Raw genomic sequence first — 111,045 nt, 5'->3', positions numbered from 1 at the left:
CGCTGCTTTGACCCGTGTGGGTGCTGCGAGCATGACCCGCCTGTGTTGGACGGGCGTGAAAGAGGCGTGTGGGGGCCCCAGGCCCCGCTCATGGACCGTGGGGGTAGGCATGAACTTGCCCTCGCCCCTTCAGGGTGGCCCCAGCCCAGGGCGCCGCCCCACGGCAGCCTCCTGCCAGATGCGGCGTGCATGAGGAGAACCCCAGCAGCGGGCCGCCTGAGCCCGCCCTAGAATGGGCGCGTGATTGGCAGGCCCCTGGTACGCGCGCTTGGCTGGCCGCTCCTGGCGCCAGCCCCGGAGCCCCAGTGAGCGCGCCCGTTTCTGAACTGCTGCGCGAGTACCAGGAATACGTGCTGGCCTACCGCCTGCGCCGCGCCGTGGGGGGCCGCGTGACGCCGCAGGGCGAGCAGCTCTCGCTCGCTGGGTACGCGGCCCTGCGCCTGGAGCGGCAGGACCTGGCGCGGCGGCTGGTGCGCGAGGGCCTGGACCCAGGGCGGATGCGGCGGCTGGACACCCTGTCGGATCAGCTGATGTTCGGCTTCTGGCTGAACCCGTCCGAGGTGGCGGCCTTCCTGCGCGCTGCGATCCGCGAGGGGGGCCACCCGGCACTGGGGCACCCGGCCGCCTTTGCCGCGCTGTTGACCCCGGCCGAGCGCGCCCGGCTGGGCGAGGCGGGCGTGGCGCAGGTGTGTGCCCACCACCTCGCCTGCTTTGCCCTGGCCGCCCCCATGATGGATCCTGACGGCCTGCAGACCGCATGGCAGCGCATCGAGGCCACCCGCCCGCCCCTCTTTCTGGATGAGCTGAGCGCGTGACGGGGCCCCTGTGGACGGGACTGGCGGGGCTGGTGCGCGCCCTGCTGCCCCGCCCCTGCCCCGGGTGCGGCGCGCAACTGGGGGCGCAGGCGGGGCTGTGCCGGCCCTGCTGCGCCCAGCTGCAGGCGCAGGTGTCGGCGCACAGCCCGCTGCGCCCGCACCCAGAGCCTCACCTGCTGACCCTGGGTCCCTACGCCGGGGTGCGCCGCCGCACCGTGCGCGCCCTGAAGTTTGCCGGCGCGCGCGAACTGGCCCCGGTGCTGGGCGCCGCGCTGGCGGCCGGGGTGCCGCCGGGCTGGGGCGTGGGGGCGGTGGTGCCGGTGCCCCTGCACCCGGCGCGGCAGCGCGAACGTGGCTTCAATCAGGCCGAGCTGCTGGGCCGGGCTCTGGCTGACCAGCTGGGCGTACCCTGTGTGAATGCCCTGCGCCGCACCCGCGCCGGCCTCCAGCAGGCCCGCCGCCGCGCCGCCGAGCGCGAGGATCTGCTGGGCGCCTTTGAGCGCAGTGAGCTTCGACTGCCCCCCGGCCCAGTCCTGCTGGTGGATGACGTGCTGACCACCGGCAAGACCGCCCTGGCCTGTCAGGACGCCCTGCACGCGGCTGGTGTCCCGGCGGTCTATGTGGCCGTGGTGGCGAGGTAGGGGTGCAGGAGGCAGGAAGCGGGGTGCAGTCAGCTTTTTCCTGGCTCCCCCCTTACCCCAGCCTCTCCCCCACTGGCACCGGTTCGGGCACCCTGTTCTCGCGCGGGGGCAGGGGGCACACCCAGGCCGGGCTGTAGGCGCAGTAGGGGTGGTAGGCGAGGTTAAAGTCCAGCCGCACCAGCGGGCCGTCGCCGCCCAGTTGCCAGTCCACCGGGGCGTCCAGGTAGCGGCCTGCGCCGTAGGTTTCTGCGCCGCTGGTGGCGTCGCGGAACGGCACAAAGACGCGCGCGGGGCGGTCCTCGCCCAGCCCGGCGAAGACCAGCAGGGTGTGCTGCCCGCCCGGCAGCGGCACCGTCACCTCTCCGAAGCGCGCCATGGTCCGCGTTTCGCCGGTGTTGGTATCCAGGGCGAACTCGGCGCCCGCGTCCTGGGGCAGCAGGGTCAGGGGCAGGGTAAAGGCCCAGGTTTCATCCGGGGGGTAATAGCTCAGGCCCCGGAAGGTGGCGGTGTCCACCGGACCGCCCCCGGCCGCGAAATGCTCGTCCTTGCGGCGGCGGTAATCCAGCACGGCCTCTTCGTAGGCGCCCACGCGGCTTACCAGTCCACCTTGACGCGGTGCCCGGCGTATTCCACCACGTCGCCCCGGCGCAGCTTCTTGCGCCGCCGCGTCTCGATTTCCCCGTTCAGGCGTACTTCTCCGCCCTGCACGCGAAATTTGGCCTCGCCGCCGGTTTCCACCAGCCCGCGCAGTTTCAGGAAGTCCTGCAAGTCAATGGTGTCGTCGCCTGTCATGCCCGGCAGCGTAGCAGGGGCCGGGGGGCGGCAAAGGTGCGCGCCCCCGGCCCCACCCCGCCAGCCCGCGTTCAGGGTTTGTACTGCGCCCCGAACAGGCGCACGTCGGCGTCGTCCACCTTGCCGTCGCCACTCAGGTCACCCACCGGGGTGGTCTTGCCGTGGTTGGCCATCAAGAGGGCCAGATCGCTCAGGTCAATCTTGCCGTCGCCGTTCAGGTCGGCGCCGCTCAGGCGGGTGCGGGCAGCGGCGGGGGTCCATTCGCTCAGGCGCAGTTCGCGGGCCAGTTCGGCGCGGATGGCGTCTTGCAGCGGCAACGGCCCGCGTGGGTTGAACTCAATGCGCCGCTCGCCATTCACGGTGACCACGCGCGCGGCCACATCCGGGTTGAAGGGGGCCGCGCCGCCCAGCGCCAGGATGACGCCGCCCCCGGTGTCCAGGGTCACGGGCAGTTCGGGGGTGCTCAGGGCCGTCAGGGCCTCGCGCACGGCGCGCGTCAGCTCGTCGCCCTGCGGGCGCAGCTTCACGCTGGCGGCCTGGGCCCCCCCCAGCAGGAGCGCGGCCAGCAGCAGGGCCCGCTTCATTTCTGCCCCCGCGCGCTCAGCATGGCCTCGCGCAGCTTGACCGGATCGGTGATGGTGCCGGCCTTGACCGCGCCGTCGGTCACGGCGTACAGGCCCTGGTTAAAGCCCACGAAGGGGCTGTCCAGCCGCGCGGTGTACAGCAGCGCCACCACGTCCTGCCCGGCTGCGAGCGTGGGCAGGTCAGCGAGGTCTTTCAGGATGAACAGCGCGGGCGCGCCCTCGTGCTGCGGCAGCCGGGCGGGATCGCCGGCGATGGTTTCGGTGACGGTGAGGGGATAGACCGCATAGACCAGCTCGCCCACCTTGACCTCGGCGGCCGGGCCCAGCTTGGCGCGCACGATCACCTCGGCCTTTTTCGCCTGCTGCTCCAGGCTCAGTGTGGGGGCGGTGGTGGCCGCCGCCAGGGACGCGGTGCCCAGCAGCGCGGCCAGCAGCCACGCCCTCACTTGCCGCCTCCCGGGGCCGTGGGCGGAGTGACGGGGGGGACGGGCGTGCCCGTGCCTGTCCCGGTGCCCGTTCCAGTTCCCGTACCAGCCGGGGTGGTGCCGGGTGCATTCGGGGCGGCTTTCTGCTCCGCTGCCTTTTGCTCGGCGGCTTTTTGTTCGGCGGCCTTCTGCTCGGCCGCTTTCTGCTCGGCCGCCTTCTGTTCAGCGGCTTTCTGGTCGTCCAGCTTCTTCTGCTCGTCGGGGAAGAGTTTCTGCGCCAGCAGCTTGCCGTCGCCGTCGCGGGCCTCGTAGGCCAGGGTGGGGGTGGCCAGGGCCACGGGGCCCGAGGGCTTCACGGTCAGCAGGGCCACGCGGGCCCCGGTGCGCGGCACGGTCTTGAAGCCCAGGTCCACCACCACGCGGCTGCCCTGCTGGCGCCAGAACACCACGGCGCCGCCCTCGGGCTGCACGCGGGTGACGGTCACGCCGGCGGGGAGATCCCAGGCAAAGCGCGCCGCCCGCACGCTGCGCGGCGCGGTGATGGTGAGCGGAATGCGGGTCTCGCCGCGAATCTGCCCGGCGGGCAGCGTGGGGGCCAGGCTCAGGGGCGGCAGGTCCTGCACGTTCATGGTGATGGTCCGGCTTTTCGTGCTGAGGGTGGAATCGGTGACTTCCACCGTGAAGGTGTAACTGCCCGTCTTGGTGGGCTTGCCGCTCAGCTGCTGGCCCTGCAGGCTCAGGCCGGGGGGCAGGGTGCCGCTCACCTGCCGCACCGTGTACGGCCCCGCGCCCCCCGAGACGGTCAGGGGCGCCGCGTAGGTCTCGTTGACATAGGCGGGCGCCAGGCCAGCCGGCGACTCCACGAACTGCAGCGGGTCGCGCCCGCTGGTGGCGGAGGTGCCGGTGAGGCTCTGCCCGCACCCGGCCAGTGCGCCAGCCACCAGCAGGGCCAGCAGCGCGCGGCCCAGGGGACGGTGATGTGTCATGTGCCGCAGTGTAGCGGCCCGGCCCGGCGCGCACCGTGAGCCAGGGGTGTGAAGTGCGGCTGTCCGCCGGCCCCCCGCGCATCAATCGCAAGGCATCTGGCGTTTCCGGGCAAACCCCTGGTCTAGACTGCCCCGCATGACCGCCACTCTTCCGGCTGCCCCGCGTGTGGGCGAGCGCCTGGGCCGTTACACCGTGCAGCGTGTGGAAGCGCTGCCCGAGATGCAGGGCACGCTGGTGCTGCTCACCCATGAGCTGGGCGCCCGCCACGCCCACGTCATCCGCGCCGACGACAACGCCACCTTTGGCGTGACCTTTCCCACCGTGCCGCAGGACAGCACCGGCGTGGCGCACATCCTGGAACATGTGGCCCTGATGGGCAGCCAGCGCTACCCGGTCTCGGACCCCTTCTTTTCCATGCTGCCGCGCTCGCTGAACACCTTCATGAACGCCATGACGGCCAGCGACTGGACCACCTATCCCTTTTCCACCCGCAACGAAAAGGACTTTTTCAACCTGCTCTCGGTGTATCTGGACGCGACCTTCTTTCCGCTGATGCGCTACGAGAGCTTCCGGCAGGACGGCCACCGCCTGGAGTTTGAAACGCCCGATGACCCGGCCACGCCGCTGAAGCTGCAGGGCGTGGTCTACAACGAGATGAAGGGCGCGATGGCCAGCCCCGGCTCGGTGCTGTGGCGGGCCTTTGGCAAGGCGCTGTACCCGGACCTGACCTACGCCAACAACTCGGGCGGAGCGCCGGGCGATATTCCCAACCTCACCTACGACGCCCTGCGCGCCTTTCACGCCGCGCACTACCACCCCAGCAACGCGTTCTTTTACACCTACGGCCAGTTGCCGCTGGAGCGCATTCTGCACGAGATCGAAACGCAGGTGATGGCACGCTTCTCGCCGCAGACGCTGGACGTGCGCATTCCCGACCAGCCCGCCTTTGACGCCCCCCGGCGCGAAACGGTGACCTACCCGAGCACCGACACCGAGCGCGGCGCGCAGGTGGTGGTAGCCTGGAAACTGGGCCTCAGCAGCGACCCCCACCACAACCTGCGCTGGAGTGTGCTGAGTGACGTGCTGCTGGGCAACGCGGGCGCGCCCCTGACCCGACCCCTGATCGAGTCCGGGCTGGGCGGCGCCCTGAGTGACCTGAGCGGCTACCGCGACAACTTCCGCGAGGGGGCGTTTGGCGCGGGTCTGAAGGGCCTGCCGGCCGGACAGGCGCAGGCCGTGGAAACCCTGGTGCTGGACACCCTGCGCGCCATTGCCGAGCAGGGCCTGGACCCCGAACTGATCCAGAGCAGCCTGCACCAGTTCGAGATCATGCAAAAAGAGGTGAGCAACGCGGGGCAGCCCTACGGCCTGCAGGTGATGTTCCGCCTGCTGGGACCGTGGCTGCACGGCGGCGACCCGGTGACCGGCCTGCGGCTGGACGACGCCCTGAACGCCCTGCGCGCCGATCTGGCCCGGGGGGCGGTGTTCGAGCCCATGCTCAAAGGCCTGCTGGCCAACCCCCACCGCGTGACCCTGGAACTGGCCCCCGACCCGGGCCTGGCCGCGCAGGTGGAGGCCGATGAACAGGCCCTGATTGCCCGTCTGAGCGCCGACTTTACCGATGAAGACCGCGCCCGCATTGTGGCCGAGAGTGCCCGGCTGAAAGAGGTGCAGGCCCAGCCGTCCGATCCGGACGTGCTGCCCACCCTGACCCTGGCCGATGTGCCCGCTGCCGTGCCCGCCGCGCCCTACACGACCGAGCAGAATGGCGGGGTCACCGTGGCCCGCGCGCCGCAGCCCACGGGCGGCCTGAGCTACCTGGACCTGCGCCTGCGCCTGCCCGAGCTGCCCGACGACCTGCTGAGCGTGCTGCCGCTGTACACCTTTGCGGTTACCCGCAGCGGCGCCGCCGGGCAGGACTACGCGGCGCTGGCCCGGCGCCTGGAAGCCGTGACGGGGGGCGTGAGCGCCAGCGTGGGCGTGGGCAACGCCCCGGACGACCTGGGCCGCGTGCGGCTGGCGGTCACCTTCAGCGGCAAGGCCCTGGCGCGCAACGCCCCGGCGCTGGTGACGGTGCTGCGCGATCTGCTGGCCGCCCCCGAATTCACCCGCGAGCGCCTGGACCAGCTGCTCAAGCAGCGGCTGGCGGGGTTGAAATCCAGTGTGGTGAGCAGCGGTAATTTTTACGCCGAGCGGCTGGCCGAGGCCCAGCTGAGCCCGGCCGGCGCGCTGCAGGAACGTCTGAGCGGCCTGTCGGCCCTGGCGACCCTGAAAGGAATTGTAGAAGGCGAGAAAGTGGACGAGCTGCTCTCGCAGTTTGCCCGCCTGCAGGCCCTGATTCGCCAGGGCGAGCCACTGCTGCTGCTGACGGCCACCGAGGCCGACCTGGGGCTGGACCTGCAGGAGCTGACGGCCGCCCTGCCCGGCGGCGCGGCCGGCCAGCCCACCCCGGCCCTGGCCCCCCGCACCCCGCAGGCCCGCACCACCGACACGCCCGTGTCGTACAACGCGGCGGCGTGGCCCACCGTGCCCTACACCCACGCCGACAGCCCGGCGCTGCTGGTGCTCTCGCGCCTGCTGCGCGCCGAGTACCTGCTGCCCGAACTGCGCGAGAAGGGCGGGGCCTACAGCGGCGCGGCCAGCTTTGAACCCCGGACCGGCCTGTTTGCCATGAGCAGCTACCGCGATCCCCACCTGGCCCGGACCTTTGGCGTCTTCCGCGAAGCCCGTGCGTTCCTGGCTGGGGTGCACGAGGAGCGCACGCTGACCGAGGCGATTCTCTCGGCCAGCAAGTTGCTGGACCCCCTGACCAGCCCCGACACCGCCGGACAGCTGCGCGTGTTCAGCGACCACGCCGGCTACACGCCACAGGTCCAGGCCGCCTACAAGGCCCGGCTGCTGGCCGTCACCCTGGACGACCTGCGCCGCGTGGCCGACACGTGGCTCACGCCCGAAAAGGCCGCCTACGGTGTGGTCACCGGCCGCGACCCCAACGGCCAGGACGGCGTGGCCGAGCTGGGCCTGCGCTTTGAGGTGGCCGAGGTGTAAAAAGGGGCCATGGGCTTTGGGCCATGAGCCATGAGGGGTGGGCAAGCGCGTGAAGGACGGCGCCTCACCACCCGGCAAAGCAAAGGGGAGGCGTGATCAGCGCCTCCCCTTCTGGCGGCCCAGCCGCTCCTAGCAACCCCAAGCCACGGGCCCTCTCCTTACAGCCCATGGCCCATGGCTCATAGCCCTCTGCCTGCTTAGCTCCAGTTCCACACCGTCGGCTCGTACTCATACGACCGGGCGTTCAGGCGGCGCAGGTGGCCGATGGCGTGGAACGGGAAGTGGTAGCCCGTGACCCACAGCTTCTCGGTGGCAATGCGGTCAAAGATGACCTGCCGGGTGCGGGCAGCCTGCGCGCCGTCGGTGTCAAAGCCGATGTACGCGCCCTGGTGTTTCAGGGACAGCAGGAAATGCCCGGCGGCGTCGCCCAGCACCATCACGCCACTGGCGCCACTGCCGGCCAGCACGCTTAGGTGCCCGGCGGTGTGGCCCGGGGTCGCCACGCTGGTCACGCCCGGCACGATCTCTTGCCCCGCCTGAATCAGCCGGAACTTGTCTTTCAGGGCGATCAGGTTGGCCTGCACCGCCGCGCTGGGGCTGGCCTGGGTGGTCCAGAAGCGGTATTCCGCCTCGCCCATCACGTGCTGCGCCCCCGCAAAGGTGGGCGCGCCGCCCGTGGTCAGCCCGCCGATGTGGTCGCCGTGCCCGTGGGTGATGAACACGGTGGTGATGCTGGCCGGATCAATGCCGGCGCGGCGCAGGTTGGCGACCAGTTGCCCGTTCGCCCCGCCGCGCCCGGTGTCCACCAGCACGCGCTGCGTGCCCATCTCAATCACCACCGGGTTGAAGTGGTTGACCGTGTTGGTGGCCGCCACGCTGTATTCCGCCAGGGTGGCAGCGAACTCGCCCTGCCGGTCCGGGTTGGCGCCCCAGGTGGGCAGCACGGCGGCCAGCGGCGCGGTGCCGTCGCTGACCACAGTCACCGTCATGTCGCCGATTTTCTGGCGGTAGAAGCCATTGCCGTTCATGGGCATGGCGGGGGCGGCGGGCGCGGCTGGTGCCGTGGCCGGCGCGGTCTGGGCACGGGCCAGCGGCGCGGCGGCCAGAACGGCGCCGGCAGCCCCCAGCAGACGCAGGGCGTCGCGGCGGGGCAGGGCGCTGGGGGCGGGGGTATCGTCGTGGGGCATGGCAGGGAACCTCCTGAAGAGAGACGAACGCGGAATCGAATGAAACGCCTTCACGTTAAAGGGACAGGGGCCGGCCAACCTGTTGCCGGGCACGCGGTCTGAGGCTGGGAACCTTAAGTGTTTCTTCAGAGAGGGGAAGGGGGGCTGGGCCGAGAAGGCAGCGGGACAGTCACTCACAGCGGTATTCCGTTCCGTTGGGGGGGACACTTCCCTCCCCTCAACGCCACGCCAACCGCTGTCTGTCGCGGTCACTCGCTCTGCTCCGCAGCTTTGCAAGTCCGCTCGCCCCATATGACCTGAAGGGTTCACCTTCAGGTCATATGGTTACCGCTATCAGCCCGCTTTACCGCGCTGGAAGCCACGCGGCCAAACCCCGGTGTTGTTCAGTGTGGCCTGTGCGCGCGTTGTCCACCCCCCGCGCTTCTCCACAGCAGAAGCGGCCCCGTTATCCCACGGGGCCGCTCCGACTGCCTTCTGCTCTCAATGTTCGCGCAGCCACTCCACCAGTTCGGACGCGGGAATGGGCGGGGTGATCGCGTAGCCCTGCGCGGCGTCGCAGCCCAGGTCGCGCAGCATGTCCAGCTGGGCCTGATGCTCCACACCCACCGCCACCACCTGCAGGCCCAGGCGGTGCGCCAGATCAATGGTGGCCTGCACCAGCGTCACCGACTTCTCATCGCCGGGCAGGCGGGCCGTCAGTGAGGGGTGGAGCTTGACCGCACTCAGCGGAAAGCGGGTCAGGGCCGACAGGCTGGTTTCGCCTTCCCCGAAGTCATCCACGCTGAGGCGCGCGCCCAGCGAGCGCAGCTGCTCCAGCAGGGCCAGGGTTTCCTGGCTGTGGTCCAGCAGGCTGCCCGCCGCCACCTCAATGTCGGGGGCGCCCTCGGCCGACAGCAGCGGCAGCAGGCGGCGCAGCCCCGCCGCGCGGCGCAGTTCTTCCAAGCTCAGGTTCACGCTGACCGCCCAGTCTTCAAAGCGGTCGCCCAGGGCGCCGCGCACCGACTGGCGGCCCAGCACCGCTTCCTGCACCACCCATTCGCTGATGTGGGCAATCAGCTCGCTGCGGCTGGCGAGATCCAAAAAGGCATTGGGGCTCAGCATGCCCAGCGTGGGGTGGTTCCAGCGCAGCAGGGCCTCGGCGCTCAGGGCGCGGCCCGTGCGCAGCGACACGGCCGGCTGATACAGCAGCGTGAACTGATCCTTGTCCAGGGCGCCGCGCAGGGCCTCTTCCAGCTCAAAGGCGCGGGCCACCTGGGCGCGCAGGGCCGGATCAAAGACGCTGCGCTGCGCGCGGCCCTGGCGCTTGGCGTGCTGCAGGGCCACCTCGGCGTCGGTGAGGGCCGCGTCGCCGGGCTGGCCGGGCTGCGTGGTGGCCACGCCCAGCGCCGCTGTGATCGCCACGTCGCGCGACCCCGCGCGCAGGGGCACGTCCAGAGCAGCCTCCACACGCGCCAAGGCGTCGTGGGCGTCCAGCCCGGGCAGACTCAGGGCAAAGGAGTCGTCGGCCAGTCGCGCAGCCTGCCCCCGGGTCTCGGCGGCAAGGTCGTTCAGGCGGGCGGCCACCTGGATCAGCAGGCGGTCACAGGCAGTGCGGCCCAGCGCGGCGTTCAGCTCGGTAAAGCCGTCCAGGTCCAGGCACACCACCGTCTGGCCCTGGGTCGCCGGGGCCGCGCCGCCCAGCGCCTCGCGCAGACCGGTGCGGTTGAGCAGCCCCGTCAGCGAGTCGTGGCGGGCGTCGTGGCGAATCTTGGCCTGGGCGCGGCGCAGGGCCGTCAGGTCGCGCAGGGTCAGCAGCACGCTGCCGCGCGAGCCGCCCGCCTCGCCACCCACGCCGGTCACGCGCAGTTCCATCTGGCGCACGGTGCCGTCGGGCAGGGCCAGCAGAATCTCCTGGCGCAGCGGCAGGGCCACCTCCTTCCAGTCAGGCAGGGCCATCGGTTCGCCCGCCGGGGTAAAGAGGCGCACGCCCAGTTCGTTCATCACGCGCGAAACGGCCAGGCCCACCAGCCGCGCGGCTTCCACGCCCAGCAGGGTCGCGGCCCGCTCGCTGACCAACTGCGCGCGCCCGGCGTGGTCCACCAGAATGGTGGCGTCCTCGGAGAGCGAGAGCACCTGATTCATGACGCCCAGCGGCGCGCGGCCGCCCTGGGCCCCGGCCTCGCCCTGCGCCACCAGCAGCCCCGGTTCCGAGGTCCGGCGCACGCTGAGGGCCAGGCTGCCCCCCGAGGCCAATTCCACCTCGGCCCGCGCCGCCCCCCCGGTGGCCGCCAGCCGCACAAGGTCGCGCACAGGTTCAGACGGCACGTCGGCAAAGCAGGGCCACGCCCACAGCGGGGCGCCTGTGGCGGGGGCCGCAGCAGCGGGCAGCAGTTCCTTCAGGCCGTGGCTGGCCTGCAGCACCGCCCCCGAATCCGAGAGCAGGGCAGCGGGCAGGTCCGTGTCCAGCAGCGCGGCCACCCGGGCGGCGCGCTCGTACTCGCCGCTCACGTCCTGCAGGGTCAGCATCACGCCGGCCGAGGCCGCGCCGTAGTAGGGCCGCGCCTCGCCGCGCATCCAGAAGGTCTCGCCCCCACGCGTCACCTGTTCATCGGGCAGCCGCACCGAGCGCCCAGCGCCCGCCTGCGCCAGTGCGCCCAGCCACGCGGGCCGCTCGGCGAACAGGTCGTGCACGCTGCGGCCCGTGACCTCGGCCTCGGTCAGCTCGAACAGTTCCAGAAAGGGGCGGCTGACCTTGCGCACCAGCAGTTCGCTCGTCAGCCACGCGGTGGCCACCGGCAGCTGGGTGACCATCACTTCCGTTTCGCGGCCCTGGCCATCCAGGCGCGCGGCGGCCAGCAGCATGGTCAGCACTTGCACCGCCGCGTCGGGCGCGGCCGGGCCGCCGTCGGTCCACAGCAGGCCCAGCAGGGCGCCGTCGCGGGTCAGCCAGACCATCTCGCCGCGCTCGAACCAGTCGTCGGGCGGCACCAGATCGGGGCCAGCCGGGGCGGCCGGGGCGTTGGCCTGCACCCGCAGCACCTCCTCACCCAGTTGTGCCAGCAGCACCGCCTGCGGCGCATGCACGCGCAGCAGGTCACTCAGGGCGGTTTGCACAGCGGAAAAGGTGGCCGCAGGACTCATGACAGACCTCGCTTCAGGCAGCGGAAATGGAGGAGGAGGCGAACGGGGCGCACGCCTGGCAGCATGCCACGTCAAGTCTTACCGCCTTCATGCAAAGGTCAGGGACGTGCGGGAGGCGCCATTGACGGGCGCCAGGCGCGCTGCCCAGCTGCCCGGGCATGGGGGAAAGCAGATGCAGGGCAAACGGCGCGGCCCCCTTGCCCCCCGCCCGCCTCTCCGGGTTCTGACAATGGCCCCTGTCTGGGGCCAAATGGAAAACCGCCGGAAAGAAGCTCCCGGCGGTTCCTGAAAAGAAGAGGCGTGCGGCTGAGCCAGCGCCCAGCGCACGCCCTGAAGGCTTCAGTTGTTCTCGGCAGTCATGCCGTAGCTGTCGCTCATGCCTTCCGTGGGCGTGAAGGTCAGGCACTGGGCGGTCTGCCCACTCAGGCTGACTTCAATCTGCCCGGCGGTGCAGTTCATGTCCTCGTTAAAGCGGCAGGTGGTGGCGTCGCAGCGGCTGACCATGCTCTGGGGTTCGTTGGTGTTCATGGGAAAACCTCCGTGTGCCCAGGGTGCGCGCACGGCGCGGGGCGCAACGTGAGGCAGCCTGCAAGGTAAAGGGAGGCTCCAAAATCCGAGCGCGCAGATGGGCTTACCGGGCGTTCGGGCCTGAGAACCGCTCCTGCGCAGGCTTTTTGGTTGTCGGCATTGTTGAGCTTCAGAGAGCGCTGGTGGGCGGGCCTCATCGCCCGCTCATGGCAGCGGGGGGCCTGGAAGCTGGGGCCCCCTTGCTCAGAGCGGTCAGCACGTGACCTGAAGAGTTCACCCTTCGGGTCATCTGGGGCGAAAGGCGCGTAGTGACAGCGACAGAGAGCGGTTGGCGTGGCGTTGAGGGGGTGTTCTCCTCCCCTGAGCATCACGGAAAACCGCTGTCAGTTCAGCAGGCTGGCGCGGATGCCCTGGGCGCAGGCCACGCGGTGGGCCACCTGGGCGGCGTCCAGCTCGCCGTGTTCGCGCAGGCCAGCGGCCAGCACCTCTACCTCGCTCCAGGCGCGGCGCAACCCGGCACGGGCGCGGCCCCGCAGCACGCTCAGGTAGGCGTCCAGGGTGCTGTGCTCGTCGGGGTCGGTCAGGGCGCAGGCCAGCAGCATGCGGGCGTCGCGCCCCCCTGCGTGTGGGGCGCTGCCGCTCAGGGCGGCGGCCTCGCCAGCGGCCAGGGCCACCATCACCACGTCCTCGGCCAGGGGGCGGTTCAGGCGCAGGGCGGCGGGGTCCGGGGCGCTGCGGTACACCACGCCGTGCAGGCTGAGGCGCTCAATGCGCAGCGGCGCGCGCGGATGGCTGTGGGCCAGATAGGCTTCGGCCGCCAGCTGCAACGAGCGGGCGTGGAGGTCCTGGGGGGCTGGGCTGGGCGTGGGCTGGGTCTGGGGGATCGGCATAATCCTGACTCTGGCACTCAGGATAAGGCCTGGGGGCCGGTACAGCTGCCCCGCTGTCCAGGGAAGCAGAGCAGGGGTGGCCTGCACCTAAGGACGCCGCCCCTCACGTTGCGACTGTTCAGGAGGACACCGAACAGTCTCCTCTCCCGGTGCAACGTTCTTTCTTCGATCCTCGCTTCGCTCGGTTGATCTCAAGATCAACTTTGAGCGACTTATAAGGATTCCGGTTGATCCGTTATTCCATAACGGATCAACCCGACCGGAGGGAGAAGGAAAAACGGTGACGGATAGGAGTGGAAGCACCGAAGCGACGCGTAGGGGCTGTAACGGATTATCCGAAATCCGTATTAGCCGCCGCGCGCCTCCACCTCGGCCTGCTTGGCTTCCCAGGCGCTCAGCTGGGTGCTCAGCTGCGCTTCAAGGTCGTGGGCTGCCTGCCCCAATGCGGCAAAGTCGGCGTCCGGGCCCGCTGCACCCAGGGCGGCCTGGGCGGCTTCCAGTTCGCCTTCCAGGCGGGCAATCTCGGCTTCCAGGGCTTCAACCTCGCGCTTCAGGTGCCACAGGCCCTTACCCTTGGGGGCGCTGGGGGGGGCCGGGCGTTTGGGGGCCTCTTCGGCGACGGCCGGGCGGTGCTTGGCCTTGTAGTCCTCCCAGCCGGGGTACTCGTACAGCTGGCCGTCTTCGAGCAGCCAGATGCGGTCGGCCAGCCCCTCAATAAAGGCGCGGTCGTGGCTGACCATCAGCAGGGTGCCGCCAAAGTCGTCCAGGGCGGCTTCCAGGGCCTCGACCATCTCCATGTCCAGGTGGTTGGTGGGCTCGTCCATCACCAGCAGGTTGTGGTCTTCCTGGGCCAGTTTCAGCAGCGCCAGCCGGGCGCGCTCGCCGCCCGAGAGGATGCGGGCGGGCTTGTCGTGCTGGTCGTAGGGAAACAGAAAGGTGCCCAGCAGGTCGTGGGCCTCGGGGTCCTTCTGGGTGTAGGCGCGCGCCACGTCGTACAGGGTCTGCGAGGGGTCCACGCCGCGCAGGGCCTGATCGTAGTAGCCCACCGTCACGCGGGCGCCGGTCAGCACCCGGCCCCGGGGGTCGTCGCTGGGGTCCAGACCCAGCAGCGCGCGCAGCAGGGTGGTTTTGCCGGCCCCGTTGCGCCCGATGATGGCAATGCGCTCGCCCCGCCGGACCTGCAGATTGACGTCCCGGAACAGGGTGCGCCCACCCGGCAGCGTGCGGGTCTGGTGCCGGGCGTCCAGCACCACGTCGCCGCTTTCGGGGGCGTGGAAGGTGATGCGGGTGGTCCGCTGCTCGGGGGGCGGAGCGCCCACCGCGCGGGCCTGCATGCGGTCCACGCGCGCCTGCATGGCCTTGGCGCGGCGGGCCAGCTTACTCATGCCCAGGCCCCAGATCTTCATACGGTCGGCGCTGGCCTGCAGGGAGGCGATCTGGCGGCTTTCCACCGCGTGCCGGGCGGCCTGCTGTTCCAGTTCGGCGGCCAGGGCTTCGCGGAAGGTGGAGTAGTTGCCCGCGTACACCTTCAGGGTGCCGCCGCGCAGGTAGGCGGTTTCGCGGGTCACGTTGTCCAGAAAGGCGCGGTCATGGCTGATCACCAGCACGGCCCCGGGGTAGCGGTTCAGGAAGGCTTCCAGCCATTCCACCATCACGATATCCAGGTGGTTGGTGGGCTCGTCCAGCAGCAGCACGTCCGGGTTTTCCACCAGCAGGGCGGCCAGCCCCAGCCGGGTGCGCTCGCCCCCGCTGAGCCCGGTCACCGGGTCGTGCTCACGGCCCCGGAAGCCAAAGGCCAGGGTCACGGCGTCCTTGCGGCTGCGGCGCTCGAAGCCGCCCCGGCGCGCGTAGTGTTCCAGCACGGCCTCGTGGTGCAGGATGCTCTCGGGGGTGCCGCTGCTCATGGCCTCGGCCGCCGCCTGCAGTTCGGCTTCCAGGGCGTCCAGGTCGTGAAAAGCGGCCGAGAGCACGCTGTCCACCGTGGCCTGTTCGGGAAACACCGGGTCCTGGCGCAGCGCCCGCACCCGCACGCCGGGGCCGCGCTTGATCACGCCGCCGTCGGGGGAGAGTTCGCCGGTCAGCAGTTTCAGCAGGGTGCTTTTGCCAGCCCCGTTGCGGCCCACCAGCCCCACCCGGTCCCCGGGCTGCACGGCAAACGACACGTCGTGGAGCACGGTGAGCGGGCCGTAGTCTTTACTGGCGTCCTGGGCGGCAACAAGCACGCCCCGCAGTATAGAGGGCCCTGGCAAATGCGCCGGGGGCCCCTGTGGGGGGCCTTACCGCCCCAGCCCGGCGGCGAACTCGATCCCCGCCCCCCAGGCTGGGTGGTCAATCAGCGGGTTGCGGTTGCCCTGCAGGGCGAAAATCGCCGCGTTGCGGTGCCGTTCCCAGTCGCCGGGGGGCTGCGCGGCGTGCCACGCCAGCAGCGTGTCCAGGTGCCGGGGGGCGTAGGGGTGCACGGCGCCGGGATAGCGCAGCAGAAAGTACAGCGTGGCGCGGGCGGCGGCGCCCTTGCCAGCGGCCGGCTCGAATTCGCCCACTTCGCGCCGCCCGCAGTCACTGCGCACCACCTCGTCATGGTCGGGAAAATCGGCGTAGGGGGTGTTGCCCCGGAAGGAATTGCAGGCGGGTTCGCAGGCAAAGAGGTGGTGCAGATCGCCGCGCATGGGTTCGCGGCGGCCAAACCAGCTTTGCGGCACCACGTGCTCGCAGTTGTAGGGCAGGGCCTCTTCCAGGGCCTCGGTGCTCAGGCCCTCCTGGGCGGCCAGCCGGGCACGGCGCTCGGCGGCCATGCGGTCGGCGGCGATCAGTTCGGCGGGGCTGTGCACCCGGCCGGAATACAGGCTGCGCAGTTGCCCGTCCGGCCACAGGTCCACCCAGGGGTACAGGTGCTGGGCGGGGTCGTACACCAGCGGCCGGGTGTGGCTGCGCGAGAGCAGCGCACTCAGCGCGGCAAAACGCTCGGCGGGGGCCAGGGTCTCCCCTATGCCCTGGTAGTAGGCCGCTGCGTGCCCCGGGTCAGCCGGGTCCAGGTACGGGCGGTCCTCGGGGGTGGGGGGCGGCGCGGCCACCCGCAGGCTCAGGGTGACGGGCAGGCTCACGGTGCCATCGGCGCCCGGGGTGACGGTGCCCAGGTTCAGGGCGCCGCCCGGCGCACCCCCGACCCCCGCACGCTCCCGGACCGGGCGGGGGGCATTCAGCAGCGCGCTCACCAGGGGCGAGGCCGCTTCCGGGCGGGCCCGCAGGTCCGCGATCAGGCGGCTGATGCGCACGCCCTCGTTGGCCATCCAGTCCAGTTCGGTATCCGGGTCGCCGGGGGCGGCGGGGCGGCCGTCGCGGCGCAGCACCCGGCCCTGGGCGTCGGTGCGCGGCACGCCGCTGTGATGCAGCGCCACCACCTCCCAGGCGTCGTTGAACACCGGGCTGCCGCTGCTGCCGGGGGCGGTGTCGGTCTCGTAGTGCAGGAAATCCGGCAGGCGGTCCACAAGGCGGTTTTCGCGCAGCGCCACCTGCTTAGGCTCGCCGCCGGGGTGCTGAATGATGCTCAGGGCCTCGCCCACCATGTGCTTGTCCGGGGCGTCCAGCAGGGGCAGGTAGCCGTAGGCGTGCGTGTCGCCCCGCACCGCCACCAGGGTGTAATCCAGCGCCTCGCTGGTGATGAAAAGGGTGTCCGGGTCCAGGGCCAGGGTCACGCGCTCCCGCAGGGTGCCGTCGGGGCGCAGCTCGTACCCAAATTCCGCCTGTGCCGTGCGGGCGTCCCCGGGGTCAGGCAGGACATGGTGGTTGGTTACCAGCACCTGCGGGCTGCACAGCCAGCCGGTGCCGTAGCCGGCCGGGCGCCCCCGGGCGTCCAGCAGCACCAGCCGCGCCACCGCATCGGCCGCCTGCCGCGCCAGTTCCAGGTAGGCCACCCCCACCAGATCGTTGCGGCCCAGCAGCCGCTCCAGGCTCTGCCGGGGGCCGGGCGGCAGGCGCGCGGCCACCTGCGCGGGCTCGGCCTCACCGCTGGCCAGGGCCTGGGCGTCGGGCAGCGGCACCCCCACGCGGGCCAGCCGGGCCGCCACCCGCTCGGGCGTATCGGCGGCAACGCCCGGCAGGTCCAGGCGCTGCAACCGCGCGCGGCGCTGCGCCTGCCGGGTCTCGAAACGGGCCTGGGTCTCGCGCAGCACCTCGGGGGGAATGGTCATGCGGTCAGCATACCCGCTACGGTCAGGGTGAAATCAGGGGGCACTTTTTCATGGTTGGCCCATCTGGACCGCCGGTTGGCCGGCGGGCTCGTCGGGCCGCAGGCAGGCCAGCTTCACGCTGTCCCAGCGCTGGCCCTGCCACCGCCGGGCCTGGGGAATGCGGGCGCATTCGTGGTAGCCAGCACGCTCCCCAGCGCGGATCAGGCGCTCGTTACCGCCCCAGGTGGTCAGGGTGAGCACCTGCGCCTCTGTTCCGGCAAACGTGGCAGCCGTCCACAGCCGCAGCGCCTGGGTGCCCAGCCCGCCGCCCCAATACGCCGGGTCGAAAATCAGGATGCCCAGGTCCCACCACCCGCCGCCTGCGGGCGCTTCCTCGCTCCGCGACACCTGGCCGATGCACTGGCCGCCCAGGTCGAGAATGCGCAGGTGGGGATTCGGGGGCTGGGCGTTGGCGCGCTCCATATACGCCTCCAGGATCAGGTCAGAGGGTGGGCGGCCCGAATGGAAATACGGCGCGTCCCACTGCTGCCACGCGGGCGAACGTTCCTGGTGCATCCAGCGCCACAGCACCGGCAGATCGGCGGGCTGGCGCCCACGCAGAAGAAGAGGGGCGGGGGTCACAGGAGCCAGGGTAGGGTGTGTGGGACCCGGCGGACACCACAGTTGCTCACCACACCCGCGAACTCTTCTTCAGCTTCCTGATCCTGAACTGATCGGCAATTGAGAAACATAAAGGCGCCTTGAGAGTGTGAGGGCCGCAAACCTGAAGGCTTGGTGTAGCCGCTACACTGCCTTATCCCATGACCAGCACATCTTTCCGGCGTCTGCATGTTCTGCTGATCGATGATGATCCAGCCGACCGCCTGCTGGCCCAGGAGGCGTTTGACGAACACGCCGACGCCGTGCAGATCAGCCTGTGCGAGGACGGGGTCGAAGCGCTGGCGTGGCTGCGTACCCCAGGCCGCCTGCTGCCCGACGTGGTGATGCTGGACCTGAACATGCCGCGCATGAGCGGCTTTGAGGTCATTGAGGCCATCCGCGCCGACCGGGGCCTACGCCACCTGCCCGTGGTGATCCTCTCCACCTCCGACAACCCCGAGGACGTGGCGCAGGCGTACAACCTGTTTGCCAGCTCCTACATGGTCAAAAGCAAGGATTTCCCGGGCTTTCTGGCACAGGTGGACCATTTCGTGAAGTTCTGGCAGGACTGCCGCTTTAAACGGCTGGCGCTGCCGCTGTCGTCCTGAAGGCCCCGCCGGGCACTGCGCCTTTTGCCGGATGCAACCGCGCGCCGCCGCGCGGCGTAATGGGGGGCATGAGTGATCCTCGCGGCCCGCTGACGCCCCCCGATTCGATGCTTCGCGCGCCGGAGGCCGTGCCCCCCGTGCAGGCCCAGGAGGCCCCCGAGATGGTGCCCCTGTCGCCCGAGGACCGCGCCCGCCTGGAGCAGATGGCGCAGGCCTTTGCCCAGGAGGTCCTCTCGGCGGGCACCCACACCCCCGACTTCAAGCGCAAGCTGGACGCCGTGCACGAACTGGGGCTGCCCGAACAGCGCGCCGCCGCCCAGAGCAGCAACCGCATGCTGGACCGCCCCCTGCGCGCCACCCGCGCGGGCGCCCTGGCCGAAGGCAGCGACATCCTGCGCGGCCTGACCGATCTGCGCCGCACGGTGGAAGACCTGGACCCCAGCCGCGCGCCCACGCCCCGGCGCCTGTTTGGCAAACTGCCGGGCGGGCGCAAGGTGCAAAACCACCTCGACAAGTACCAGAGTGCCCAGAGCCACCTCAACGGCATTCTGGAAGCGCTGTACCGGGGCCAGGACGAACTGCGGCGCGACAACGCCACCATTGAAACCGAGAAGGTGCATCTGTGGGACACCATGCAGAAGCTGCGCCAGTACGCCCATGTGGGCAAGGCGGTGGATGAAGCCCTGACCCAGCGCCTGCACGACCTGCAGGCCACCGACCCCGAAAAAGCCCGGATGGTCAGCGAGGAGCTGCTCTTTGCCGTGCGACAGCGCGTGACCGACCTGCTGACCCAGCTGGCGGTGAGCATTCAGGGGTATCTGGCCCTGGACCTCGTGCGGCGCAACAACCTGGAACTGATCAAGGGCGTGGACCGCGCCACCACCACCACGGTGAGCGCCCTGAAGACGGCCCTGATGGTCTCGCAGGCGCTGGGCACCCAGCAGGCGGTGCTGGGGCAGGTCACGGCCCTGAACGACACCACCGGCAAGATGATCGGCTCCACGGCGCAGCTGCTGAAACAGCAGAGCACCGAGATTCAGCGGCAGGCGGGCAGCGCCACGGTGGACCCGCAGATTATCCAGGCGGCCTTCCGCGACGTGTACGGCGCCCTGGACGCCATCAGCGCCTACCGCCAGCAGGCCCTGGACCGCTTCCGCGAAACGATGACGGTGCTGGACCGCGAGGTGGCCCAGGCCCAGACCTACCTGGACCGCGAGCGCCAGCAGGCCTCGCGCGAGGTGGCCCAGGGCCTGAACGTCACGGAGAAAGGCGACCTGAAAATCTGATGCGCGCGCCTTCTGCAAACCTGCGGGCCCACGCGACCCGGCAGGAGCTGTTGTCGTGGCTGGTGAGCCGACTGGCCGGGCCACCGGCGTGCCCGGTGCGGCGCGTGGCGATTGACGGCGTGGACGGCGCTGGCAAGACCACACTGGCTGGTGGGCTGGACCGCGAGTTGCGGGCCCGGGGCCGCGCGGTGATCCGCGCCAGCGCCGACCATTTTCACCATCCCCGCGCCATGCGCGACCGCCAGGGCCGGACCTCGCCCCAGGGCTTCTACGAGGACTCGTACGATCTGGACGCCCTGCGCCGGGAACTGCTGGTGCCCCTCTCGCCGGGCGGAGGTTTGCAGTACCGCCCGGCGGTCTTCGATGTGGAGCGCGACGAACCGCTGGCGCTGCCGGCCCAGACCGCCGTACCCGGCAGCCTGCTGATCATGGACGGTCTGTTCCTGCACCGGCCGGAGCTGCGGGCCTTTTGGGACGACTCGGTGTTTCTGCGGGTGCCGTTCGAGGTCTCGGTGCCCCGGGGCGCGGCGCGGGGCCCAGGATACGGATCACCGGACCCCGCTGCGCCCAGCAACCGCCGCTACGTGGAGGGGCACCGCCTGTATTTCGCCGCCGCGACCCCGGAGGCCCACGCGGGCGTGGTGCTGGACTACATAGATCTCCAGCGGCCGGCGGTGCTTCATGCTCGCTGAGGCGCAGGCCCTACTTGATGCCCGCGCCCTGCTGGGCCTGGGGGCGCAGCCGCTCTCACGCGGCGCGACCTGCGTGGCCTTTACCGACGGGCGGCGGGTGGCCCGCCTCGCGCTGGGCCCGGAGGCGCGGCTGGGCGTGCAGGCCCTGCTGCAGCGGCGGCTGGCCGCCCAGGGGGTGCCGGTGCCACCGGTCCTGGCGGCAGGAGTACTGCGCGGCGAGCAGGCCTACTGCGTGGACATCCTGATGACGGGCGACCTGCAGCCCCCCAGCGACAGCGGCTGGGCCGACCTGGGCCACGCCCTGCGGGTGCTGCACGCCCTGCCCCGCAGCGGGCACGGCCTGCTGACCGACCGCCCCGACCTGCTGCAGGGCCAGGCGCCGGACCCGGAAGCTGGGGTGCGCTCGCGCCTGCCAGAGGCGTGGCCGTTCGGGACCGTGCCGCTGGACCGTCAGCCGCTGGTGCAGGCTGACCCCGCCCTGCACGCCCCACTGGCCCGCCGCGCCGAGGACCTGCGCCGGGTGGCCCAGGGCCCCACGCGGGTCTGCCACACCGACCTGCACGCCGGGCAGCTGGTGTGGCGCGGCGGGCGGCTGGCGGCCCTGCTGGATTTTGGGGACGCCGCCTGCGTGCCGGCCGCGTGGGACGTGGCCAGCGTGGCTTACTTTCACGGCTGGGTCGCAGCCGAGCAGGTGGCGGGCGCCGCCGGGCTGCCCTGCGGAACCGACGCCGCGCTGTTTGGGCTGCTGCTGGCCCAGCACCGCGCCGCGCGGGCCCGGCGCCGGGAACAGATGGCGCAGGCGGTGGGGTTTGCCCACGGGTGCCTGGGGCGCCTGGGCAGTTGGGCCCCGGCCACCCCGGCGCTGGGCCACCGATTGGCGGCGCCGTAGGGACAGTGAGAAGGAAGTTGGAGGCCACGGGGCGGCGTGCCCGTGGCCTCCGGTCTGGTTTGAGCCCAGCACCCTGAGCCCAGCGCCTTAAGCCCAGTGCGTAGGGGTCAACGCCCTGACTGGGGCGGCCCGTTCGACTTTCAGCCAGAAAGACGTCTTTGCCCTGCCCCAGTTCCGCTGTGTGTGCTGGTCATTCACCCTGTCTCAGCGCCCTTCCAGCTCCCGCTCTGGGCACCAAGATCAGCAGCCCTCCCCGCACACGGCCCGCCTCACCCTGCCGGCTGCACTGGCGCGGGCTTCAGGGCCCCAGGAAAGGCCCCGGCAGCACCACATCGCCGCGTTCCTGGGCCGCCGGAGCGGGGGTGCCGGCACTCGCCCCTCCGTCCGGCGGCGCCATGCCCACCACCGCCGGCTGAAACATGGCGGGCTGCACGTCGCTGGCGGCGCTGGCCTTCTGGCCCTGCACGTAGTACAGCGGCCAGCCCTGGTAGAGCATCTGCACCCAGGGCCGCACCGGGTCGCCGGGACGCTCCTGGCTGGTGATGTCCGGTTCCAGCGCGTCGGGCAGCTGTTCGGGGGGCAGCATGGGCATGGGCACGTACTGCAGCACAAAGGCCTCGTTGTAGCGCGGCCAGTGGGGCGCAAAGGGCACCTCGTACTGGCCCTCGTAGGCCTGGGCCAGCGGCGCGAACACGTACAGGGCCAGCGGCTCGCCTGCCTGACTCACGGCGTACAGGCGCCCTTCAAAGGTGGTGAGGGCCAGAAAGTTCAGCGGACTCTGGATGGACATGGGGTCTCCTTACGGGGGCAGGCGCTGGGGGGCGGTGGGCGCAAAGGGGGCGCGCCCTCTCGCTCAGGGGCCCTGCTGCTCGGCGCCGGGGAACGGCAGGGGCAACTGGGTGGCGGGCACCGGGGCGAACAGGTGGGCGGCGGCCCCCAGCGGCGCGCCCCCCGGCTGATCGTAGGCGTAGAGGTACAGCGGCCAGCCCTGATAGGTGGCCTGGGGCCAGGGGCGCAGGCCGTGGGCGTCGCGCGCCTGCACGCCCATCAGGGGGGCCAGGGCGGCGGGGGCGGGCCGGGGACCGGGCAGCGGCACGTAGGTATACACGAACAGCTTCAGGTGCTCGGGCCAGTCGGCGGCGTAGGGCACGCGCTCGCCGCACAGCACCGCCGCCTGCAGCGGCAAAAAACGGTACAGCGGCAGTGGGCCGCGCCGGGTCTCCACGTACAGGTGATCGCCGTGCGTGCACAGCGGGCCCAGGTCGGCTGGGGGCAGGGCGCGGCGCCGGGGCGTGCGGCCCGCCGGGCCAGAGGCTAGGGGCTGGGGGGGGGCGGCCACGCGGCTCAGACCCGCACCAACGGCGTGCGGCGCGAATCAGAGGGGCCACCCAGGCGGGTGTGGCGCAGCAGGTGAACCAGTTCGGCGGCCAGCCCGCCCCCCCCGGCACGCTGACTGCGCTGCACGCGGCGTTCGGCGTGGGCCAGCAGTTCAGCCAGGGTGGTGCCGTCTTGCGGGGCGTGCGCCAGCCCAAACGAGAAGGTGGCCCGGCGCACCCCGAACGCCGCCAGGGACCCCGCAAAAGCGTCCTGCAGCGGGCTGAAATGCCCGGGCACCAGCAGGTGCGGCGAGCACAGCACAAAGGCACCCCCGCCCAGCCGGTAGGCCTGCGCCGGCCAGTGCCGGGCGGCCCGCTTCAGGTGTTCGGCCAGGGCGTGCAGCGCGGCGTCGCCCGCCGCGTGCCCGGCGCGGTGGTTCACGCGGGCCAGCCCGTCAATGTCCAGCAGGGCCAGCGTGACCGGGGCGCCCTGTTCGGCGTCCAGCAGCAGGGCGCGGCGGTCCGGCAGGCGGGTCAGGGGATCGGCGTGGTAGTCGTGCACGTCTTCAATCACGCCCAGGCGGTCGCCACCGGGCAGGGTGCGCAGCAGCAGGCGGCAGATGCGCGCCTCGCCGTTCGGGGTGGACAGCCGGGTGTGGTGGGCGCCGTCGGGTCGGTCCAGCAGTGGCAGGGGCAGCGGGCCCAGGCCAAAGGCGCGCGTAAAAGCGCGGTTGAGCCGGGCCGGGTGGCCCGGGGTCCAGTGCACAGCCGGCAGCGGCAGGTGCTCGAACAAATCGTCATCCAGGTGCATCATTTTCGGCGTCTCCCCCTGTGGCCCGCAGCGTCGCGCAGGGCGCGTTACGGCAGCGTTAACGGCCGCGCTACACTCCGGGCCATGTCTGCGCTGCCCTACCGCATCGGCTACGGAGAAGACGCCCACCGGCTGGAAGCGGGCCGGACGCTGGTGCTGGGCGGCGTGCCCGTGCCGCACGCGCCCGCCGGCGCCGTGGCCCACAGCGACGGCGACGCGGCCCTGCACGCCCTGGCCGACGCCCTGCTGTCGGGGCTGGCGCTGGGCGACATTGGGCAGTATTTCCCCGACACCGCCGCCGAGTGGCAGGGCCTGGATTCGGCCGTGATCCTGGCGCGCGCCCTGGAACTGGTGCGGGCACGCGGCTACCGCCCCGCCAACGCCGCGCTGGTGGTCACCCTGGACCGCCCCAAGCTGGGCCCCCTGCGCGCGGCGATGGCCCAGCGCATGGCCGAGCTGCTGCAGCTGCCTGAAACCGAGGTGGGCGTGAGCTTCAAGACCTCCGAGGGACTGGCCCCAGACCACGTGCAGGCGCGCGCCACCGTGCTGCTGGTGGCCGGGTGAGTGAGAGCCCCCCGCTGCTCCACATTGTCCTGTTCGAGCCGGAAAAGGCGGGGAACGTGGGCAACGTGGCCCGCACCTGCGCGGTGCTGGGCGCCGAACTGCACCTGATTCGCCCCTTTGGCTTTCACCTGCACGACCGCGAATTCCGCCGCGCAGTCATGGATTACCTGCAGGGCGTGACCCTGCACGAACACGCCAGCTGGACGGCCTTTCAGGGCGCCCTGCCCCCGGGGGCGCGGGTGTTTGCCTTCAGCACCCACGCCACGGACCTGCACACCCGCGCGGGCTTTGTGCGCGGCGATTACCTGCTGTTCGGCCCCGAATCGCGCGGCCTGCCCGCGTGGCTGCGCGATGCCCTGCCCCGGGTGAAACTGCCCCAGCCCGGCGGTGGGCGCAGCCTGAACCTCTCAGTGGCGGTGGGAGTGGCAGCGTTTGAGGCTGGCCGGCAGATCGAGGGCTGGTGAGAGGGCAGAAGACCAAGGGACAACCTCTGGTGGGCAGGAGAGCCCAGATGAGGCAGTCAGAGCCGGTGAGGACGGCCTTTTCGCGGCTCGAAGGGCTGGGGGAACGCCGCCGCTCTTCCCCGTTTTCACACGGGCTGAACAGGACTTGCTTCTCTCGTGATCGCTTGCCGTGTTCCCCTCTCCCCTGGTGGGAGAGGGAAGGAGGAGCGGAGCGACGGAAGGGTGAGGGGGCCACCGCGAGGCTCGGACGGCTGCGCAATCCATTGAGTTCCATATCAGCTGTCCCGCTTCACCCCAGCGCCGTGAATGCCCCTGATCCCTTCCCATGCCCCCATCCCGCTAAGCCATTCTCTGCATTTCGACGCTCTTCGAATCTTCCACAATGATTCGAGGAGGATCGAAATGAGCCAGGAGAAGATGAATGAGGTTTTTCAGCGCATTGTGCAGGGCCTGCAGACCAACGCCGAGCGCGATGTGCGGCTGGCACGGGCAGCAGGCGATGGGGCGGCCACAGCCAAGGCGCAGGCGCGGCTGGACACCCTGAACGCCACACTGGAGATCTACGCCGCCGCGCATCTGGTGGCCCACGGCGCCCGGCCCTGGCCCCGCCCGGGCCAGCCATGAGCGCCGATCTGGCCGCCCGCGCGACCCTGTTCCGGGCGCTGGGGCACCCCGCCCGTCTGGGCATGCTGCGCCTGATCTGGACCCAGGAGGCCAGCGGCGACGCCCTGGCCCGCCTGATGAATCTGGCGCCCGCCACGGTGAGCCATCACCTCGCGCAACTGGCCGAGGCCGGGCTGATCGCCACGCGCCAGGACGGCCACCACCGCCTGCACCGCGCGCAGGTGGCGGCCCTGAACCTGAATCTGGGCGACGTGGTGCGCGGCGCCGCGCCGCCCCCCCAGAGCGCCGACCCCTACCGTGACCGCGTGTTGCGGGCCTTTTTCAAAGACGGCCGCCTGAGCACCCTGCCCGCGCAGCGCAAGAAGCGCGACGTGATTCTGCACGAACTGGCCGGGCTGTTCGAGCCGGGCCGCCGCTACCCCGAGCGCGAGGTCAACGCCGTGCTGGGCGAGGTGTATGGCGACGTGTTCACCCTGCGCCGCGAGATGGTGGGGCTGGGCGTGCTGGCGCGTGAGGCCGGGGTGTACTGGCGCCCGGCCCTGGACGACCCGCCCCAGTCAGCCGGGCCCCGCTAGAGTGGGCGGCATGACCCAGACTGCGCCTTCCTTCGACACCCTGCTGGCCCGCTACGCCGAGTTGCTGGTGCACACCGGGGTCAACCTGCAGCCCGGCGGCAAGGTGCGCGTGACTGCCCCGGTGGAGGCCACCGCCCTGGCCCGGCTGGTGGCGCGCGCCGCCTACCGCGCAGGTGCGGCCGACGTGCGCGTGGTGTACGACGACCCCCACCTCGCCCTGGCCCTGTTCGAGGAGGGCTGCGACGAGGCCGTGGCCTTTGTCCCCGAATGGGCGGCGCGCGAGCGCGAGGCGATGGTGGAAGACGGTTACGCCTCCATTGCCATTGTGGGCGAGGATCCCGCGCTGCTGGCGGGCGTGGACCCTGGCCGCATTGCCACCCGCAGTCGCCTGATGGCCCAGGCCATGCGCCGGGTCAGCGAGGCCACGGGCGCCTTTCAGGTGAACTGGACGGTGGCGGCCATGGCCACTCCCGCCTGGGCGGCGCGCGTATACCCGGACCTGCCCAAAGGTGACGCCGTGGCGCGGCTGTGGCAGGACATTTTCACGGTCACGCGCGCCGATCTGCCCGACCCGGTGGCCGCCTGGGCCGAGCACACCACGCGCCTGGAACGCCTGACCGACTTTCTGAACCGCCAGCAGTACGCCGCCCTGCATCTGAAAAGCGACCTGGGCACCGACCTGACGGTGGGGCTGGCCGAGAACCATGTGTGGCAGGGCGGCGCCGAAACCGCCCAGAACGGCATTCGCGCCGTGCCCAACCTGCCCACCGACGAGGTGTTCACCGCCCCGCACCGGGAGCGCGTGGACGGCTGGGCGGTGGCCAGCAAGCCGCTGAGTGCCCGGGGTCAGCTCATTGAAGGCATCCGGGTGCGCTTTGAAGCCGGGCGCGTGGCCGAGTTCAGCGCCGAGAGCGGCGAAGCCACCCTACGCCAGCTGATCGAGACCGACGAAGGCGCCGCGCGCCTGGGCGAGGTGGCCCTGGTACCCGCCTCGGCGCCGGTGGCGCGCACTGGGACGCTGTTCTACAACACCCTGTTCGACGAAAACGCCGCCAGCCACATTGCCCTGGGCCGCTGCTACCCCACCAACGTGCAGGGCGGCACGGATGCGGACACCCTGCGCGCGGCAGGCGGTAACGCCGAGAGCCTGATTCACGTGGACTGGATGATCGGCACCCCGCAGACCGATGTGGATGGCCTGACCAAGGACGGCGGGCGTGTGCCTCTGATGCGCGCCGGCGAATGGGTCGTGTCCCTGGACTGAGGGCCGGGACCTGAAAACAGGTGGGGCGAGGGGAAGTGCCTGTGACGGCCACTTCCCCTCGCCCCACTGCCGCTTTGCACGGACGCCAGCTGCTCCGCCTGCAACGCAGCAAGGCACCGCTTCGTAGACTCCGCGCCCGAAACCCGTCTCTCACCCTCTTGCGCGACTCGGATTCAATCGCTGGTGCCAGCGGTTCAAGCCGAGAGCGGCGGCCCGTTCCACCCTGGGCACAGCAGATCGTCCCTCAAGGCAGCGGCTGCTGTGTTTCGCGGACACCCGCTTCGTTGATCCCAGAGCCGCTGCGGGAAAACCCGGGGCGGCTCTAGGTTCTGCTCTGCGCCTGTCTTACAGAGCCAGAATGGCGCTGAAGTTGCCGCTGAGGCCCTCGGGGAAGAAACCGCCCTTGGCCGCGTTCGGGGCCAGGAACACGATGTTGCCCACCTGCCGGGGCGTGCGGCTGTACGCAATGCCGTTGGTGTCGGCCAGGACGATGTTGGCTGCGCCCTTCTCCACGATGCCCTGGTCCAGGTCCAGCGGCCCGTCCACGCTGTCGCGCAGGTTGCTGATCGCCTGCACCACGTCCGCCACCTTCAGGGTGGGGGTCACGTCGGTGTTGCGCTGCTGGTGCAGCAGGGTGCGGATCATGCCCGCGTGGTAGGCCTCGACCGCCAGAATACCCGCCGCGTTTTCCAGGTTGCCGCCCGCGCCCGCATCGGTCAGCAGGCGTGCGGCGCCCTTGTAGGCGCTGACGCCCACATCCTCGAAAATAAAGGCGCCGTGCAGGAAGAACAGGTCGTTGGCAAAGGGGTTAAAGCCAGTGATGGCCCCGCCCGAGGCCGCCGCACCCGCCGCCGCAAAGGCCGGGCCCAGGTCCAGCGTGGGCTGCGAGACGGCGCCCACGCCCAGCACCTTGCGGATCACGCGCACGTGGGCCAGTTCGTCGCTGGCAATCTCGTTGGCGTAGTCGCGCACGTCGCCGGAAGCGAACTTCACGCCGTCGCCGTTTCGGCCCGTGAAGCCGGCCGGCAGAATCACCTTGCTGCTGTTGCCGCCCGCCGCGTCCAGCTCCTGCAGGCGCCCGGTGGCCGCCAGGTAGAACGCCGCTTCCAGGTATTCCAGGTTCAGGGCGAAGTTGAAGATGGTGGCGTCCAGGTTGGCGCGGGTCTGGCCCATGCCCATCGCAGGCGCGCAGCCGGCCAGCAGCCCTGTGGCGGCGGTGGCCCCAGCCACCCCCAGGAATTTACGGCGATCAAAGCGGGTTTCGTTCATGGTCTGTCCTCCGGGACGCAGGGAAGTCGGCGTGTGCCGGCAACAGGGGGCCCGCGCCACACGCGCTGGGCGGCGGCTGGTGCTGTTGCGTCTCCACCCAGCCTGTATGCGTCCGGGGGACCGAGCGGATCATGGGGGAGGCCAAGCGTGAAGGTGGAATAAAGGCGGTCAGACGGCCGGCGTGTCGGCCGGCGTGTCGCCCGGCGGCTGGGCCAGTGCGGCGGCCAGGGCGCGGGCCTGTTCCAGTTGCCGGCCCAGGGTGGCGTGCTTCTCTTCCAGGCCTGCAATGGCCGCCTGCACGCGGGCGAGGACTGTGGCTTTGAGTTGCGTGAACGCCTCGGGGTCTGGCGGATCAGCCTGATGGTGAACGGTCATGGTCAGGCCCCCCTGCGCCGCGAGGCCAATCAGGCGCTGCCCCTGCAGAAAGGCGCGCACCTCCTCCAGCGTGAGCCCCAGCGCCTGCCACTGCTGCACACCACGCAATTCCGCCACGTTCGGCAGCAGAAAGCGGAACTTGCCGTTCACGCGCAGGGGGTGCAGCAGGTCCTCGCGCAGCAGGTGGCGCACGGTGGTGGTGGGCAGGCCCATCAGGGCGGCAAAGCGGCCAATGCCCACCCCGCGCAGATCGAACAGGGCCTCAAAGACGTCCGGGCCACCACACATCACCACCAGCTGTTCGCGCTGCTCAGCGGGCATGGTGCCTACCAGGGCTTCGCGCAGGCCCTGAACCGCCGAGCGAAAACTTGCGGCGCTGATGTCCACTACGCCAGCCGCCGTATGGTCAGGGTGATTTCCCAGCGCGGCAGGCGCAGCGCGGGCCACCTCAGCCGCGTCCAGCGGGCCCGGCGCGCCTCCTCGTGGCGAGCGGCCAATGTCTCCGTCCAGTCCTGCCCAGTCCGTGCATTCATGGTGAACCTCCTGCCTCCCAGCATGGAACGTGCAGTGAACTGCACGTCAAGCGGGGGGTCAGCGGGCAGATGGCCCAGAGCAAAAGGCAGATGGCAGACAGCCACCCGGGCCATCTGCCATCCGCCATGTGCCTTCTGCGGTTACTTCACCAGACCCAGTTTGCGCACGTCGTCGCGCTCTTCTTCCAGTTCCTTGGCGGTGGCGTCCATCTTGCCCCGGCTGAACTCGCTGACCTCCAGGCCCTGCACGATTTCGTACTGACCGTTCTTGCAGGTCACGGGGAAGCCGTAGATCAGGCCCTCGGGCACGCCGTAGCTGCCGTCGCTGGGAATGCCCATGCTGACCCACTCGCCCTCGGGGGTGCCCAGCGCCCAGTCGCGCATGTGGTCAATGGCCGCGCTGGCCGCACTGGCAGCGCTGCTCAGGCCACGGGCCTCGATGATGGCGGCGCCGCGCTTGGCCACGGTGGAGATATAGCTGTTCTCGTACCAGTCGCGGTCCACCTGATCCAGGGCGGGCTGACCGTTCACGGTGGCGGCGGACAGGTCGGGGTACTGGGTGGAGGAGTGGTTGCCCCAGATGGTGAGGTTCTTGATGGCGCTGACCGGCTGCCCGGTCTTTTCGGCCAGCTGGGAAATGGCGCGGTTGTGGTCCAGGCGCACCATGGCCGTGAACTGCCCCGGCCTCAGGTCCGGGGCGTTCTGCTGGGCAATCAGGGCGTTGGTGTTGGCGGGGTTGCCCACCACCAGCACCTTCACGTCCCGGCTGGCCACGGCGTTCAGGGCCTCGCCCTGGGGCTTGAAGATGCCGCCGTTGGCCCCCAGCAGGTCGCCGCGCTCCATGCCAGCCTTACGGGGCATGGCGCCCACCAGCAGGGCGTAATCGGCGTCCTTGAAGGCCACCATGGGGTCGTCGCTGGTCACGATGTCGGCCAGCAGGGGGAAAGCGCAGTCGCGCAGTTCCATCACGACGCCCTGCAGCGCCTTGAGGGCCGGGGTGATTTCCAGCAGCTGCAGGATGACGGGCTGGTCCTTGCCCAGCATGTCGCCCGCCGCAATGCGGAACAGGAGGCTGTAGCCGATCTGGCCAGCGGCGCCGGTCACGGCGACACGGACGGGGGGTTTGGTGGTCATGGTCATGGGTGGTCCCTCCAGTGGAATGGTTTTTCGGCTCACAATAACGCGCGTCAGCATGAAAGGGCGCGGGCGTTCCCCAGGCGGGGACAGGGGGCCGCGCGCCGCCCACCCGGCCTTGACCTCTGTCGACGCGAGGCTTCTGTCAGGAGGAGCACCCTACCGTCGGGGAATCATGCTGCCGCTGCCTGCCCTGCCCGAGCCCACCGCGCACGAACAGCAGTTCCGGCGTCAGGCGCTGATGGCGGTGGTGGCCGTGTCGCTGGCCACCTCGGCCTTTGGCCTGATGGTGGCCTATCCGCTGAACTGGGGCCCCAGCGTGGCCACCGGGCTGGCGCTGCTGACGGTCAAGAACGTGCTGTTTTTGCTGTGGCTGCAGGTGTTTGCGCGCCACTACGTGCTGGTGGGGGCGCTGCATCTGGCGATTCTGGCTGTCACCGGCGTGGCCAAATTTGCGCACGCGGTGCTGGTCGAGGAGATGGTGAGGGGCCTGGGCAGCTATTCCTACTGGCTGCCGCTGACCTATGTGGTGGCCTTTCTGGTGTTTCCAGCGCGGGTGGCCACCGGGGTCTCGGTGGCGATCTTCGCCGCGCTGGCGACCATTTTTGGCCTGTGGCTGTCGGGGGGACAGGCGCTGGCCGAAAGCCAGCAGGCGAACTCGGCGCTGTTGGTCCAGGTACTGCTCTCGCACGTCACCTTTATCAGCTTCTTCGTGCTGTTCGGGCTGCTGCAGCGCCGCTACGTGGGCGCCCTGGCCGCCGCCCAGAGCGAGGCGCGCGCCGGATATCTGGACGCCCTGACCGGGGTGGCGAACCGGCGCCAGCTGGCGCTGTGGCTGGGCGGACACCTGCAGCGCGAGGCCCGCGAGCCCCTGAGCGTGGTGCTCTTTGACCTGGACCGCTTCAAGCAGATCAACGACACCCACGGCCACGACTACGGCGACGAGGTGCTGCGGCGCACGGCGGCGGCCGTAACCGGGGCCCTGCGCCGGGGCACCCTGTTCGGGCGCTGGGGCGGCGAGGAGTTTCTGGTGATTCTGCCGGGCGCGGGGGCCGCCGAAGCGCAGGGCGTGGCCGAACGCATCCGCGCGGCCGTGGCAGACGTGCCCTATGACCGCGTGCTGCAGGTCACGGTCAGCCTGGGGGTGGCGCAGGCCCTGCCCGGCGAGCGCCTGGAAAGCGTGCTGAAACGGGCCGATGACGCCCTGTATGCGGCCAAGCACGCCGGCCGCAATCAGGTCAAGGCGGCCTAAGAAGTCTGCCCCGCTTAGGGAACCTGCTCTCAATGGCTCTGGGGCGAACGAAGTGAGTGTCTGCGCAGGACAGTGGTGCCCACGGCATTGGGGGCCGCTTTTTGCATCCAGGGTGGAACCGGCCGCCGCTGTCAGATCGGCGCGTCGTCCTGAAACTTCGGCGCGCGCTTCTCGCGCAGGCTGGCCAGACCCTCGTGCACGTCGGGGCCCGTAAAGCCCAGGAATTCCAGAGCGAGGCTGGCGTCGAAGGTGGGGCCCATGGCGCGCAGCCAGTTGTTCAGCGCGTACTTGGTCCAGCGCACAGCGGTGGGGCTGCCTTCCGCCAGTCGCCGCGCCACCCCCCAGGCCCGGTCCAGCAGCTCGTCGTCGGGCACGCACAGGCTCACCAGCCCAATGCGCTCGGCTTCCTCGCCGCTCACGCTTTCGCCGGTCATCAACAGGTATTTGGCCTTGTTCAGCCCGCACAGCAGCGGCCAGATGATCGCGGCGTGGTCCCCAGCCGCCACCCCCAGGCGCACATGGCCGTCCAGCAGCCGGGCACTGCGGGCCGCAATACTCACGTCGGCCAGCAGGGCCACGGCCAGCCCGGCGCCCACGCAGGGGCCATGAATGGCGCTCACCACGGGTTTGCCGCAGTTGATCACGTTGTACACAAGGTCGCGCGCTTCTTTCCATACCCGGGCCAGCGCGGTGAAGTCACCGGCCATCTCTTCAATCAGGGTAAAGTCGCCCCCAGACGAAAAGCCCCGCCCCTCACCACGAATCAGCACGCAGCGCACGTCGGCCGCGTCGTCAATGTCGCGCCACACGGTGGTCAGGGCGCGGTGCGCCCGGGCATCCACCGAGTTCAGGGTTTTCTCACTCTGGATAACGATCTCCAGAATGCCGCCGTCGTGCAGGGTCAGGGTCAGGCCGGGATAGGCCCCTGGCGCGGTCAGCTGGTCAAGGTTCACCCTGGCAGGGTACGGCACTGGGGCCGCCCCGGGCCTGTTTTAGCGCCGGATCAGTTTGGCCAGGGCCTCGGCGCGTTTCAGGTCGGTCAGGGGCCCGCTGGCGGCTTCCTGCGGGTCCAGGGGGTAGGTGTACACCGGTTTGCCCAGGCGGCGCAGCACGGTGTCGGTGGCGTTGGGCGGCACCAGTTGACCGTTCGTGAGGCGGCGCAGAATCAGTACGCGGTCGGTTTTCAGGCTCAGCAGTTCCTCGGCATTGAGCTGCTTGAAGCTGATGTTCGGGTCAATGCCGGCGGGCGTGTTGAGGGTCAGCCCCAGGACGGAAAGATTCCGGCTGAACGAAAAGCCCCGCCCCAGCACCATGACCGAATTGGGCTCATACATGTACAGCAGCGTGGTGTTGGGTGCCGTGCGGGCCACCGGGGCCAGCTGGGTTTTCAGGGCGGCGATCCGGGCGTCGTAGGTCTGCAGGTAACGGCTGGCCTGGGCCGACTTGCCAAACAGGCGCCCCAGGTCGCCCAGGGCGGTCCGCCAGGGCAGGGTGTCGTAGTCGTAGGCCAGGGTGGGGGCAAACTTCCGCACGGCCTCAAAAGTGGCGCGGCTGCTGTCGCCCCCGTCCATCAGAATCAGGTCGGGCTTCAGGGCGGCCAGCAGTTCCGCCGAGGGCTTGTCGTAGGCCCCCACATACACCGCTTCTTTGAGGCTGCTCTTGGCCAGGGTGGTCAGGTTCTGGGCCGGCTGCCCCAGGCGCCCCTCAATACGTCCTGAACCAAAGCCCAGGGCCCGCACCCCCAGCACGCTCAGCAGTTCGGCCTGCTCCTCGCTGAGTGTGACCACCCGGGTGGGGGTCTTTGAGAAGGTCACAGCGCCAAAGTCGTGCTTCAACGCCAGTGGAAACACGCTTGCTGCCAGAGCGGCAGGAAGGACCAGCAGGCCAGCCAGAACGAGGGAGCGACGGGGACCAGAACGCAACATACCTTCATCTTCGCTTAATCCGATTGGTTTAGTCAACTTAGAAAGGTTGGGAGGATGGGGCATGCCCAATGTGGGTTGCGGGTCCCTGGCGATTTACCGCGGTGCCAACGCCGGCAGCACCAGCGACGAGCGGGCTTCCAGCGCCACACTGCCCGCCGTATCCAACCGCTCCAGCACTGCTTCAAAGGTCCAGTCGCGCGCCCACAGCCGTTTGAGGGCCTGCAGCGCCGCTGTGCCGGGCGGGGTCCAGGCCGCGACCTCGCCCGTCGTCTCGTCGGGGCGGCGCACCTGCACCGTCTGGGGCAGACCTGCGCGGGCCAGCGACCGGTAAAAGCTCTGCACCGCATCGTCCATCAGGTAGGTGGTGCGAATCAGGGCCTGCGCCTGCTCGGTTAGAGGCTCCAGGGCGTCCTCATCTATGCGCGCGGGCCGGATGGGGGCAAACAGGCGGCGCAGCTGCTCGGGCAGGTTACCGCCACGGTAAAAGGCTTCTTCAAACTCGGCGGGCACCAGCAGGCCCGGCCCACCCTGCCCGGCGAGGGCCACAGTCTCAGCCGCCACATCCGGGGGCGCGGGGCGCAGGCGGGCCAGTTCGGCCAGGGTCAGCATGGGGGTACTGTAGCGCGGCGCCAGGGGCCCCTCACAGCAGCCGCCCATTCACACTGGGGCCAGAGCGCCGCCCTTCCAGCCCGCCCACACCGCTGCCCGGCGCCGCACCTCGTTCGCCCCAGAACGGTGGCCGGGCCGTCTCCCCCACCCCTCTGTAGACCGCTGTCAGTTCAGGCGCTGGCGCAACCACGCCTTGACGCTGCTGGCGGTGGGGGTGTCGCGCACCAGAATCGCGCTCAGGCCGCCCGGCACCGGGCAGAGCACCAGCACCTGCTCCTGAAACTCCACATGCACCGCCCGCAGCGGCCCCGGCTGCGCCAGATGCGGCGAGAGGGTGCGGGCCCCGTTGAACAGAAAGCGCACGTAGGCAAGGATTTCCGCGCTGACGCTGGTGGTGGTGCCCAGCAAGGCGCCGCGCCCGTCCAGTACCGCCGCCGCGCTGACCCCGGGCAGCACCCCCAGACCGGCCAGCAGGCTGCTGGCGTCCTCGGCGAGTTTCAGGCGCTCGGCCGCTTCGTCCACCGCCGGGGGCGCGGCGGGCGCGGGGGCCGGCGCAGCGGGCGTCTGGTCAGCCTGAAACGCTTCGCTGCCCAGCCAGCCCTTCAGGGTGGGCAGCAGCCGCTCGGCGCGCAGGGGCTTGCGCAGCACCTCACATACCCCCAGCGCCTTGGCCTGGGCGCGCAGCTCCTCTTCCACCACGCCCGTCATAAACATCACCGGCAGCTTAGGGTGGCGGCGGCGCAGCTGCTCGGCCAGTTCGATGCCGCTCATGCCGGGCATGCGCACGTCGGTGAGCACCAGGGCCGTGTCAGCGGTCACGCTGTCCAGAGCGGCGCGCCCACTGTCGGCCAGGGTCACGGGCAGGTGCGGCCGAAGCATGGCGCTCATGGTCTGCAGCAGCCCCGGGCTGTCATCCACGATCAAGATGGAAGGGGACCCGGCAGCGGCGGCAGTCATGCCCCCAGCGTAGGCAGCGGGCCGTCACCCACCACTTACGCCGAGCTGACGGGGCGTGAGCTTTCTCACCCATTCTCATAAAATCGCTATTCCCCCACTGGGGGCATACTGCGGGGCATGACGGACCCCGCGCGACAGTTTCCGCTTGGCCCCATCCCCGAACCCGACCGGACCCTGACGGGGCTGCAGGCCACGCGCACGCGGCTGGCCCAGGCCACAGCCGAGTGGCACACCCTGCTGGCGGGGCGCCCGGCCGCCGACCTGGCCCGCACCTACCGCCCGGGCGGCTGGACCGTGCACCAGCTGGCCCACCACGTGGCCGACGCCCACCTGCACGGCCTGAACCGTCTTCACTATGGCCTGACCACCCCGGACTACGTGATTCAGCCGTTTGACCAGGACGCGTGGCTGACCCTGCCCGACGCGGCGCTGCCGGTGGCCGACGCCCTGGCGCTGCTGGACGCAGTCAACGGGCGCTGGCTGGCGCTGCTGGCCGGTGTGGACCCCGCCCACCTGACCCGCCGGGTCCTGCACCCCGCCGAGGGCGAACAGGACCTGTGGCGCCTGACTGCCAAACACGACTGGCACCTGCGCCATCACCTTGCGCACGCACGACTGGCGCTGGAGAGCGCTTGACCTCGCCCCTGGCCCCACTGCTGGCCCACGATCCCCGGCTGCCCGGTGTGTGGCGCTGGGTGCAGGCCCACATGCACGCCGACGCCGCCCACGACGAGGGGCACCTGGCGCGGGTGGCGCGCTGGACCATGCGCTGCGCCCCCGCTGAACCGGCGGTGCTGGCGGTGGCAGCGGCCCTCACGCACGATGTGGTGAACCTGCCCAAGAACCACCCGGAGCGCGCCCAGGCCAGCGAACGTAGCGCCCAGGCGGTGCGCGGGCACCTGCCGGGGCTGGGCTTTACCGCCTTTGAGACCGAAGAGGTGGCCCTGGCCGTGCGCGACCACAGCTTTTCGCGCGGCGCCGTGCCCCAGACGGCCCTGGGCGCCGCGCTGCAGGACGCCGACCGTCTGGACGCTCTGGGCGCACTGGGCGTGCTGCGGGTGGCGGGCGTGGGGGGCCAACTGGGCCGCGCCCTGCTGCACCCCGAAGACCCCTGGGCTCAGGCCCGCGAGCCCGACGACCTGACCTACACCGTGGACCACTTCTTTACCAAGTTGCTGCGGCTGGACGGCACCTTCCGCACCCTGCCCGGGCAGGCCGAGGCCCGGCGCCGCACCCTGACCATGCGCGCGTTCCTGGCCGAACTGGCAAGTGAACTGGAAGTGGCGCCGCCGGCGTGAAGACTCATTTTGAAGCCTTACGCTGCGGCCATGTTTCAGCGTCTATGGCAGCCCACAGCCGCTCTGGCCATCCTCATGGGCGGTTGTGTTCAGGCCCAGGAGTCTACATACACTCCCCTGACGATGAAGGGCCTTCAAGCCTGGATCAATCGGGTCTGTACCGGTGGCTGTACAGCAGTCAGTCCTGCAACTCTGCTCAAAAGCCACGGCGAACAATTACTGCCCGGTGGAAAAGTGCTGCTTGTTCGCCGTGGGCAGGACAAGTTCTATCTGGCTTATGACCTCGGTATCTACAACCAACAATTGGACCTGAGTCAGATCGCCTTTTTCCCCGTGAGGCTGCAAGACCGCTGGACAGCACGGCAGTTGGCTGTGGTCGCCAACTGGATGGAGGATCTGGCCGGTGGACAGGCGAATGGTCAAAAATTGTCCGACTGTGTGGCCAGCCTGAAGCGAAATAATTATGTCGCCGATCTTCTAGGAACCACGTATGGACCGGGCTCTTTAGGCATTCTCCAGCTGGATGATATTAGGACTGCGCAGGGGAAATGTTATTGGATTGGGAAGAGGAAGAACGTAGCCTTCGGATTCGGGGGGTTGGGACTGCGGTAGCTATGAATTATGGACCCCTCTGCACGACGAATTCAATCTTTTTTCCATCAGAGACAGTGTTTTTGATAGAACATGTGCCCATATAGGGGTCTGAGATTTTTAAAGAACCGCGATGTGGATTTTTCAAATCACCTAAGCATTGAAGAGTGGAATTCTTGGGCACACCCACAAGAGCTGACCAGGCATCCGTCATTAGCGACACTGCGGATTTTTCATCTCTGGCCGATAAATAGAATGACAACTTCGCGGTATCAACTCTGCCCCCCGAATTGACCCTCAGCAGGAGCTGAGCACCAGAGACTAACTCTGAGCGCAGATCGTAGGTGAAAATCCTGAACATCTGGGACTCGTGTGAATACTTGTCGCCCAATGTATAGACCGGAAGAGCATCACATTTTAGCTTGCGACAAAAACTCGAATTCAGGAATTTTGACTCCGAATAAGTTGAGGCAAACAGGCCAAAAGCGCCGGCACAGGATCCTAGCGTTACAAACAAGAAAAGCATCGTGGTACAGCTTTTTTTAGGCAGTGATCGCATAATCATTTGGGGATAGTTGCCGGGATTCCCTGTAGAGCTTGAAGAATAGTCAAGCTGTTTCGCCCAACATCTTGCACACCATGAAGGCCCACATACTGTTGCCGAAGGGACGCAAACTGATTCACACTTGGCTGAGCGGGTAACTTCTTCATGACCTCCTGCAGAGGAACCGTCTCAGTGAAGATACCATCCCTAACGCCGTAGACAGCAATTTTATACGATGCGTCCGGATGCTGGGCCAGTTGGGGATTGGCCACAAAATCTGGATACTGGCCGTTCACTTTCCAGCCGTTGTCCCGGAAGATAACATTCCATTTTGCATAGTTGGCCCTCCCAGTAGGTTGGATCAAGCCACGGCCAATATACTTCCACCCATCGCCTGACTGAACAGAACCATTACCAAGGCGATTTGCATAAACCACATTGGCAAGAGCTTCTGGATTACGCAGGTATTGTGGAATAAGCTGAGGGTTCTTCTGGAAATACGAGAAGTTCATCAATCCTGACGGCTTAGTGTAGTACAGGCTTTCCGTGGTTGAGGGATCGAATTTTGACTCCTGCGACACATTCGCCAGGAGCATGGCAATCTCTCGTGGATCAGTCATGCCCGCCTGAATAGCTGTCTCCAATAGTTTCGGCACAGTGGAACGTACGAGGGCTTCGGTAGGCCGCTGCGCTTGTGGCAGCTTCAACAGCGCTGTTATTGCAGCATTCAAGAACGCAGGGTTAAGTCGCAAGGCCCCGCTCTGAGTTTGGCTTCCCTCACGCTTAACAAGTTCAGCTGTTGCACCCGGCGGGACAATGCCTACGCGCGCGAAGAAAGCCATCGGATCTTCGTAATGATCTTTGACATATTGATTGATTTTCTGTTGAGTCATCCCTGGCGCATTGACAGCCCCGTTCCACATCTCCGCTGCTACATATTTTTTGATCACGTCAAAATGCAGATGGGGCCCTTTGGTACCTGTATTGCCAATGACAGCCAACCCTTGGCCAGCCTTCACAATCTGCCCTACCTTCAAAGGCCCCAAATCTTTGAGATGGCCGTAACGGGTATGCCGCTTAAACTGAGGGTGATAAAGGACGATGGTATTGCCCATCCCCGTTTTGTCTTTAAACCACACAATCCCATCCGCAGCGGCTTTGGCCATAGAGCCACCGGCGACGTTTTCCTTGGTGGTATTAAGATCCCAGCCAGTATGGACTTGATAGAGTCCAGAGGCATAGCGAAGCGGCTTCTGCCCATCACTGTAATCCCAACCTTGTGCCAGAAACTCTGCAGCTGTCCAAGGACGCGCCGTCTGGACTTCATTGGGCTTCAAGCCCTTCACATCGGCCAGCCATTGCCGAGTCACCGCTTCGGTAAGACCCGTCGGTTGAGGTGAGAACCGAACTTCCCCCGATGAAGCAGTGGTGGTGGCAAACGAGCCAGTCGCACTGAAGTCGCCAGGATTGAGCTTCAAAACTGCCCCATTGGGGAGTTTAATTGACGCTGGAACTGGATAAATGCCCTGACCGCCAGCTTCTCCACCCTGAGGCGCCGCGCTGTCTGGTTCAGCGGCTTGCGGCTCCTGATACGCCGCCTTCAATTGATAAGTGGCCGGCTTCCCCTGCGCGTTCTGGCCCAACCATGTTCCCAACACGCGTACCGGCACGCCTTTTTCATCCTGCTCCACCCGGCCGTGGAATTTTCGCATCTTCCCTTTCAAGGTGCCTTCCTGGTACCGGGCAGTCCAGTACACATTGCCCTTGCTGTCCATGAAGCCGTCTATTCGACCTGACCCGTTGGCTGCCGTGAACTGTCCCACCACCACACCCTTGCCAATCACCTGAAGTGAGGTGATGGTCAACTCGACGTTCCCTGCCGTGCCCGTCAGTTGCCCACCAAAAGCGTGGGCCTGCTGCCAGCGCCGGGAAGGAGTTGGGGCCGCCAAACGCTGCACCGCACCAGGGCCTTGCACCGTGCCGGCCTGCAAAGGACCAGCCCGGCGAATGGCCTGCCGGGGCATGGCCGCCACCCGCTGGCCCATAGCCTGTGCCTGTGCTTCCAGCCCGGGGTCCGGGTCTATGCCGGGGCCCACCTGCCCCTGCATCTGCTGCACCGCGTGTGTGGCCTCGTGTGCCAGCAGCTCCAGCCCCGTTTGTGTGTTGGGCTCGTACTGTCCAGCCTGAAAGTAAATATCGGTGCCACTGGTAAAGGCCAGAGCATTCACGCTCTTGGCGAGCAGATGGGCCTCGGCGTCGGTGTGCACGCGCACGCGGCTCAGGTCGTGGTTCAGGCCCTGTTCCAGGTGGCGCTGCACCGCTTCGGGAAGGGGGTTGCCGCTGCCCCGCCGCGCCTGAATCCGCGCCAAGGCTGGTTGCGCGCTGTGGGCGTCCAGTTCGGCCAGCTGGCGCTGCAGGGCCTCTCCAGCCTGCGTGGCCTGCTCGGTCTCCATACGGGCCAGGGCGGCGTCCAGAGCGCGCTGCACGGCCGGGCGTTCTGATGGCGGAAGCAGGCCCAGTGTCACACGGGCCACTGGCGCACTGAGGGGATGGCGGTGAAGTTGGGCGAGGTGCTCGGCCATGCTCGCCTGCCGGGCCGGGGCCAGTTCAGGGCTCTGCCGATATGCCTGCCCCAGCTGGCTCGCCACCTGCCGCTGCAGGGCCGTCCACCCGCTCCATTCCCGGGGCGAGAGCGACCTGCCTTCAGTCTGCTGGGCCTGATACCGCATCACCGTGACCCACTCGGCCGGTGTATGGGGCCTGACAGGCACCGCTTCCGCTGAGACGAGGGCCGGCGCCGCCTGCACCCGCTCGGTGAAAGCCTGCCTCTGAAGTAGACCGTGATGCTGGTCAGCTTGAAGCAGTGCCGAAGCCGTTAGCGCTGGCTGTGCTCGCTGCCGTTGCAGCCCTGGCGCCCGGAACAGATGCTCCGTAGGCAACTGGTCCTGCCGCGCAACGCTCGCTGGCACAGCGACAGGGGTTGACTGCGGCGTTTCAGGCGCCTTCGCCCGGCGTGGGGATTTGGGTTCGAGTGTCATGGTGCCCTCCCGGTCACTTCTGATGGTAGAGGACAGTGGCGGCGACGTCGTGCGAGGTTGTGGACCTCCTCTACAGCGCCTCCTCCACCGCTGCCAGCACCTGCGCTGCCGCCCGCAGCTTGGTCTCGTCCATGCCGTGCGCCACCCGGTTGGCCCAGACGGCCTGCGCCTCCTCAATGGTGGTCAGCACCCGCTGGCCTTCCGGGGTCAGGCGCAGCAGCTTGGCGCGCTTGTGGTCGGGGTTGGGCTCATAGGCGGCCAGGCCGTCCCCTACTAGCAGGTCCGCCGTGCGCTGCACGCTCTGGCGGGTCAGGCCCATGGTGCGGGCCACCGCCGCCACGGTCTGCGGCGCGTGATCAATGCAGCCCATCACCTGCCAGCGGCTGCTCGTCTGGCCGCTGGGGGCCGTTAACTTGTCGCCGGCATCCAGCAGCAGGCCGCTGAGGCGAAACACCTGCACCACAAGGTCAGCGAAGGCAGCGGCAGCGGGCGTGGGGGCCATAGCTTGACAGCATACTGTCAATTCGGGTACGCTGGCCCACTTGACAGCATTCTGTCAAAAGGAGGCCATCATGACCGTCCTTTCCCCTGTTCCGAGCGGTGACATTGAGGCGCTGGGCGACTGGCTGGATGCCCAGCTGGCCGCGCAGTGGCAAGACGTGCTGGGCACGCACGCCGGGAAACTGGCCGACGCCTACGCCCGGGCCGGTGACGCCGCCTACGGCACCTACCTGAACCTGCTGCTGCGCGGGGCCAAACGCGAGCTGCGCGCCGCTGGCCTGCGCGCCCAGCCGCCCCTCCCGGGTGACTTTGGGGTGTCGCGCGAATGGGGCAACGCGCAGGAGACAGACCAGGAACGCTGGATGTGGAGTGTCCTGCACAGCCCAGACGGTACCCCGCTGGGCACGCTGGTCGTGGCGATGGCGCACGACCATACTCGCTTTCACCTGCCCCGGCGGCCCCGGGCGTTTGGGGTGCCCAGCGTTGACCTGACGCAGACGGAGACCCTGCTCGGTGAACGGTCGGCTGACTTTGCGGCGGCCCTCCCCTTCCATGCCTGGTACGAAGCTGACCTGAAACGCCAAACATGAAGCCCCGCTCAAGACCAGACGTCGGGGATTTTCACATCTGGCTCAGAGACGCTGGAGGCAGGAGGGCAAACCATGAGCGACAGGGCCTTTATCGAAGTGCGCGGCGCGCGCGAACACAACCTCAAGAACGTCTCGGTGGACATTCCCAAACACCGCGTCACGGTGTTTACGGGCGTCTCGGGTTCGGGCAAATCATCGCTGGTGTTCGACACCGTCGCCGCTGAGGCTCAGCGGCAACTGAACGAGACCTTCACCGCCTTTGTGCAGGGCTTCCTGCCGCACTACGGGCAGCCGGACGTGGACCGGGTGAGCCACCTGAATGCCCCGGTCATCATCAACCAGAAGCGGGTGGGGGGTGGGTCGCGCTCCACCGTGGGCACCTACACCGATATCGCCGCGCCGCTGCGGCTGCTGTTTTCCCGCGTGGGGCAGCCGGCGGCGGGCCCGGCCTTTGCCTTTTCCTTCAACACCCCCCAGGGCATGTGCCCGGAATGCGAGGGCATTGGCCGCACCACGCAGCTGGAACTGGGCCGGCTGCTGGACCGCACGAAATCCCTGAACGGCGGCGCCATTCTGCACCCGGACTACCAGCCCGGCAAGTGGCTGTGGAAGACCTATGCCCTGAGCGGCCTCTTTGACAACGATAAACCCCTGGACGCCTACAGCGAGCGCGAGTGGCACGACCTGCTGCACGGCCAGGACCTGAAGGTGTCGCTGGGCGAGATCAACATGACCTACGAGGGCCTTGTGCCCCGTTTCCAGCGCATGTACCTCAGCCGGGACGCGGCGAGCATGTCAGACCGGGGGCGGGCCGTGCTGGAGCGCTTTACCACCTCGGCCGTGTGCCCGGTGTGCCACGGGGCGCGGCTGAATGCCGCCGCGCTGGCCTGCCGCATTCAGGGCCGCAACATCGCGGAACTCTCGGACCTCGAAGCCACGGACCTGCTGGCCTTCGTGCAGGGCTTGACCTACCCGGGAGCTGCCCGGGTGGCCGCCCACTTAGCAGAGCGGCTCTCGCACCTGATCGGCATTGGCCTGGGCTACCTGAGCCTGGGGCGCGAGACAGCCAGCCTGTCGGGCGGCGAAAGCCAGCGCCTGAAACTGGTGCGCCACCTGGGCAACAGCCTGACCGACATGCTGTACGTGCTGGACGAACCCAGCGTGGGCCTGCACCCACGCGACGTCTCCCGCCTGACGGGGCTGCTGGCCCAGCTGCGCGACAAGGGCAACACGGTGCTGGTGGTGGAACACGACCCCGACGTGATTCGCGTGGCCGACCATGTCGTGGACCTGGGGCCGGGCGCGGGCGTGCACGGGGGACAGGTGGTGTTTCAGGGCACCGCCGCCGAACTGGAGCAGGCCCCCACCCTGACGGGGCGGCACCTCGCGCAGCAGCTGCCACTGAAGACCGAGGTCAGAGCGCCGCGCGGCTGGCTGCCGGTGGAAGGCGCGCGGCAGCACAACCTCAAGAACGTCTCGGTGGCCTTTCCTACAGGGGTCTTTACGGTGGTCACGGGCGTGGCGGGTTCAGGCAAAAGCACCCTGATTCACGACGTGTTCCTGCCCCAGCACCCAGACGCTGTGGTGATTGACCAGTCGCGGGTGACAGCCAACAGCCGCTCGGCGCCAGCCACCTACACCGGCATCATGGACCCCATCCGCAAGGCGTTTGCGAAGGCCAGCGGTCAGAACGCGTCCCTGTTCAGTTTCAATTCCGAGGGCAGCTGCCCCCACTGCAGCGGCCTGGGCGTGGTGTACACCGACCTCGCGTTTATGGAGGGCATTACTTCGGTGTGCGAGGTCTGCGAGGGCCAGCGCTTCCGCCCCGAGGTGCTGCGCCACACCCTGCGCGGCCAGACCATCAGCGGCGTGCTGAACATGACCGCCGAAGCCGCCCTGGCCTTTTTTACCGAAAAGCCCATTCGCGCGGTGTTGCAGGCCATGAACGATGTGGGTCTGGGCTACCTGACGCTGGGCCAGCCCCTGAGCACGGTCTCGGGCGGCGAGGGCCAGCGCCTGAAACTTGCCACAGAACTGCACAAGAAGGGCAGCGTGTACGTGATGGACGAACCCACGACGGGGCTGCACCTCTCGGACATTGGCCTGCTGCTGAACATCGTGGACCGGCTGGTGGACGGGGGCAACACGGTCATTCTGATTGAGCACCAGCTGGACGTGATTCGGCAGGCGGACTGGTTGGTGGACCTGGGGCCGGAGGGGGGCCGGGCGGGGGGGGAGGTGCTGTACAGCGGGCCGCCGAAGGGGCTGTTGGGGTGTGAGCGGTCGGTGACGAGGCGGTTTTTGTAGGGGTTCGGGCGGGTTTCTCCACTGATGGCCCCACCCCCCAGCCCCCTACCCCAGAGGGGCAGGGGGAGCAACGCTGCGCTGAGCAAGAGTTTCTACTGAGGTTGGCGGAGTTGCTCTCTTCGTTGACGTGTCCGGCTTCGACGCCATCCGCTGATGACGCGCAATGGCCCGCGCCCTTCGGGCACGACGGCCTCGTCTGGACCTGGGCGGTAGGGGGGCAGGAAGGCTGGGTGCGAACCAGAAGGTTCTACTTTCAGGGCTTTGCTCCCCTCTCCCCGGGTGGGACTCGCAGAGCTGCGCCGCAGAGAGGGGCTGGGGGTGAGGGGGCATGTGGCCCACACGCCCGCCCACCTCCAGCTCCCATCTTTCTCCACTCCCTACTCCCCACTTCCCACACCCCGCCTCTCACTCCAGATGCGCGTGGTCGTTGTAGCTCAGCAGGGTCCAGCGGCCGTCCACACAGGTCAGGGTGGTCAGGCCGGTGTGGGACAGCTGGTAGGGAAAGGGCAGCACGTAGCCGGGCTGCGGCGCGGCGGGCCAGCCGAACAGGTCGCACAGCAGGGCGCGGATGGCGGCGCCGTGGGAAAAGGCGATGATGCGTCCGCTGGGCAGGGCCTCGGCCCAGTTGCGCATGCGGGCGGCCACTTCTTCCAGGCTCTCGCCGCCGGGGGCTGGCAGGCGCCAGGGGTCGCGCTGCCACTCGGTGTAGCGGGGGTCATGCAGCACGTCGTCGGTGGTCACGCCCTCGAAGTCGCCAAACAGCAGTTCGCGCAGGCGCACGTCCAGAATCATGGGGGCGCCGGGCAGCGCCAGTTCGGCGGTGCGCGCCGCGCGGCTCAGGTCGCTGCTGTGCACCTCGTCGTAGGTGCGCCCTGCCAGCCGGGCCCGCAGGCTCAGGGCCTGGGCCTCGCCCGCCTCGGCCAGCGGGGTATCGGTCCAGCCCTGCCAGCGCCCAGCGCCGTTCCAGTCGGTCCGCGCGTGGCGTACCAGGGTCAGGTGCAGCAGGGGCGAGAGGGCATCGGTCATGGGCGGGCGTCCGGGTCAGGCTGGGCGCTGCGGGTGTCCTGGCCCTCGGGCAGCGGGGGCACCGGGCGGGGTTTGCCCTGGTCATCCAGCGCCACGAACACGAAAAAGCCGGTGGTCGCCAGTTCCTGGTCGCCGCTGGCCATGTGTTCGCGGTACACGTCCACCCGGATGGTCATGGAGGTGCGGCCCACGCGCACCACCTGGGCGTCCAGGGCCACGGCGTCGGCCACGCGGATGGGCACGTGAAAATCCACGCCGTCCATGCGGGCCGTGACCACGTTGCCCCCGGCGTGGCGCACGGCCGCAATGCTGGCCGCTTTGTCCATCAGGGACAGCACCCAGCCCCCAAAGGCGGTGCCGTGGTAGTTCGTATCTTTGGGAAACACCAGTTCCAGCATGCGCGCGCGGCTGCGCGGCGCCTTTTTCGGATTCTCGTCCATGTCGCTTCTCCCTGTACACCTGCACGCACGGCAGGCGGTCAGGGGTGAGTGTACACGGCCCTTGTCGTCTCAGCCCGGTCCCTGCCACCGGGAGGGTCTGATCAGCAGAGGGCCTAGTTCCTGGCTCTGCCTGACAGCCAGGACAGGCGCCAGCGGCGGCCCGGGGTCAGTTGTGCCCCCCTGAAAAGACGTGGCCCGGAGTCGCTGTCCGTGTCCCTGCAGGAGAGGATCAGGGTGACGCGCTCATGGTGAACGTTCCTTTCACCTTGTCGAACCGGTAGTAATACAGCGGCAGCACCCTTCCCTGGTAGGCAAAGGCCAGATCTGTGTTCAGCACCGCCACGGTGATCGTCGTTCCGTGCTGCGGAAAGATGCACATGCCCCCGGCGCTCTCGTTGCTGCGCAAATAGGGCCCGTAGGACTTCAGGCGGGCGCGCGCCGTCTGGTACACCTTCGCCTCGTCTGGAGACACAGGGCCGCCGTCAAAGGGAAAGGGGGATTTACAGCTACTGGAGATATTCAGCGTGTCGTCGGGGGGATCAACGTAGCGAGTGCCGTCCCAGCCAAGAAAAGCCGCTGCTGGCCCACAGGGGTAGTCGCCACAACCGGCCCTTGGAGTGAAGACGGTATTGATCCCGACAATGGCCTTGCCATTGGTGGTGCGCCAGATGGCCAACTCTGTGAAACGGGAGCGCCGATCACCCCAGCGGGCGTAGGCGTTAGTGTTGTCCTGCACCGTGGGCTTGGTGTTCTTGGGCAGCAAGACCAAGGGATTAAACCAGAAGTCCGGCAAATTATGGCTGTTGTCCCTGAGCTTGGCCACCGTGTTCAGGAAAGCCGGCAGTTCAAGCTTGATCGCCTGGGTGGTCGACAAGCCCAGCAGGGCAAGCAGGGCGAGGAATCGGTGCATGGTCATCTCCTTCTGGGCGCGGGGCCTGCGACCACAAGACCCGTCCTGTGACGCCGTGAGCACTTCCTAGCCATCCCTACTCGGTGCCGCGCAACAGCTCGTACAGTTCCTGTTCCTCGTTCAGCGTGAAGCTGCCGGGCAGGCCGGCCTGGGCCATGAAGGCCGTCGCCACACCAATAGCCCGCTCTGAGGCGCTTTCGGGGTCCAGCGGCGCGGCCTGCGTGCGCAACTGGCCGTATTCCAGACGGGCAAAATACATTGCGGTGGCCACGGCCAGGCGTTCCAGAGAAGCGGTCATTCCTTACCCTAACAGGGCCACGGGCCGCGCCCGGCCGCACTTGCCGCGCGCAAGGTCCGTGCCTGCCTTGACCCCCCTCTCACCGCTGCGCCATACAGGCGCGGCACGCTGAGGCATGACCCAGAATCCGAACGACCCCAGTATGGGCACCGACCTGACCGAGCAGCAGGCCACCGACCTGAACGCCAGGGACAGCCGGGGTGCTCGCCAGGAGCCCGGCGCCCAGATGGACGACGCCGAGGCCGCTCAGGGCGTAAAAAGCGACGCCGAGGGTGAGCGCCCCGGGCTTGATCCGGCCAAAAAGGGCCCCAGCTGAAGCCACAACCACAGGAAGCCCCACCGACCTGAACAGCGTCGGTGGGGCTTTTCGCAGCTCAGCTGTGGCCGGGGTCGCTGTCGTCGCTGGGGCGGCCGTGGGTGCCCGGTTCGGTGGGGGCGGGCGAGGTGGGCTGGGGCGCGTTCTGGCCGCCACCGGGCGGGTTTTGGTGCTGGCTGGGGCGGTCGGCATCGCTGACGGGGGTCTGGGCGCCGGGGTTCGGGTCAGTCATAGGGCCTCCTGCCCGCAGCATGGCGTGGACCCATTTAAAAGTGCCCTGGCCGGGCTCAAGGGGTCTTGGCCTTTGAGCCGGGAACGCCCCGGACGGGCGCCGCGTATACGGCGGCATGGTTCGTGTTTCCAGACGTGTGGCGCTGGTGGCCGGGGTGATAACGGTCGTGGTGGGCGCGGCCCTGGCCGGGCCGGTGCAGACCGCGTTTGCCAGCTCCCCGCCAGTAGGCGCCTGCCCGGTCGCCGGCCGCGCACCCATGCCCATCGCCTGTGTTCCCAACCTGCACCCGGACTGGACCCCCCAGCGGCCCTAGGCACCCCCCTGCCCCGGCGCCGCTGCATCTTTGGGCGGATGCGCGCCCCCGGCTGGGCTTCTTACGCTGCCTGCATGCTCAGCGAGGAGGATCGCCGCCGCATTGAGGCGGAGGAACTGGCGGCCCTGCAGGTAGGCGAGGCCGCGCAGCAGCGCGCGCAGCGCCGACTGGCCGAGGCCGCCTACCGCCGCGAGGTGCGCGCCGCCCTGCGCCCGCGCCCGGTGTGGTGGCCGCTGCGCTGGGCGCTGCCCTTCGTGCCGGTGGTGGCCCTGGCGGTGTGGCTGGCACTGCGCCCAGCCACTCCCCTGCCGGGCACCGACGTGGCGGGCGGCATCAGTGCCGCAGGGCTGCTCACACGTTGCCGCGCGCCCCTGGCCGCCGCGCTGGGGCAGGTGCCAGAAGCCCTGCATCTGCCCACAGCCACCGAAGCCGCCACGCAGATGGCCGCCAGCCCGGACGGCCGCACCTGGAATGGGCGGGTGCCGGGCCCTGGCGGCGCGCCCGTAGATTTGGTCTGCACGTACACCGCCGCTGACGACAGCGTGAGCGTAACGGTGCTGGAGGAACCATGAACCGTCTGCTGCGCCCCCTGCTGCTGCTCCCGCTGCTGGTCTTGCCTGCCGAGGCGCTGGGCAACCCCCCTGTGCCGGTGCCGCGCGAAAAGGTCACCCTCCGCTGCACCGATAGTTATTTCAAGGCCAGCCGCGACAACTTCCTGCTGGCCGACGAAACCTACCCCACGTGCACCCTGCGCCTGCCGCTGGCCCTGACGCAGCGCTGGCCGGGGGCCCGCACCTTTTTCCTGATTCCGCGCGTGTCGGCCACGTTATACGCCAAAGATGCCCGGGGCCAGGGCCAGTGGCTGCCGCTGGCCCCGCTGGTCAACCCCGGCCCCGATCCCCTGCACCGCGCCGTCAGTGCCGCCGGCTACGAAGCCGTTGAACTGAGCGCCAGGCTAGGCAAACTCACCGACGCGGCGGGCGAGCGCACCCCCGATACGGTCAGCGCCGGGGGCAAACTGACGGTGTGCGCCGCGCCCGTGCCCCGGAACGTGGCCCCCTGCACCACCTTTGACATCGCGGCCCGCTTCAAGGTCTACCGCCGGGGCTAGGCGCTGCCGCCTCACCGCCTTTACACCCCTCTCTCCTCTTGCTTACACAGGGCCCCTATACTGCCCTCAGTCGCCCCCACCAGGGCCGATTCCGGACGAGAGCACCGCCGTACCCGGTCACGACAAGACGGCGCAGGGCACAGTGGAGGTGTCTGTTCGTCATGGCATGGATCTTGTTGGTGATTGCAGGTCTGCTGGAAGTCGGCTGGGCCATTGGCCTCAAATACACCGAGGGCTTTACTCGCCCCCTGCCCACCGCGCTGACCCTGCTGAGCATGGTGGCCAGCATGGGCCTGCTGGGGCTGGCCACCAAAACGCTGCCGATTGGCACGGCGTACGGCGTGTGGGTGGGCATTGGGGCGGTGGGCGCGGCCATCCTGGGCATCGTGCTGTTTCAGGAGCCCGCCACCGCGCCGCGCCTGCTGTTCATGGCGCTGATGGTCGTGGCGATTGTGGGCCTGAAGGCGACGAGCGGACATTAGGGGGCAGATGGCCGACAGCAAATGGCTCAAGGCCAGAAGCGGTCCTGATGGTGCGTGTTGGTGAGCCGCTGGGCCTGTTGCCGTTGAGCCACCACCAGCGGGCAGATGGCGAAAAGCGCAGCCATCTGCCTGCTGCCATCTGCCATCGGCGCACTTACCCCGCGTCCACCCCGACCACTTCATCTATGCCCCGCAACCCATCGCGGCGCAGCAGTTCGGCCAAACCGGCATTCAGTTCGCGGACCAGCCCGGGGCCTTTGTAGATCAGGGCGGAATAGACCTCAACGAGGCTGGCGCCCGCGCGAATCTTGTCGTAGGCGTCCTGGGCGGTGAAGATGCCGCCCACGCCCACGATGGGTACCCGGCCCCCAGTCAGGCGGTAGGCCTCACGGACCAGGGCCGTGGACCGCGCGGTCAGCGGGCGCCCGCTGAGGCCGCCGGCCTCCTGCTGGGCGGGGTGGGTCAGGCCGCCCCGGGCCAGGGTGGTGTTGCTGATGATCAGCCCGGCCGCCCCCGCGCCCACCACCGCCGCCACACTGGCCTCGAAATCGGCGGAGTGCAGGTCCGGGGCCAGCTTCACGAGTACCGGGGGGCGGCGCAGGGCGCGCACCCGGCCCGCCTCAACCTCGTCCAGCACGGCGCGCACCAGGGCCGCCAGCTCATCGGCGGCCTGCAGGGCGCGCAGGCCCGGGGTATTGGGGCTGCTGACATTCACCACAAAGGCGTCGGCCACGTCCTGCAGCGCGGCTACACAGCGGCGGTAATCCTGTGCGGCGGCCTCGTTGGGGGTGGCCTTGTTCTTGCCGATGTTTACCCACACGGGTGCCGGGCGGGTTCGCAGCCCTTGAAGCCGGCCGTGCAGCGCCTCGGTGCCGCCGTTGTTAAAGCCCATGCGGTTAATCAGTGCTTCGTCGGGCGGCAGGCGAAACAGGCGCGGCCGGTCATTGCCTGGCTGCGGCTGGGGCGTGACTGTCCCCACCTCCAGAAACCCGAAGCCCAGCGCACTGAACGCGGGCACGGCCACGCCGTTCTTGTCCAGCCCCGCCGCCAGCCCCACGGGCGAGGCGAAGGCTTGCCCCCACAGGGTCTGGCACAGAGTTTCGCCGCCTGGGACGGTCAGGGCGCGCGCCGCCTGGGGCCACAGCGGCACCTTCGAGGCTGCCTCCAGGCCCCCCAGGGTGAGGTGGTGGGCGTCTTCGGCATCCAGGCGAAACAGCAGCGGCTTCAGCAGCGAGCGGTACACGTAGGGAAGATAGTGGATGGGTGATGGACAGGATTGACCTCTCCATCACCCATCACCCCTAAACCATCAACCCGGATGCAGGTAGCTGCCCTCCAGCTGCACCAGCCGGGCGTGCTGCTGGCGCTCGCTTTCCACGATCAGGTCGGCCAGGGTGGTGCTGCCCAGCACGTCGCGCAGGGCGGTGTCCACGCGGTGCCACAGGCTCTGGGTGCCGCAGACATTCTGGCTTTCACACACATGGTCGTCTTCCACGCACGACACCGGGGCGATGCTGCCTTCCATGGCGGTGACCACGTCGTAGGCGTTGATCTCGTGCGGGGGCCGGGCCAGGCGGTAGCCGCCGTGCGCGCCGCGAATGCTCTTGATAAACCCGGCCCGGCGCAGATTGCTGGCAATCTGCTCCAGGTAGTGCTGGCTGATGCCCTGGCGTTCGGACACGTCTTTAAGGGGCACGGCCTCGCCGCCCCGCCGCGCGATCTCGATCAGGGCGCGCAGCCCGTATTGCGCTTTGGTGGACACCCACATGGCCCCAGTGTACCCCGCCAAACCCGGATAGACCGTAAGGGTTTCCCTGAGGAAAGGAAGTGGCTGGCCCGGCTGGGAGGATGCAGCGGCGTGGTCACATCCGGTCAAGGTGCCCTGCCAAAGAGAAAGCCCCGAGCCCCACCCACACACTCCACAGGCAGAACAAGGCTAGCCAGAGCGCCAACTGCACGCTTTTTGTCCACATGGCGTAGGCGCCGTAGCCCATGCCCAGCGTGCCCAGGCCTGCGCCGGCCAGATTCAGCCCTTCGCGCCAGAGGGGGGAGGGGCCAAACAACCGCATGAGCCCAAAACAGAGAACGGCACTCCCGAGAAGACCGAAGAAAATCTTCTTCTGGCTGAGTTCAAGGTCTGGCCTTGACCATGAGCGTAGGCCCTGAATCCGGGCATGTCGCTCAGATATGCGCCGCCTTTCCCCCGCGAAACGCCCACGCAACGCCCCACCCCGTACCGTGCGCCCATGACCCTGCACCACCTTCGCCACGCGGCGCTGATCACACTGGGCGCCCTGACCCTGAGCACCCTGGCCCCGGCCCATGCCAGCTGTTTTCTGTTTATCTGCAGTTTAGAGGCCACCGGCAGTCTGGCCACGAACGGGCAGGTGGACGCCCTGTACCGCGAGGTGCTGGGCCGTCCCAGCAGCTTGCAGGAACGCAGCTTGTGGGCCGCGCGCGGCTACCGCGACGACAACCTGAGCGCGGCCCAGGAAAACCAGGTGCGTGCCGAACTGACCCGTAACCTGCATGCCCCCGGCGCGGCAGCCATCCTGACCGACCTGACCCGGCGCGTGTTTTTCGATGCGATGGGCGGCACCCCGCACCCGAATAATCCCTTTTTCAAACTGCTGGGCAAGCTGGCTCAGAAACCCGAGAGCACCTACAGCAGCCTGCTGGCCTTTACCCGCACCTACCTGCAAGACCCCCAGATTGACGGCGCCCGCGAAGGCCTGATCCGCGCGGCCTTCATGCGCAGCCTGGGCCGCACGGCCAGCACCGCCGACCTGACGTACTGGCAGGCCAACATCAAGGCCAACGGCACCACCTACCAGGAAGTCATGCGCGCCGCCCAGGACTGGGTGCTGGCTGCCGGCAACGAAGCCGAATTCGCCGCCCTGATCCGCCGCGCCTTCAAGGCCGCTGGCCGCGCCGAGCCGACGAACACCCAGATTGTGCAGATTCGCCTCGCCAACCAGAACACCCGGCGCACCTTCGACGGCTGGAAAACGTTTATCCAGAAGTTCTGACGCGGGAACCTTCTGCCACCCCCCTGGAGGCACAGAGAGCTGGCGCCCAATCCCCGAGCGCCATGCCACCATGCGCCCATGACGCTCCGCCTTGAGCCCTTTCGACCGGCCTTTGAAGCCGCGCTGCTGAACTTGGTGCTGTCCCCAGAGCAACTGGCCTTCACCGCCCACCCCCGTGACCTGCTGACGCAGGTGCAGGCGGACCCAGACCGGCTGGCAGTGGCTCTTCTGGACGGCGAACGCCCGGTGGGCCTGTTTGCTCTGTCGGTGGGTGCTCACTGCGACAAGTATCTGCCGCAGCCCGACCCCGGCGCCGTGGCCCTCAGCGCCCTGAGCGTGGACGCCCGCGAGCAGGGACGCGGCCTGGGGACAGCAGCCATGCGCGCCCTGCCCAGCTTTGTGCCCAGGCATTTTCCGCAGGCGCGGCGTGTGGTGCTGGCCGTCAACCAGCGCAACCCCGCCGCCCGGCGCACCTACGACCGCGCCGGCTTTGCTCTGCTCGGCGAACGCCAAGGCCCCGCCGGCCCCCAGTGGGTGATGACCTTGTCGCTGCACTCAAGCACGTCGTAAGCGCACAACCGTCCCCCACTCCGCCTTGCCTTTCCCTCTGTCTTTTGAAAAGTGAACCTGCTGGGCCGCACCAAGGCAGCCTGCCCCCATACCACCCAGGTCCAGACGAGGCCGTCGTGCGTGCAGCGCGCGGGCCATTGCGCTGGGGCGGAGGCTGGCGTCGAAGCCGGACACGTTACCTAAGAGAGCGAGCCAGCCAACTTCAGGAGAAACTCTTGCCCGGTGCGAACATCTGCTCCCCCCGTCCCTTCTGGGGATGGGGGGTGGGGCCACCGCAGCAAACGCCCCCATCCCCCCCCCGCTACAATCCCCCCGTGACCGCGCCTGCGCCCCTCTCCCCCGCCGACGCCCTGCGCCGCCTGCACGCCGCCGGCGCCCCGGGCCTCGTGCTGCTGGACTCCCTGGGCCCCGTCACCCCAGACAGCCGCTGGTCCTTTCTGAGCGCGTGGCCCCAGGCGGTGCGCCATGACCTCCCCGACCCCCCGGGGGGCCACACCTTTTTCCCCGCATGGCTGGGCGGCCTGAAGTACGAGGCGGCCCGCGCGTTTGGCCTGCACACCCACGCCCCCCAGGGGCCGGCCATGTGGTGGGGCCACTACCCCTCGGGGCTGGTGTGGGACCGGCAGGCGTGCACCGTGGCCGTGGTGGGCGAGCCCCATGTGCCCTGGGCCGAGTGGCTGACGCTGGACCCGGGCCCCGAACCCACCCTGACCGTGGGTCCCTTCGGCGCCGACGACGTGGACTATCCGGCAGGCGTGCACGCCGTGCAGGACCTGATCCGGGCCGGCGAGGTCTATCAGGTCAACCTCTCGCGCGGGGTGCGGGCGGCGGCGCAGGGCGACCCCCTGGCCGCCTACCTGCGCCTGCGCGAGGTGAACCCCAGCCCCTTCATGGCCTACGCCGACTTTGGCGACGAGGTGGTGGTGTCGTGCAGCCCGGAACGCCTGGTGCGCTGGGCCGGCGGAATGCTGAGTGCCCGCCCCATTGCCGGCACCCGCCGCCGGGGCGACACCCCGCAGGAGGACGCGGCCTTTGAAGCCGAATTGAGAAGCAGCCCCAAGGAGGTGGCCGAACACACCATGCTGGTGGACCTCGTGCGCCACGACCTGGGGCGGGTGGCGGCCCCGGGCACCGTGACCGTACCGGACCTGATGCTGGTGGAGCGTTACAGCCACGTCATGCATCTGGTCTCCGAGGTGACGGCGCAGGCCCGCCCCGGCATCACGCTGCGCGAGGTGCTGGCGGCCACTTTCCCCGGCGGCACCATCACCGGCGCCCCCAAAGAGCGGGTGATGGAGGCGATTGCGGCCCTGGAACCGGGCCCACGCGGCTGGTACACGGGCGGTCTGGGCCGGCTGAGCGGCGAGGGCCTGGACCTGAACATCCTGATTCGCACGGCGGCCTTTACGCGCACGCCCCAGGGCTGGACCGTGGAGGTGCGCGCAGGCGGCGGCACCGTGATTGACGCCGACCCCACGCGTGAGGCGCAGGAAACGGTCCACAAAGCCCAGGCGCTGCTGAGCGTGCTGGCCGGCGTGCCGGGCCGCCCCGCGCAGCCCCCCGCGCCCCCGGTGCCCGGCCGCCCCTGGGCCCCACCCCCCGCCCCGGGCCACAGCGAACTGCGCGTGCTGCTGCTGGACAACCGCGATTCCTTTACCTGGAATCTGGCGCACGATCTGCTGGCCCTGGGCGCCCAGGTGGAGGTGCGGTCGCAGGACGAGGACGCCCTGGTCCTGCTGCGCGGCCAACCACACGCTGTGCTGGTGGGCCCCGGCCCCGGCACGCCAGAGACCAGTGGCTGCACCCTGGCCCTCACCCGCGCCTGCCTGGAACGGCGGATCCCGCTGCTGGGCGTGTGTCTGGGGCATCAGGCGCTGGGGCAGGTGCTGGGCGGACAGGTCGTGCGTGCGCAGCCGGTGCATGGCCGCCCGGAATACGTGCGCCACAGCGGCACGGACCTGTTTGCTGGCGTGCCGCAGGGGGCCGCGTTTGGGCGCTACCACTCGCTGGTGGTGCGCGGCCTGGACCCGACGTTGGTGACCGCCCAGAGCGCCGACGGCGAGGCGATGGCCCTGGCGGTGCCCGGCCAGCCCGCCTGGGGGGTGCAGTTTCACCCGGAAAGCGTGCTCAGCCCGGCCGGGCGCCTTCTGCTGGGCAACTGGCTGAAGCTCAGCGCCGCTGCCCAGCCTCGATGAAACCGCTGCCCGAGGCGGTACGGGTGCCCGCGTGGCTGCACGGGGCCAGCGCTTTTACCACCGTGCGCACCCGTCACGGCGAGGCCCTACTGTGGCCCCAGCATCTGACCCGTCTGCGCGCCACCTGTACCTTTCTGGGACTGCCCGCACCCGACCCCGATCGGCCGCCCCTGGCCCCCTTCCCCTGGGGCCTGCTGCGCGTCACGGTCACCGGGGAAGGAACCTTCTGGTCGCACACCCCACTCACCCCAGGGCCTTGCCCGCTGGAAGGCGTGGCCGTGCGCCTCACCGACCTTCAGGTGCACCCCCAACTGGCGGCCCATAAGACCGGCAATTACCTGCCCTACCGCCTCGCCGCCGGGCAAGCGGCCCCGGCCTTCGAAGGCTGGCTGACCAATCCGGGCGGGGAGCTGGTGGACGGCAGCCGCACCTCCCCGGTGCTGGAACTGGGCGGCGAACTCGTTCTCCCTGCTGGCGGCCTGCCGGGCCTGACCCGCGCAGTGTGGCTGGAGGGGCGGGCCTTCACCGAGCGCCCCGTGCACACCCGTGAACTCCTGAGGGTCACCCGAGCGTGGGTGTGCGGCAGCGGGGTGGGGGTGGTGCCGGTGCGGCGGCTTGATGGCCCTGGGCTTGCCCTTGACCTGCCCGTGGCTTGGCCTGACACCGATCACCCCGCGCTGGTCTGGCCAGAGGGGTAAAGCCAGCAGGAGCCCTTCACCCCAAACAAAAGAGGCGCCCCACACCAGGGCGCCTCTTGCTGTTGAGCTGTTCTTACCAGGCGTAGAAGATCGCCACGATCAGCAGCCACACCACGTCCACCAGGTGCCAGTACAGGCTGGCGGGGGTAATGGAGCCGTGGTTGTACTTGTCCATCTTGCCGGTCATGGTCTGGTAGAAGGGCAGCGCGATCCCGGTGCCGCCAATCAGGATGTGCAGACCGTGCAGACCCACGATGATGAAGAAGCACGCCTGCCACAGGTTCTGCTTCCAGTCGCTCTCCACGCCGAACAGCGTGAACTCGTACACCTGGAAAATCATGAAGATGGCGCCCAGGAGCAAGGTTACGAAGAGGCCAAGCCGGAAGCGGGTGAGCTTGCCGTGGTGGTTGTCCTGCTCGGCGCGGTGAACCACGAACGAGCTCGCGACCAGCACCAGGGTGTTCAGCGCCGCCAGCCAGATGGTGGGGCGCAGGGCGGGAGGCTCGGCGGCGCCAATGACGCGCAAGTACACGTACCCGGCAATCAGCACGCCGAACAGGCCCACTTCCGAGATGATGAACCACGCCATGCCCATGAAGCCGTTGTCGTACTTGGTCAGGTGATGGTGCGCCACAGGGACCGCGTATTCACGGGTGCCCGCCCACTTGAACAGGCTGTACAGGAACACCGGGAAGCTGAGGTACAGGATGACGGTGGCCAACTGGAAGCCGAAGCCCGCCTCGCCAAAGGGCCGCAGGCCCCCCGTCGGGGTGTAGTTCGTGAACCAGCCGAAGCTCAGGCCGTAGCCCATCAGCAGCAGGCCCACAGCCGTCATGAACGGCCAGATGGAATCCTGGGGCAGGTGGATGGTCTTGGGGTCCACGGGCGTCAGGGTCTCGCCGCTCTGCTCCCAGTCGTACAGGGGACGCTCGGTGGGGAAGGACTTGGGGAACTCGTGGGCAAAGTTGTAGGGCTTGGGCGGGCTGTCGGCCGTCCACTCCAGGGTGAAGCCGCCCCAGGGGTTGGGCGAGGCCGTGGCGGGCGCGCGCACGCTCTGCACCATGTTCCACACCCACACGATGCCGCCGGCCAGCAGGGTCAGGGCGCCCAGGGTGGACAGGAAGTTCAGCTCGGTCCAGGCGAGGTTGCCAGCCGGGTAGGTGTAGTAACGGCGGGGCATGCCCAGTAGGCCCAGAATGTACTGCGGCAGGAAGGTCAGCCACGAGCCGATCATGAACAGCCAGAAGTGCACGAGGCCCAGCTTCTCGCTCATGAAGCGCCCGGTCATCTTGGGCCACCAGTAGTACAGGCCGCCCATGGCCAGGAACGCCGTGCCGAACATCATCACGTTGTGGAAATGCGCCACCACGTAGTAGGACATGGTGACCTGGTAATCGAAGGGGATCATGCCCAGCGAAACGCCGGTAATCCCGCCGATCAGGAAGTTGAAGATAAAGCCCACCAGCCAGTAGGTTGGCGACTTCATGATGATGCGCCCGCCCCACAGCGTGCCGATCAGGTTGAAGATCTTCACGCCGGTGGGCACGGCCACGATCAGGGTGGCGATCATAAAGGCGATCTGCCACGCTTCGGGCAGGCCCACGGCGAACATGTGGTGCACCCACACGAGCAGCGACACCAGCACGATGCCCAGAATCGAGTACACCATCACGCGGTAGCCGAACAGCGGCTTGCGCGCCATGGTCGAGGCGATTTCGGCGCCGATGCCCAGGTAGGGCAGCAGCATCACGTACACGGCCGGGTGCGAGTAGAACCAGAAGAACTGCTGGAACATGACGGGCACGCCGCCAATGCCAGAGTTGAACATGCTCAGGCCCAGCTTCAGTTCCAGGTAGGTGACCAGCGCCGCCGCCGTCAGGCCGCCCAGCGAGATCAGCTGCAGCATGGAGGTGGCAAAGATGCTCCAGGCAAAGATGGGCATCTTCCACAGGCTCATGCCCGGGGCGCGCATGTTGACCACCGTGGCGGCAAAGTTCGCGCTACCCAGCAGCGAGGCGATGCCGTTGAGGGTCAGCGCGACCATCAGCACCGAGACGCCGGTCTGGTTGGCGTCCACGGACAGCGGGTAATAGAAGGTCCAGCCCACGCCGGGGGCGCCGCCGTTCCACAGGCCCAGCACCACCAGAATGAGGCTGAAGATAAAGAGCCACACTGCGAAGGTGTTGATGCGCGGCAGCGCCACGTCACGCACACCCAGTTGCAGCGGCAGGAACCAGTTCCCGAAGCCGAACAGGCCAATGGGAATCAGGAAGAAGAAAATCATCAGGGCGGCGTGGATAGTCAGCACCTGGTTATAGGTGTTGCCCACCAGGAAGGTGTTGTCCGGTACCGCCAGCTGCAGGCGGATCAGCACCGCCAGAATCCCGGCGATGGCAAAGCCCAGGATGCTGGTGCCGATATACAGATTCCCGATCTTCTTGTGATCGGTGGTCATCATGTAGTCCTTCAGGACATGCCACAGGCCCGGGCGGGCGCCATGTTCCTGAAGGGGAGCGTGCTGAACGGTCACTGGGTGCCTCCGTTGCCGGACGCGCCGATCACGGGCACGTCACGCCAGTAGTCCGCTTCTTCCGGCAGCTTGAGGCTGCGCAGGTAGGCGGCGATTGCATTGATCTCCTGGTCGGTCAGAACGCCACCCTTCTGCATCTTGCCGTTCGCCATGTACTCGCTGCCGTCATAGCTGGGCATCAGGGCGCCGGGCTTGACTTGGGGCGCGTGCTTGAGCCAGGGAATCAGCATGTCCTGGGCCTTCTGTCCTTCCCACATCCCCGCGCCGAGGGTGCGGCGGGTGCCGAAGAAGCTCAGGTCCGGGCCCACCACGCCCGCCGCCGGGGTGCCCTGCACGCGGTGACAGCCCGCGCAGGTCGCGGCGCCCGTGGCGGGCTTGCCCTGCATGAAGAGCTTGTAGCCCAGTTCCTCCGGGCTGCCGGGGGCGGGTTCAGGGGCGCGGTAGGCCTTCATGGCGGCCAGGGTGGCGTCATAACGGGCCTGATCCAGCGCAATCACCTTGTAGCGCATGTTGGCGTGGCTGGCCCCGCACAACTGCGAACAGTTGCCCTGGTAGACGCCGGCGCGGTCCGTGTCCACGTTCCACGTCTTCTTGACGGCGGGCATGGCGGCGCGCTGACCCCCAATGTTGGGCGCCCAGAAACCGTGAATCACGTCGCCGCTGGTCACGGTCAGGGCCACCGGCTGCTTGGTGGGCATCAGCATCTCGTTGCCGTTGGCCACGTTGCCGCCTGCGTCGGCCTTCTGCTCGGGGTATTCGAAATTCCACCAGAACTGCTTGGCCAGAATGTCAATCTTGGTGGCCTGCTCCGGGGTGGGGTTCAGGATCGCCATGGAGCGCACGGTCAGCACGCTCAGGAAAATCACGATCACCACGGGCACCGCGACCAGCCAGATTTCCAGCTTGTTGTTGCCGTGAAACTGCGCGGGCGGCGCGTCGTGCTTGTCTTCACGGAACTTCTGCACCGTGTAGAACAGCGCGAACGACACGCCCAGGAAGATGATGATCGAGAGCGCAATGGCCCACAGGCTCATCACCCAGATTTCCCGGTTGAAAGCCGACGCCATGTCCCCAATCGAGAGGCTCTGCTGCGCCTGCTGACAGCCGGTGAGCAGGGCCGTACCCAAAACCGCCAGGGGGGCCAGTGCCCACCTGGATCGCCGTGTGCCGCTGTGGCGGTGTGTGGTATTCAACGTCACTCCTTTCCTCTTCCTCGCAGTGTAAAACGTTCTGCGCGCCCTTGCGCGAGGGCCGCGCCCCTCAGGAAACGCCCGGTGCGGCCCGGCGCCACTCTTGACGGCCGCGCCCATTCTACCGAGCGGTCAGCCCCGCCCCGCATGAGACCAGATGGGGCTGTAGGCATGTGTCCTGTTTTTGGCGCGCTTCTGGCGACCCGGGCCAAGCCCCCCAGGCCACTTCAGGGGCGTGTGCCGTAGGCCCTTATGACACCGGGCCTGCACGCGCAGAGGCGACAGGCCCGGAAAGATGAAGAAACCCTCTGACGGCCCCTTACGCCAGCAGCGCGCGGTCCACAGCGCCTGCCACGAACAGCAGCGCCAGATACAGCATGGAGTACAGGTACAGCGGCACCGCCACCTTGCGCTCCACCTTATGCCCCGACATCACATGGCGATACAGGCGCCAGGAGAGCACCAGCAGCCAGCCGCCCAGCCCCAGCGCCGAGAGGAAGTACAGCGCGCCGACCTCCTGAAAGAACACGGGCATCACCGAGAGCACCACCGTGTAGATGGCGTACAGGCCAATCTGGGCCACCGTCAGCTTGTCGCCGTGCACCACAGGAAGCATGGGAATGCCCACCTCGCGGTACTCGTCCTTGATCATCAGGGCCAGGGCCCAGAAGTGCACCGGGGTCCAGAAGAAGATGATGGCGAAGAGAAACCACGCGAACAGGTTGAGGTCACCGGTGACGGCCGCCCAGCCCACCAGCGGCGGAAAGCAGCCGGCCGCGCCCCCCAGCACGATGTTGTGCCACGTGTTGCGCTTGAGCAGCCCGGTGTACACCCACACATAGGTGATAAAGCCCGCCAGACTCATCCAGGCGGCCAGCGGGGTGGCCCAGATCCACAGCATCACGAACGACAGAATCTGCAGCGTGGCGCCGAAGATGGCCGCGTCCCGGATGCTGATCAGGCCGCTGGTGGTGGGGCGCTGGGCGGTGCGCGCCATTTTCAGGTCAATGTCGCGGTCAATGATCATGTTGAACACGCCCGCCGACCCGGCCGAGGCGTACCCTGCCACACTGACCACCAGCAGCAGCCACAGGTCCGGCCAGCCGCGCGCCGCCATGAACATGGCCGCCACAGTGGTCCACAGCAGCAGGCTGATGACCTTGGGCTTGGTCAGCGCCAGATAGTCGCGCCACGTGGCGCGGGCGCGCGGCGCCGCCACCGATTCCGAGGCCATCATGCGCGGTCCTGGGCGGGCGGCGTGGTGAGGGCATGAAAGATCATCAGGGCGGTGGCCAGCCACAGGGCGCAGGCCAGCGCGAGGTGAGACAGCTGCATCCAGTCCGGGGCCTTGAGGGCCACATTTGCAAAGCCCGCCAGCATCTGCACGGCCAGCAGGCCCCACATCACGGCGCTCCAGCGCTGCACAGCCGCGCCGGGGCGCTCGCGGCGCAGGAACACGCCCAGCCACACCAGAAACGCGCTGCTGAGCACCGCCAGCATGGGGTGAACCACGCGCAGGTTCTCGATGAGGGTGGCGGTGGGCCCAAAGTCACGCTTCACCGTTTCGATGGGTGTGTTCCCCTGCGGCACGAACAGCAGATCGCCCAGGGCGGTCACGGCGCCCGCCATGCCCAGCAGCAGCAGCAGCACCAGCCCCACCGCGCTCCAGCCGCCCACCAGGCCCTGGGCCCGCAGCCGCAGCCGGGGGGCACCGGACGCCCACAGGGCCGTGAGCAGCAGCGCGCCCAGCAGCACAAAGGTGTTGGCGAGGTGAATGCCCTGAATCAGGCCGCGTGCCGGGTGGGCCGAATCGGCGGTCAGGCCCAGGCGCACCTGTACGGCGCCCACCAGCCCCTCCAAGATGATCAGGCCCAGGCTGAGCCCGGCCCCCAGGCGGGCGGGGTGGCCCTTGGGGGTGGTCTGCGTGGCCAGCGCCACGAGGCCAATGGCCAGCAGGCCGCTCAGGCCACTGGTGACGCGGTGGCTGAATTCAATGGCGGTGTGCACCCCGGGGCTCTGGGGCACCACCACGCCGTTACATAGCGGCCAGTGATCGCCGCAGCCGGCCCCGGCCCCTGTGATGCGCACCACGGCGCCCCACAGAATGACCAGCACGTTATAAGCCAGCGCCGCCCAGGCCAGCCGGGGAAGCCACGCCCCGATCTGGGCACGGGGCACTGTCAGCGTTCCACTCATGGTCACCATCCTCGCCGCCAGCGGCGCCCTGCAGGGTGAACGCGACGGTCAACACCCGGCATTCTACCGGGCCGGGGCAGCGGCAAATTGTCCCCAGGGCCGCCCCGGTGCCCAGACCCACTGGGGGGCGGACACCTGCCCTGCGCCCCGGCCCGTACACTGCGGCTCGACTATGGCGGAAACCATCAACCAGTGGGCGGTCATCACGATCATCCTGAGCGGCATTGCCCTGTGCGTGGGCGTGTACCTGATCCGGCGGGGCCTGCGCGAGGCCCACATGCGCGCCATGGTTACAGCGGTCACGCTGGCCAGCATCTTTCTGGTGCTGTACCTCACCCGGCTGGCCCTGGGCTACGAGAAGAAATATGCGGGCCCCGAGGAGTGGCGGCTGGCCTATTTCGTGCTCCTGATCAGCCACATCATCCTGGCGGCGGCCAACCTGCCGCTGGCGCTGGGCGCCGTGTGGAACGCCTGGAAGGGCCTGAAGGCGGCCGGGAATCTGGGCAATATTGACGCCCCGGTGGCCCGGGGCTATTTCAACAAACACCGCGCCTGGGTGCGCTGGACGGTGCCGGTGTGGCTGTATGTAGCGGTCACTGGCTGGATCATCTATCTGGTGCTGGGCCGCTGGGGCGAGGTGATCAAGGGAGGCTAAGCCCGGACAGGTGAGCCCAGAGCCCCGCCACTTCAGGCGGGGCTTTGTTATGGACTTCGCAGGGTCACGGCTGGGTTTGTGCTGGCTTTGCAGGGTGTGCTGGGGCATCCGGCTGAGCGGTGACGAATGCACGGGGCTAACCGACCAGAGGGCTTCGCAGAGCTGAGCTGCAGAAGACGGGACTTGAAAAGCCGCTTAACAGAGGACGTTTCTCGCATGGCCTGCTCGTCTCCCTTGAACCCAGGTCTGAACTCTTGCCCTGAGTCTCCGCGCCGTAGCGTTACGCTGCTCAGCCTTCCTATCGAAAACGGTTTCCGACCCACCGCCGCCCTGAACCCCTAGTCCAGCGGCGCTTGCCCCCCTCTGTTACGCTGGGGCGGCATGAAACGCAGCATTCCCGAACTGCAGACGCTGGCGCAGCCCCTGGTGATGGTCACGGCCTACGACTACCCCGGTGGCCGTCATGCCGAGGCGGCCGGGGTGGACGTGATTCTGGTGGGCGACTCCCTGGGCAACGTGGTCCTGGGCTACGACTCCACGGCGCCGGTCACGCTGGGCGACATGATTCACCATGCCCGCGCTGTGCGCCGGGGCGCGCCCCAGACCTTCATGGTGGTGGACCTGCCCTTTGGCACCTACCACACCGGCGTACAGGACGCCATGCGCAACGCGGTCAAGGTCATTCAGGACACGGGTGCCGACGCCATCAAGATGGAAGGCGCCACCCCCGAAATCCTGGAAGTGGTGCAGACGCTGACCCGTAACGGTATTCCCGTGATGGGCCACGTGGGCCTGATGCCCCAGACCGCCACCGCTCAGGGCGGCCTGCGCGTGCAGGGCAAGGACGACGCCTCGGCCCGCCTGACGCTGGACGGCGCCCTGGCCCTGGAAGCGGCCGGGGCGTTCTCGGTGGTGCTCGAAGCCATTCCCGCCCGCTTGGCCCGCTTAATCAGCGACCGCCTGGCCATTCCCACCATCGGCATTGGGGCCGGCCTTCACTGCGACGGCCAGGTGCTGGTGACCCATGACCTGCTGGGCCTCTACGAGGGCGAAGACAAGAAGATCGCCAAGCGCTACGCCGAACTGGGCCGCGCCGCCCGCGAAGCCATTGAAGCCTACGCCGCCGAGGTCCGCACGCGCGCCTTCCCCACCAAGGAAAACGCCTTCGTGATGAAAGACGACGTGCTGGACAAGCTGTACTGAGGTTGACGGCAGAAAGCAGATGGCTTAACACCCGCTGCCATCTGCCATTGACCATTTGCGTTCTGCGGCGCGTCAGCGCCTTAGGGGTACAGTCCCCGCAGCGCGCGCGCTTCGAGCACGCGGGTGCAGGCCACGATGTAGACGGCGGTGCGCAGGGTCACGCCGTGTTTTTCCTTCACATCCCACAGGCTCAGGAAGGCTTCGCTCATGATGCGGTCCAGGCGCTTGTTGATCTCGTCCTCGGTCCAGAAGAACGACGAGAAGTCCTGCACCCATTCGAAGTACGACACCGTCACGCCGCCCGCGTTGGCCAGCACGTCGGGCACCACCGTGACGCCGCGCTCAGCGAGCAGGTCGTCGGCGGCGGGCACGGTGGGGCCGTTGGCGCCTTCCACGATCAACTTGGCCTGAATCTGCCCGGCGTTCGCCAGGGTGATCTGCTTTTCCAGGGCGGCGGGAATCATGACGTCGCAGGGCACAGTCCAGAACTCGTCGCGCTTCAGCTCCTCGCTGCCGGGCAGTTCGGTGATCTTGCCAGTGCGGCGCAGGTGGGCCAGGGCGGCGGCCGGGTCAATGCCCGCGTCGCTGTAGATGGTGCCGGTCACGTCCTGAATGGCCACGACCTTGGCGCCGTGCTCGTGGAAGATGCGCGCGGCGGCCTCGCCCACGTTGCCGAAGCCCTGCACGGCAATGCGCGCGCCCTGCATGGGCATGCCCAGCTTCTTCATGGCCTCGGCGCCGGTCACGAACACGCCGCGCCCGGTGGCGTCGCCGCGCCCCAGGCTGCCGCCCAGGCTGACCGGCTTGCCCGTCACCACGCCAGTGGCCGTGCGGCCCACGTTCATGGAGTAGGTGTCCATCATCCACGCCATCGTCTGCGGGTTGGTGTTCACGTCGGGGGCCGGAATGTCCTTATCCGGGCCAATGATCAGGCCGATCTCGGTGGTGTAGCGGCGGGTCAGGCGCTCCAGTTCCCCGGTGGAGTACTTGCGCGGATCAATGCGGATGCCGCCCTTGCCGCCCCCGTAGGGCAGGTTCACGGCGGCGTTTTTGACCGTCATCCAGGCGGACAGCGCCATGACTTCGGACAGGGTCACGTCCTGGTGGTAGCGGATACCACCCTTGGCCGGGCCGCGCGAGGTGTTGTGCTGCACGCGGTAGCCCTCGAAGTGCGCCACCGTGCCGTCGTCGAGGTGAATGGGCACGTCCACGACCAGAATGCGCTTGGGCCGCTTGAGGGTCTCGGCCCAGTAGGCCAGCTTGCCCAGGTAGGGCGTAACGCGCTCCACCTGCTCCAGGTAGATCTCGTACGGCCCAATGTTGTTGGGGTCCAAGTAGCTGGGAATGGCGTGCGCGCCGGTCTTGGGGCCAGCGGTGTTGGCGGGGTCGTGCGTGGTGGTCATTGGGAGGGCCTCCTTCGGAGGGGGAGTAGTGAAGTGGGTTGTGGGGAGTGGGAACAGCAGGGGCTAGGTGCTCTGGCTTCCGCTGTTCGCCATCGGCCATTGGCCTTCAGCCATCTGCGTTATGGGTACACCCCGCGCATCACCGTCGCGCTGTGCAGGCGGTTCAGGGCCAGGGCGTAGGCCGCTGTGCGCAGGTCGGTCTGGCAGGTGCGCTGCGTGGCGAGCACGGCGTCCAGCGCCGCGTTCACCCGCAGGTCAATGGCGGCCAGAATCTCCTCTTCCATCCAGAAGAAGTTGCTGGCGTCCTGTACCCATTCCAGGTAGTTCACGATCACGCCGCCGATGCTGGCGATCAGGTCCGGAATCACCTTCACGCCCGCCTGGGTCAGGAAGCGTTCGGCTTCGGGCAGAACGGCGCGGTTGGTGGCTTCAACCACGTAGCGCGCGCGAATGGCGTGGGCGTTGCCCGCGTGAATGGTGCCGTAGTCGTAGGCCAGCATCAGCGCGTCCACGTCCAGCTCGGTGACTTCTTCGGGGGTGATGTCGGTGGCAAAACCGGCCACAGTGCCCTTTTCTTCGCGCCACTGGGTCAGGGCGTCCAGGTCCAGACCACTGCTGGCAAAGGTCGCGCCGTCCTGGTCACTGACAGCCACCACCAACGCGCCCTGGGTAGCCAGGGTCTGGGCGGCCTTGCGGCCCACGTCGCCAAAGCCGTACACCGCCACGCGCGCGCGGTTCAGGCTCTCGCCAGCGTCTTCCAGCACGCGGGCCGTCACCAGCGCCGCCGAGCGGCCCCGGGCGTCCTTGCTGCCGTAGCTGCCGCCCAGGGGAATGGGCTTGCCCACCACCACGCCGTTGCTGGTCGTGCCGGTGTTCTCGGTGTAGGTGTCAAGCATCCAGGCCATCGTCTGGGCGTCGGTGCCTACGTCGGGCGCCAGGATGTCCTCGTTGTGGCCGATGAGTTCCACCAGTTCGCTGGTGTAGCGCCGGGTCAGGCCTTCCAGTTCGTGGGGGGTCAGGGTGGCCGGGTCCACGTCCACGCCGCCCTTGGCGCCGCCCAGCGGCAGGTCGGCCACCGCCGCTTTCAGGGTCATGATGGCGGCCAGCACCTCGCACTCGTGGGCGCTGACCCCGGCGCGCAGGCGTACGCCGCCCATGCTGGGCCCGCGCGAGGTGCTGTGCACCGTGCGGTAGCCCTTAAAGACGCGAATGCTGCCGTCGTCCATGCGCACCGGCAGGTTCACACTGACTGTGCGTTTGGGGTACTTGAAATACGCGAGGGACTGGTCCGTGACCTCGCAATAGGGCAGCGCCTGCTGGAGTTGCTCCATGAGGCCCTGCCAGTTGAGTCCTGATGCCCGCATGTGACGGTCTCCTTCCCTTCGGTGGGAATGTGATGGGGTGTGGTGGATTGGCTGCCCGAAGCATACACGCCCCTTTTGGGTCGCATAGACAGGGCCTAGCCCCCGCGCGGTGTCCGCGCAGGCCGCCCCCGTTGTAGCGGTCAGTGCCCCCGGGGTCAAGGCAGGAAAACCACGCTGTACACGGTGCAAGACTGAAGCGGTTCCAACGTGTGGACCGCCGTGTCAGCGCAGCAGAACCTCACATTTGAAAGGTCAGCTTGTTGGGTTGTGCCGGCAGGCCCCCAGTCCCCTTCGTTCGGCAATGGCAGACAGAAAGGCGTTTCTTAGCTGCGGCGCTCGATCTCGCGGGCCGCCAGCCCGGCCAGGGCCCCCTGGGCCTCCGAGGACCCCAGCGCCTGCAGGGCCGAGGTCGCCAGCGCGGCGCGGCGGCGGATTTCCTCGCGGGTGGCGGCCAGGGCGCCGGTCTGTTCGGCCAGCGCCTGCACGCGGGCCACGTCGCCGGGCTGGGCGGCGCGGCGCTCCAGGAGTTCGCGCACCTCGTCGGCGTGGGGGCCGTCCAGCAGGTGCAGGACTGGCCCGGTGGCCTTGCCCTCGCGCAGGTCACCGCCCACGGGTTTGCCGGTGCGCTGCTCGTCGCCCGTCAGGTCCAGCAGGTCGTCTTGCATCTGAAAGGCCATGCCGAATTCGCGGCCGTAGGTGGCCAGGGCCCCTTGCTCCGTGGCCGGGACCCCCAGCAGCACCGCTGGGGCGGCGGCGGCCAACTCGGTGAGGGCGGCGGTCTTGCCGTGGATGACCTGCAGGTAGTTGGCCCAGCTGTAATCGGCGTAGGCGGCCACCTGAAACTGCAGCACCTCGCCCTCGCAGATCACGCTGGCCGTCTCGCCAAACAGGCGCGTCAGCTCCGGGCTGCCGGGCAGTCCAGAGAGCAGCCCCAGCAGCCGCGAAAGCATAAAGTCGCCGCTCATGACGCTCACCACGTTGCCAAAGCGCCGGAAGGCGGCCTGCTGGCCCCGGCGGGTGTCGGCGTCGTCGATCAGGTCATCGTGCAGGAGCGAGGCCGAGTGCAGGAGTTCCACCCCCACGCCCAGGTCGCGCACATGGCGCCACGTGGCCCCGCCGGGCCCGGCGCCCAGCGCCTGCGCAGCAAGGTAGGTGATCAGGGGCCGCACGCGCTTGCCACCCGCCGCCACCAGATCGTCCCCGATCAGCTCAATGAACTCCACGCGGGAGCGCAGCACCTCGCGCAGGCGCGCTTCAAACGCTGCGTCGGGAAGGGCCACCGCTGCCACGCCAGTCATGCGGTCAGTATAGAAAAGGGCCCCTGGGCAAAACGTACCGGCCCCACCCTTCCCCACCCGTCTCTAAAGCGACGCGCAGCGTGGGGCCGCCCTTTGTCCCTCGCAGGTGACAGCCGCCTCATGCTACAAAACGGGGTATGGAAAGCGTTGTGGCTCTCTTTCGCGAACCTCAGCAGGCCCAGGGCGTGCTGCAGGCCCTGCAACAGCGCGGCTTTGACCGCGACCACCTGGGCTTTGCCCTGACCGACGTGGTGGCGGAAGACGACATTGCGCAGCGCACCGGCGTGAGCCCCGAAGCCGGCGAACCGGCCGGCTCGGCCTCGGTGATTCGCGGCATGATCGGCGGCACCCTGGCAGGACTGGCGCTGACCGTGCCCATCTGGCTGCTGCTGCTGGCCTTTCCGATTACCCGGATTTACCAGGAAGGCGGCCTGTTTGGCATCCTGTTCGGCGTGATCGGCGGCGCGGCCCTGGGCGGCCTGTTCGGCGCGCTGGCCGGCAGCGACCACGGCGACTACGTGAAGCTCCTGCGCCGCATGGGCGTGCCTGCCGCCCAGGCCGAGAAGTTCTACCAGGGCCTCAAGGGCGGCCACGTGCTGGTGATCGCCCGTGACCCCAGCGGCGCGCGCGCCGACGAAGCCCTGAGCCTGATGCGCAAGCACGGCGCCGTGAAACTCGACGACGTGGTGGGCGGTGGCCGCTTGCAAAGCGAACGCACCGGCCAAGACGGCCACTAAAACCGAAAAGAAGGTGCTTCATCTCCGGGTCTGGAAAGGCCCGGGATTTTTTTGGCAGGCAGGAATGAGAGAAGCTCCGCGCGGGCAAGGGGCCAGGGAGCAGACCACAAGTTGTAGCAGATGCTTTGACAAAGGCTTCGAACCATTCTCAAGCAAGCCACGAGAGGAGAGCCTTCGAGACGCTCGGCCCGGACACCTCCCATCCAACCTCTGCGGCGCAGCTCTGCGAGCCCCCTACAAGGGGGAGGAGTTCAAACCTTGTGGCCACCCTTTTCCGACGCACGATCCAAAACGGACCACACGGTTTTTAAAGTAGAACCTCGTGCCCTAAGCGTCCCTGCCCTCCACCTTCACGAGGCCAGCAACGGAAGCCGTCGTGCGCGCAGCGCGCGGGCGTGAGGCGATGGGCGGAGAAAGGCGACGGCGTACACAGCGGGGCGAAGGAAGGCCACCCCACACCGTCAGTCAACGTTTGCCGAGCGCAGCGGAAAAACTCCCCCCTGCCCCTCTGCTACGCAGCTCTGCGAGTCCGGGGTAGGGGGGCTGGGGGGGTGGGGCAAGCCCGCAGACTCAACCACCCCACCCCTGGGACACCCCACCCCATCCCCCTCCCCTACCCTACCCCCCATGAAGTCCCTCACCCCCCGAGCCGTCACAGCCGCCCTGCTGCTGCTGGCCGCCATTCTGGCCGCCCTCCTGCTGTGGCGAGGCCGCCCGGCCCCCCTGGGGGGAGAGGCCCTGGATGACCCCAAACCCCTACCTGCCCTGGCCCTGCTGAACGAACGCGGCCAGCCCACCACCCTGGCCACCAGCGACGGCCGGCTGCGGCTGGTGTTCTACGGCTTCGTGCGCTGCCCGGATGTCTGCCCCGCCACCCTGGCCAGCCTGAAGAATTCCTACGCGGCCCTGACCCCCGCGCAGCAGCAGAAAGTGCAGGTGCAGTTCATCACCGTGGACCCCGAACACGACACGCCCGCCATGGTGCGTGACTACCTGGCCCGCTTTGACCCTGCGTTCACCGGCCTGACGGGCAAGGCCGCTGCCATTGACGAAGCCGCCCGCCAGATGTTCGTGGCGAATGTGAAGCCTCTGCCGGCCCAGGACCACAGCGCCCACACGGGCGGCCAGCAGGGCAGCGGCGCCGACAACGCCCAGGCGGCGGGTGCCAGCGCCGCCCAGGCCGCCCGGCTACACGGCGATCAGGTGAGTGTGGTGGACGGCCAGGGCCGCTTTGTGCGGATGTACGGCAACGCAGCGGTCATTGACGGCACCCTGGACCGCGATCTGCCCGGCCTGATCCGTCAGTACGCCAACTGAGGCCGACCGACCTCCCCCCTCTTTGTGCCCCACCTTATTCCGCTCTGGGCAGAATCGCGCTACACTGTTTGGTATGACTGAACCGCTCGACGCCGCGCTGCGGCCCAAGACCCTGACGGAATATGTCGGGCAGGAGCGCCTGAAGGAGAAGCTGACGGTGTACCTCCAGGCGGCCAAAGGTCGCCGCGAGGCGCTGGACCACACGCTTCTCTTTGGCCCGCCCGGACTGGGCAAAACCACGCTGGCGCACATCATTGCCCACGAGCTGGGGGTGAATATCCGCGTGACCTCGGGGCCTGCCATTGAAAAACCCGGGGATCTGGCCGCCATCCTCACGAACAGCCTGGAAGAGGGCGACGTGCTGTTCATTGACGAGATTCACCGTCTGGGCCGCGTAGCCGAAGAGCACCTGTACCCGGCGATGGAAGACTTCAAGCTCGACATCGTGCTGGGACAGGGTCCGGCAGCCCGCACCATCGAGCTGCCCCTCCCTCGCTTTACCCTGGTGGGCGCCACCACCCGTCCCGGCCTGATCACCGCGCCCATGCGCAGCCGCTTCGGGATCATTGAGCACCTGGAGTACTACACCCCCGAGGAAATCGGCACCAACCTCATGCGCGACGCCCGTCTGCTGGGCTTCGGGCTAACCGAGGAATCGGCCATTGAAATTGGCGCCCGTTCGCGCGGCACCATGCGTATTGCCAAGCGCCTGCTACGCCGCGTGCGCGACTACGCCGAGGTGGCGGGCGAGAGCACCATCGAACTGCCGCGCGCGCACGACGCCCTCGACAAACTGGGCCTGGACAGCGCCGGCCTGGATGACCGCGACAAGAAGTACCTGGAAACCCTGATTCACCGCTTTGCCGGCGGCCCGGTGGGCGTGGATACGCTGGCCACCGCCATCAGCGAGGACTCGCTGACCCTGGAAGACGTGTACGAGCCCTACCTGATCCAGCTGGGCTTTATCAAGCGTACGCCCCGGGGCCGCGTGGCCACCGCGCACGCCTATGACCACCTAGGCCTGCCCGTGTCGGGGCACCCCGACGACGGCCCGGGCTTCTACGCCCACTGATACGGAACTCAAGGGATGCCATACCCGTCCGAGCCACGCGGTGGCCCCCTCACCCTTCCGTCGCTCCGCTCCTCCCTCCCTCTCCCACGAGGGGAGAGGGGAACAGGACCAGCGAGCACGAGAGATGTACGTCATTTTCATCCCGTATGAACGGGCAAGGGGAGGGGGCCGCTGGCAAGTTGCCAGCGGCCCCCTCCTTTGTTGTTGGGCGGCGCTTCAGAACACAGCGGCCAGCCGCGACGGGTGCACCTGCTCGCCGAGGCTGTAGAACTCGCAGAAACTCATGATCAGGGGGCGCCAGCGGTCCGGGTCCACATGGTGGCGCCGCGCCGGGTTCAGGATGGCGGGAGCAAAGAAACTGCGCACCACGCGCACCTCCAGGGCCGTCAGGTGCGGGGCACTCAGCGGGCGGTCACTCAGCAGTTCCACCTCCAGCTGCACCGGGCACTCGGCCACGCGGGGCGGCCAGCCGGGGGTGGCGGGGGACGGGGTCAGGCCGGCTGCTGCGAACTTGTCCGGCTCGAAGCGGTAGCCCATCGCCCGCTTGTACTCCGGCACGTCGGCGCGGCCGGTGGTCAGGGCGAGGCGATCCACGGCGTCCACCAGCGAGGCGTCGGGCAGGTTGAGGACCGCGCGGCCCTCGCGGCGCAGGTTGGTCACGGTGTGCGACCGCGTGCTCAGGCCCAGCAGGCAGTGGTCGCCCAGCCACCACGCCGACGACATGGGGGCCAGATTGGCGCTGCCGTCCTCGTTGAGGGTGCTGATCAGGACGACCGGCGTCCCGAGATAAAACATCTTGGGGGTCAGGGGGATGTGGTCAGACATAGGACTCCAGCCGGGCCCACGTGCGCTGCCCGGACAACAGGTGGGTGAAGGTCAGAAGGGAGGGGCCAAGGCGCCTTCCAGCGCCAGCAGCTGCGCCTTGCGCGCCGCGCCCCAGCGGTAGCCGCCACTGCCGGTGCCGGCCTTGGGCACGATGCGGTGGCAGGGCACCACCAGCGCCACCGGATTGGCCGCGCAGGCCCGCGCCACCGCGCGCACCGCCCCTGGCTGGCCGATCAGGGCCGCCAGTTGCGCGTAGGTGCGGGTTTCGCCGGGGGGAATCTGGCGCAGCGCCGCCCACACCCGCTGCTGAAAGGCGGTGCCGGGCAGATCGGTGGGATAGGCAGGCAGGGGCCGCCCCGCCAGGAAGGCCTGCAGCCCCTCGGTGTAGGGGGCCAGTGTGGCGGGGTCCTCGGTGAGGGTGGCGTGGGGGTATTCCGCGCGCAGTTCGGCCTGCAGGGCGCTGGGCTCGCCAAAGCGGACCGCGCACAGGCCGCGCGCCGTGGCCGCCACCAGCATGGGCCCCAGCGGGCCGGTGACCACCGCGTAGCGCACCTGAACGCCCTGGCCGCCCCGGGCGTAGGCGCGTGGGGCCATGCCCAGCTGGTCGGTGGCGGGGGCATACAGCGTGGCCGGCGAGTCGTGCCCGGCCGCATACAGGGCCGCCGTGACACTCTGGCCCGCGCCCAGGTGCGTTTTCAGGCGCTCGGTGCGCGCGCGCAGCGCGTACTGCTTGGGGCTGACGCCAAAATGGGCCTTGAACACGCGCTGCAGGTGAAACGGGCTGAACCCCACCGCCGCTGCCAGGGCTTTCAGGGACGGGGCGGCCGGCTCGGTGTCCAGCAGGTGCTGGGCGCGGGCCAGGGCGGTGGCCACAGCCCCCACCCGGTCTGCCGCGCAGCGCTGGCAGGCGCGGTAGCCGGCCGCCTGGGCCGCCTCCGGCGACTCAAAGAAGGTGACATTGGGGCGCAGCGGGCGGCGCGACGGGCAGCTGGGGCGGCAGTAAATCTTCGTGCGGCGCACCCCGTACCAGAAGGTGCCGTCGGCCGCCGGGTCACGCTGCGCCACGGCCTGCCAGCGGGCGTCGTCGGGGGCTTCGGGGACGGGGGGCTGGGTCATCAGGGCTTCACCTTGGGCTTCAGGCTACGGGGCTGCGCGCCCGGCCGTGACCGGATTCTTGCGCTCAAACTGCGTGGCCGGGCGGGGCACACCAGTACACTGGCCCCCATGAGCGACCTTCAGGTGCAAATCTTCGGCACCCGCAAAAGCAAGGAGACGCGCGCCGCCGAGCGCTTTTTTAAGGAGCGCAAGGTCAAGGTGCACTTTGTGGACCTGCACGAGCGGCCCATCAGCAAGGGCGAGCTGACGCGCTTTGTGCAGAAGTACGGCCTGAACGCCCTGCTGGACCTGGACGGCAAGGCCTACGAGCGCAGCAACCTCGCGTACCTGCGCACCACCGAAGAGGGCGTGATCGCCAGGGTGATCGAAACGCCCGAACTGCTGAAGCTGCCGCTGGTGCGCGGCGGCAAGGTGCTGACCGTGGGCGACGATGTGGAGGGGTGGAAGGCGATGGTAGCCCCACAGTGAGCCGCCATCGCCCCAGGCGGGCCACCTGGGTCTGGCTGGCCCTGCTGGCCCTGGGCACGACCGCCCCGCCCAGTGCGCAGGCGCGCGGGGGCGGCGCGGCCTCACTGCCAGCGGTTCAGGTGGTCCAGCGGCCCAGCGAGGTGCAGGTGCTGCGCGGCGGGCGGCCTCTGCACACCTACCCGGTGCCCAGAGGCCAGGAAGCCCTGACCCTGGTGAGCGGCGGCACGCTGGCCCTGGTCACGCAGCCGCAGGGCCAGTGGGCTGACTACCGCCTGCAGCTCTTTGACCTGGGCACCGGACGCCTGCTGTCGCAGCAGATGCAGGTGGGCCGGGTATCGCGGCTCTATGCCCTGGGGGGCGACGTGTTCGTGGAAGCCACCAGTTCGGGGGGGGCTGCCATTGCAGATCGCACCCTGGTGCAGCCTCTGCGCGGTCCAACGCGTGGCCTGGAGATTGATGGCTGGCGCCAGGCCCAGAACGCACAGAGCGTACTGTTCAATTCCCCCAACGGCGCCTACAGCCCTTACGAACCCGTGGCGCTGAACTTCTACCTCTACGACCTCAGCACCCGCCGCCTGCAGGCCCTGAGTTTTGCTGTGCCCACCCGGCCCGGCTGCGGCCCGGTTGAAAAGGACGGCACCCTGGACGAGCGCGAGACCTACACGGCCCGCGAGGTGGTGGCGACCCGCCACGACGCCTGCGGGGTGTTCGAGGCGCGCTTTGACTGGACTGCGCCGGGCAGCCGCCCAGTGGTCAGGCCTCTCAAGTAAGAGGCACCAGGCATGCAGGGCAGCAGGCGACGTCAGTTAGAACAGCCGGCCAGCCGCTCCCGCAGACCTGTGGGCCGCTCTCCAGGCCAGCTTCAGCGGCCACCAGACACATCCAGCGTTGTGCCTGTCACGTAGCTGGCCTCGGCCGAGAGAAGCCACACAATGGCGTGGGCCACCTCGGCAGGCAGGCCACCGCGCCCCAGCGGAACGGTGCTGCTCAGGCGCGCCACCCGGCCCGGTTCACCGCCCAGCGCGTGAATCTCGGTGTCAATCAGGCCAGGGCGAACGCCGCAGACACGGATGCCTTCGGCTGCCACCTCCCGCGCCAGCCCCACAGTCAATGTATCCACCGCCGCCTTGGCCGCCGCGTAGTCCACGTATTCGCCGGCTGACCCCAGCACCGCTGCCCGGGACGAGACATTCACGATAACGCCGCCCGCGCCTCCCCGGCGGGTGGACATCTGCCGCACCGCCGCGCCCGCGCACAGGAAGGCACCCACCACGTTGGTTTCCAGCACCCGGTGCAGGCGGGCCGCGTCCAGTTCTTCCACCCGCGCCTGCCGCTCCAGCAGGCCCGCGTTGTTGACCAGGCCGGTCAGTGGGCCAAAGGCCGTATTGACCTCATGAAACAGCCGCTCGACCTCTTCGGGGCGGGCCACATCGGCCTGAACGGCCAGGGCTTGCCCGCCCGCCGCGTCAATGTCAGCCACCACCCGGCGCGCCGCTTCGCCGTTCTGGCGGTAGTTGACCCCCACGCGCCAGCTTCGCGCCGCCGCGAGCATTGACACCGCCGCTCCTATGCCCCGCCCACCCCCGGTGACTATCAGCGTGCCGGCCACTGGCCTCTAACCCTCCACCGGCATCAGTCGGATGCGGGTGTTGTGGAAGGTGCTGCCGCCGCCCAGATCGGTCAGCGTCTGTGCGGTCAGTTCATTGATGCTGGTGCCGTCGGGGGCCGACAGCCCCCACCACGTGCCTTCCACCACCGCCGTGCCGGGCTGCGCGGCGTCCGTCACCTTGACGCGGCGGCGCACCGCCCCGATTTCAGATTCCAGCCGGGCATACCCGGCGTCGTGCAGGCCGTACACCTGGGCATCCTGCGGGTGAACCAGCACGCAGGGCTCGCTGCCCTCGGCGCGGTTCAGGTTCTCCAGCACGCCGTAGGTGGAATTCAGGAAATGGTGCGCGGGGGGGGTCAGCAGGCGCACCGGGTATTCGGCGTTCAGGGCCGCCTGGGGCTCGCGGTGCTGCGGCGCGGGCGACAGCTGCACCTTGCCGCTGGGGGTTTCAGCGCCGTGGGCATAGGGCAAGAAGAGGTCCGGCAGGCTGAGGGGCACGCTGCCCTCGGTCTTCAGCCGCTCGGGGGTGATGCCCGCGAGGTGCGGATGCCCGGAGTTCAGCACCTCGGCCAGCAGGTCGTCCACGGTCCAGTACACGCTGGGTTCGGTCACGCCCAGGCGGCGGGCAAGCTGCTGCATCACCCAGGAATTGGGCCGGGCCTCGCCGGGGGCCGCCAGTTCCGCGTGGTTGTAGCCCAGGAAGTGGTGGCCGTAACTGGTGTACAGGTCCGGGTGTTCGGCAAAGGTGGTGGCGGGCAGCACATAGTCGGCCAGCTGGGCGGTTTCGGTCATAGCCTGTTCCAGCACCACCACCAGCAGGTCCCCGCGCTGCAGGCCCACGCGCACCCGCCCGGCGTCGGGGGCCACCACGGCGGGGTTGCAGTTGTAAATCACCGTGGCGCCCAGGCCGGCTTCGGGGCGCAGGGCGCGGGCGTACTCGTTCATGTTGACGTGCGGCGTGTCCGGGCGGATCAGGTGCGCGCTGCCCAGCCGGGTGCGGTTGAGTTTGAAGGCCCCGCTGGCACTCAGGGCGCAGCCGCCGCCCCGATGGCGCCAGTCGCCGGTCAGGGCGGGCAGCAGGGTCACGGCGCGCAGGTTGGTGCCGCCATGTTCGTGGCGGGTCATGCCGTAGCCCACGCGGATGTAGGTGGGCCGCGTGGTGCCAATCGCCCGGGCGAAGGCACGGATCACCTCGGCGTCTAGGCCAGTCACCTCGGCGGTGCGTTCCGGGGTCCACTCGGCGGCGGCCTGCTGCACGTCCTCAATGCCCACGGTGGCCTCGGCGATGTACGCGGCGTCGGTCCAGCCGTGGGCGAACAGTTCGTGCATCACGCCCAGGGCCAGCGCGGCGTCGGTGCCGGGCTTCAGTTTCAGGTGCTCGTCGGCGAAGGCGGCGGTGCGATTGCGGTAGGGGTCCACCGCGATGATCCGCGCCCCGGCCTTGCGCGCGGCCGTCAGGTGCGGTGTGAGGTGGCTGTTGGTGGACAGCGAATTGATGCCCCACAGCACGATCAGGCGGGCGTGCGCCACGTCGCGCGGGTCCACGGCGTAGCGTGTGCCGTAGCCCATGGCCCAGGCCTCGCTGCCAGCGGTGGCGCAGATGGTCTCGTCCAGCTCCGGGGCGCCCAGTGCGCGGAACAGGGCGTGCACATGGGTGCCTTCCATCAGGCCCATGGTGCCCGCGTAGTTGTAGCGCAGCAGGCCCTGGGGGCCCCGGGTGTCCAGCACCTGCCGCAGCCGGGCGGCGATGTCGTCCAGAGCCTCATCCCAGCTCACCCGCCCCCACACCGGGGCCTCGGTTTTGGCGTTCAGGCGCTTCAGGGGGTACAGGGGCCGCTCGGGGTGGTTGGCGCGGGCGGGGTAATGCACGGTTTTGGCACAGGCAAACCCGCGCGTGATGGGATGCGCGGGGTCGCCCGTCAGCTTGGTCATGCGTTCCTGGCTGTCTTCGCCGCGCGTGAGGGTCACCTTCAGGCGGCAGGCGTCGGGGCAGTCCAGGGGGCAGGTGAGAAATACGTCGCGCGCGGGCAGGGCCGTCATGCCGGGCAGTCTAGAGCGGCGGCCCGGGGCGCACTCAGAGCCACTTTACACAGCGGGAGGCAGGCCAGGGTCAGCCGGGGCGCAGCTCCAGCCCCTGCGCCGCCAATGCCTTGCGCAGCACCTGCACCGCCTTGGGCCCCACACCGTGAAGGGCCAGCAATTCACACTCGCTGCGCTGGGCCACGGCCGCCAGGGTGGTGAGGCCGGCGGCCGTCAGGGCCCGGGTGGCCGGGCGGCCCAGACCAGGGGGCAGCGCTTCACTCATGGCGCACTCAGCGGCCAGGACACGCCAAAACGGTCATTCCGCCAGGCGAAGTGGGTGCTGAACCCGTCGTTCCCGGGCGGCATCAGCACTTCTCCATCCGCCGACAATCCGGCGAACACGCGCTCGAAGTCCGCCGCAGCGAGGCCATCCACGAACAGCGACAGAGAGGGCGTGAAGGTCAACGCATGGGGGATAGGGCTGTCGGACACGCGCAGGCGCTGCCCGGCCAGTTCCGCCTCGGCGGTCATGAGCGTGCCGGGCGCCCCTGGGCCATCCGGGCCAGAGCCCTGGCGGACAAGTTGCCGGGCGCCCGGAAACAGAGAGAAGGAGAGCGCCAGCGCCTCGGCGGCGCGGCCTTCAAACATCAGGGCGGGAACAAGCTGGGACATGGGGGGCTCCTGGCAGAGTCAAAGCGTCGGTTTGAAAATTCAGGACCGGGCGGTGATCTGCTGCACCGCCCAGCCATTCCCATCGGGGTCCTTGAAAAAGACGAAGCCCACGTTGTTTAGGTCGTCGTCGTCGGTGGCGGGCCGGGGGCCCTGCGGGCCCAGCACCTGCACGTCGCTGATCGCCACGCCCCGCGAACGCAGCTCGGCGTGGGCGGCCCGCACGTCGTTCACCACGAGTTGCAGCCCCTGGAGGGTGCCCGGGGCCATAGGGCTCAGGCCGTCGCCCAGCACCACCGAGCAGCCTGAGCCGGGCGGGGTGAGCTGCACCAGCCGACGCCCACCCCCCAGCGCCGTGTCGTGATCCACCCCAAACCCCAGGCCACCGGCGTAAAAGGCCACCGCCCGCGCCACGTCACTGACCGGCACCACCACGACTTCCAGGGTCCAGTTCATCTCAGTCTCCGGGGTGCGCCAGTGGCGCGGCCTCGTCGGTGGCCGTGGGGTGGACGGCCCCCGAGGCCCGCAGCCCCAGGGCCAGGCCCACCGCCAGCACGCCCACGCCCGCTGCCACCAGGAAGGCGAGGTGCAGGCCAGCCACCTGGGCCTGCGGCGCCGCCACCCCGGCCGCCACCTGCTGGGCCGCGCGCCCGGCCATCAGGGCCACCAGCAGCGCCGTACCGGCCGCCCCCGCCACCTGTTGCAGGGTGCTGAGAATCGCGCTGCCGTGCGAGTACAGGTGCGGCGGCAGCGGCGACAGGCTGCTGGTAAACACGGGCGTGAACAGCAGGGCCAGTCCCCCGCTCAGGGTGAGGTGCAGCGCCAGCAGCGCCCAGATGGGGGTGGCGGTGTCAATGCGGCTCAGGCCCACCAGCACCGCCGTCATGAGGATGGTGCCGGGCACCGCCAGGGGACGCGGCCCAATGCGGTCGTACAGCCGCCCCACGCTGGGCGCCAGCAGGCCCATCAGGAGGCCGCCCGGCAGCAGCAGCAACCCCGTCTGCAGGGTGCTGAGGCCGCGCAGGTTCTGCAGATACAGGGGCAACAGAATCATGCCGCCGAACAGCGCGATCATGGCAATCACCATCAGGCCCACGCCCAGGGCAAACTGGGGAAAGCGGAAGGCCCGCAGATCCAGCAGCGGGGCGTCGCGCCGCCCCAGCACGGCCTGCCGCCACAGGAAGGCCACCAGCGCCAGCACGCCCACCAGCAGCGGCGCGGCCGTGGCGGCACTCAGTCCACTGCCGCCCTCGCCCACCTGGCTCAGGGCGTAGACCAGTCCACCAAAGCCCAGCGCCGCCAGGGGCACCGACAGCAGGTCCAGCGCCACGGGCCGGGGCGTACCCACGTTGCGCAGGGTGCGCGCGCCGTATGCCAGGGCCGCCAGTGCCACCGGCAGCACGAACACGAACAGAAATCGCCAGGGCAGCACCTGCAGAATGAGCCCGGAGACGGTGGGCCCAATAGCCGGGGCCACCGAGATGACAATGCTGAGGTTGCCCATCACGGCCCCGCGCTGCTGGGCGGGCACCAGGGTCAGCACCGTGGTCATGAGCAGCGGCAGCATGATGGCCGTGCCAGACGCCTGCACCACCCGCGCCAGCAGCAGCGGCACAAAGCCCGGTGCGAGCGCGGCCAGCAGTGTGCCCACACAGAACAGGCCCATGGCGGTCAGGTACACCGTTCGGGTGGAGAGCCGTTGCAGCAGGAAGCCGGTAATGGGAATCACCACCGCCATCGTGAGCATGAACGCGGTGCTGAGCCACTGGGCCAGCCGGGCGCTCACGTCCAGGTCGGCCATCAGGCGGGGCAGGGCCACATTCATGATGGTCTCGTTCAGGATCACCACGAAGGCAGAAACGAGCAGCACCAGAATGACGGTGCGGTCGCGCGGAAGCAGGGTGTCGGGCGCGGTCATGGGGGGCCTCCGGGGGCAGGGGGTCAGCGGGCCTGATAGGCCGCGTGCAGGGCGTCGAGCAGGTGGGTTTCGGGCCCGCCCGGTTCGGTCAGGCGCAGGCGGTGGGTCACCATGCTGTTCCAGGCCCCGGCCGCCTCATAGGGCGCTGTGGGGGTCAGGTCCGGCAGGCGCAGGCCCACGTCGGCGGCCTTTACCCCGGGCTGCACCAGGGCAAACTTGCGGCCCGCGCGGGTCAGGCCCACGGAGGTCTCGGTCGGGGCCACACCCACGTCCTCCCCAAAGGTCTGCGCGTGGGCCAGCAGCGCCGTCCAGAGGGGCTGCCACACGGCCTTCTTGCCGCTGAACACGGCGGCGGTGCGCTCGGTGTCCGGGGCGCGGCGGGCCTCGGCCTTCAGCAGGGCCGCCGCCACGGCATTGGCGTGTCCATGCCCCAGCCCGTATTCGGCCTTCAGCCACGCCACGATCTCGCCGTGCCGGTTCAGGCCCTGGGTTTCAGCCAGCACCCGGAATTCGGGCACGGTTTTGCCAGTCTTTGCCTGGACGGCGTCCAGATACGCCTGAAACGACATGCTCAGCCCGCCGGGGTGGGCTCGGCGTTCAGCAGCCAGTGAATCCCGTAGCGGTCGGTCAGGTGCCCGAAGGTCGAGCCCCAGAACGAGGGGCCCAGGGGGTGCGTGACCGTGCCGCCCTCGGCCAGCTTGTCAAAGGTGGCGTGGGCTTCTTCGGCACTGGCGCACTGCAGCATCAGGGAAACCGACTGGCTGCGCGCCGTGTCCTGGGTCATGTCCGAGGCCATCAGGGTCAGGTCGCCCGACACCAGACGGCCGTGCAGCACATGCGCGTGCAGCTCTGGGGGCATCTGCGCGGCCACGGGGGACTCGCCCGCCAGCATCAGGTCGAGGGTGCCGCCCAGGCACTGCTGGTAAAAGGCCATCGCCTCCTGACAGGCACCGTTAAAACCGAGGTAGGGCTGAAGCTGGGGCATACAGGGCTCCTTCGGACATTCGGGACAGCAGCAGCCAGCCGTCACGCGACCACGCGACAGAGAACAAATGTGCCCGAACTTCCTTTAGCTCGTTTAACTTAAAACAGAACACTCCTGAATTGCAAGTCTCCACTCCATTTTTCGGAGTCCGCGCGTTAGACTGCAGCTTCAATGCCTGGAAAGCGCGTCTACGACGATGGCTGTGCCGTTGCCCACGCCCTGGACCTGATCGGGGAACGCTGGGCGCTGCTGGTGGTACGTGAACTGCTGCCCGGCCCGCGCCGCTTTATTGATCTGCAGACCAGCCTGCGCGGGATCAGCCCCACGGTGCTGACCCAGCGCCTGACCGACCTGGAAACCGTGGGCGTGCTGCGGCGCGAGCAGTTGCCGCCCCCTGCCAGCACCCGCGTCTATGCCCTGACCGAGTGGGGCCGCGAACTGGAACCGGTATTGCAGGCCCTGGGCCGCTGGGGGGCGCGCTCGCCGCGCCGCCCGGCCCAGGCGCCCATCACCACCGCCACCCTGCTGGCCGCCCTGAAGACCATGAATGCCGGCGCCCTGAGGGGGGTGATTGGCCTGAATCTGGGCCCCGAGGCCTACACCGTGCGGCTCGATGGCCCCCACGCCGAGGTCACCCCGGGCCTGGACCCGGCAGCCGCCCTGACCCTCAGCGGCGAGGTGGGCGCGCTGGGGGCGGTGATTTTCGGGGGGCAGCCATTGGCAGCGGCAGAGGCGGCAGGCACGGTCCGGCTTCAGGGGGACCGCGCCCTGGCAGAAGCCTTTGTCCACGCCTTTCCGCTGCCGCCCTTGGTTGAGGTGAGCTGAAGAGGGTAGGCCCCAGCGCCTTCTGGCTTCAGGGCATCATGAGGGCCATGACGGCGGACGCCACCGACCCCGCTTCCCTGCTGGCCGAGTTGACCTCGCGCGACCATCACCGCGTCTGGGCGGCGTCGCACGCAGTCATCCGGCTGCCGGCCGCGTCCCGCCTGCCCCTGGTGCCGCACCTGGCCGCCATCCAGCAGGCCACCGAGGACCTTGACCTGGGCGGCGCGTTTTATCCGAACAACGACCACCTGCGCCAGGCGCTGCGGGCAGTGGAGGCGGCGCGCGATGGCCTGTGCGCCTGCGCGCTGTATCCGGGCTACCTTTTTTACAACCCGAAAAAGGAGCAGGAGAGCGGCGCCGTGACCATCCTCTCGTCCTCGCCCCCCGACTGGAACATGACCTACAGCTGCCAGTGCCGGGCCTGCGGCGCCGTGTACGACGTGGAACAGGGTGAATACCACTACACCTGGTGGGACTGGAAGCCGGCCACGCCGACCTGACCGGGCGCTTCTGGTGGCGGTGGAAACAGCCTTACCAAGCCCCGTCCCGGCCTGACCCGGTCCTTTCCCTAGGAACGCTCAAGCACCGGGGGGGCGGGCCTCAGCGCGGCGGTACACAGGTCCTTTACGGTCAGGGTATGGCTCTGCTGCACCGCACCGCCGCCTGCACCGCCCTGCTGCTGGTGGGCTCACCCCCGCCCGCCCACGCGCAGACCACAGCGGCCTTGCAGGGTCTGGGCACTGCTTATGCCACGTACCTCAGCGCCGGGCGCCTGCGCGACGACTGCGTGACGCGTGACCCAGCGACGGCGGCGGCCACCAAGCAGGCGTACGCCGCCTGGCTGAGCGCCCAGAAACTGGAGGGGTTCGACGCCCAGCTGAGAAAGCGGGTGGGAGACGCCAACGTGACCCAGTTGCGTGCAGGCCTGAACGCGCAGCTCGACGCGCTGGTGGCCAGCACCCGGACCCTGGGCACGCCAGCCCAGGTGTGCGCCGCCTACCGCGCGCAACTTAAGGGCGACACCTTTGATGTGCGGGGCAAGGTGCCGCAGCTGAACACGCTGCTGGGGGTGGCGAGCGCCGGCACCGCGACCCCTACCCCCAGCGCCGCCCCAGCCCGTGCGGTCGGCCCAACGGTGCGCTACACCGTGGCGCAGCTTTCCTCTCTGGCGGGGCAGACACTGGCCGCCCTGCCCAAGGACACCGCTGGCCGCGTGGCCGAACAGGCGGTCGTGAGCAAGCTGCGGGCGCTGGGGCCGCAGGTGGCGGTGACGGGTCTGGTGCAGCGCAGCCGCTCGCTGACCCAGAGTGACGACCGCCGCGAGGTGCGCTGGTCGGTGTACTGCTATGACATGGCGGGGGACGCCGCCGACCCGCCCAAGGGCCAGACCGTGACGGTGGTGGGGCGCGTGCGCGAGTTTGACCGCGACACCTTCCTGACCCTGGAAGACTGCCGGGTGGTCAACCCAGCGGGAATGAAGGCCTCCACGCTGCCGGTGGCCGATGTGGGCTGGCGCTTTAAAAATCAACCGGCCGAGCGCTTTTTAGTGGCGGCGGGCAAAGGCCTGAAAGACAGCGAGGTGCTGGGGGTCTACACCACCCAGTCCAGCGGTATTGGGGTGGGCGGCATGGTCATCATCACGTACCCGCCGTACCTGTTTTTGAAAGACGGCACCGTCTACAACGACCCCTACTGGGCGCCGGGCAGCTTTAACGCCCGGCTCTCACGCGAACTCGAACCGCAGAAATGGGGCAAGTGGACCAGCCAGGGCCAGAACTTTCAGATTCGCTGGGGCGACGGCGAGACCGAGACGTTCGAGGTGCAAGACGCGCTCAAGCCGGCGCCCGCTGGCCTGAAGCTCAGTGGCGCCTATGCCTCCCTGGGCGGCGGCGGCAACACAGCGCTGGGGGGCGACGTGATGGTCGCCGCCGGCAGCACTTACACCTTCAGACCCGACGGCACCTTCACGGGGGGCCGCTTCGCCGGGGCCTCGACCTCGAACATGGCCGCCAGCAGCCGCTCGGGCACGGCGGGGCGCTACAGCGTGGCGGGCTATGGGATCACCCTCATACCGGCAGGGGGCCCGGAGCAGCGCCTGCTGTTCTACCGCTTTGGCGACGCCCTGCATATTGGCGGCTCGGACTTCGTGCGCGACTGAGTCGAAACGTGGCGCAGGGGCCCCCAGGTGATCGAGACCGGGAATTGAGTTTCCCGGCCTCGACTGCTGCTCGACTGCTGGCAGCTATACACTGCCCCTTCCGCGCCTGAAGTGCGGTTCAGCGCAGAATGCCGCGCGCTGCGAAGGCCGCGCGCACCACATCGGCCTGGGTCTTGCCGTACATGGACTGCGCGGTGTCCACGGTGGCCTGGGCGGCGGCGGCAAAGCTGGTGTCGGGGCGGAAGCGGAACTGGGCATTGATGATGATGCGGTCGGCCACGTAGGCCCCGAGCCCCTGGCGGATGTCCCAGAGGGCGCGCGACCAGATCTCGCCGTCGGCGTGCACCGAGCCGCGCACGTCTTCGGGGTAGTGCTTATTGGTATCCGTGCGGCGGATGCAGTGCGGTGTGGTGGTCGTGTACGACACGCTGTCCCAGTCCATCAGGCAGGGCAGCGGCGTCTTGATGGGTGCGCCGTAAGCCCTGGCCACCGCCTCGCCCACCGTCAGGGCGAAGTAGTCCCCGAACGCCTCGCCAATGGCGCCCGCCTCCAGGCTGGTGCCAAAGCCGGGCACCTGCGCGGCGTGCACCGCGTGGCCGTACTCATGCACAATCACCTCGCCGTCCTCGGCGTCGTCCACGCCGCCCTTGCCCATGCGAATGATGTCCGGCTGGTCGTTCTGGTACGAGTTGTCAATGCCGTACTGGCCCACCTTCAGCTGCTGCTGGTCGCTGTTCACCGCCGGCAGCGTGCGCCCGAAGCCCAGAGACTGCAGGTACTTCTGCGCTTCGGTCACCCAGAAGTACGCCATGACCTGCTCGAACTGGTCCTGATTGCGCGTGAAGTGAAAGGGCCCGGCGCCGTAGACGGGCGTGCCGGTTTCGCTCACCACCCGGGCGTACTGCCCGCTGAGATACCCGCTGCCGTCCAGGTGGGTGAGGGTCACGGCGTAGTAGGCGCTGGCCGGCACCGCCGAGGCCGCGTCCTTGCTGTCGGTCAGGTTCTGGTTTCCGGTGGACTGCACGGGGTTGGTCAGAAACACCCGGGCCGCCGCCGTGGTCTGCCCGGTGGGGGGCTTGCCGCTACCGCCCTGTGCACCCAGGGTTGGGGCGCCCAGGGTCGCCGCTGGGGTTTCCTGACCGCAGGCGGCCAGCAGCGAAAGGCTCAGGAACCCCGTGAGGGCCATCCGGGAGATGAGTTTCATGGTGCGGGCAGTGTACCGCAGCCCGGGGCCAGAGGTACGCCGGGGCGCTGGGGGTAATCCCGACTGTCCCCAGGTCCAGACCGTCCAGGACAGCACAGGATGGTCCCCCTCTTCAGCGCCCCTGGGGTTCTCTGGCCGGAAGTTCGCCGCTGTGCATGACTTTGCACGTCCCACCAGACAACGTGCCGTCACCTTGTCTGACGGCATGCTTTGGACAGCGAATCAGTCCCAGTCGGGCCGGGCGCTTTCCGGATTGGCAATGCGCGCGGTCTCGCCCTGCTCCAACGCGGCGATGCGGGCCATGTCCTCTTCCGTCAGACGAAGGGTCTGGGCCTGCAGGTTGCTGGCAAGGTTCTCGCGCTTGGTGCTGGAGGGAATGACGCTGTGGCCCTGCCCCAGCGCCCAGGCCAGCGCCACCTGCGCGGGTGTGGCCCCGTGGGCGCGGGCAATGTCCTGCAGCACCTCGTCGCCCACCACCTTGCCCACCGCCAGCGTCATGTACGAGGTGAGATGCCAGCCTTCCTGGCGGGCAAAATCCACCAGCGTGCGGTTTTGCAGGTACGGGTGAATTTCTACCTGATTGGTGGCCAGGGGTACGCCGCCCAGCACCTCGCGCGCCTGTTTCAGCCCCGCGATATTGAAGTTCGACACGCCGATCTCGCGGGTCAGGCCGGCCTCGCGGGCCTCGGCCAGCGCCGACAGGTATTCCTCTGGGCGCACCTCTCCCTTGGGCACCGGCCAGTGGATCAGGGTCAGGTCCACCTGTTCCACCTGCAGCTTGTCCAGGCTCTGGCGCAGGCTGTCCAGCAGCGCGGCGCGGCGGTAGTTGGCGGGCTTGATCTTGGTGGTCAGGTACACCTGTTCGCGCGGCACGCCGCTTTGGGACAGTACCTCACCAATCTCAGCCTCGTTATCGTAGCCCTGCGCGGTGTCAATGGCGCGGTAGCCCAACTCCAGCGCGCCCTGCACCACGCGGCGCACCACGTCGTCTTTCAGTCGAAACGTGCCCAGTCCAAATGCCGGTACAGTCATGTGGGTTCCTCCTGTGTGGCCGCAGGATAGGGCGTTAGGAAAGCGCGGTCAGTTCTGGGGACCGTAGCCGTCCAGACCGCGCCCCCGCCAGCCCCACGAGAAGGCTGGGTCACGCGTGTCCAACACAGAAAACCGGGTGGTCCAGGTCACCTCGCCAAGGGCCACGTCCACGGCCACACGTCCGGCGGTCCACAGCCCCCCTGCCCACAGCGGCACCAGAAGCCACGCCGCAAAACGGGGCCTGGACAGTAGAACATGCCGCAAGCCATGAACGAGCCAACCACAGGCCAGCCCATACAGCACCCAGTCCAGCAGGAGCGGCAGCAGAAAATAGGCGTCGTATTCACTAGAGACCAGTCCCCAGTGCGTGAAGGCCAGGGGAAAGCCGTACTGGTAGAGCGTGGCGTATCCCTGATCCCAGCTCGCTTTGACGTCCACCGTGGTGCGCATGGTGACGTGGTGCAGCAGCACCCACGACAGTGGCACGGTCCAGCGCAGGTGGAGCCGCAACGTGGGCCGGCCGGGCTGCGTCACTCCAGCCCAAAGCGCGACGGCCAGCGCACGAAGGAAGCCAGCACCAGCAGGCCACCCAGCAGCGCCGGCGTCTGGTCCCCTATCGCCAGCCACAGCCCCATCAGCAGGGCGCCCAGGGCACGGAACATCCAGCGCCAGGAGCGGGATGGGAGACCGAGGTTGGTGACCACATGAATCAGGCTTTCCAGTCCAGCGCCCAGCAAATCTCTCACGCCAATCTCTACGCGCCCCAGCCGCCAAACGTTGCCGCTGTCCGGTCCCGGCCCATGCGCGCGGGATAGACTGCCTGTCATGATCGGAAAGACGTATACCACGATGCTGGGCGACAAGGAGCTGAGCATCGAAACGGGCAAGCTGGCGAAGCTCGTCAGCGGCAGCGTGACCCTGCGCTACGGCGACACGGTGGTGCTGGTGACCGCGCAGGCCCGCGAGGACAAGAGCACGCTGGACTTTCTGCCCCTGACGGTGGAATTTGAAGAGCGCCACTACGCCGTGGGCAAGATCCCCGGCTCCTTTCACCGCCGCGAGGGGCGCCCCGGCGAGCGGGCCATCCTCTCGGCACGCATCACCGACCGCCAGCTGCGCCCGCTGTTTCCCAAGGGCTACCGCCACGAAACGCAGGTGATCATCACCGTGCTTTCGGCCGACGGCCAGAACCTGCCCGACGTGCTGGGGCCCATTGGCGCCTCGGCCGCGCTGACCATCAGCGATATTCCCTGGCAGGGGCCCACCGCCTGCGTGCGGGTGGGGCAGGTGGACGGGCAATTCATCCTGAACCCCACCACCGATCAGCTGGCGCACAGCCGCCTGGACCTCGTGGTGGCGGGCACCCGCGACGCCGTGATGATGGTGGAGGCCGGCGCCCAGGAGGTCAGCGAGGACGATCTGGTGGCCGCCATTGAATTTGCCCACGCGGGCATGCAGGGCGTGCTGGACCTGATTGAGCGCATGCGCGCCGAACTGGGCCAAGAGAAATTTAACTTCCTGGCCGACGGCGACCTGAGCACCGACCTCGTGCCCGAACTGGCCGAGCAGGCCCGCGCCGCCGGGCTGCGCGACGCCCTGCTGACCATGAAGAAAAAGGAGCGCAGCGCGAACCTGAAGGCCCTGCGCGAGCGCCTGATTCAGGCCCGCATCCCTGAAGGCGAGATCGAAGGCGCCGAGGAGCGCGTGGCCGCCCTGAAAACCGCCTTTGGCAAGGTGGAAAAGCAGGAACTGCGCCGCCTGATTCTGGAAAACGACCTGCGCGCCGACGGCCGCAACGCCAAGACGGTGCGGCCCATCTGGATTGAGGCCCGCGCGCTCCCCCGGGCGCACGGCAGCGCCATCTTCACGCGCGGCGAAACGCAGGTGCTGGGCGTGGCGACCCTGGGCACCGAGCGCGACGAGATTCTGATTGACGACCTGACCAGTGAAACCGGCGACAAGTTCCTGCTGCACTACAATTTCCCGCCGTACTCCACCGGCGAGGTCAAACGCATGGGCGGGCAGTCGCGGCGCGAAGTGGGCCACGGCCACCTCGCCAAGCGCGCCATTCGCGCGGTGCTGCCCTCCTTTGAAGAGTTCCCGTACGTGATCCGTCTGGTGGGCGAGGTGCTGGAATCCAACGGGTCCAGCTCCATGGCGACCGTCTGCGCGGGCACCCTGGCCCTGATGGACGCGGGCGTGCCCATCAAGGCGCCCGTGGCCGGCGTGGCGATGGGCCTGGTGATGGAAGGCGAGCAGTACCGCGTCCTGACCGACATTCTGGGACTGGAAGACGCGCTGGGCGACATGGACTTCAAGGTTTGCGGCACCGCCCAGGGGGTCACGGCCCTGCAGATGGACATCAAGGTGGGCGGTATCACCCCACAGATCATGCGCGAGGCGCTCTCGCAAGCCCGGGAAGGCCGCCTGCACATCCTGGGCAAGATGGCCGAGGTGCTGCCCAGCCCCCGCCCCGAACTCTCCCCCACCGCTCCGCGCATCATCAGCCTGAAGATCAACCCCGAGCTGATCGGCAAGGTGATTGGCCCCGGCGGCAAGCAGATCCGCGAACTGGAGGCCATGGGCGCGCAGATCACGGTGGAGGAAGACGGCACCATCCGCGTCTTTTCCGCCGACAGCGCGGCGGCCGAAGCCGTCAAGGCGCGTATTGAGGGCCTGACCCGCGAAGCCAAGGTGGGCGAGATCTTTACGGGCACCGTGGTCAAGACCGCGCCGTTTGGGGCCTTTGTCAACCTGTTCCCCGGCCAGGACGGCATGCTGCACATCTCGCAGATGAGCGAGGAGCGGATCAATGCGGTTGAGGACGTGCTGAATGTGGGCGACAAGCTGCAGGTGAAGATCGCCAACATTGACGACCGGGGCAAGATTGACCTGATCCGCCCCGAGCTGGAAGGCAAGGTGGCCCCACGCGAGCCCCGCGCGCCGCGTCCTGGTGGCGACCGTGGCGGCCGCCCCCCCCGCCGCGACTGAACGAAACCCCCAGACCTGAAAATCCCCCAGCCAGGACGGTTGGGGGCTTTTCACTCTTCGACCTCTGCGTGGGCGGCGCGGCCCCGTGGCCCGCTGTGCCGCCCACGCTGCCACAGCCCCGCTCGTCAGCCCAAAGAACAGCGCCCCTTCCAGCAGATGGAAGGGGCGCCCGCTGCTTGTTGCTGCTCAGCGAATGGTGGTCTGGAAGCAGGCGGTGGCGGTTTCCCCGGCGGTCAGGGTGCCCAGGGTCAGGGTCAGGGTGCCCCGGCCAAAGGTGCCGCCCGTGGTGGTCAGGGTGCCGGTGTCCGCGTCAGCGGCGCTGGTGCGGTAGCTGGTGGTGCTGCCGCGCGTGACCTTCACCCCGAAGCCGGTGGCCGTGCTGGGTTCCTCAGCGTCGTACGCAGTGAGCAGGGCGTTGACGTTGCTGGGTACCTGATCGGTCAGCACGTAGTTGGGCAGATCGGCGCCGCCCAGGTTGCGCGCGTCCAGGCAGTATTCCAGCACTTCGGCAGGCTTGCCGCCGCCCGACGTGCCGAAGGCGCCGCCCGTGGTGACATTGCGCACGCGCTTGGCGACCTCTGTGAGAACGAACCGGGTGGTCACGGGCGCCGAGGTGTTGTTCGCGGTGTTCGGGTCACCCGTAACCGAGACGGTGGCCGTGTTCTGCACGCTCTTGACGCCGGTCGTCGGGCTGATGGCGGTGGCCGCTGGCGCCGTGACCCCCAGGGTCAGCGTCTTGGTGGCATTCGCCCCAAGACTGGCCAGGGTCCAGGTGACCGTGCGGGTGGCAGCGTTGTACGTGCCGCCGTCCGAAGCACTGGCGAAGGTCAGGCCGGCCGCCAGGGTGTCGGTCACGGTGATATTGGTGCCGGTTCCCGAGGTCAGGTTGGTGATGGTGATGGTGTAGCTGTAGGTTTCACCGGGCTTGGCAAAGCCGGGCCCCGACTTGGCCGCCGAGAGGTCGGCCGCGCGCAGGTAGGTGATGGTGGGGTCATTGGGGGTGGTCGTGCCCGGGTCGTCGGTCGGCACGCTCACGGTGGTGCCGTTGTTGCGGTAGGCACCGGTGCCCTGGTTGCTGACCTGGGCCGGCGGATTGACGGTATTGATCCGGACCCGGAAGCGAATCACCGCTTCACGGTCGGTCAGGACGGTGGGGGTCTGGTCCACCAGCAGGGTGCCCAGCGGCTGGCCTGGGCTGCCCACCAGCTGCCCCGCCTGGGTGTAGGGCATGACGCCGCCGGTTGCATCGGCCACGGCTGCGCCGTTCAGGGTGGTGCTGCCCGCCACGTAGGTGGTGCCGGCCGGAATCTGGTCCTGGAACTGGGTGTTGCCGGCCGCCACGGTGCCCGAGTTGCGCAGCACGATGGTGTATTCCAGGGTGTCGCCGGGTTCAACGGTGCTGCCCGTGCTGCCCGCCACCTTGGCAGCGGTCTTGGGCGCCGCCACCGAACGGGTGAGGCTGGGATACGAGCAGCTGGCCAGGTCGGTGCTGCCGCCGGCCGTGGTGCTTCCCACCGGGCTGGCGGTAAAGCTGGCCAGGTCCACGTTGATCATGCGGCCCTGCCCCCCGCGCCCGAACAGGCCGTTGGGCGTGGCGCCGAATCCACCGTAGGTGCCCACCACGTCGGGGTCGGTCAGGCGGCCCAGGTACAGCAGGGTGTTGGTGGGCAGTTCAATCTGCCAGAAGTCCAGGTAGCCGCCCACGCTGTCGCTGCTCAGCAGGTACAGGTTGCCCTGGTTGTCAGCGAAGAAGTCGCCGCTGCCGGCCAAAGTTGGCGCCGTGCTGGGGAGGGTGGTCAGTGCAATGGCAGCGCTCACGGTGTAGGGCGCGGTGGTCGAGAAGCGGTAGAACGTGCCGCCGCCGTCCATCAGGTAGCCCACGTCCGTGGAAGTGATCGCCATGCGGATATAACGGCCGTTGGGCGCAGGCAGCGTGGGGCCTTCGGTCCAGGTATTGCTGGCCACGTTGAAGATCATCAGGCGGTTGTCGGCGTCGCGTACCACGAACAGCTGGCTGCGGTCCGGCTTGATCGCCAGCGTGGCGGTGTAACCGGCCGCGCCGCCACTGGTCGCCGGAATGCGGGCAATCAGCGCGCCAATCGTGTTGGTCGTCTCGTCAATGACCCGGATCTCGGTGCCGTTGTTGGCCGTGCCACCGCTGAAGTCGCCGCCCACCGTGCCGTACAGGTTCGAGCAGGTCAGTTGCGCCACGATGGAGGTGGGCGCTGTCGACGAGTTGTTGCCCGGGGTGGGGTCAGTGCTGCTGCCCGTGGCGGCCACCGTGGCGGTGTTGGAGATGGTGCCGGCGTCGGTGGCAGTCCCCGTGACGGTCAGGGTCACGAAGTTGGTGTCGGCGGTGGTCGTGCTGCCGGTGTCGGGCGGCAGGGTGGCATTCAGGCTGATGGTGCTGCCGTTGCCGCTGGGCGAGGCGCAGGTGGCGGTGCCGGTGGCCACGCAGGTCCAGCTCACACCCGTCAGGCTGGCAGGCACCGTGTCCTGAATCAGGACATTCGGCATGGTGCTGGGGCCGTTATTCCACACGCGGATGGTGTAGGTCAGCACGCTGCCCTGGTTCACGGTGGCGGCGCCCGTCTTGCTGATCGCCAGGTCGCCCTGGGGCCCACTGACAGTCAGGTTGGCCGTGGCGTTGGCCGGGGTGGGGAAGCTGGCGCCGCCTACCGTGCCGGTGACCGAGGAGCCCTGAATGGTGTTGGTGAAGGTGCCGGCCGCCGCGCTCGCGGGCACCTGCACGGTCAGGACCACCGAGCAGCCCGCAGCGGGCAGGGTGCCGCCACTCAGGGCGTAGCGCCCCGCCGTGGTGGTCACGGTGCCCGAGCCCCGGCAGGTGTCGCTGGTCACGCCCGTAATGGTCAGGCTGCTGATGCCGGTGCTGCCCGCAATGTCGTCGGTCAGGGTCAGGGCGCTGGTGGTGGCGTTGTTGGGGTTGCTCACGTTGATGGTGAGCTGGGTGGTGCCGCCCGGAAGGACCGTGGCGGGCGAGAAGCTCTTGGTCACCACGGGGGTGCGGGGCGCCACGGTCAGGGTGGCGGTGGCGTCGGCGGCGCTGCGCACCGTGGTGCCGCTCACCGTGGCCTGCACGTTGGCAACCGGAATGGTGTTGGTGGCGGTGCCGTAGGCCGGGTTCGACGGCGTGAAGGTCAGGGTCACGGTGCAGGTGCCGTTGGCCGCCAGCGACGCGCCGCTGAGGCTCAGGCTGCCGCTGTTCACGGTGGCCGTGCCGCCGCAGGTGTTGCCTGTCACGGTCAGCGTGCTGCCCGCCGCGTAGCCCATGCTGCTCACCACGTTGTCCGTGAGGCTGATGGCGCTGGCGGTCACGGCGTTGGGGTTATTCACCGTGATGGTCAGGGTGGTGCTGGCCCCCGGCGAGATGGTGGCCGGCGAGAACGCCTTACTGACATTCAGGGGGCGGGGCCCGGTGTTGGTCACACTGGCGCTGGCGGGCGTGGTGCCGCTGGTGGTGGTGTAGACCGTGCTGTTGCCCACCGTGCCGGTCGCCGAGTTGGTAAAGGTGCCGCCCACGTTCGGAATGGTGACGCCGTAGGTAATGGTCAGAACGCCATTGGCTGGAATGAAGAACGATTTCAGTGGCGAGCCCGCAAACGTGACGGTGCCGCTGCTGCCAGCTGCAGGCACACTGGCAGGGCTGGTCACGACCCCGGCGGTGCCGGTGATCGAAACGCTGGTGCTGTTAAGGGTCGCCGTGCCGGGGGTGCTGGGCAGCACGTCGTTCACGCGGTCAAGGTAGGTGTCGAAGGTGCTGTTGTTGCGCACCTGCACGGTGTAGGTCACGTTGCCGCCGCCGTTCAGGGCCGTGGGGCTTGCGGACTTGCTGATGGTCAGCGCCTGCGTGGCACTGGGAAAGGTAATGACCCCCAGGGCCGGATCACCATAGTTGCTGCTGTACTTCACGTTGGTGCTGCCGCTGGTTTCCACCGAGTAGCTGCTGGCGCTGGTGGATGTCCCCGCGCATTTGTACTGGAAGAAATAGTCGATATCCACGGTGTTGCTGCTGCCGCCCGTGGTCTGGGTCAGCGTGAAGTACAGCTGATCGCGGGTGCCCGGGTTGATCGAGAGCACCTGCGAGGCGGTGATGTTCGAGCCCACCAGCTGAAAGCAGGCGGCATTGAACGAGTCGTTACCCGCCGGCTGCAGGTTCACTTCGTCGGTGGCCTGCGGGTTCCCGAATCGGTACTGCACGCTGTACTTGATGATCTGGCCCACCACGGCGCCCGGCCCCAGCACAGTGCCGTTCAGCAGACCGCCCGCGTTGGCGCTAATGGAGCTGAAGGTGCTGACCGTGGTGGTGTTCGCCACGGTGCCGGGGTTGCTGTCGCTGAACGTCGCCGTGATCGGCACGCTGGAGGTGCGCGCCGAACCGCCGTAGCACGGGTAGGTGATGTACCAGAACACCGTGCGGGACTCGCCCGCCGCCAGGGTCCCCACGAACTGGGTGGCGGGCTGCCCACCACCCAGACCGAAGGTGCCGGTGGCGCCGGTCGCGTACGTGGCCGCCCCGAAGCTCAGGGTGGCCGAGATGTTGTTGATCGCCGCGCCCGTGGTGTTCGTGACCCGGTAGCTGACGTAGGCGTTGCGCGGGCCCGCCGTGCAGGATTTGTTGCTGTCGGACACGAGGTGGGTGTCCGCGTTGTAGGTCACCGTGACGCCGGTCAGGGCCCCGGCCTGGGACCACAGCCCCAGCAGGGCCAGCACCGTCACCAGCGGGGACCACGTCCCGCGCCCCAGCTGGGCCAGCAGGTGTAAAAGACGCCTCATTTACTTCTCCCCTCCCAGGGTCTCGTCCAGAGTCAGGTCCAGGCGCACATAAGCGCCCTGTTTGGTGTAGGCGTTGCCCAGGCCCGTGAACCCAGCCGGGTTATAGCCCGCCGTGATCCAGGTGCCGGGCAGAACGCGGTAGCTGGCTTCCAGGCCGTAGCCGTACTGGGTCGTGCCCGTGCTGGGCTGCGTCAGCGCGCGGCCCCAGCCCCCAACCCCAATGCGGTCGGTGACGTAGTAGGTGGCGCCCAGGCCCAGCTGCGCGGTAAAGCTGCCGGTGTCGGCCAGCAGCGTGCGGGTATCCAGGCCGGCGCGCACGGCCCAGGTGGGCTGGCGGTACTCGGCGGCGAAGTTGCTGCTGAGTTCAGGCTGGCCACCCGCGAGGCTGCCGTTCACGTAGCGCACAGTGCCCAGGCTGTTAAAGGTGCGGTTGCGGTAGGCGTAGCCCACGGCCGCGCGCACGCCGCTCTTGCCCGCGCCGAATTCGCCCAGGCCGTCGGCGCTGAGGGTCAGGTGGTCGCTCAGCTGCCCCGAAAGGCCGCCGCGCAGCACCACGCCAAACTGGCCGCCTTTCAGGGTCAGGTCGGTGCCGGTGGTAGCGGTGAAGCGCTCAGCCTTGTACAGCAGGTCCACACCGGCGTCAAACTCGCTTCGGCCGGCGTTCACGTCGTACAGGGCGCCGCCGCGCAGGCCAGCGGTCAGGCGCTGGGACAGGGGCAGGGCGGTGCTCACACCAAAGCGGGCGCGGTTGCCCTGGCCGCCAGCGGCAGGCAGGTCGTAGGCCACCTGATAGTTGGTGTTGCCCACGGTGCTGTTCAGGCTCAGCGAGGCGCGGTGGCCCGTTTTCCAGTTGTACTCGTCAGTCAGGCCCACGCTTAGGGTGTCGCTCACGGCGTACTTGGCCGTTACCGTGGTCACGGGGTCCAGGTTGCCGCTCAGGGGCTGCACGTGCGTCACATCCACGTCAATGGGCGACTGGTGGTAACCGGCGCTGAGCACCGCCCCCAGGCCCGACTGGTCGCCGTAGGCGGCGCGCAGGCCCGCCCCCACGCTGAAGGGCGCGAGGCGGTAGTCGGCCCGCGCCGTCACGCTGCCGCCCTGGCTGGCAGCGGTGCGGGTGTAATCAGCCTGCACGCTGGCACTCAGCTGATCGGTCAGGCGGGTGTCCACGCTGACACCCAGGGTCAGGCCCGGGGTCAGGGGCGCGAGGCCCTGGTACTGGCCGTCCTGGTAGCGCACGCGGCCCTGTACGGTGGTGCGGCCCAGCTTCACGCCCAGGTCGGCGCTGGCCTGCAGGCCGCCGGAGTAGGCGACCAGCCCGGCGGCGCGCACGGTGCCGTTATCGAAGCTGGCGCGCGCGCCGGTGGTCACGCGGCCGTCCAGGCTGACCGCCGCCACCCCCACCCCGTAGCGCTCGGCGGTGTACTTGGCCTGCACGCCGTAGGCCAGGGTGCGGTTGCCCAGGGGGTTGCCCAGACGGTAGCCCGCCAGCACCACCACGTCGTTCAGGTTGGCGTCCACACGGCTCAGGGCGCGCGTCAGGGTAATAATGCCGGTGCGCGCGTCCAGGATGTAGTCCACGTTGCGCGACAGGGTGGTGCGCTCCAGCTCCTTGCCGGTGTCGCGCTCCAGGATTACGACTTCCAGTGTTTCGCTGCCCAGGCTGATGCCGCCGCGCGACAGGCGCAGCACCCTCGTGCCCTCGGGCGTCAGGCGCTCGCCGCTGATACGGTCGCCGGGCACCAGGGCCGCAAAGCCGCTGAGCTGGGCCGCGCCCTTGGTGCTGACCGTCAGGGCCGTCAGTTTCTCGCCCACGGGCAGCACGTCAATGGGCAGGGCGCTGCGGCGGTAGTCGGCGCGGAAGCTGGGGTGGTCGTAGCTCAGGGCCACCGGGTCAATGCCCTGCAGCGGCACCGAGGCCACCGAGCTGTCGCCGTACAGCGAGAAGCGTTTCAGGGTGTCCTGCTCGGTGGGCAGGCCGTCCTTGTCGGCGGCCACGTACAGCTTGCCGCCCGCCAGGGGGCCTTCGTAGGAGGCGCGGGCCTGCCACGTCAGGTCGTCACTCAGGTTCAAGTTGCCGTCCAGGCCCAGGGTGGCACTGACCATGCCCACGCCCACGCGGCGGTCATCGGGGCGCACGTTGTAGCGCGAGGTCGTGACCGTCTGGCCCTGCTGCAGGGTCACGCTGAGGGTGATGGGAGCGGCCTGGGGTTGCAGCACCAGTTCGCCCTCGCCGCCGCGCAGCCGCACCTGATAGCCAGCCAGGCTGGGGTCAGCGTCGCCCACACGGGGCTCCAGGCTGGCGTTCAGGGTCACGGTGTCCTGATCGGTCAGGTTGCCGTCGGCGTCCAGAGCGCGCACCTTCAGGCGCAGCGGGGTGCTGCCGTCGGCCACGAGGCTCACGGGGGTCAGCTCCACCTGCACGGTGGGCCCCACCAGCCCCACGGTCACGGTGTCGCGCCCCGCCTGCAGGGTGTTCTGGCCGGGTTTGAGCAGCACCCCCACGAAGGTCACCGTGCGGCTGCCGTCCTCGCGGGTGACGATCTCCCCGATGCGGTCCTGGGCGATGGCCTCGCCGTTCACACTGAGGCTGGGCTCCTGGCCGGCGGGCACGTCCACCACCACGCTGATGCGGTCACGCTGCCGAATCAGGCTGCCCTGCAGCGGCGCGCGGATGGCGCCCGCGTTCTGGGTGGCGGCAGCGGGGGTATTCAGGGGCTGGGCGGCGGCCAGATCGGCTTCGCTCAGCTCACCTTCCAGCACCTCGCGGCGCTCGCCGGTGTAGCGGACCAGCAGGGCGGGGCGGTCCAGCGCGCCCAGCACGCCGGTGTGGGCCAGCTCATAGGTGACGGTGCCGCGCGCAGCAGCCTCGCCCTGCACAAAGGCGGAACGGGGCAGCACCCAGTACAGCGTGCCGCTGGGGCCACGCACCGGGTCGGGCAGGGCCTGACCATTCAGGCGGCTGCTGCCAACCACGAATTCGGCGCCCTGCGGCACGCGGTGGGCCACCACAAGTTCGCGGGCCTGCACCGGCGCGTCAAAGGGCAAGCTGACGGTGCTGGTGCGCCGGGCCTCGGGGGCGGGGGTGGGCTCGGGGGTGACGGGCTGTGCGGGGGCCGGCTGCGCGGGCGCAGGCTGCACCGCCAGGGCGCCGCCCACCGTCTGGGTGGCGGCGCACTCGGGGCTGCGCAGGGCGCCCGTAAAGGTCACGGCCTCGGCGCCGGTCACGCGGGCGCGGTAGCTCAGCGTGCGCTCCTCGCCCGCCGCCAGGGTGCCGCTGAAGGTGGGGCTTTCCAGCGCCTCCAGGCCGCCCGCGTTGCTGTCAGTCAGCAGGAAGGGCACCGCGTAGGCGGCCGTATTGCGCACGCGCAGGGTCACGGTGACCTCGCTGCCGGGCTGGGCACCGGGCAGCGACTCGCGGCTCAGCTGCAGCGGGGTGGCGTCGGCGCGCACATTCAGGGTCACAGTGCGCGCCTGGGCCCAGGGGGCCAGGCGGGCGGTGACCGTCACCGGGCCGGGGCGGGTGGCCACCGCACTCAGGCGCAGTTCGCCGGAGCGCGCGGCGCTGAGGGTGCCGTCCAGGCTGGGCTCGCCCTGCAGGTCCAGGCCCGGGGCGTCCAGAGTCAGGGTCAGGGGCAGCTCGCCGGCATAGGCGGTGGCGGCGCGGGCCGTGAAGGTTACCGTGTCGCCCACGCAGAGTTCCGGCTTGTCGGCGTCCAGGCTCAGGTCCACCTGGGGGCGCACCTGAATGCGCGTCTCGCCGCTGCCGCCGCGCGGCACGGTCACGCTGGGGCTGGCCACGCTCACCTGGGCGCCGGGGACCGGGTCCGGGGTCACGGGGTAGGTGCCGGCCGGCACGCGCTGCTCCAGGGTGCCGTCCACTGTCACAGAAGTCTGACCAACCAGGGCCCCCACCTGGGTGGGCTGGGTGCCTCCGGGCAGCACCAGTTCAGCCGTCACGCGCAGCAACCCCGTCTGGTCCACGCGGGCCACGCCCAGCGGCACCGGGGCCCCGGCGCGGGTCAGCGAAAAGCCCACCGTGTTGCTGAACTGCCGCGCTGTGGCGGGCTGGCGCAGTTCCACGGTGTAGTTGCCCGCCCGCGCGGGCAGCGGCAGATCGCTGAAGCTCAGGTCGGCGCTGACGGTCAGGGGCAAAGTGTTGCCCTGCTCGTCGCGCAGCCGGGCTTCCAGTTCGCGGGGACCGTCGCCGTCGTACAGGCGCAGCACATGGCCCTCGCCGTCCACGCGCACGTTCAGGGCCGGCACCCAGTCGCGCGAGTGCACGTTCACGCTCAGGCGCTCGGCGCTGATGGCCGCGCTGATGCCGGCGAGGCGCACAGCGAAGGTGTTCTTACCGTTGCCGCTGGTCACGGCCTGCAGGCGGTAGCGCCCGGCGGGCAGCTCCTGGTCCAGCAGGGTTTCCCAGGCGTGCTCGCCGGGGGTGAAGGTGCGGCTCAGGACCGTCACGCCGGCCGCGTTCACCAGCGTGAAGGTGGTGGTGACGTCGCTGCGGTTGGCGTCGTACTGCTCGTCGCCGTAATAGTCATCGCTGCGGTAGTCGCCCTGGTCCACGCGGGGGCTGTACAGCTCCAGGCGCACGCGCCCGCTCAGGGGCACGTCCAGGTTCAGGTTCTGGTCGCCCACCGTCCACATCAGGCGGTCGCCCACACTGGTCAGGGGCAGGCTGGTGCTGATTTCCTGTGCGGCGCCCGTTCCGGCCGCGAGCAGGGCCGTGAGAACGGTGGCGAGGCACTTGTTTGCGTTCACGATTAGTACCTCCAGCTCAGCGACGGATCGGTGGTGGCCGCTCTGGGTTCACCCGTCCAGTCGAAGCGGTAGGTGAGGACTTTTTCACCTGCGCCCAGGCTACCGGTGTAAGTATTGCGGCCTTCTTTCAGGCTCGCGCCCTCCGGCAGGGGGTCGAGCAGGGTCACGCCGTCCAGCGCGCGGGGGGTCTTCAGGCGCAGGACGACCACGTACCCACCCTCCACGGCGTACACCTCTTTCTCCACCCTGACGTCGCCCACGATCAGCACCGTGCGGCGCAGGGCGTCAATGTCGCCGCCCAGGGGGGCCAGCGGGAAGTCCACGCTGGTCAGGCCGCGCACGTACACGGTCTGGGTGCCGCTCAGGCCGCCGTCCTGCGGCACGTGCAGCGGCGGGAACGGCGCCGAGGCTGGGTCCAGGCGCAGGGCGTGGGTGCCGTAAGGCACGTTGGGGAACGAGTAGCGCCCGGCGGGGTCGGTCAGCACCTGCCGCCCACCCGCCAGCAGCACCCGGGCGCCGGGCACCGGGGTATCCAGCAGCGGATCAAACAGGCCGTTGCGGTTGCGGTCCACGAACACCGTGCCCACCAGATCGGCCAGGGGCGCGAACTTCAGCGGATTGAGCTTGGTGGTGGCGGTGGCGCGGTTGCTGGCAATGGCGCGCGCCACGCCGCCGGCCCCAGTGCCGCTCACCTGCACGGTGTTCACCAGCTGCCCGGTGGCTTCGGGGGTCACGCGGGTCTGGTAGCTGATGCTCACGGTGGTCCCGGCCGGAATCTCGGCCAGGGTCCAGCGCAGCACGCCACCCTCAATGGTGGGGTCGGGCATGGGCTTGCCGTTCAGCAGGCTGGTGCCGGGAATGTACTCCAGGCCGCGCGCCGGCGTGTCGGTCACCACCGCGTTCACGATGGCGGTGGTGGCCGAGGCGTTGGTGATGTTCAGGGTGTAGGTCAGGCGGTCGCCAAAACCCGCTTCCTGGGCACTCACGTCCTTGCGGATGATCAGCTGCGCTGTCCACACGGGTGTCAGCACCTCGTTGCTGGGTACCGGCGCGCGCAGCTCAGTGGACACGAGGTTAAAGACGTTGCGCAGGGCCTCGCCGTCCACCGCGCGCGTGGAGACCTGGGTGGTGATGGTCAGCGTGCGGCTCTCGCCGGGTTGCAGGGTGCCCAGAGTCCAGGTCACCGTCTGCGCGCCGGGCTGCCCGCTCACCACGCCGCCCGCCGAGGCCGCCTTGAAGTCCACATGGGCCGGCAGCGGGTCGCTGACCACCACATTGGTCAGGGGGCGCGTAAAGGGGTTGCGCACCGTCAGGGTGTAGGTCACCGTGTCGCCCGCCGCCACCGTGCCACCGTCCGGCACTGGCACGGGCTGAGCGCCGCTGCCCTGGGTGGTGGCCACGTAGCTCTTGCGCAGTTCGGGCAGGCCGCCTTCCACCGCCGCCACCTGATCCCGGGTGGCGTTGCTGGTGCCCCGGTCCCCGGTGATGGTCACCAGGGCGTCCAGCGGGCCTGCCTGCGTGGCCTCGTAGCACACGCGCACAAACGCGGTCTGGCCGGGGTCCAGCACCAGGGGCTGCGCCAGCGGCTGGCCGCTTTCGTTCTGGAACTGGGCGCGCGCCGCCCCCTGGGGGTAGGTGACCGTCAGGCGGAAGGTGTCGCGCACGTCGCCAGTGTTCTTGGCGGTGTGGTCAAAGCACACCAGCTGGCCCACCACGGCAAAGGGCTTTTGCTGGGTGTCGGCGGCCGTGCCTTCGGGGGCCTCGGGGTTGCCCACAGGGCCAATGGCCACAGCGGGCAGGTAGCGCACGTCGGCGCTGGCGCTGCCCGAGGCCTCGCGCCCACCCGTGCTGGCCGTGGCCGTGTTGAGAATCACGCGGCCCTCGGCCTGTGGGGTGGCCAGCATGCGGAAGGTCAGGGTGATGGCCTCGTTGGGGGCCAGACTGGCCGCGCGCACGCGCACGCCGCGCACCGGCTGCACCTCGGCCGCGCTCCAGGTGGTGCCGTCTGCGGTGTATTCCAGGGTGCCCACGTTCGTGCGGGCGCTGCCGGGCACAAACACCAGCCCCTGCGCCAGCTGCGTGTCCAGCAGGTCAGTCAGCACGACCTCGCGGCTGGTGCCCTGGCCGCCGTTGCGGGTGGTCACGGTCACGGTGGTTTCGGTGCCGGGGCGCACCAGGGCGGGGCTAAAGGTCTTCTGCACGCCCAGCACAGGGGGCGGCCCCACCCGCACCAGACTCACGTTGTTGGCGTCGGGGTTGGCGCCGCCGGCGCAGGACGCCACGAGGTTCACGTGGGCGTCGCCCTGGGTGTCAGTGGTGTCGGCCACCAGCAGCACGCGGGCGCTGGCATCGGCTGCCAGGGCCACGCTGGTGATTTCCGGCTCACCCGGGTCCAGGGCGCCGTCGCCGTCCAGATCGCTGTAGATGCTCAGGCGGGGAGTAAAGGCGCTGCCTGCCTCGGTGCGGGCACTCAGGGGCAGCGTGGCCGCGCCGTTGCCGGCGTTCACCACCGTGTAGGCAAACACGGCGCGCTCACGCGGCAGGACGTCGGCCGTCTGGCCCGGGGCCCCCACGATCCCGTTGGGGGTCACGCTGACCGCGCAGACTGCCTGAACCGTGGTGGACACGACGTTGCTCACGGTTTCCCCAGGCGTGCCCGGGGCAGGCGGCTCGAAGGTGGCGGCGGCTTGGTTGTTGATGACAGTTCCGGCGGGCGTGCCAACAGCGCCGGCCAGCCCACTCAGGGCCAGGCAGGCGGTCAGCAGGCGGTGGTGAGAACGGGTCACGGGAGTCTCCTGGGTGGGGGAAAAGGCAGAAGGGGGCAGGGCGGAAAAAAGATGTTTCTGATGTTAAAGAGAAAGAGGCGCGCCCCGCCAAAACTGGAGGGCGCGCCGCAGGGGGGCTTACTTCACCGTCACCGAGAAGGTCACGGTCACGGTCTGACCCGAGGACAGCACGTCGTCGCGGGTGATGGTCTGGTCACCGTTGGTGTCCACCGCCACGTCCACTCGGGTCACGGCGCTGGCGGCCAAGCCACCGGGCAGGGCAGCGGCGGTCTGCCAGGTGCCGTTGTTGTAGCGGTAGAGCACCGTGCCGCCGGCCTGGGTGGTGGTGGCCGAGACACCCGTGAAGGTGCCGTAGGTGAACACGTTGCCCAGGGTGCTGTTCTGCTCGGTCAGGATGAAGTTGCGCACATCCGTGTTGTAGGTGTTGGTCGCCAGGATGCGGTACTCCAGCACGTCGGTGGGGCTGGCGGTCAGGCCCGAGGTCACGAAGGCGCCCGTGGGGTTGACGGTGGCGTTGCGGCCGCTCTTGGCCAGCGTGACCGTGGCGCTGGTGGGCAGGACCTGCACCACGTCGTTGTTGTCGGTGCGGGTCGAGGTGCTGTAGGCACCGCTGCTGGTCTGGTTCAGGGTGTACAGCCCGGCGCGGGTGTTGGCGGGCACGGTGACCAGCGCCACCGTCTTGAACTCGGCGCCAGCAGCCAGCGGACCCGTGCTGGTGATCACGGTGCCCAGGGTGTCGGTGCCCTGCGTGAAGGTGCCGTCGTTGTTCACGTCGGTGTAGGTGTAGTAGGTGGCGTTCACGGTGGTGGTCGAGGCCACGCCGCCATTGAGCACCGTGAAGGTCACCGAGCCACTCAGGCTGAAGGTGTCGCTGTAGCCGCCGGCGTTGAACACGTCCATGGGGAAGAAGGCCACGTTGTCGGCGGTGCCGGGGGTCACCGCGTCGGTCACGATGGGGGTCGCCGAGGTGCCCAGCGCGGCGGTGGAGTCACCGAACTGCAGGTCCGGGGTGTAGATGGTGTCGGTGCTGGAGGCGTTGGGCAGCACGTCGGCGTCGCTCAGGGAGTCAATGCCGATCACCACGTCAATCACGGGCACCGGGCTGTTCACGCCGCCGGTATCGGGGTAGGTGACCTGCACGCGGAAGTTGCGGGTTTCGCCGGGGGCCACGCCCGTCAGCGTGGCGTAGGTCACGCCGTTCACGGTGGTGGTGGGCAGCGGGTTGCCGCTGGCGTCCAGGTAGACCACGATCACGCCGGCGGGCAGGTTGGGCGGGGGCAGCAGCAGGAACGAGTCGGTCTGGGTGCCGTTGTTGGTGACCGAGTTGATGAAGGTCACGCGGTCGTCGTTGACCACTTCAGCGTCGGCTTTGGGGAAGGCCACCTGGTTGTTGCCGTTGACGCCCACCAGCACCACGGCGTTGTTGCCGCCGTTGGGGTTGGGGTCGTTGTAGGCGGGCAGCGTGCCGCCGGGGGTGGTCTGGGTGGGGGGGTTCTGACGGCCGTCGGTGGTGCCGCCGGGCGCGGGCGAGGTGCCGCCGGGGCTGTTGGCGTCAATGGGGGCCACGCTCACGCCGGGGGTGTACACGGTCGAGCGGTTGAAGTTGTTGTTGTCCACCAGCGTCGCGCCGCCCACCGTGACGGTGGTGGTGTAGGTGTTGTTGCCGGGGTTCTGGGCGTCGGGGGTGGTGTCGTACAGACCCGTGGCGACGGGGTTGGCGCCGAAGACCTGACCAGGGGTGGCGGCGTCCGGGATCTTGTAGCTCTGGACAATGGTGATCGCGGTGCCCGAGGCGATGGCGGGGGACTCCACCAGGCCGTCGCCGTTGCTGTCCGTCAGGGCCTGCAGTTCGCCGGCGTCAATCTGGCCGTTGTTGTTGGCGTCGGTAAACGCGAAGTACGCCAGGTTCTCCACGTTGGAGTTGGTGCGGTCCACGTTCGGCGCCGTGATGTCCGGGTTGAACTGCACGACCACCGGGGTGTTGCCGGTGTTGGTCACGGTGTAGCGGAACTGCTGGGTGCTGCCGGGCAGCACGCCCGCGCGGTCCAGGGTGGGGTCGGGGGCGTCCTGGTTGGGGGTGGTGCCCGTGTTGTTGGGGGTGACCGTGAAGCTGGGCACTGGCAGCACCGTCGTGGAGACGGGGTTGGACTGCGCGGAGCCGTTGGTGTTGCCAGCCGCGCCCGTGGGGTCTTCGAAGGTGGCGCTGGCGACGTTGACAATCTGCACGCCGGCTTCGGTGGCGGCGCTGGCGGTGCCGACCAGCAGGGCGGCCATTACTGCAAACAGGGTGGGGCTTTTCTTCATGGTATTCCTCCGGAAATTACTTGACCTGGATGCGGTAACCGAGCTTCAGGGCTTGCTTGGCCCCCAGTTCAGCCACCGTCCAGCGCACCGTGGTGTATTCGCTGGGCTTGACTTCGACTTCTTTGCGCACGGTCTTGCCGTTTTCGGTGACCGTCACGGTCTTTTTCAGGGGCGCGGAACCAAAGGTCTTGCCGCCGTCAAACGAATACTCGGCGCGTGCACCGCTGAGGCCCTGTTCGGGGGCCAGATAGAACGTGTTCTTCGGAACCGGCAGGGTAATGGGCACATTCTTCAGGGCCGTGGTCCCCGTGTTGCGCGCAGTCACCACCTGGCTGAGCACCTGCCCGGGCAGCACAGCGCCGGGATTGGGGGTCAGCTGCTCGGTGGCTTTGCCGTCCACCTTCACGCTGCGCACCAGGCTCAGCGTCAAGTCCAGCCGGACAGGCACCGCGCTTTGCGCCAGGGCCAGCCCGGTCAGGGTCAGCAGCGCGGTGAGCAGGGGGCGTTTCATGAGGTCTCCTTCATTCAGCGTGAGGCGGATGGCCGGGGCTTCTCGGGCAGTCTGGGCGGCCCTGAAGCAGCGCCAGCACTGTTAGAAGGCTAAATTTGACCCTCTTACGCCTCACTTACACGTTTTCTGTAAGATGAAGATGACCTGAGGTTAGTTGGCAGGGTTCAGCAGAGTGTGCCTGCCAGAACCGGCTGTTTTGCCGAGCTGGACGGTTTTCTTGAGGGTGTGGGCCCTGGGTCATTCCCCCATCGGGGGAAAAGGGGGCACCCCCAAGAGCCGCCTCGCCTCTGACCCGTTTGCTGCGGTGGCTGGGCGCCCCATGACTTTGGCTTGCGCTCAATTTTTGCGTTCAGCAGGGAGAAAATCAGCAGTGACCCCGCTGCCCATGCCTCACAGGGGAACCAAATGCGTTTTGAGGTGGGCGCCGGCCCACTGGGCCTCGCCCCGCTCCCACTGTCCCTGGGAAAAAGGCGTCTGGAGCTTGGCCTCTTTCCTTCCCCTTACCGGCCGAAGCGCCGTTCGCGGCCCTGGAACTCGCGCAGGGCACGCAGGAAGTCCACCCGCCGGAAACCGGGCCAGTACACGTCGCAGAAGTAGTATTCGGAATACACGCTCTGCCACAGCATGAAACCGGACAGGCGAATTTCCCCGCTAGTGCGAATAATAAAGTCGGGGTCCGGCACGTCGGCGGCGTACAGGTGCGCGCCGATGTGCTCCGGGGCCAGGGCTCTGGCGGCTTCGGCCAGGGGCACGCCGGCGTCTGCCTGCCGCAGCAGGTGGCGCTTGACGGCGTCCACAATTTCCTCGCGTCCGCCGTAGCCCACGGCGATGTTCAGGCGCATGCCGTCGTAGTGGGCGGTTTTGGCTTCCAGGTCGCTCAGGGCAGCCAGCACAGAGGGCGGAAAGCCCTCGTGCTGCCCAATGGCCCGCACGCGCACCCGGTTGGCATGAATGCGCGGGTCCTGGGCCAGATTGCGCGCTTCACGCTCCAGCAGACTCAGGATGTGGGCCAGCTCGCCGGGGTCGCGGCTGGTGTTGTCGGTGGACAGCACCCAGATGGTCACGGTGGGAATGCCCAGTTCCAGGCACCACTGCAGCACCTCGTGGGCCTTGTCGGCACCAAAGGAATGCCCCATTTCGCGCTGCAGGCCGCTGGCACGGGCAAATCGGCGGTTGCCATCCAGAATCAGGCCCAAGTGCCGGGGCAGGCGCCCGTGGGCCCCCACCTCGCGCGCCAGCCGCTGCTCGTAGCCCCAGACCAGCGCGCCGCGCGCTGCATTTCTCGCCTTCTGAAAGGCACGGAAGGCGAGTTTCACGGGCTCAGACGACATATCGCCCCGCAGTGTAGCGCCCGCTTCCCGGTGCCAGCATCCTCCTGAAGACGCAGGGGGCAGCGGGCCGCCGCCGGGCTTTAAGCAGAGGCCGCCGTACCCCACCTGCTCTCAGGCCGCGCCCAGCGCGCCTCTCTGTCTCTGTCAGAGTTTTGAAAGACCGGAAGAAAGGCCCCTGGAATGGCGCCTGAAGTCACCCCAATCCTTCGCGTGGGGCACGGCCCCACCGGGGTACCCCCCCTGCCCGCCAGCGGTGTCACAGAACTCTGACAAGACGAGCGGGGCCTCTCCCCTCTCTTCCCAGCGGCGCCGCTTTATACCGGAAACAGGCCCTCCTGACGGGCGACTTCCAGGGCCAGGGCCTTCTGGTCCAGCCGGGCCAGGGCGGCGCGGCGAACATCTTGCCGGGGCAACTCGGCCTGTCCCCGGTACACCTGCAGCGTGAGGTGGCGGTGCGTCATGCCGTGCTGCACCTCGCCCAGCAGCGGGCCGGGCGCCGCCCCCAGGCGCGCGCACAGGCGGGCCAGGGCGGCTTCGGGGGCCTCGCCGGGGTGCAGGGGCTCGGCGGGCAGGCCCATCAGGCCGCCCAGCAGCGTGCCCTCGCGCCGCTCTAAATAGGCGTGCCCAGCGGTGCCGATCAGCAGGGCCACCGCCTGCACAGCCTGCACCGGGGCGCGCACCTTGGGGGCCGGGTACGCCGCCGGCTCGCCGGACGCCCGGGCCACGCACCACTGAGCCAGCGGACACGGCGCGCAGCGCGGGGCTTTGGGCGTGCAGACGGTGGCCCCCAGGTCCATCACCGCCTCGTTCCAGGCGCCGGGACGTGCAGGGTCCAGCAGGGCGTCGGCCTGGGCCTGCACCCAGGCGGGGGTGGGGGTGCGCTCGCCGTACAGGCGCGCCAGCACGCGGCGCACGTTGCCGTCGTTCACAGCGTGTGCGGCGTTCAGGGTGAAGCTGCTGAGCGCAGCGGCGGTGTAGGGGCCCACCCCAGGCAGGGCCAGCCAGCCTTCATAGCTTGCAGGAAAGGCGCCCTGGGCCGTCACCTGGGCCGCCGCGCGGTGCAGATTGCGGGCGCGGGCGTAGTAGCCGCAGCCCTCCCAGACCTTCAGCACATCCTCTACCGGGGCTGCCGCCAGGGCCTGCACGGTGGGAAAGGCCGCCAGAAAGCGCTCGTAGTACCCCAGGCCGCGCGCCACCTGGGTCTGTTGCAGCAGGATTTCCGCGACCCAGGCGCGGTAGGGATCGCGCCCGCCTTCCGGGCCACGCCGCCAGGGCAGGTCGCGGCCCGAGCGGTCAAACCACGCCAGCAGCGCGGCGCGCAGCGGCGCCAGGGGCAAAGACATCACCGCGCCAGTCTAGGGGCGCGGTGATGGGGGCACCGTGGTGCCGGGCAGGGTCGGGCCTGGAGGTCTGGAGGCCAGGGCGGCGCTCAGGCCCGCACGGCCTCGCGTTCGCGGACGGCGGGACGCAGGCGGCGGCGCACCCCTTCGGCGTACTCGGCCAGTTCGCCCAGCAGTTCGGGCACGCCGCCGCGCAGCAGGTAGCCGCCGCCGGGCAGCGGGCTGAGGGCCAGGAAGGGCGCGCGGGTCAGGGTGTCCAGAATGGCGTGCAGTTCGGCCGAGGTCACGCCGCTGCCCAGGCGCTCAGCGAGGCGCTGCACGCTGACCACCGAGTGCGCCGGCTGCTGCGCCAGACTCAGCAGCACCGCGCTGAAGGCCCCGCGCTGCGCGAGGTGCGCGCCCACCAGTTCCGCCACGCTGGCCGCCGATTCCAGGTCCACCGAGCCCGCTTTCCAGTAGCCGCGCAGCTCCACGGCCGAGAGCGGCGCCAGATGCGCGTGGTCAATCAGGGCGGCCAGGGCCTCGTGGGTCAGGCGGGGGGTGCCGGCCGGGCGCTCGTCCTCTGGGGTCAGCACCACGCTGTAATCGGCCGCTTCTTTCCAGGCAGGGGTCTGCAGCGCGCCCGGCGCCGTGGCCACCCGCACCGAGTACCCGTGCGCGCCCAGATCGGCGCTGAGGCGCACCACGCCGGGGCCCAGCACCTCCAGCCCGTAGCCGGTCAGGCGGGCCAGTTCGGCTAGTTGCGCTTCGGGGCCCTGGACACTGGGGGCCGCCGCAGTGGTCGCCGCTGGAAAACGCACGTCCAGGGGCCGCACCGGCACGCTGACCGGAGCCGGGGGGCGGCCCACCGCGCTGGCCTCGGGGGCCGGTTGCGGTGCGGCGGGCTGTGGGGCCGGGCGCGGTTCACGGGCCGGGGTAGAAGCGGTGGGCGCGGCGCTGGCCTGCGGGGCGGCGCTGGCGCTGGGCACCGGGGCTGCCTGCTCGCGGCGGGTCTGGCTGGGCTCGGGGAGTCTGCTGGCGGGGGCGGCCGGCTCACGCACCTCCTGCACGCGCACCTCGCGCACATGGGGGGTGGCGCTCACCACCACGCGGCGGGTTTCGGGCTTGGGCGGCGCCTCGCGGCGGGGGGCCGGCGCGGGGGCGTGCGGCTTGACAATGCCCTCCACCTGAAAGCGGCCAGTGGCCAGCGGGGTGATCATCAGCACGTCGTTCACGCCCAGATTGCCCGCGTGGTACAGGCTGCCCAGGCCCCAGACCCGCTGGCGCGCCGGGTCCACCTGCGCCGTATGTTCCTGGCCACGGTCATCCACCAGCGTGACGGGCCCGGCCGAGGGAAACGTGTCGCTGAGGTATTTCAGAAGACGCAGGCTGCCTTCTTGCAGGCAGGGGCGGGTGATGACATAGCGCATTGCTTTCACGCGTGGGCTCCTCCGTGGCAGCCGCTGGCCCCTCCCCTCTCCCCTGGGGCGGGGGCAGACCACCAGACACAGCAGAATAAATTTTTCCTAAAGTAGCAGACTTTCGCGGCGCAGCGGGGCGCAAAACCCGGCACAGGGGCGCAGGACCCCGGGCAGCAGGCCCTATGCTGCCGCCATGCACGCCGCCACCGAGGCCCTGATTCGCCGTTACTACGCTGCTTTCAACGCTGCCGACTGGCCCGGCATGCTGGCCCTGCTGGCCCCCGACGTGCGCCACGACGTGAATGAGGGCGAGACCCAGCACGGCCTGAGCGCGTTCACGGCCTTCCTGGACAAGATGAACGCCCATTACCGCGAGCAGGCGCAGGACGTGGTGGTGATGGTCGCCCCAGACGGTCAGCGCGCGGCGGCCGAATTCACGATTCACGGCACCTACCTGCGCACCGACCCCGGCCTGCCCGAAGCCCGGGGGCAGACCTACACCCTGCCGGTGGGCGCTTTTTTTGAGGTGCGCAACGGACAGATTGCCCGCGTGACCAACTACTACAACCTCGCAGACTGGACCCGGCAGGTCGGCGTTTGAGCCTGACGGTGCGCGCCGTGCGGGGCCCAGACGCCCTGGCGGTGATCGGGGAGCTGGCCCGGCTGCGCACGCTGGTGTTCCGCGAGTATCCCTACCTGTATGACGGCCACCCGGACTACGAGGAAGCGTACCTGCGCCGCTACCTCGCCGCGCCGGACCTGCTGCTGGTGCTGGCGCGCGACGGCGAGCGGGTGGTGGGCGCCAGCAGCGCCCTGCCGCTGACCCAGGAAGGCCCCGAGATACTCTCCCCCTTCCTGGCCTCGCCCATTGACCCGGAGACGGTGCTGTACCTGGGCGAAAGCGTGCTGCTGCCCGAGTACCGGGGCCGGGGCCTGGGCCACGCTTTTTTCGACCAGCGCGAAGCTCACGCCGAGCGCCTGGGTCTGCGTGTCACCAGTTTCTGCGCGGTGGTGCGCCCAGATGACCACCCCGCCCGCCCGGCCACCTACCGCCCTCTGCACGCCTTCTGGGCCGCGCGCGGCTACCGCGAACGCCCTGAACTGCACACCCACCTCGCTTGGCCAGAAGTGGACCAGCCGGGCGAGCCAGACCACCTCATGCGCTTCTGGGTGCGTGGAGCGGGGGGCTGAGGGGGCACAGAGAAGTCGCGCTTCAAGGTTGAGACGTTCAGACGTCGAGGGGTCAAGCCGTCGAGGCGTCGAGACGGGTCTCCTCTCGACTGCTCGACCCCTGGACCCCCTGTGCCTTACTTCCGCCCCTGCGCCGCCTTCTCGGCCTCCAGCCGCTTCTTGTTCTGCGCCCAGCTGTACGAGCGCACGGCGTCCACCACGAACCACACGGCGAAGACGGCGGCCACCGCGCCCCAGAGGGTGCTGCCCCGGGCAAAGGCGACATACGCGGCCCAGCCGCACAGCGCCGCCAGGAGCAGGCTCAGCAGGAACACGATGTGGGGCGGAACGCGGCGACCGAACATAGCTTCATAGTACGGCGCGCCCGGGGGCGCCGGCAGCCCCGGGTGCTACACTCGGGGGTACGCCGCACGCGGCTGCGTGCCCGCCCCAAGCGTGGCCCTTCCCGCCGTGCCGAACAAAGGAGAACCCCATGACCAACAACAACGAACTGCGCCCCACCGAGCAGGAGCAGACGCCTGAAGAGTTGCGCGACATCATTCCCCAGCTGCAGGGTGAGCCCGACGAGGACCCCGTGCTGGACGCCCAGGAAGCCGACGAGGAAGAGGGCCTGAGCGCCGACGGGGCCGAAGGCGGCGAAGAGGACGAGTACATTGACGCCGACGAGCTGCTGGGCGTGCTGGCCGAGCTGAAGGAAATGCTCGAAGCCCAGGCCAAGGAAATCCGTGGCCTGCGCCGCGAGATGCGTGAAATGCGCGAAAGCCAGGGCCAGGGCGGCTTCCGTGGCGGGGACCGGGGCGGCGACCGTGGTGGCTTCCAGGGCGGCGACCGGGGCGGCTTCCGTCCCCGTGAAGACCGTGGCGGGTTCCAGGGCGGCGACCGTGGTGGCTTCCGTCCCCGCGACGACCGTGGTGGCGACCGTGGCGGCTTCCGTGGTGACCGCAACGAGGGCGGCTTCCGTCCCCGTGAAGACCGTGGCGGGTTCCAGGGTGGCGACCGTGGTGGCTTCCGTCCCCGCGATGACCGTGGTGGCGACCGTGGCGGCTTCCGTGGTGACCGCAACGAGGGCGGCTTCCGCCCCCGTGAAGACCGTGGCGGGTTCCAGGGCGGCGACCGTGGTGGCTTCCGTCCCCGCGACGACCGTGGCGGCGACCGCCCGGCCTTCCGCCCCCGCGAGGACCAGGGCCAGGGCGAATTCCGCCCCCGCGCCCGCGCGGACCGTGGCTGGAACAACCGCCGCGACGACGAGTAACGCTTAAAGCGCGTGCCCCCTGGTGAAAAGACCAGGGGGTTTGTCGTGGGCGTCTGGCGGGGAACAGGGCCGGCAGCGGCGCTGGTTGGTGGTGGGCATCCGCTCCGGCGCAACCGGCCTGAAGGGGACGAACAACGGCAAACCTCTTCGGGTTCGCCACTGCCTCCCGGCACCGCTCGGAACCTGTCTGCACCATTGTTCTGACGGCTGCCCCTTCCAGCGTTCCCGAGCCCAGAGGCCTCGCTTCCCCGCCCAGCTCCACAACGAAAAAACCCCCAGCATTCACTGGGGGTCCTTCTGGTGCCGAGGATGGGATTTGAACCCACACACCTCGCGGCGCTAGTCCCTGAAACTAGTGCGTCTACCAATTCCGCCACCTCGGCACGCTTTTGGTGGGGGCGCCCGCGCTGGGGCGCGTTTCAGGGCTCGCTTACTTTAACGGTGAAGCCCGGAACTGTCAACTCCCGGCCGCGGCCTCCGGGGCCTCGCCACGCTGACGCATGGCCGAGAGCAGTTTGCCGGGCTCGAACAGGCTGGCGTCCTGGCCATAGCGGGCCCGCACGGCGCGCTGCACCAGCCAGATCGCCACGAAGACCCCCACCAGCGTGATCGCCAGCCCCGGAATGCGCATCACGGCGTTCACCTCGGCCACCTGGGCGTTGAAGCTGTCGGTGCCGAACTTGGCGGTCACACGGGCGTAGTTCACGAGGCTGTTCACCACGCCGCCGATCAGATCCACCACCGCGAACACCACCGTGGCCCCCACCAGCCCCCGGTGCACCACGGGGTCGCGCATGGCGGTCTGGGTGGCGGCGCGGTGCTCGGGGCTCTCGCCAATCGAGCTGGCGTCCAGGAACACGCGGAAAAGGGGCACAGAGGTCGCCGCGCTGATCAGGAACAGCAGACCCGTCAGGTAGGAGCGCGCGCTGTCCTTGATGGCGTACCAGAAGCCGTCCACGTACCAGAAGGCCAGCGCCCCACTGAAAATGGCCCCGGCGCCGCCAATGAGGGCCACGGGGCTGACGTTGCGGTTGACCAGCAGGTCCCACAGCACATACGCCACCGGCACCAGGGCCGCCAGCAGGTAGGCGCGAACATTGCCG

The 111,045-nt window shown here is 69.0% G+C and carries 104 protein-coding genes, 1 tRNA gene and 1 riboswitch (1 of these 106 running past the window's edge); of the genes, 41 read left to right on the top strand and 64 right to left on the bottom strand.

Features of this window, described 5'->3' with window-relative positions:
* Positions 1 to 305 precede the first annotated feature (305 nt).
* Both KMW22_RS07495 and KMW22_RS07490 read left to right on the top strand, forming a co-directional pair.
* Positions 306 to 815: a hypothetical protein gene (locus tag KMW22_RS07495; RefSeq protein ID WP_328774629.1), complete on the top strand. Its 510-nt coding sequence runs from the start codon at positions 306 to 308 to the stop codon at positions 813 to 815.
* Complete coding sequence (locus KMW22_RS07490; RefSeq protein WP_328774628.1) at positions 812 to 1,456, top strand: ComF family protein; 645 nt, start codon at positions 812 to 814, stop codon at positions 1,454 to 1,456. Before KMW22_RS07495 ends, KMW22_RS07490 begins: the two co-directional genes overlap by 4 nt.
* A 52-nt stretch (positions 1,457 to 1,508) precedes the next feature.
* Here the strand turns inward: KMW22_RS07490 and KMW22_RS07485 are convergent, their stop codons facing one another.
* From KMW22_RS07485 to KMW22_RS07465, 5 genes are all read right to left on the bottom strand, one after another.
* Positions 1,509 to 2,045 (bottom strand): DUF1684 domain-containing protein, encoded by a 537-nt coding sequence (locus KMW22_RS07485; protein ID WP_328774627.1) that lies wholly within the window; start codon positions 2,043 to 2,045, stop codon positions 1,509 to 1,511.
* Between the two features lie 5 nt (positions 2,046 to 2,050).
* Complete coding sequence (locus KMW22_RS07480; RefSeq protein ID WP_221089407.1) at positions 2,051 to 2,248, bottom strand: RNA-binding S4 domain-containing protein; 198 nt, start codon at positions 2,246 to 2,248, stop codon at positions 2,051 to 2,053.
* Positions 2,249 to 2,319: 71 nt separating this feature from the next.
* Entirely contained in the window at positions 2,320 to 2,832 is a 513-nt protein-coding gene (locus tag KMW22_RS07475; protein WP_221089406.1) for a hypothetical protein, read from the bottom strand.
* Positions 2,829 to 3,278 carry a hypothetical protein gene (locus KMW22_RS07470; RefSeq protein ID WP_328774626.1) on the bottom strand — a complete coding sequence of 150 codons (450 nt, stop codon included), beginning with the start codon at positions 3,276 to 3,278 and terminating at the stop codon, positions 2,829 to 2,831. Before KMW22_RS07470 ends, KMW22_RS07475 begins: the two co-directional genes overlap by 4 nt.
* Positions 3,275 to 4,243 (bottom strand): Ig domain-containing protein, encoded by a 969-nt coding sequence (locus tag KMW22_RS07465; RefSeq protein ID WP_221089405.1) that lies wholly within the window; start codon positions 4,241 to 4,243, stop codon positions 3,275 to 3,277. Before KMW22_RS07465 ends, KMW22_RS07470 begins: the two co-directional genes overlap by 4 nt.
* Before the next feature lie 136 nt (positions 4,244 to 4,379).
* Here KMW22_RS07465 and KMW22_RS07460 point away from each other — a divergent pair, with 136 nt between their 5' ends.
* Positions 4,380 to 7,292 carry an insulinase family protein gene (locus tag KMW22_RS07460; RefSeq protein WP_221089404.1) on the top strand — a complete coding sequence of 971 codons (2,913 nt, stop codon included), beginning with the start codon at positions 4,380 to 4,382 and terminating at the stop codon, positions 7,290 to 7,292.
* Positions 7,293 to 7,489: 197 nt separating this feature from the next.
* On the opposite strand, the gene KMW22_RS07455 is transcribed toward KMW22_RS07460, so the two are convergent.
* The 7 genes from KMW22_RS07455 to KMW22_RS07425 form a co-directional block, all read right to left on the bottom strand.
* Complete coding sequence (locus KMW22_RS07455) at positions 7,490 to 8,479, bottom strand: MBL fold metallo-hydrolase (RefSeq protein WP_221089403.1); 990 nt, start codon at positions 8,477 to 8,479, stop codon at positions 7,490 to 7,492.
* Between the two features lie 480 nt (positions 8,480 to 8,959).
* Positions 8,960 to 11,599 (bottom strand): sensor domain-containing protein, encoded by a 2,640-nt coding sequence (locus KMW22_RS07450; protein WP_221089402.1) that lies wholly within the window; start codon positions 11,597 to 11,599, stop codon positions 8,960 to 8,962.
* A gap of 339 nt (positions 11,600 to 11,938) precedes the next feature.
* Entirely contained in the window at positions 11,939 to 12,127 is a 189-nt protein-coding gene (locus tag KMW22_RS07445; RefSeq protein ID WP_221089401.1) for a DUF1540 domain-containing protein, read from the bottom strand.
* A 383-nt stretch (positions 12,128 to 12,510) separates the two neighbouring features.
* Positions 12,511 to 13,017 (bottom strand): hypothetical protein, encoded by a 507-nt coding sequence (locus tag KMW22_RS07440; protein WP_221089400.1) that lies wholly within the window; start codon positions 13,015 to 13,017, stop codon positions 12,511 to 12,513.
* 347 nt (positions 13,018 to 13,364) lie between these two features.
* The gene (locus KMW22_RS07435; RefSeq protein WP_221089399.1) at positions 13,365 to 15,239 is read right to left on the bottom strand and encodes an ABC-F family ATP-binding cassette domain-containing protein; all 1,875 of its coding nucleotides are present in this window, start codon (positions 15,237 to 15,239) and stop codon (positions 13,365 to 13,367) included.
* 54 nt (positions 15,240 to 15,293) lie between these two features.
* Complete coding sequence (locus tag KMW22_RS07430) at positions 15,294 to 17,204, bottom strand: endonuclease (protein WP_221089398.1); 1,911 nt, start codon at positions 17,202 to 17,204, stop codon at positions 15,294 to 15,296.
* A gap of 48 nt (positions 17,205 to 17,252) precedes the next feature.
* On the bottom strand, positions 17,253 to 17,825 hold the full coding sequence (locus tag KMW22_RS07425) for a GNAT family N-acetyltransferase (protein ID WP_221089397.1): 573 nt from the start codon (positions 17,823 to 17,825) through the stop codon (positions 17,253 to 17,255).
* Between the two features lie 179 nt (positions 17,826 to 18,004).
* Between KMW22_RS07425 and KMW22_RS07420 the strand changes: the two genes are divergently transcribed.
* The 4 genes from KMW22_RS07420 to KMW22_RS07405 all read left to right on the top strand — a co-directional run bounded on the left by KMW22_RS07420 (position 18,005) and on the right by KMW22_RS07405 (position 21,318).
* Complete coding sequence (locus KMW22_RS07420) at positions 18,005 to 18,451, top strand: response regulator (RefSeq protein WP_221089396.1); 447 nt, start codon at positions 18,005 to 18,007, stop codon at positions 18,449 to 18,451.
* Between the two features lie 68 nt (positions 18,452 to 18,519).
* The gene (locus KMW22_RS07415) at positions 18,520 to 19,737 is read left to right on the top strand and encodes a toxic anion resistance protein (protein ID WP_221089395.1); all 1,218 of its coding nucleotides are present in this window, start codon (positions 18,520 to 18,522) and stop codon (positions 19,735 to 19,737) included.
* Complete coding sequence (locus KMW22_RS07410) at positions 19,737 to 20,429, top strand: nucleoside/nucleotide kinase family protein (protein ID WP_235692746.1); 693 nt, start codon at positions 19,737 to 19,739, stop codon at positions 20,427 to 20,429. Before KMW22_RS07415 ends, KMW22_RS07410 begins: the two co-directional genes overlap by 1 nt.
* On the top strand, positions 20,419 to 21,318 hold the full coding sequence (locus tag KMW22_RS07405) for an aminoglycoside phosphotransferase family protein (RefSeq protein ID WP_221089394.1): 900 nt from the start codon (positions 20,419 to 20,421) through the stop codon (positions 21,316 to 21,318). Before KMW22_RS07410 ends, KMW22_RS07405 begins: the two co-directional genes overlap by 11 nt.
* Positions 21,319 to 21,616: 298 nt before the next feature.
* On the opposite strand, the gene KMW22_RS07400 is transcribed toward KMW22_RS07405, so the two are convergent.
* From KMW22_RS07400 to KMW22_RS07390, 3 genes are all read right to left on the bottom strand, one after another.
* Positions 21,617 to 22,108: a hypothetical protein gene (locus KMW22_RS07400; RefSeq protein ID WP_221089393.1), complete on the bottom strand. Its 492-nt coding sequence runs from the start codon at positions 22,106 to 22,108 to the stop codon at positions 21,617 to 21,619.
* A 63-nt stretch (positions 22,109 to 22,171) separates the two neighbouring features.
* On the bottom strand, positions 22,172 to 22,657 hold the full coding sequence (locus KMW22_RS07395; RefSeq protein WP_221089392.1) for a COG4315 family predicted lipoprotein: 486 nt from the start codon (positions 22,655 to 22,657) through the stop codon (positions 22,172 to 22,174).
* Between the two features lie 5 nt (positions 22,658 to 22,662).
* Positions 22,663 to 23,448 (bottom strand): GGDEF domain-containing protein, encoded by a 786-nt coding sequence (locus KMW22_RS07390; protein ID WP_221089391.1) that lies wholly within the window; start codon positions 23,446 to 23,448, stop codon positions 22,663 to 22,665.
* Positions 23,449 to 23,529: 81 nt separating this feature from the next.
* Here KMW22_RS07390 and ispF point away from each other — a divergent pair, with 81 nt between their 5' ends.
* From ispF to KMW22_RS07365, 5 genes are all read left to right on the top strand, one after another.
* Complete coding sequence (gene ispF, locus KMW22_RS07385) at positions 23,530 to 24,009, top strand: 2-C-methyl-D-erythritol 2,4-cyclodiphosphate synthase (RefSeq protein ID WP_221089390.1); 480 nt, start codon at positions 23,530 to 23,532, stop codon at positions 24,007 to 24,009.
* Positions 24,006 to 24,473 carry a tRNA (cytidine(34)-2'-O)-methyltransferase gene (locus tag KMW22_RS07380; protein WP_328774625.1) on the top strand — a complete coding sequence of 156 codons (468 nt, stop codon included), beginning with the start codon at positions 24,006 to 24,008 and terminating at the stop codon, positions 24,471 to 24,473. The genes ispF and KMW22_RS07380 overlap by 4 nt, the downstream gene beginning before the upstream one ends.
* Before the next feature lie 402 nt (positions 24,474 to 24,875).
* Complete coding sequence (locus KMW22_RS07375) at positions 24,876 to 25,097, top strand: hypothetical protein (protein ID WP_224605000.1); 222 nt, start codon at positions 24,876 to 24,878, stop codon at positions 25,095 to 25,097.
* Positions 25,094 to 25,672 (top strand): DUF2087 domain-containing protein, encoded by a 579-nt coding sequence (locus KMW22_RS07370; protein ID WP_221089389.1) that lies wholly within the window; start codon positions 25,094 to 25,096, stop codon positions 25,670 to 25,672. The genes KMW22_RS07375 and KMW22_RS07370 overlap by 4 nt, the downstream gene beginning before the upstream one ends.
* Before the next feature lie 10 nt (positions 25,673 to 25,682).
* On the top strand, positions 25,683 to 26,936 hold the full coding sequence (locus KMW22_RS07365; RefSeq protein ID WP_221089388.1) for an aminopeptidase: 1,254 nt from the start codon (positions 25,683 to 25,685) through the stop codon (positions 26,934 to 26,936).
* A gap of 345 nt (positions 26,937 to 27,281) precedes the next feature.
* Here the strand turns inward: KMW22_RS07365 and KMW22_RS07360 are convergent, their stop codons facing one another.
* The 4 genes from KMW22_RS07360 to KMW22_RS07345 all read right to left on the bottom strand — a co-directional run bounded on the left by KMW22_RS07360 (position 27,282) and on the right by KMW22_RS07345 (position 30,247).
* Positions 27,282 to 28,205: a ferritin-like domain-containing protein gene (locus KMW22_RS07360; RefSeq protein WP_221089387.1), complete on the bottom strand. Its 924-nt coding sequence runs from the start codon at positions 28,203 to 28,205 to the stop codon at positions 27,282 to 27,284.
* A gap of 168 nt (positions 28,206 to 28,373) precedes the next feature.
* Positions 28,374 to 28,967, bottom strand: coding sequence for a helix-turn-helix domain-containing protein (locus KMW22_RS07355; protein WP_221089386.1), 594 nt, complete (start codon positions 28,965 to 28,967; stop codon positions 28,374 to 28,376).
* On the bottom strand, positions 28,967 to 29,113 hold the full coding sequence (locus tag KMW22_RS07350; protein WP_221089385.1) for a hypothetical protein: 147 nt from the start codon (positions 29,111 to 29,113) through the stop codon (positions 28,967 to 28,969). The genes KMW22_RS07355 and KMW22_RS07350 overlap by 1 nt, the downstream gene beginning before the upstream one ends.
* Before the next feature lie 141 nt (positions 29,114 to 29,254).
* Entirely contained in the window at positions 29,255 to 30,247 is a 993-nt protein-coding gene (locus KMW22_RS07345) for a malate dehydrogenase (protein ID WP_221089384.1), read from the bottom strand.
* A gap of 175 nt (positions 30,248 to 30,422) precedes the next feature.
* Here KMW22_RS07345 and KMW22_RS07340 point away from each other — a divergent pair, with 175 nt between their 5' ends.
* Positions 30,423 to 31,499, top strand: a complete 1,077-nt coding sequence (locus tag KMW22_RS07340) for a GGDEF domain-containing protein (protein WP_221089383.1) — start codon at positions 30,423 to 30,425, stop codon at positions 31,497 to 31,499.
* 131 nt (positions 31,500 to 31,630) lie between these two features.
* Here KMW22_RS07340 and KMW22_RS07335 read toward each other — a convergent pair whose 3' ends face one another.
* The 4 genes from KMW22_RS07335 to KMW22_RS07320 all read right to left on the bottom strand — a co-directional run bounded on the left by KMW22_RS07335 (position 31,631) and on the right by KMW22_RS07320 (position 34,990).
* Positions 31,631 to 32,452: an enoyl-CoA hydratase/isomerase family protein gene (locus KMW22_RS07335; protein ID WP_221089382.1), complete on the bottom strand. Its 822-nt coding sequence runs from the start codon at positions 32,450 to 32,452 to the stop codon at positions 31,631 to 31,633.
* A 39-nt stretch (positions 32,453 to 32,491) separates the two neighbouring features.
* Complete coding sequence (locus KMW22_RS07330; protein ID WP_221089381.1) at positions 32,492 to 33,313, bottom strand: ABC transporter substrate-binding protein; 822 nt, start codon at positions 33,311 to 33,313, stop codon at positions 32,492 to 32,494.
* A 204-nt stretch (positions 33,314 to 33,517) separates the two neighbouring features.
* Complete coding sequence (locus tag KMW22_RS07325; protein WP_221089380.1) at positions 33,518 to 34,033, bottom strand: hypothetical protein; 516 nt, start codon at positions 34,031 to 34,033, stop codon at positions 33,518 to 33,520.
* Between the two features lie 165 nt (positions 34,034 to 34,198).
* Positions 34,199 to 34,990 (bottom strand): response regulator, encoded by a 792-nt coding sequence (locus tag KMW22_RS07320; RefSeq protein ID WP_221089379.1) that lies wholly within the window; start codon positions 34,988 to 34,990, stop codon positions 34,199 to 34,201.
* Between the two features lie 117 nt (positions 34,991 to 35,107).
* On the opposite strand from KMW22_RS07320, the gene KMW22_RS07315 reads away from it, so the two are divergent.
* The 3 genes from KMW22_RS07315 to KMW22_RS07305 all read left to right on the top strand — a co-directional run bounded on the left by KMW22_RS07315 (position 35,108) and on the right by KMW22_RS07305 (position 36,900).
* Positions 35,108 to 35,626, top strand: coding sequence for a DinB family protein (locus KMW22_RS07315; protein WP_221089378.1), 519 nt, complete (start codon positions 35,108 to 35,110; stop codon positions 35,624 to 35,626).
* Positions 35,623 to 36,288 (top strand): HD domain-containing protein, encoded by a 666-nt coding sequence (locus tag KMW22_RS07310; protein ID WP_235692744.1) that lies wholly within the window; start codon positions 35,623 to 35,625, stop codon positions 36,286 to 36,288. Before KMW22_RS07315 ends, KMW22_RS07310 begins: the two co-directional genes overlap by 4 nt.
* 123 nt (positions 36,289 to 36,411) lie before the next feature.
* Complete coding sequence (locus tag KMW22_RS07305) at positions 36,412 to 36,900, top strand: hypothetical protein (protein WP_221089377.1); 489 nt, start codon at positions 36,412 to 36,414, stop codon at positions 36,898 to 36,900.
* A 540-nt stretch (positions 36,901 to 37,440) separates the two neighbouring features.
* Here the strand turns inward: KMW22_RS07305 and KMW22_RS07300 are convergent.
* Entirely contained in the window at positions 37,441 to 39,948 is a 2,508-nt protein-coding gene (locus KMW22_RS07300; RefSeq protein ID WP_328774624.1) for an eCIS core domain-containing protein, read from the bottom strand.
* 583 nt (positions 39,949 to 40,531) lie between these two features.
* Entirely contained in the window at positions 40,532 to 40,963 is a 432-nt protein-coding gene (locus KMW22_RS07295) for a MarR family winged helix-turn-helix transcriptional regulator (RefSeq protein ID WP_221089375.1), read from the bottom strand.
* Between the two features lie 70 nt (positions 40,964 to 41,033).
* On the opposite strand from KMW22_RS07295, the gene KMW22_RS07290 reads away from it, so the two are divergent.
* Both KMW22_RS07290 and KMW22_RS07285 read left to right on the top strand, forming a co-directional pair.
* Complete coding sequence (locus tag KMW22_RS07290; protein ID WP_221089374.1) at positions 41,034 to 41,552, top strand: DUF6022 family protein; 519 nt, start codon at positions 41,034 to 41,036, stop codon at positions 41,550 to 41,552.
* A 72-nt stretch (positions 41,553 to 41,624) separates the two neighbouring features.
* Positions 41,625 to 43,859, top strand: a complete 2,235-nt coding sequence (locus tag KMW22_RS07285) for an ATP-binding cassette domain-containing protein (protein WP_221089373.1) — start codon at positions 41,625 to 41,627, stop codon at positions 43,857 to 43,859.
* A gap of 405 nt (positions 43,860 to 44,264) precedes the next feature.
* Here KMW22_RS07285 and KMW22_RS07280 read toward each other — a convergent pair whose 3' ends face one another.
* The 4 genes from KMW22_RS07280 to KMW22_RS07265 all read right to left on the bottom strand — a co-directional run bounded on the left by KMW22_RS07280 (position 44,265) and on the right by KMW22_RS07265 (position 46,533).
* On the bottom strand, positions 44,265 to 44,885 hold the full coding sequence (locus tag KMW22_RS07280; protein ID WP_221089372.1) for a histidine phosphatase family protein: 621 nt from the start codon (positions 44,883 to 44,885) through the stop codon (positions 44,265 to 44,267).
* Positions 44,882 to 45,325 (bottom strand): acyl-CoA thioesterase, encoded by a 444-nt coding sequence (locus KMW22_RS07275; protein ID WP_107138532.1) that lies wholly within the window; start codon positions 45,323 to 45,325, stop codon positions 44,882 to 44,884. Before KMW22_RS07275 ends, KMW22_RS07280 begins: the two co-directional genes overlap by 4 nt.
* Before the next feature lie 229 nt (positions 45,326 to 45,554).
* Positions 45,555 to 46,235, bottom strand: coding sequence for a hypothetical protein (locus tag KMW22_RS07270; RefSeq protein ID WP_221089371.1), 681 nt, complete (start codon positions 46,233 to 46,235; stop codon positions 45,555 to 45,557).
* Positions 46,236 to 46,311: 76 nt separating this feature from the next.
* Positions 46,312 to 46,533 carry a hypothetical protein gene (locus KMW22_RS07265; protein ID WP_221089370.1) on the bottom strand — a complete coding sequence of 74 codons (222 nt, stop codon included), beginning with the start codon at positions 46,531 to 46,533 and terminating at the stop codon, positions 46,312 to 46,314.
* 115 nt (positions 46,534 to 46,648) lie between these two features.
* On the opposite strand from KMW22_RS07265, the gene KMW22_RS07260 reads away from it, so the two are divergent.
* A complete protein-coding gene (locus tag KMW22_RS07260) occupies positions 46,649 to 46,849 on the top strand; it encodes a hypothetical protein (protein ID WP_221089369.1) in 201 nt (66 codons plus the stop codon).
* Between the two features lie 58 nt (positions 46,850 to 46,907).
* On the opposite strand, the gene KMW22_RS07255 is transcribed toward KMW22_RS07260, so the two are convergent.
* Entirely contained in the window at positions 46,908 to 47,081 is a 174-nt protein-coding gene (locus KMW22_RS07255) for a hypothetical protein (RefSeq protein ID WP_221089368.1), read from the bottom strand.
* 115 nt (positions 47,082 to 47,196) lie between these two features.
* On the opposite strand from KMW22_RS07255, the gene KMW22_RS07250 reads away from it, so the two are divergent.
* The 4 genes from KMW22_RS07250 (at position 47,197) to sugE (ending at position 48,987) form a co-directional block, all read left to right on the top strand.
* Positions 47,197 to 47,394 (top strand): hypothetical protein, encoded by a 198-nt coding sequence (locus KMW22_RS07250; protein ID WP_221089367.1) that lies wholly within the window; start codon positions 47,197 to 47,199, stop codon positions 47,392 to 47,394.
* A gap of 74 nt (positions 47,395 to 47,468) precedes the next feature.
* Positions 47,469 to 47,966, top strand: coding sequence for a hypothetical protein (locus tag KMW22_RS07245; RefSeq protein WP_221089366.1), 498 nt, complete (start codon positions 47,469 to 47,471; stop codon positions 47,964 to 47,966).
* Positions 47,963 to 48,505 (top strand): hypothetical protein, encoded by a 543-nt coding sequence (locus tag KMW22_RS07240; RefSeq protein WP_221089365.1) that lies wholly within the window; start codon positions 47,963 to 47,965, stop codon positions 48,503 to 48,505. Before KMW22_RS07245 ends, KMW22_RS07240 begins: the two co-directional genes overlap by 4 nt.
* Positions 48,506 to 48,572: 67 nt before the next feature.
* Positions 48,573 to 48,642: riboswitch (guanidine-III (ykkC-III) riboswitch) on the top strand.
* A 24-nt stretch (positions 48,643 to 48,666) separates the two neighbouring features.
* Positions 48,667 to 48,987 carry a quaternary ammonium compound efflux SMR transporter SugE gene (gene sugE / locus KMW22_RS07235; protein WP_221089364.1) on the top strand — a complete coding sequence of 107 codons (321 nt, stop codon included), beginning with the start codon at positions 48,667 to 48,669 and terminating at the stop codon, positions 48,985 to 48,987.
* 154 nt (positions 48,988 to 49,141) lie between these two features.
* Here the strand turns inward: sugE and KMW22_RS07230 are convergent, their stop codons facing one another.
* Together KMW22_RS07230 and KMW22_RS07225 are read right to left on the bottom strand one after the other, a co-directional pair.
* The gene (locus KMW22_RS07230) at positions 49,142 to 50,230 is read right to left on the bottom strand and encodes a quinone-dependent dihydroorotate dehydrogenase (RefSeq protein WP_221089363.1); all 1,089 of its coding nucleotides are present in this window, start codon (positions 50,228 to 50,230) and stop codon (positions 49,142 to 49,144) included.
* 66 nt (positions 50,231 to 50,296) lie between these two features.
* Complete coding sequence (locus KMW22_RS07225; protein WP_221089362.1) at positions 50,297 to 50,755, bottom strand: RrF2 family transcriptional regulator; 459 nt, start codon at positions 50,753 to 50,755, stop codon at positions 50,297 to 50,299.
* A 478-nt stretch (positions 50,756 to 51,233) separates the two neighbouring features.
* On the opposite strand from KMW22_RS07225, the gene KMW22_RS07220 reads away from it, so the two are divergent.
* From KMW22_RS07220 to KMW22_RS07205, 4 genes are all read left to right on the top strand, one after another.
* A complete protein-coding gene (locus KMW22_RS07220) occupies positions 51,234 to 52,016 on the top strand; it encodes a hypothetical protein (RefSeq protein ID WP_221089361.1) in 783 nt (260 codons plus the stop codon).
* 78 nt (positions 52,017 to 52,094) lie between these two features.
* Positions 52,095 to 52,586, top strand: coding sequence for a GNAT family N-acetyltransferase (locus KMW22_RS07215; protein WP_235692743.1), 492 nt, complete (start codon positions 52,095 to 52,097; stop codon positions 52,584 to 52,586).
* Between the two features lie 314 nt (positions 52,587 to 52,900).
* On the top strand, positions 52,901 to 54,781 hold the full coding sequence (locus KMW22_RS07210; protein WP_221089360.1) for a chorismate-binding protein: 1,881 nt from the start codon (positions 52,901 to 52,903) through the stop codon (positions 54,779 to 54,781).
* Positions 54,778 to 55,479: an aminotransferase class IV gene (locus KMW22_RS07205; RefSeq protein WP_221089359.1), complete on the top strand. Its 702-nt coding sequence runs from the start codon at positions 54,778 to 54,780 to the stop codon at positions 55,477 to 55,479. Before KMW22_RS07210 ends, KMW22_RS07205 begins: the two co-directional genes overlap by 4 nt.
* A gap of 73 nt (positions 55,480 to 55,552) precedes the next feature.
* On the opposite strand, the gene KMW22_RS07200 is transcribed toward KMW22_RS07205, so the two are convergent.
* From KMW22_RS07200 to KMW22_RS07185, 4 genes are all read right to left on the bottom strand, one after another.
* Positions 55,553 to 58,009 carry a cbb3-type cytochrome c oxidase subunit I gene (locus tag KMW22_RS07200; RefSeq protein WP_221089358.1) on the bottom strand — a complete coding sequence of 819 codons (2,457 nt, stop codon included), beginning with the start codon at positions 58,007 to 58,009 and terminating at the stop codon, positions 55,553 to 55,555.
* On the bottom strand, positions 58,006 to 59,202 hold the full coding sequence (gene coxB / locus KMW22_RS07195) for a cytochrome c oxidase subunit II (protein ID WP_407928427.1): 1,197 nt from the start codon (positions 59,200 to 59,202) through the stop codon (positions 58,006 to 58,008). Before coxB ends, KMW22_RS07200 begins: the two co-directional genes overlap by 4 nt.
* 316 nt (positions 59,203 to 59,518) lie before the next feature.
* The gene (locus tag KMW22_RS07190) at positions 59,519 to 60,436 is read right to left on the bottom strand and encodes a heme o synthase (protein ID WP_221089356.1); all 918 of its coding nucleotides are present in this window, start codon (positions 60,434 to 60,436) and stop codon (positions 59,519 to 59,521) included.
* A complete protein-coding gene (locus KMW22_RS07185; protein WP_221089355.1) occupies positions 60,433 to 61,395 on the bottom strand; it encodes a COX15/CtaA family protein in 963 nt (320 codons plus the stop codon). Before KMW22_RS07185 ends, KMW22_RS07190 begins: the two co-directional genes overlap by 4 nt.
* Positions 61,396 to 61,567: 172 nt before the next feature.
* Between KMW22_RS07185 and KMW22_RS07180 the strand changes: the two genes are divergently transcribed.
* Positions 61,568 to 62,050: a DUF420 domain-containing protein gene (locus KMW22_RS07180; RefSeq protein ID WP_221089520.1), complete on the top strand. Its 483-nt coding sequence runs from the start codon at positions 61,568 to 61,570 to the stop codon at positions 62,048 to 62,050.
* A gap of 381 nt (positions 62,051 to 62,431) precedes the next feature.
* Positions 62,432 to 63,253, top strand: a complete 822-nt coding sequence (gene panB, locus KMW22_RS07175) for a 3-methyl-2-oxobutanoate hydroxymethyltransferase (RefSeq protein WP_221089354.1) — start codon at positions 62,432 to 62,434, stop codon at positions 63,251 to 63,253.
* An 80-nt stretch (positions 63,254 to 63,333) separates the two neighbouring features.
* Here panB and KMW22_RS07170 read toward each other — a convergent pair whose 3' ends face one another.
* The 3 genes from KMW22_RS07170 to KMW22_RS07160 all read right to left on the bottom strand — a co-directional run bounded on the left by KMW22_RS07170 (position 63,334) and on the right by KMW22_RS07160 (position 67,318).
* Positions 63,334 to 64,656 carry a Glu/Leu/Phe/Val family dehydrogenase gene (locus tag KMW22_RS07170; RefSeq protein WP_221089353.1) on the bottom strand — a complete coding sequence of 441 codons (1,323 nt, stop codon included), beginning with the start codon at positions 64,654 to 64,656 and terminating at the stop codon, positions 63,334 to 63,336.
* A 119-nt stretch (positions 64,657 to 64,775) separates the two neighbouring features.
* The gene (locus tag KMW22_RS07165) at positions 64,776 to 66,020 is read right to left on the bottom strand and encodes a Glu/Leu/Phe/Val family dehydrogenase (RefSeq protein WP_221089352.1); all 1,245 of its coding nucleotides are present in this window, start codon (positions 66,018 to 66,020) and stop codon (positions 64,776 to 64,778) included.
* A gap of 323 nt (positions 66,021 to 66,343) precedes the next feature.
* Positions 66,344 to 67,318: a polyprenyl synthetase family protein gene (locus tag KMW22_RS07160; RefSeq protein ID WP_221089351.1), complete on the bottom strand. Its 975-nt coding sequence runs from the start codon at positions 67,316 to 67,318 to the stop codon at positions 66,344 to 66,346.
* Positions 67,319 to 67,455: 137 nt separating this feature from the next.
* On the opposite strand from KMW22_RS07160, the gene KMW22_RS07155 reads away from it, so the two are divergent.
* From KMW22_RS07155 to ruvB, 3 genes are all read left to right on the top strand, one after another.
* On the top strand, positions 67,456 to 68,055 hold the full coding sequence (locus tag KMW22_RS07155; protein WP_221089350.1) for a general stress protein: 600 nt from the start codon (positions 67,456 to 67,458) through the stop codon (positions 68,053 to 68,055).
* A gap of 627 nt (positions 68,056 to 68,682) precedes the next feature.
* Positions 68,683 to 69,372 carry an SCO family protein gene (locus tag KMW22_RS07150; protein ID WP_221089349.1) on the top strand — a complete coding sequence of 230 codons (690 nt, stop codon included), beginning with the start codon at positions 68,683 to 68,685 and terminating at the stop codon, positions 69,370 to 69,372.
* Positions 69,373 to 69,445: 73 nt separating this feature from the next.
* Positions 69,446 to 70,444 (top strand): Holliday junction branch migration DNA helicase RuvB, encoded by a 999-nt coding sequence (ruvB, locus tag KMW22_RS07145; protein ID WP_221089348.1) that lies wholly within the window; start codon positions 69,446 to 69,448, stop codon positions 70,442 to 70,444.
* 216 nt (positions 70,445 to 70,660) lie between these two features.
* On the opposite strand, the gene KMW22_RS07140 is transcribed toward ruvB, so the two are convergent.
* Together KMW22_RS07140 and KMW22_RS07135 are read right to left on the bottom strand one after the other, a co-directional pair.
* Positions 70,661 to 71,269, bottom strand: coding sequence for a flavin reductase family protein (locus KMW22_RS07140; RefSeq protein WP_221089347.1), 609 nt, complete (start codon positions 71,267 to 71,269; stop codon positions 70,661 to 70,663).
* Between the two features lie 51 nt (positions 71,270 to 71,320).
* Positions 71,321 to 72,385 (bottom strand): bifunctional transcriptional activator/DNA repair enzyme AdaA, encoded by a 1,065-nt coding sequence (locus KMW22_RS07135; protein WP_221089346.1) that lies wholly within the window; start codon positions 72,383 to 72,385, stop codon positions 71,321 to 71,323.
* Between the two features lie 108 nt (positions 72,386 to 72,493).
* Between KMW22_RS07135 and KMW22_RS07130 the strand changes: the two genes are divergently transcribed.
* Together KMW22_RS07130 and KMW22_RS07125 are read left to right on the top strand one after the other, a co-directional pair.
* A complete protein-coding gene (locus tag KMW22_RS07130) occupies positions 72,494 to 72,853 on the top strand; it encodes an ArsC/Spx/MgsR family protein (protein WP_221089345.1) in 360 nt (119 codons plus the stop codon).
* A complete protein-coding gene (locus KMW22_RS07125; protein WP_221089344.1) occupies positions 72,850 to 73,623 on the top strand; it encodes a hypothetical protein in 774 nt (257 codons plus the stop codon). The genes KMW22_RS07130 and KMW22_RS07125 overlap by 4 nt, the downstream gene beginning before the upstream one ends.
* A 92-nt stretch (positions 73,624 to 73,715) precedes the next feature.
* Here KMW22_RS07125 and KMW22_RS07120 read toward each other — a convergent pair whose 3' ends face one another.
* The 8 genes from KMW22_RS07120 to KMW22_RS07085 form a co-directional block, all read right to left on the bottom strand.
* Positions 73,716 to 74,462 carry an SDR family oxidoreductase gene (locus KMW22_RS07120; protein WP_221089343.1) on the bottom strand — a complete coding sequence of 249 codons (747 nt, stop codon included), beginning with the start codon at positions 74,460 to 74,462 and terminating at the stop codon, positions 73,716 to 73,718.
* Between the two features lie 6 nt (positions 74,463 to 74,468).
* Entirely contained in the window at positions 74,469 to 76,502 is a 2,034-nt protein-coding gene (locus tag KMW22_RS07115; RefSeq protein WP_221089342.1) for a molybdopterin oxidoreductase family protein, read from the bottom strand.
* Between the two features lie 70 nt (positions 76,503 to 76,572).
* The gene (locus KMW22_RS07110) at positions 76,573 to 76,767 is read right to left on the bottom strand and encodes a helix-hairpin-helix domain-containing protein (protein ID WP_221089341.1); all 195 of its coding nucleotides are present in this window, start codon (positions 76,765 to 76,767) and stop codon (positions 76,573 to 76,575) included.
* Positions 76,764 to 77,156, bottom strand: coding sequence for a VOC family protein (locus tag KMW22_RS07105; protein ID WP_221089340.1), 393 nt, complete (start codon positions 77,154 to 77,156; stop codon positions 76,764 to 76,766). Before KMW22_RS07105 ends, KMW22_RS07110 begins: the two co-directional genes overlap by 4 nt.
* A gap of 39 nt (positions 77,157 to 77,195) precedes the next feature.
* Entirely contained in the window at positions 77,196 to 77,609 is a 414-nt protein-coding gene (locus KMW22_RS07100) for a VOC family protein (protein WP_221089339.1), read from the bottom strand.
* A gap of 1 nt (position 77,610) precedes the next feature.
* Positions 77,611 to 79,071: a DHA2 family efflux MFS transporter permease subunit gene (locus KMW22_RS07095; protein ID WP_221089338.1), complete on the bottom strand. Its 1,461-nt coding sequence runs from the start codon at positions 79,069 to 79,071 to the stop codon at positions 77,611 to 77,613.
* Positions 79,072 to 79,094: 23 nt separating this feature from the next.
* Entirely contained in the window at positions 79,095 to 79,640 is a 546-nt protein-coding gene (locus KMW22_RS07090) for a DUF4287 domain-containing protein (protein ID WP_221089337.1), read from the bottom strand.
* 2 nt (positions 79,641 to 79,642) lie between these two features.
* Positions 79,643 to 80,056 carry a VOC family protein gene (locus KMW22_RS07085; protein ID WP_221089336.1) on the bottom strand — a complete coding sequence of 138 codons (414 nt, stop codon included), beginning with the start codon at positions 80,054 to 80,056 and terminating at the stop codon, positions 79,643 to 79,645.
* A gap of 171 nt (positions 80,057 to 80,227) precedes the next feature.
* On the opposite strand from KMW22_RS07085, the gene KMW22_RS07080 reads away from it, so the two are divergent.
* The 3 genes from KMW22_RS07080 (at position 80,228) to KMW22_RS07070 (ending at position 83,039) form a co-directional block, all read left to right on the top strand.
* Positions 80,228 to 80,881, top strand: coding sequence for a winged helix-turn-helix transcriptional regulator (locus KMW22_RS07080; protein ID WP_221089335.1), 654 nt, complete (start codon positions 80,228 to 80,230; stop codon positions 80,879 to 80,881).
* A gap of 47 nt (positions 80,882 to 80,928) precedes the next feature.
* Entirely contained in the window at positions 80,929 to 81,381 is a 453-nt protein-coding gene (locus tag KMW22_RS07075; RefSeq protein ID WP_221089334.1) for a hypothetical protein, read from the top strand.
* Between the two features lie 137 nt (positions 81,382 to 81,518).
* Entirely contained in the window at positions 81,519 to 83,039 is a 1,521-nt protein-coding gene (locus KMW22_RS07070; RefSeq protein WP_235692741.1) for a hypothetical protein, read from the top strand.
* 118 nt (positions 83,040 to 83,157) lie between these two features.
* On the opposite strand, the gene KMW22_RS07065 is transcribed toward KMW22_RS07070, so the two are convergent.
* The 4 genes from KMW22_RS07065 to KMW22_RS07050 all read right to left on the bottom strand — a co-directional run bounded on the left by KMW22_RS07065 (position 83,158) and on the right by KMW22_RS07050 (position 86,021).
* Entirely contained in the window at positions 83,158 to 84,243 is a 1,086-nt protein-coding gene (locus KMW22_RS07065; protein ID WP_221089333.1) for a M4 family metallopeptidase, read from the bottom strand.
* A 222-nt stretch (positions 84,244 to 84,465) separates the two neighbouring features.
* Positions 84,466 to 85,275 carry a 2,5-didehydrogluconate reductase DkgB gene (dkgB, locus tag KMW22_RS07060; RefSeq protein WP_221089332.1) on the bottom strand — a complete coding sequence of 270 codons (810 nt, stop codon included), beginning with the start codon at positions 85,273 to 85,275 and terminating at the stop codon, positions 84,466 to 84,468.
* Between the two features lie 48 nt (positions 85,276 to 85,323).
* Positions 85,324 to 85,809 carry a hypothetical protein gene (locus KMW22_RS07055; RefSeq protein WP_221089331.1) on the bottom strand — a complete coding sequence of 162 codons (486 nt, stop codon included), beginning with the start codon at positions 85,807 to 85,809 and terminating at the stop codon, positions 85,324 to 85,326.
* Positions 85,806 to 86,021 (bottom strand): hypothetical protein, encoded by a 216-nt coding sequence (locus KMW22_RS07050; RefSeq protein ID WP_221089330.1) that lies wholly within the window; start codon positions 86,019 to 86,021, stop codon positions 85,806 to 85,808. Before KMW22_RS07050 ends, KMW22_RS07055 begins: the two co-directional genes overlap by 4 nt.
* Before the next feature lie 79 nt (positions 86,022 to 86,100).
* Between KMW22_RS07050 and pnp the strand changes: the two genes are divergently transcribed.
* Positions 86,101 to 88,266, top strand: a complete 2,166-nt coding sequence (pnp, locus tag KMW22_RS07045) for a polyribonucleotide nucleotidyltransferase (RefSeq protein WP_221089329.1) — start codon at positions 86,101 to 86,103, stop codon at positions 88,264 to 88,266.
* Positions 88,267 to 88,452: 186 nt separating this feature from the next.
* Here pnp and KMW22_RS07040 read toward each other — a convergent pair whose 3' ends face one another.
* The 8 genes from KMW22_RS07040 to KMW22_RS07005 form a co-directional block, all read right to left on the bottom strand.
* Positions 88,453 to 93,060 carry a beta strand repeat-containing protein gene (locus tag KMW22_RS07040; protein WP_221089328.1) on the bottom strand — a complete coding sequence of 1,536 codons (4,608 nt, stop codon included), beginning with the start codon at positions 93,058 to 93,060 and terminating at the stop codon, positions 88,453 to 88,455.
* Positions 93,061 to 97,827, bottom strand: a complete 4,767-nt coding sequence (locus KMW22_RS07035; RefSeq protein ID WP_221089327.1) for a DUF11 domain-containing protein — start codon at positions 97,825 to 97,827, stop codon at positions 93,061 to 93,063. It lies immediately after the preceding gene.
* Positions 97,828 to 97,829: 2 nt separating this feature from the next.
* Positions 97,830 to 100,613, bottom strand: a complete 2,784-nt coding sequence (locus KMW22_RS07030; protein WP_221089326.1) for a DUF11 domain-containing protein — start codon at positions 100,611 to 100,613, stop codon at positions 97,830 to 97,832.
* Positions 100,614 to 100,730: 117 nt separating this feature from the next.
* On the bottom strand, positions 100,731 to 102,917 hold the full coding sequence (locus tag KMW22_RS07025; protein ID WP_221089325.1) for a hypothetical protein: 2,187 nt from the start codon (positions 102,915 to 102,917) through the stop codon (positions 100,731 to 100,733).
* Positions 102,918 to 102,933: 16 nt separating this feature from the next.
* Positions 102,934 to 103,428 (bottom strand): hypothetical protein, encoded by a 495-nt coding sequence (locus KMW22_RS07020; protein WP_221089324.1) that lies wholly within the window; start codon positions 103,426 to 103,428, stop codon positions 102,934 to 102,936.
* A 500-nt stretch (positions 103,429 to 103,928) separates the two neighbouring features.
* Complete coding sequence (locus tag KMW22_RS07015; RefSeq protein WP_221089323.1) at positions 103,929 to 104,759, bottom strand: isoprenyl transferase; 831 nt, start codon at positions 104,757 to 104,759, stop codon at positions 103,929 to 103,931.
* 314 nt (positions 104,760 to 105,073) lie between these two features.
* Positions 105,074 to 106,102, bottom strand: a complete 1,029-nt coding sequence (mutY, locus tag KMW22_RS07010; protein ID WP_221089322.1) for an A/G-specific adenine glycosylase — start codon at positions 106,100 to 106,102, stop codon at positions 105,074 to 105,076.
* An 86-nt stretch (positions 106,103 to 106,188) separates the two neighbouring features.
* Positions 106,189 to 107,508: a hypothetical protein gene (locus KMW22_RS07005; protein WP_221089518.1), complete on the bottom strand. Its 1,320-nt coding sequence runs from the start codon at positions 107,506 to 107,508 to the stop codon at positions 106,189 to 106,191.
* A gap of 184 nt (positions 107,509 to 107,692) precedes the next feature.
* Here KMW22_RS07005 and KMW22_RS07000 point away from each other — a divergent pair, with 184 nt between their 5' ends.
* Together KMW22_RS07000 and KMW22_RS06995 are read left to right on the top strand one after the other, a co-directional pair.
* Positions 107,693 to 108,100: a ketosteroid isomerase-related protein gene (locus KMW22_RS07000; RefSeq protein WP_221089321.1), complete on the top strand. Its 408-nt coding sequence runs from the start codon at positions 107,693 to 107,695 to the stop codon at positions 108,098 to 108,100.
* Positions 108,097 to 108,690: a GNAT family N-acetyltransferase gene (locus KMW22_RS06995; protein WP_221089320.1), complete on the top strand. Its 594-nt coding sequence runs from the start codon at positions 108,097 to 108,099 to the stop codon at positions 108,688 to 108,690. Before KMW22_RS07000 ends, KMW22_RS06995 begins: the two co-directional genes overlap by 4 nt.
* Before the next feature lie 116 nt (positions 108,691 to 108,806).
* Here KMW22_RS06995 and KMW22_RS06990 read toward each other — a convergent pair whose 3' ends face one another.
* On the bottom strand, positions 108,807 to 109,034 hold the full coding sequence (locus KMW22_RS06990; RefSeq protein WP_221089319.1) for a hypothetical protein: 228 nt from the start codon (positions 109,032 to 109,034) through the stop codon (positions 108,807 to 108,809).
* Positions 109,035 to 109,162: 128 nt separating this feature from the next.
* Here KMW22_RS06990 and KMW22_RS06985 point away from each other — a divergent pair, with 128 nt between their 5' ends.
* Positions 109,163 to 109,942, top strand: coding sequence for a hypothetical protein (locus tag KMW22_RS06985; RefSeq protein WP_221089318.1), 780 nt, complete (start codon positions 109,163 to 109,165; stop codon positions 109,940 to 109,942).
* 298 nt (positions 109,943 to 110,240) lie between these two features.
* Here the strand turns inward: KMW22_RS06985 and KMW22_RS06980 are convergent.
* Both KMW22_RS06980 and KMW22_RS06975 read right to left on the bottom strand, forming a co-directional pair.
* Positions 110,241 to 110,325: transfer RNA gene (locus KMW22_RS06980), tRNA-Leu, on the bottom strand.
* A gap of 74 nt (positions 110,326 to 110,399) precedes the next feature.
* Positions 110,400 to 111,045 carry the 3' portion of a VC0807 family protein gene (locus KMW22_RS06975; RefSeq protein ID WP_221089317.1) on the bottom strand. It continues 170 nt past the right edge of the window, so 646 of the gene's 816 nt are visible here — the last part of the coding sequence; its start codon lies beyond the right edge, outside the window; it ends in the stop codon at positions 110,400 to 110,402.

Origin of the sequence: Deinococcus aquaedulcis, from assembly GCF_019693445.1 — a bacterium.
Lineage (GTDB): Bacteria > Deinococcota > Deinococci > Deinococcales > Deinococcaceae > Deinococcus > Deinococcus aquaedulcis.
The sequence above is the reverse complement of the archived record's forward strand: the minus strand, read 5'-3'. Positions and strand labels throughout refer to the sequence as shown.

Excerpts from the sequence above, each read along its gene's own strand:
- KMW22_RS07480 (WP_221089407.1), bottom strand. The coding sequence starts at position 2,248 with ATGACAGGCGACGACACCATTGACTTGCAGGACTTCCTGAAACTGCGC.
- KMW22_RS07475 (WP_221089406.1), bottom strand. The coding sequence starts at position 2,832 with ATGAAGCGGGCCCTGCTGCTGGCCGCGCTCCTGCTGGGGGGGGCCCAG.
- KMW22_RS07465 (WP_221089405.1), bottom strand. The coding sequence starts at position 4,243 with ATGACACATCACCGTCCCCTGGGCCGCGCGCTGCTGGCCCTGCTGGTG.
- KMW22_RS07460 (WP_221089404.1), top strand. The coding sequence starts at position 4,380 with ATGACCGCCACTCTTCCGGCTGCCCCGCGTGTGGGCGAGCGCCTGGGC.
- KMW22_RS07455 (WP_221089403.1), bottom strand. The coding sequence starts at position 8,479 with ATGCCCCACGACGATACCCCCGCCCCCAGCGCCCTGCCCCGCCGCGAC.
- KMW22_RS07450 (WP_221089402.1), bottom strand. The coding sequence starts at position 11,599 with ATGAGTCCTGCGGCCACCTTTTCCGCTGTGCAAACCGCCCTGAGTGAC.
- KMW22_RS07445 (WP_221089401.1), bottom strand. The coding sequence starts at position 12,127 with ATGAACACCAACGAACCCCAGAGCATGGTCAGCCGCTGCGACGCCACC.
- KMW22_RS07440 (WP_221089400.1), bottom strand. The coding sequence starts at position 13,017 with ATGCCGATCCCCCAGACCCAGCCCACGCCCAGCCCAGCCCCCCAGGAC.
- KMW22_RS07430 (WP_221089398.1), bottom strand. The coding sequence starts at position 17,204 with ATGACCATTCCCCCCGAGGTGCTGCGCGAGACCCAGGCCCGTTTCGAG.
- KMW22_RS07420 (WP_221089396.1), top strand. The coding sequence starts at position 18,005 with ATGACCAGCACATCTTTCCGGCGTCTGCATGTTCTGCTGATCGATGAT.
- KMW22_RS07415 (WP_221089395.1), top strand. The coding sequence starts at position 18,520 with ATGAGTGATCCTCGCGGCCCGCTGACGCCCCCCGATTCGATGCTTCGC.
- KMW22_RS07410 (WP_235692746.1), top strand. The coding sequence starts at position 19,737 with ATGCGCGCGCCTTCTGCAAACCTGCGGGCCCACGCGACCCGGCAGGAG.
- KMW22_RS07405 (WP_221089394.1), top strand. The coding sequence starts at position 20,419 with ATGCTCGCTGAGGCGCAGGCCCTACTTGATGCCCGCGCCCTGCTGGGC.
- KMW22_RS07400 (WP_221089393.1), bottom strand. The coding sequence starts at position 22,108 with ATGTCCATCCAGAGTCCGCTGAACTTTCTGGCCCTCACCACCTTTGAA.
- KMW22_RS07390 (WP_221089391.1), bottom strand. The coding sequence starts at position 23,448 with ATGATGCACCTGGATGACGATTTGTTCGAGCACCTGCCGCTGCCGGCT.
- ispF (WP_221089390.1), top strand. The coding sequence starts at position 23,530 with ATGTCTGCGCTGCCCTACCGCATCGGCTACGGAGAAGACGCCCACCGG.
- KMW22_RS07375 (WP_224605000.1), top strand. The coding sequence starts at position 24,876 with ATGAGCCAGGAGAAGATGAATGAGGTTTTTCAGCGCATTGTGCAGGGC.
- KMW22_RS07370 (WP_221089389.1), top strand. The coding sequence starts at position 25,094 with ATGAGCGCCGATCTGGCCGCCCGCGCGACCCTGTTCCGGGCGCTGGGG.
- KMW22_RS07365 (WP_221089388.1), top strand. The coding sequence starts at position 25,683 with ATGACCCAGACTGCGCCTTCCTTCGACACCCTGCTGGCCCGCTACGCC.
- KMW22_RS07360 (WP_221089387.1), bottom strand. The coding sequence starts at position 28,205 with ATGAACGAAACCCGCTTTGATCGCCGTAAATTCCTGGGGGTGGCTGGG.
- KMW22_RS07350 (WP_221089385.1), bottom strand. The coding sequence starts at position 29,113 with ATGAATGCACGGACTGGGCAGGACTGGACGGAGACATTGGCCGCTCGC.
- KMW22_RS07345 (WP_221089384.1), bottom strand. The coding sequence starts at position 30,247 with ATGACCACCAAACCCCCCGTCCGTGTCGCCGTGACCGGCGCCGCTGGC.
- KMW22_RS07340 (WP_221089383.1), top strand. The coding sequence starts at position 30,423 with ATGCTGCCGCTGCCTGCCCTGCCCGAGCCCACCGCGCACGAACAGCAG.
- KMW22_RS07325 (WP_221089380.1), bottom strand. The coding sequence starts at position 34,033 with ATGCTGACCCTGGCCGAACTGGCCCGCCTGCGCCCCGCGCCCCCGGAT.
- KMW22_RS07320 (WP_221089379.1), bottom strand. The coding sequence starts at position 34,990 with ATGACTGCCGCCGCTGCCGGGTCCCCTTCCATCTTGATCGTGGATGAC.
- KMW22_RS07315 (WP_221089378.1), top strand. The coding sequence starts at position 35,108 with ATGACGGACCCCGCGCGACAGTTTCCGCTTGGCCCCATCCCCGAACCC.
- KMW22_RS07305 (WP_221089377.1), top strand. The coding sequence starts at position 36,412 with ATGAAGGGCCTTCAAGCCTGGATCAATCGGGTCTGTACCGGTGGCTGT.
- KMW22_RS07295 (WP_221089375.1), bottom strand. The coding sequence starts at position 40,963 with ATGGCCCCCACGCCCGCTGCCGCTGCCTTCGCTGACCTTGTGGTGCAG.
- KMW22_RS07290 (WP_221089374.1), top strand. The coding sequence starts at position 41,034 with ATGACCGTCCTTTCCCCTGTTCCGAGCGGTGACATTGAGGCGCTGGGC.
- KMW22_RS07285 (WP_221089373.1), top strand. The coding sequence starts at position 41,625 with ATGAGCGACAGGGCCTTTATCGAAGTGCGCGGCGCGCGCGAACACAAC.
- KMW22_RS07280 (WP_221089372.1), bottom strand. The coding sequence starts at position 44,885 with ATGACCGATGCCCTCTCGCCCCTGCTGCACCTGACCCTGGTACGCCAC.
- KMW22_RS07275 (WP_107138532.1), bottom strand. The coding sequence starts at position 45,325 with ATGGACGAGAATCCGAAAAAGGCGCCGCGCAGCCGCGCGCGCATGCTG.
- KMW22_RS07270 (WP_221089371.1), bottom strand. The coding sequence starts at position 46,235 with ATGCACCGATTCCTCGCCCTGCTTGCCCTGCTGGGCTTGTCGACCACC.
- KMW22_RS07265 (WP_221089370.1), bottom strand. The coding sequence starts at position 46,533 with ATGACCGCTTCTCTGGAACGCCTGGCCGTGGCCACCGCAATGTATTTT.
- KMW22_RS07260 (WP_221089369.1), top strand. The coding sequence starts at position 46,649 with ATGACCCAGAATCCGAACGACCCCAGTATGGGCACCGACCTGACCGAG.
- KMW22_RS07255 (WP_221089368.1), bottom strand. The coding sequence starts at position 47,081 with ATGACTGACCCGAACCCCGGCGCCCAGACCCCCGTCAGCGATGCCGAC.
- KMW22_RS07250 (WP_221089367.1), top strand. The coding sequence starts at position 47,197 with ATGGTTCGTGTTTCCAGACGTGTGGCGCTGGTGGCCGGGGTGATAACG.
- KMW22_RS07245 (WP_221089366.1), top strand. The coding sequence starts at position 47,469 with ATGCTCAGCGAGGAGGATCGCCGCCGCATTGAGGCGGAGGAACTGGCG.
- KMW22_RS07240 (WP_221089365.1), top strand. The coding sequence starts at position 47,963 with ATGAACCGTCTGCTGCGCCCCCTGCTGCTGCTCCCGCTGCTGGTCTTG.
- sugE (WP_221089364.1), top strand. The coding sequence starts at position 48,667 with ATGGCATGGATCTTGTTGGTGATTGCAGGTCTGCTGGAAGTCGGCTGG.
- KMW22_RS07225 (WP_221089362.1), bottom strand. The coding sequence starts at position 50,755 with ATGTGGGTGTCCACCAAAGCGCAATACGGGCTGCGCGCCCTGATCGAG.
- KMW22_RS07220 (WP_221089361.1), top strand. The coding sequence starts at position 51,234 with ATGACCCTGCACCACCTTCGCCACGCGGCGCTGATCACACTGGGCGCC.
- KMW22_RS07215 (WP_235692743.1), top strand. The coding sequence starts at position 52,095 with ATGACGCTCCGCCTTGAGCCCTTTCGACCGGCCTTTGAAGCCGCGCTG.
- KMW22_RS07205 (WP_221089359.1), top strand. The coding sequence starts at position 54,778 with ATGAAACCGCTGCCCGAGGCGGTACGGGTGCCCGCGTGGCTGCACGGG.
- KMW22_RS07190 (WP_221089356.1), bottom strand. The coding sequence starts at position 60,436 with ATGATGGCCTCGGAATCGGTGGCGGCGCCGCGCGCCCGCGCCACGTGG.
- KMW22_RS07185 (WP_221089355.1), bottom strand. The coding sequence starts at position 61,395 with ATGAGTGGAACGCTGACAGTGCCCCGTGCCCAGATCGGGGCGTGGCTT.
- KMW22_RS07180 (WP_221089520.1), top strand. The coding sequence starts at position 61,568 with ATGGCGGAAACCATCAACCAGTGGGCGGTCATCACGATCATCCTGAGC.
- panB (WP_221089354.1), top strand. The coding sequence starts at position 62,432 with ATGAAACGCAGCATTCCCGAACTGCAGACGCTGGCGCAGCCCCTGGTG.
- KMW22_RS07170 (WP_221089353.1), bottom strand. The coding sequence starts at position 64,656 with ATGACCACCACGCACGACCCCGCCAACACCGCTGGCCCCAAGACCGGC.
- KMW22_RS07165 (WP_221089352.1), bottom strand. The coding sequence starts at position 66,020 with ATGCGGGCATCAGGACTCAACTGGCAGGGCCTCATGGAGCAACTCCAG.
- KMW22_RS07160 (WP_221089351.1), bottom strand. The coding sequence starts at position 67,318 with ATGACTGGCGTGGCAGCGGTGGCCCTTCCCGACGCAGCGTTTGAAGCG.
- KMW22_RS07155 (WP_221089350.1), top strand. The coding sequence starts at position 67,456 with ATGGAAAGCGTTGTGGCTCTCTTTCGCGAACCTCAGCAGGCCCAGGGC.
- KMW22_RS07150 (WP_221089349.1), top strand. The coding sequence starts at position 68,683 with ATGAAGTCCCTCACCCCCCGAGCCGTCACAGCCGCCCTGCTGCTGCTG.
- ruvB (WP_221089348.1), top strand. The coding sequence starts at position 69,446 with ATGACTGAACCGCTCGACGCCGCGCTGCGGCCCAAGACCCTGACGGAA.
- KMW22_RS07140 (WP_221089347.1), bottom strand. The coding sequence starts at position 71,269 with ATGTCTGACCACATCCCCCTGACCCCCAAGATGTTTTATCTCGGGACG.
- KMW22_RS07135 (WP_221089346.1), bottom strand. The coding sequence starts at position 72,385 with ATGACCCAGCCCCCCGTCCCCGAAGCCCCCGACGACGCCCGCTGGCAG.
- KMW22_RS07130 (WP_221089345.1), top strand. The coding sequence starts at position 72,494 with ATGAGCGACCTTCAGGTGCAAATCTTCGGCACCCGCAAAAGCAAGGAG.
- KMW22_RS07115 (WP_221089342.1), bottom strand. The coding sequence starts at position 76,502 with ATGACGGCCCTGCCCGCGCGCGACGTATTTCTCACCTGCCCCCTGGAC.
- KMW22_RS07110 (WP_221089341.1), bottom strand. The coding sequence starts at position 76,767 with ATGAGTGAAGCGCTGCCCCCTGGTCTGGGCCGCCCGGCCACCCGGGCC.
- KMW22_RS07105 (WP_221089340.1), bottom strand. The coding sequence starts at position 77,156 with ATGTCCCAGCTTGTTCCCGCCCTGATGTTTGAAGGCCGCGCCGCCGAG.
- KMW22_RS07100 (WP_221089339.1), bottom strand. The coding sequence starts at position 77,609 with ATGAACTGGACCCTGGAAGTCGTGGTGGTGCCGGTCAGTGACGTGGCG.
- KMW22_RS07095 (WP_221089338.1), bottom strand. The coding sequence starts at position 79,071 with ATGACCGCGCCCGACACCCTGCTTCCGCGCGACCGCACCGTCATTCTG.
- KMW22_RS07090 (WP_221089337.1), bottom strand. The coding sequence starts at position 79,640 with ATGTCGTTTCAGGCGTATCTGGACGCCGTCCAGGCAAAGACTGGCAAA.
- KMW22_RS07085 (WP_221089336.1), bottom strand. The coding sequence starts at position 80,056 with ATGCCCCAGCTTCAGCCCTACCTCGGTTTTAACGGTGCCTGTCAGGAG.
- KMW22_RS07080 (WP_221089335.1), top strand. The coding sequence starts at position 80,228 with ATGCCTGGAAAGCGCGTCTACGACGATGGCTGTGCCGTTGCCCACGCC.
- KMW22_RS07075 (WP_221089334.1), top strand. The coding sequence starts at position 80,929 with ATGACGGCGGACGCCACCGACCCCGCTTCCCTGCTGGCCGAGTTGACC.
- KMW22_RS07070 (WP_235692741.1), top strand. The coding sequence starts at position 81,519 with ATGGCTCTGCTGCACCGCACCGCCGCCTGCACCGCCCTGCTGCTGGTG.
- KMW22_RS07065 (WP_221089333.1), bottom strand. The coding sequence starts at position 84,243 with ATGAAACTCATCTCCCGGATGGCCCTCACGGGGTTCCTGAGCCTTTCG.
- dkgB (WP_221089332.1), bottom strand. The coding sequence starts at position 85,275 with ATGACTGTACCGGCATTTGGACTGGGCACGTTTCGACTGAAAGACGAC.
- pnp (WP_221089329.1), top strand. The coding sequence starts at position 86,101 with ATGATCGGAAAGACGTATACCACGATGCTGGGCGACAAGGAGCTGAGC.
- KMW22_RS07040 (WP_221089328.1), bottom strand. The coding sequence starts at position 93,060 with ATGAGGCGTCTTTTACACCTGCTGGCCCAGCTGGGGCGCGGGACGTGG.
- KMW22_RS07025 (WP_221089325.1), bottom strand. The coding sequence starts at position 102,917 with ATGAAGAAAAGCCCCACCCTGTTTGCAGTAATGGCCGCCCTGCTGGTC.
- KMW22_RS07020 (WP_221089324.1), bottom strand. The coding sequence starts at position 103,428 with ATGAAACGCCCCCTGCTCACCGCGCTGCTGACCCTGACCGGGCTGGCC.
- KMW22_RS07015 (WP_221089323.1), bottom strand. The coding sequence starts at position 104,759 with ATGTCGTCTGAGCCCGTGAAACTCGCCTTCCGTGCCTTTCAGAAGGCG.
- mutY (WP_221089322.1), bottom strand. The coding sequence starts at position 106,102 with ATGTCTTTGCCCCTGGCGCCGCTGCGCGCCGCGCTGCTGGCGTGGTTT.
- KMW22_RS07005 (WP_221089518.1), bottom strand. The coding sequence starts at position 107,508 with ATGCGCTATGTCATCACCCGCCCCTGCCTGCAAGAAGGCAGCCTGCGT.
- KMW22_RS07000 (WP_221089321.1), top strand. The coding sequence starts at position 107,693 with ATGCACGCCGCCACCGAGGCCCTGATTCGCCGTTACTACGCTGCTTTC.
- KMW22_RS06990 (WP_221089319.1), bottom strand. The coding sequence starts at position 109,034 with ATGTTCGGTCGCCGCGTTCCGCCCCACATCGTGTTCCTGCTGAGCCTG.
- KMW22_RS06985 (WP_221089318.1), top strand. The coding sequence starts at position 109,163 with ATGACCAACAACAACGAACTGCGCCCCACCGAGCAGGAGCAGACGCCT.